This is a genomic window from Streptomyces canarius (assembly GCF_014650735.1).
GTDB lineage: Bacteria > Actinomycetota > Actinomycetes > Streptomycetales > Streptomycetaceae > Streptomyces > Streptomyces olivaceoviridis.
This window is the reverse complement of record NZ_BMVN01000032.1, coordinates 1-109,747: the sequence shown is the minus strand read 5'-3', so window position 1 is coordinate 109,747 and position 109,747 is coordinate 1. Positions and strand designations below refer to the sequence as shown.

Here is a 109,747-nt window from a genome sequence, read left to right as displayed (position 1 = left end):
GGAGCACGGGGTGACGGTCAACGCGGTCGCCCCGGGCCCGGTGGAGACCGCACTCTTCCGCGCGCAGCACCCGGTGGGCGGCGCGGAGGAGACCAGGGTGCTGCGCTCCGTACCCATGGCCCGCTTCGGCCGCCCGCAGGAGGTCGCCGCGGCCATCTCCTTCCTGCTGGGCGAGGACGCCGGCTTCATCACCGGCCAGGTGCTCGGCGTGGACGGCGGAGGCAGCCTTTCCGGCCGCTGAGGAGCCGGGCGTGCACGGTGGTGTCCCAGGCGACGGACGGACCGGGTGCGGGGGACACGGGCGGAGCGCGGATCGCGCGTGCCTTCGGCTGCCTGCTGCCACGCCGCCCGGCCGCGTCCACCGCGGCAGTCACGCCCTCGGTGACGCCGTGACGCTCCCCGGGCCGCCGTCCGCGTGGGCGGCGCCGCGCGGCACCGGCGGCCGGTGCCCGGTTCTCGGCACGGCACACGCCAAGGGGCCGGCGCCGTCGTGCAACGGATGACTCCCCGCACGGGCGGCGGAAGGGACACCTGCCGGTGCCCACACCCGGGGGACGCGCACGGGCACCTTCGGCGGTTGCCGGGCCACCCGGGCCCCCGGTGTCTCACATCACGTCGGCGAGCCGGTCCACCTGGTCCGGGTCAAGGCCGTAGCAGTAGAGCACGACCTCATCGGCGCCCAGGTCGGCGAGGGCGGTGATCGACTCACGGATCGCCGCCCGCGTCGTCAGGAGACCGGCGGCCATCCGGTCGGCCGCGCCGGTGAAGGCGTAATAGCTCAGCAGGGCTTCGCGCGCCTCGTCGAGCAGCCGCTGCGGGCCGAGCGCGACGTTGAGCTGGGCGACGAGCCGGGGCCGGCCCTCCCTGCCGTGCTCCCGCCAGGCCTCGCGCACGGTGTCGAACAGGCCCGCGACCATCGGCACGGGCGCGGCGGCCAGGTAGCCGTCGGCCCACCGTGCGACGCGTTCGAGGGCGGCGGGCTGGAATCCGCCCAGCAGGACCTCGGGGCCGCCCCGGCGGGAGGGGCGCGGTCCGATCGGGCCGATGCCGTCGCTGTGGTCCGCGCCGGACCACAGCCGGCGCATGACGGCCAGCTGCTCGTCCAGGCGGCGGCCCCGGGTTCGCATGTCGGCGCCGACGGCCGAGTAGTCGTCGGCGCGGGTGCCGACGCCGAGGCCCAGTACGAGCCGGCCCCCGGTCATCCGGTCGATGGTGGCCGCCTGCTTGGCCAGCAGGACCGTGTCGCGCGTGGGGGCGAGGAGGACCTCGGTCTGTACGCGGATGCGCGAGGTGGCACCCGCGAGTACCGCGAGCGCGGCCAGGGGTTCGGGATTGTCGTAGACCACCCGGTCGAGCAGGCCCAGTGAGCTGAACGGACCGGCATCGGCCCGCCGGGCCCAGGCGGTCAGCAGGCTGGGATCGCCGATGGGCAGGCCGATGCCGATGTTCATGGACGGGGCTCCTTCTCTGGGGACGGGATCGGAGTGCGGCGCGGCCGGGGTCAGGTGACCGGCGGCAGCGCGGGGCCGGTGGTGCCGAGCTGTTCCTGGGCGACGATCTGTGGGATCGGCCAGGTGACGCCGGGGGGCGGCCAGGACTGGCCGGTCGCCTTGAGGAACTCGGCGGGCGGTTCGTACAGCGGCGGCTGGGTGCCGTCGGGGATCATGCTCTTCCAGGTCACCCCGCTCGTGCGCTCCTTGAACTCGTCCTTCATGCCCTGGAGCAGGTCGGGCTGTTCGATGAGGTCGACGGCGGAGGCGGCCATGTAGCGTGCGGCGGAGAGCATGGCCTCGTGGCCTATGTGGGTCGCGGCGGTGGCGGTGACACCCCAGTTGTGGTTGGGCAGTCCGGGCGGGTAGGCCGCCGCGAGCAGCGTGGCCGTCGGCGCCTGCCAGCTCACGTCGGCGGCGTCGGTGGCCAGTCCGCCGGTGTAGTTGGCGGCGGGCGGCGCGAGCGGGGTGATGGTGGTGGGCATGCCGGTCTCGGGCTTGCCCAGCGACTTCTGGATCGCCTTGGCCAGGGCGTGGTCGTCCTCGGTGAACTGCGGTGCGCCGATCCGCCGCATGTTGTCGTACACCAGCTCGGCGCCCGCCTTGTTGGCGAGCAGGTTCCAGGTGGCGGAGTGGAACTTGTGCACGAGCCGGGTCTGGCTCGCCTGGGCCGCGGCCTTGGCGCAGTCCACGATCTTGTCGTAGAGCACCTGGGCGCGGGCCGGGCTGCCCTCGCGGACGTAGTACCAGATGGAGCACATGTCCGGGGTCACATTGGGGGCGCCACCGCCGTTGATGACGGCGTAGTGGAAGCGGCCCGAGGGCGCGACGTTCTTCTCCCGCAGGTACTCCGACATCGTTGCCATCAGCAGCGCGCCGTCGAGACCGCTCTTGTTGCCGAGCGGGGTGCCGCCGTGGCCGGAGGCACCGAGGAACGTGAAGGTGGCCGACAGCAGCGCGCTGGTGGTGTTCCAGAAGGGCATCGTGACGTTGAACGGGTGCCAGTCGAGGACGGCGTCGAGGCCGTCGTACACCCCGGCCTTGACGGCGTAGGCCTTGCCGACGAGCTGCTCCTCGCCCGCGCTGCCGAAGAGTTTCACCGTGGCCTTGAGGCCGTGCGCCTCGACGGCCTTGCTGACGGCGACGGCGGCGGCGGTGGCGGCGCCGCCGAGCAGGTTGTGGGCGTCGCCGTGGCCGCCGCCGTACGTCGGGCCGTAGGCGTCGTAGTTGTAGACGAGCGGGTCGTGCGTCGAGGCGCCCTTCTTCTGGGAGAGGCCGGGCAGGGCGTCGTACTCCGCGCTGAAGCCGAGCACCGGCCCGCCGGAGCCGTAGGTGGCCACGAACGCGGTCGGGAAACCGGCGGAGCCCCATGTGACGCGGAACCCGTTGCGCTCCAGCAGCGCGGCGTGGGCCTGTGCGGACTTCCACTCCCGCAGGGACAGCTCCGCGTGCTGCCAGACCTCGTCGCTCAGCTCCGTGATCGTCCGGCTGTTGGAGGTGATCCAGGAATCGGCGGTGGTCTTGGCGGGTGTGTCTCCGGCGAGGCCGGTGGGGGCTTTGTAGCCGGTGGGCGAGACGCCGGTGCGTTCGTCATGGCCCAGCGTCGCGGCGAGCACTGGATCGGCTTGCAGGACCGTGGCGGTCGTGGCGGTGGCGCCGAGTCCGAACATCTTCAGCAGGCGCCTGCGGCCCACATAGGGCACGTCGTTCATCGCGGCCTTTCTCGACAGCGCGGTAGTGACATTGCGGAAGTCATGATGCTGTCGCGCGATGCCCGACACAAGGAAGTGTTGTCACTATGGGCAAGCACATGAGTTAATATGTGATACATGTTGCCCGCATGTTCGACGGTGCGGTATGGTCCGGCCCCTTGCGCCGCACGTCGAGCACGGTCGGATCGCAGCGGTGACCGGTGTCGACGACACGGGCCCCTACCTCCCGGTCACCGAGCTCGGCCCTCGCTCGGGAGACGGAGCCCTTCGCGCGGCCGTCCGGGAACGTCACGCGCGGGGATGCGGTGTCGTGAAGATCATGGCGAGCGGGGGGCGCCATGACACCCGGTTGGCTCCGCACGCCTCGCAGTACACCGTCGACGAGCTGCGCACGGTGGTCGAGGATGCGCACCAACCCGGTTCTGCGCGTGGCCGCGCACGCGCACGGCAACCGGGCCGTCCTCGACGCCGTGGAGGCGGGCGTCGACACCCTGGAACACGTCAGCTTCCTCACGCCCGAGGGCTGCGATCCCAGCGATGAGGTGCTGACCGCGATCGCCGGTGGCACGGTGTTCGTCAGTGGGACACTGGGCGCCGATCCGAAGGCGCCGGGCACGCCGCCGATGGCCATCGCCGCGCAGCTCGGCCGTATCCACGCGGGTTACGGAGCGCTGCACGCACGCGGCGCCCGCCTGGTGGTGGGTTCCGACGCCGGGATCGCCCCGTTCAAACCGCACGACGTGCTGCCCCACGCGGTGGCCGAACTCCGCGGACTGGGCCTCTCCGCCGGGGCGGCGCTGTCCACCGTCACCGCGCTGGCGGCCGAGGCATCCGGACTCGGCGACCGGAAGGGACGGAACCGCGCCGGCTACGACGCCGACCTCCTCGTGCCGGAGGGTGATCCGGCGCTTGACGCCGCTGCCCTCCTGAACGTCGCCGGCGTCTTCCGGTCCGGAGTGCGCGTGCGCTGACGACCTGGGCGGAGTCCGTCACGACGCAGGACCGGGCCATGCGACGGTCGTCTCCCGCGGCGCACGGCCGTCGGGTGGTCGTGTACGGCTCCGGCCACCGGGTTCGCCCGGCGGCCGGTCCGGCATCGGCACGCTGCCGCGCCTGCCGTCACGCCTGTTTGATCGCCGAGATGTCGAACCGGAGCCTGACCTTGTCGGAGACCAGGACACCGCCCGTCTCCAGCGCCGCGTTCCAGGTCAGGCCCCACTCCGAGCGCAGGATCTCGGCCTTGCCCTCGAAGCCGACGCGCTCGTTGCCGAACGGGTCCTTCGCGGCGCCGTTGAACTCCAGGTCGATGGTGAGCGGCTTGGTGACGCCGAGCAGGGAGAGCTCGCCGGTGATGCGGTAGTCGTCGCCGCCCAGGGACTCGGCCTTGGTGGAGCGGAACGTCATGACCGGGAACTCGTCGATCTTGAAGAAGTCGGACGACTTCAGGTGGCCGTCGCGGTCGGTGCTGCCGGTCTCGACGCTGTCCATCTGCACGTCGAGCGTGGCGGTGGACTTGGCGGGGTCCGCGCCGTCCAGGTGCAGCGAGCCGGTGAAGTCCCGGAAGCCGCCCTTGACGTTGGTCACCATGGCATGCCGCACCACGAAACCGATCGTGCTGTGGGACGGGTCGATCGCGTAGTCACCCGTCAGGTCCGAGATGTCCGGGCTGTCGAAGGTGCTCATGCAAGTACTCCAGAAAGGTTCCAGGGATCATGTGCCGAGGTCTGTAAACATACCGGCATGACTTTTGAAGTTTCAATCACTATCTGTCATCTTTCTTCACAGACTAAGTCATGTATGTTGGACATGCTATGAAAGAGTCAGTCAGTCTCCATGGTTCACCTACGCTTCCTCCAGGTTGCCCGAGGTGACAGTGGGACCCTCCAGAGGTGTGCCCATGGACGATGCGACCCCTCCGCCGTCATTGTTCGGCCGCGCCGAAGAGCTGCGCAGGATCGAAGCCTTCCTGAAGCGGTCCCGGCGCCAGGGTGACTCCCTGTTCCTCTACGGCGAGCCGGGGGTGGGCAAGACCCGTCTGCTGGACGCCGCCGCCGACCTCGCCTCCGCACAGGGCGTACGCGTCATCCGGGCGACCGGCGTGCAGTACATGGGGGACGTCAGTTACGGAGTACTCGCCGAACTGCTCCTCCCGATGGCCTCGGCGCTCACGGAGTTGGACAACGTGTTCCGCGACGCGCTGCTCGCGGCCTTCGGCATGCTGACCGGCCCGATCCCACGACGGCTGGTGATCCTCAACGCGTGCCTCGCCCTGCTGCGCCGCCAGGCCGAGTCGGGCCCGTTGCTCCTCGTCGTGGACGACCTGCCCTGGGCGGACGGCCCCAGTGCGGTCGCGCTCGGTTTCGTGGCCCGGCGGCTGACCGGCAGCAGGGTCGGTCTGATCACCGCCGCACGCAACGACGAACGCGACCACTTCCAGCGCAGCGGGCTGCCCGCCCTCCAGGTCAGACCGATCGACCTGACCGCCTCGGACGAACTGCTGCGCGCGGCGTTCCCCCATCTGGTGCCTGGTGTGCGGTACCGCCTCGTCACCGAGGCCCGCGGCAATCCGCTGGCCCTGCTGGAACTGCCCGCGGCCCTGAGCCCCGACCAGCTGTCCGGCGTCGCGACGCTGCCGGACGTGCTCCCGCTCACCCGTCATGTCGAGTCGGCGTTCGCGGCACGCATCGCGCTGCTGCCTTCCCGGACGCGGGAAGCCCTCCTCGTCCTCGCCCAGGACGGCACCGGTGACCTGCGGATCCTCCAGCGGGTCGTCGGCGCCGAACCCGCCCTGGAACATCTCGCACCGGCGGAGAGCGCGAAACTGGTCAAGGTGGACCTCGCCTCGCGGCAGGTGGAGTTCCGTCACCCCCTCGTAAGCTTGGCGGTGGTGGAGTGCGCCGAGGAAGCCGGGTTGCGCCGGATCCACCGTCTGCTCGCCGACCTGTTCACCGACGATCCGGAGCGCCGTGCCCGGCACCTCGCCGAGGCGGCGAGCGGGGCCGACGAATCGGTCGCGAACGCGCTCGAGCAGGCCGCCCACCGCAAGCTCCGCCGCGGTGACGCGGCCGGTTCGCTGTCCGCTCTCGTGCGCGCCGCGCAGTTCAGCACCGCCGCCGACGACCGCTGCCGACGGCTGGCCCAGGCCTCCTACCTGGCTGCCCACCTCACCGGTGACCTGGGCACCGCCACGCGTCTGCTGGCCGAGATCCGCACTGTCGGTTCACGGTTCGGCGGCTCGCTGCACTCGGCCGCGGCCGCCGCCTACGTGCTCGTCAACGGTGACGGCGACGTCGAGGCGGCGCACACGTTGCTCGTCGCCGCCATCGAGAACGGCGACCACGGCTATGACGCCTCCCGCACCGACCTCGTCGAGGCACTCCACACACTGCTGATGATGTGCTGGTTCGCCGGCCGGGAGGACTACTGGCCGCCGCTGTACGCCGCCATCGAACGGCTCCGGCCGCGGCCCCCGGAGCTGCTGCTGCTCATGAGCAGGACCCTGCCCGACGCCGCCCGCACGTCGCCCGGGCAGCGGCGGCGCCTGGCCGAGCTGATCGACCGCCAGCAGGAGTGGCGGGAGCCGCATGAGCTGGTCCGCCTCCATACCTCGGCGATCTACCTGGATCTGCTCGACGGCTGTCGCGCGCGGGCCTGGACCCTCGTCGAAAGCGGCCGGTCGGGCGGTGCCGTGCGCAGCGCGCTGAGCGCGTTGCTGCACCTGGGCCTCGACGACTTCGCAGCCGGGCGCTGGGAGGAGGCCGAACGGCTGGCCGATGAGGGCCTGGCACTCGCCAAAAGCCATGGCTATACCTTTGTGACCTGGTTCTTCTACCTGCACAAGGCCCTGCTGGCCGCCGTCCGCGGCGACGCGGAGGCGGACCGGTGGGCCGATGAACTCACCCGTGTCACCACCGCCCGCAAGGCCCACGGCGCGGCTCGCACCGCACACCACCCCAGAGCGCTCACCGCCGCCGGACGCGGGGACTGGGAGGCCGCCTACCAGCACGCCTCCCGGCTCAGCCCCGCGGGCCGGCTGGCCCCCTACACCTCCCACGCCCTCTGGGTGGCTCTCGATCTCGTGGAAGCGGCGGTGCGGACCGGCCGCACCGCGGAGGCAAAGGCGCACACCCGGGCGATACGGGAGGCGGAACTGCCGGACCTGTCGCCCAGGCTCGCCCTGCTCACCCTGGCCGCCGAAGCGCTCGCCGCCCCTGCCGAAGAGGCGCTTGCCCTGTTCGAGCGCGCGGTGTCGGCCCCGGGCGCCCATCACTGGCCGTTCGACTACGCCCGCGTGCAGTTCCTCTACGGTGAGCGGTTGCGCCGCGACGGCGACGTGGCCGAAGCCCGCTCACACCTCAGCACCGCCCTCGCCATCTTCCAGCGCCTCGGCGCCACCCCCTGGGCCAACCGGGCAGGTGCCGAACTGCGGGCCGCCGGCCGCAATCATCCTCTGCCGATCGTCGGCGGGAGGGGTAGCGGCAGTCTCACGGCCACGGAGGTGGAGATCGCCATGCTTGCCGCCGAGGGGCTGACCAACAAGCAGATCGGCGAGCGGCTCTACCTCTCCCACCGGACGGTGGGCACCCACCTCTACCGCATCTTCCCGAAGCTCGGCATCACCTCCCGTGCCGCGCTGAGGGACGCGTTGTCGCAGTGAGTACCACAACGGGCACGGCCGGATCAGTGGAAACGCGCCCCTCTGCCCACCTCGCCGTACGGGTCCGCCGTGTAGTCCGAGGGCTTGGTTTCGTCGACGCCCTCCGGCGCCCGCACCGCCCTGAGCAAGGGGGTGAGCGCCACCGTGGCGACGACGTTCAGTATGAAGGCCGTGAGGCCGATGTAGCCACTCGCGCCGATGCCCGGGATCTCCGCGGCGTTGCCGGCGAAGTGCTTCCGCGTCGGTGATGCCGTCCCGTACGCCGCCACCGTGCCGTACACCATGCCCGCGGCCCAGCCGGCCAGCAGCGCCCAGCGGTGGAACCAGCGGGTGAAGAGACCGCCGACCAGCGCGGGAACGGTCTGGAGGATCCAGATGCCGGCGAGAAGCTGGTAGTTGATGGCCACGGTGTTGTCCATGGTCAGGACGAAGATCAGTGCGCCGGCCTTCACCAGCACGGAGGCGATCCTCGAAACGTGGGTCTCCTGCTCGGCCGTCGCGTCCGGCTTGACGAACTCCCTGTAGACGTTGCGGGTGAACAGGTTGGCCGCCGCGATCGACATGACGGCGGCCGGTACCAGCGCGGCCACGCCGATCGCCGCGAACCCGACGCCCGCGAACCATGCGGGGAAGAGATCCTCGAACAGTTGCGGTACCGCCAACTGGGCATCGGACACCTTGACTTGAGCCGCGACCGCCAGGAAACCGAGCAGTGCGAGCAACCCCATCATCAGCGAGTACAGTGGCAGCAACGCGGTGTTGCGGCGAACCACCTCACGACTTCGGGAGGACAGGGTCGCGGTGACGGCGTGCGGGTAGGCGAACAGCGCCAGCGCGGAGCCGAGGACCAGCGTCGCGTACGTCCACTGTCCCCGCTCCGTGGGGACGAGTGCGCCGCGCGGCAGCCCGGTCCCCGGACCGGCCTCAGCGAATGTACGGCGAACCTCGGCGAACACATGACCGAAACCGCCGAGCCTGAAGGGAACGTAGACGATCGCCACAAGGACCACGACATAGATCAGCAGGTCCTTCACGAAGGCGATCAGGGCCGGCGCGCGCAGCCCGGAGGTGAGGGTGCAGGCCGCGAGCACGCCGAAGGCAACCAGCAGGGGCAGATCCCTGACGACCGTGAGGGTGTCGCTCCCGCCCCCCAGTCCCATCACGTCCAGCACGGCGCGCAGCCCGACCAGTTGGAGTGCGATGAACGGCATCGTCGCCAGGATGCCGGTGACCGCCACGGCCAGGGACAGAGCTCTGGAGCCGAACCGGCCACGGACGAAGTCCGCCGTGGTCACGTATCCGTGCCGGTGGGAGACCGACCACAGGCGCGGCAGGAAGGTGAAGACGAGCGGGTAGACGAGATTGGAGTAGGCGATGGCGAAGAACCCGGGCCAGCCCGTCGCGTATACCGCTCCTGGCACGGCCACGAAGATGTACGCGGTGTAGAGGTCGCCGCCCAGCAGGAACCAGGTCACCCAGGTGCCGAAGGACCGTCCGGCGAGACCCCACTCGTCCAGGCTCTCCTCGTCGGCGGTCCGGCGCCACCGTGCAGCCAGGAATCCCATGACCAGGACGAGCGAGAAGAAGCAGAGGAAGACGCCGAGCGACACCGGGTTCATGGCACGGCTTGCATACCGCGCATTCCTGGTCTGTCCAGCATATCCGGCCACAGGGCGATCAAGTGGTCAGACTCTGCCATGATGTCACCGACCTAAGTCATGTGATGTCACCTCACCCATCGAGGAGGCATTAGCATGAGTGATGCTTCCAGCGACTTTTGTCGAAAGGTTACTTATGACCAGGAACTTGGTCCGTGCCGGCCTCGCCGCAGCGGCGGTCGCGGGACTCTCGCTGAGTGCCGCGGCGGTGCCGGCCTCCGCCACCCCGGCCGGCCCGGGCGTGACCGGAACCATCATCTCCAAGACCACGATCGGCTCGAAGGACTACATCCTGCGCCGCATCACCCTGCCGCCGGGGCAGAGCACGGGCTGGCACTACCACGACGGTACGCTCATCGGTTACGTCGAGCAGGGCACACTGAGCCACTTCGACGCCTCGTGCGCCTCGGACGGCGTCTACAAGCAGGGCCACTACATCAAGGAGCCCGCGGGCGCGGACCACGTGCACATCGGACGCAACCTCGGCACCGTCCCGGTCGTTCTCGACGTCCTCTATGTCCTTCCCCACGGCGCGCCGTTGTCGGAGGACGCCCCCAACCCGGGTTGCGACTTCCAGTGACCGCCGCCGGGTCCCGTCCCTCCCCCGCACGGGGGAGAGCGGACCCGGTGTGTCTCAGGCAGTGACGTAGCGCACCGAGTGCCCCTTCTTGATGCGTCGGGCCTCACCTCTCGCGACGAGCCCCTCCAGGGTCGTACGCACCACAGTGGCCTTGATGGCCCGGTCAGGTTGTGTCTCACTCAGTGCCGCCGCGACGTCACCGGCGGAACAGGGGCCGGGCCGCTCGGCCAGATGGGCTCGGATGAGACTGACCAGGGTCGGCACGCGTTGTTTCCGCCCGGTGGCGCCCCGTCCGCCCGGGGCGCCACCCGTGGCGTTCTCCCCGGGGGGCGCGGGCGCGTACTGGAGGGGTATGTCGCTCTCCAGAGCCTGCCGCATCGTCATGAGAACGGCGTGATCGCGCCGCAGGGCACCGAGGCGGGCTTCGAGCTGCTCCAGCTCGGCACGGACACCGTCCTGTTCCTCGGCGTTCCGCTCAAGGTCGTTGGCCAACTGGGCACTGTAGTGCGTCACCAAGTCCGTGGTGGTCGTCGCCTCGGGTCCGGGCATGCGGCACCTCCTTGGGTCGGCTCCGAGTGCTGGTCACGCTCCGTAGGTGAATCCCGGACTGCCGCCAGAGACAACGAACACCGGTCTCCGGGCGTCAGCGCACGAACTCAGTGTGACATTCCTTGGTGAGATGCGCAGCAGTACGGACACAGGAATCCGACAGTCTCATTCGATGAGGTGAGTCAGCTCATCCCATGTCACCTCTGCCGCTTCCTGTCCCTCGGGCACGAGGTGATAGGTCTCAAGGAGCCATTCGGTGATGGCATCGGCCGGTATCTCGAAGAGAGCGGTGTGGGGGTCGCGCCCCACCTCCACCCACAGGAAACACCCGTCGGCCCCGTCATTCTCCGGCCACACGGTGACATCGCCCTCGCCCGCGCCGCCCGTCAGCCCGTCGGCGAGCAATTCCCGTGAGAAGACCCACCGCACCGGATGCTCACCCTCCGAATCAAGGATCAGCGTGACGGCGTACGGATCGCGTACGTCGTAGGAGAACTCGCAGGAGATGATCACCGGAAACCGCTTGGCGACCCAGTACGTAGCGGTGGAGGCGAGGTGCACTTTTCTCATTCCGCCCACCGCCGCTCCGGCCATGAATGGAAGGGGTGGTATTTCACTGTTTCCGGCTGTGTCATCTGCTCGCTTCCCGCTTCTGGAACAGGGTCGCCCCGCACTACCCCGTACCGCTCCTCCATGATGCGAGCCGCGTCGGCCCCTTCGCATACGTCATCTGACGGTGATGGCCCAGGCGACGCGGGCGTGCGAAGCGGCGCCGCCGACCGCCTTGCGGGCATCTGCCTGAAGCCTGGTGTCTGCACGTTGACTGCACCATGAAACATATGAAGTAGCATGATCTCAAACCTAAGTCACTTGAGTACTCATGTGACGTGTCCGGAGAGGCTGGATGATGCCAACAGAAACGTACGATTACATCGTGGTGGGAGCCGGTACGGCCGGATGTGTGCTGGCGGCCCGGCTGTCGGAGACTCCGGAGGTACGCGTCCTGCTGATCGAGGCGGGGAGCGCCGAACCCCTCGACCTGATGGCGGTTCCCGCCGCCTGGCCCGCCCTGATGGGCTCCAACGCGGACTGGGCCGACCGCAGCGTCCCACAGGAGGGCGCCGGCGGGATGGTGATCCCTCTGCCGCGCGGGCGGGCCCTCGGCGGCAGTTCGTCCATCAACGCCATGACCTTCCTGCGCGGGCACCGCTCCAGCTACGACGCCTGGGAGAAGGCCGGCGCGACCGGCTGGACGTACGACGAGCTCCTTCCCTACTTCAAGCGCAGTGAGAACCTCACGGGCGTACCCGGCCGTGACCCCCGCTACCGCGGCATGGAGGGGCCGCTGCGGGTCGCTCCCGCCGCCCGGCCCCACCCGCTGTCCGAGGCGTTCCTCAAGGCGGTGCGGCAGGCCGACCACCCGATCACCGAGGACTTCACCAGTGGTCTGGAGGAGGCCTTCGGCTGGGAGGACCTGACCATCGTCGACGGTCTCCGGCTGGACGCGGCCACCGCGTACCTCCGCCCTGTCGTCGACCGGCCCAACCTGACCTTGGTGACCGACGCCCTCGCCCACCGGCTGACCTTCGACGGCGAGCGGTGCACGGGCGTCGAGTACGGAATCGGCGAACGGCGGCACAGCGCGCGGGCCACACGGGAAACGGTGCTGACCGCGGGCGCGCTGGGCTCCGCCCAGCTGCTGATGCTCTCCGGCATCGGCCCGGAGGAGCATCTGCGCGAGGTGGGCGTCGAGCCGCGGCTGAACCTCGCCGGGGTGGGGTCGAACCTCCAGGACCACCCCTTCACCGGTGTCGTCTACCAGTCCTCCCGGCCGGTTCCGCCGTCGATGGGCAACCACGGCGAGGTCGCGGGCCTGATCCGCACCGACCCGGCCCTGGACGGCCCCGACGTCCAGCTTCAGATGGTGGACGTGCCGCTGCGCGAGGACACTCTGCCCGGCCCCGCGATGGACCAGGGCTACATGCTCATGGTGGCGCTCATGCGGCCGTTCAGCCGGGGTACGGTCCGGCTGACCGACGCGACCCCCGGCAACGCGCTCGTCGTCGACCCCCGCTACTACACGGACCCCCGGGACGTCGACGCCCTGGTGCACGGTCTGCGCACGGTCCGGGAGATCGGCCGGACCGAGGCACTGGCCGAGTGGCGCGGCGAGGAAGCCCTGCCCGGGGCTGACGTCCAGGACGACGAGGCCCTGCGCGCCTACGTCCGCCGGAACATCCGTACGTACGCGCATTACAGCGGCACCTGCCGTATGGGCACCGACGACGGCGCCGTTGTCGACCCGCAGCTCCGCGTGCGGGGCGTCGAGGGGTTGCGGGTGGCCGACGCCTCGGTCATGCCGACCATCGTGTCCGCCAACACCAACGCCACGGTGTTCGCGATCGCGGAGCGAGCGGCGGACCTGCTGCGCGCCCGCTGACGGATGCGACGGCCCGAGCACGGGCCCGTTCCAGTGTTTCCTCCTCGCCGGCACTCCGGCCGTCACCCCAAAGGAAATGACACATGTCCGAACCCCTCGCCCTGGACGACCCGCCCCCTTCGGCACCGGTCTCGCCGTCCGGCCTTCTTGCCGAGCTGACCGCTGCCCTGGAGCAGGACGCTGCCGCGGGCAAGTGGACGCCGACTGCCCTGGAGAAGAGCCTCGCGCGGCACATCGTCGTGGGCTCGGCGGGTGCTCTGCGACTGACCCCGGCCCTTCTGCGGTCGGCCCTGTGGGAGGGCAGTACCGCGCTGGTCCACGAGAACGGGGGGCGATTCGGTTCACTCCTCGGTCTGTCTTTCAGCGTGGCCGAGTCGTCGGAGCCGGATCGTGACGGCGCTCTCACCCGGGTACGGGACATGATGGAACGCGCGCCTTTCATCGGTCCAGGCAGCGCCTGACCCCTTCTGTCGCCGCGCGGGATTCCGAGCTGCGCAGCCGTGAGCCACGGCTTCCGGGTGACTTTCCGTTTCGCCGGGTCACCGTTTCGCGAAGAGATAGTGAGCAGTGAAGTGACCGACACATCAAGCGCGCCGGCCCCCTCCGAGGAGGTGTACGGCGAGCATGTCTTCTCGCATCTGCGTCCGGACGAGGCCGAGCGCCTCGAAGCACTCGCCCACGCCCTGGACGAGAACACGTTCCAGCGTCTTGGGCGTCTGCCCCTGCGGGAGGACTGGCACTGCCTGGAGATAGGAGCGGGACTCGGGACCACCGCCCGCTGGCTGGCGGCCCGTTGCCCGCGCGGACGAGTCGTCGCCACCGACATCGACACCCGGCTCTTCCCCGACCTCGACGGCAGGAACGGTTGGGAGGCGCGGGAACACGACGTCACGCGGGACGAGTTCCCCACGGGCTCCTTCGACCTCATCCACGCCCGCTGGGTCTTCTCCCACCTGCGCAGTCGGGACGCCGACCTCGCGAGGGTCGCCCGCTGGCTCAAGCCGGGAGGCTGGCTCGTCGTCGAGGACCTGGCCCAGTTCCCGCTGGAGTCCTCGCCCAACCCCCTCTACCGCAAGGTCAGCCTCGCCATGTGCGCCGCCGTCCAGGCGCGGATCGGCACCGACTGCACATGGGCCCGTGACCTTCCCCGAGTTCTCGCGGCGGCGGGCCTGACGGCCGTCGGGATGGAGGCATCGGCGTCCTCGGTGGGCCCCGGCCCGATGGGCCGCTTCTGGCGGCTCAGCGCCGAACAGCTGAGGTCTGATCTCCAGGACCTCTTCCGCATCACCCCTGCCGAACTGGACCGTTTCCTGACCCAGGTCAGCGGTGGAGAACTCACGGACCTGTGTCTGGGCACCGTCGCGGCCTGGGGACGGGCTCCGGCGCAGCCTGTTGTCGCATAGGTCCTGCGGGGCGTGTCCTCGCGAGGGCCCGCGGGTCCGCTCGCGGGATGTACGGAAGGACCACCCGGATTCCCGTTCGTACCCGCCTGCTGCCCGCACCGGCCGGCCGCGCTCGCGGGCGCGTTAGCCTGCGCCTGCGCCGGCAAGCCGCGCCGGGCGCATGCTGATGTGAAGTGGGAAACATGAATGCCTGTCAGGTGCCGCAGCCGAGCGGGGAACCCACGCCGGGGCGCGACACCGGGAAGGAGCCCGGGACCCCGGGCCGTACCGGCGCGGAGACCGCCCTGTGGAACGAGCCACTGCCCTGGGTGGACGACGTGTCCGGTACCGGGGTGGTCACCGCTCCGCCACCGTCGGAGCCACTGAGCGGGTCCGTGCGCGCGCCCGCTTCCGGCGCGGACGCGCGACGGCCGGCCTCCACGCCCCCCACCGGCCGGAAATGGTCGCGCAGGAAGGGGCCGATGGCCATCGGGGCAGGCCTCGTCGGCACGGGCGTGATCGCGGTGGCCGCGGTCCTGGGCACCCAGCACGGCGAGGACCGGGCCGCGGCGGCACCGGCCGTACACGTCGGCACAGACGGACCGGTCCCGGTCTCGTCGGGAGTCTCACCGCCGAAGACCTCGCCCTCGCCCGACCACGGACCGTCCAGCTCCGCCGACCCCGCGCAGACCGGTGGCCAGGGCGCGCGGTCCACAGCGCCGTCCCCGCGCACGACGCCCGTCGGGGGGCACGGCGACACCCGTTCCTCCGGGCCACGCACCACTCCCCCGGCGCACTCCCGGACACCGACCGCCACGGCCACCCCCGTCCGCGAACCGTACGTCGTCCAGGCCACCGCCGTGCTGAACCCGGGCCAGTCCCTCCCGGGAGGCAAGGCGACGCTGGCCATGACCGGGGGTGGCGACCTCGTCGTCACCGACGAGCGGGGCGTCGTCCGCTGGGCGTCCCACACTTCGGGCTCCGACCTACAGACGGTCTTCCAGGACGACGGCTGCATGGCGATCTACGATCCGCAGGGCACCGTCCACTGGTCGTCGTACACCAACGGCCACCCCGGCGCGGTCCTGGTGATCACACCGGACGGCAACGTGCAGATCAAGCTCGGCGACACCGTGCTCTGGCAGACGGGCACCGGGCATTGAGCAAGGGACCGGGCGGCCCGGCGGGCGGCACGGACGCCGGGCCGCCCGGCACGCGCATGGTCGCCCGCCGGGCCGGGAGTTCCTGGCTGGTCCACCCTTGGGGAGCCTTCGACCAGCGGTCCTGGATGTACGCGGCCGGACTGGCCCACGACCCCGAGCACACCCTGGTCGTCGTCGACGTCCCGCAGGGCGCCTCCGCCGGCTTCCTGCACGACGTGGTCCGGGCGCTGCCCGCCGGCGCGGCGGGCCTGCGGGTCGTGTTCGGCCGTACGCCTCCCGGCGGCGCCGCGCAGGCCGGGCGGTGGCTCGCCGCCCGCACGGGCCGGGTCGTGGTGACCGCGCTCGGCCGGCCCCGGCCCACCGCGGAGGGCGCCCTCTTCGTCGAGGCCGGACAGGGACCGGGTTGGACGCGGTACGACCCCGGTGGAGGCACTTCGGGGGAGGGTCGGCGCTTCCCCTGCCCCGAGTGGGAGCAGCACCTGCCCGCGGACGCGTGGTGGGTGAGCAGACACACGCTGGCCGAGCCGGTCCCCGCGGGACTGTGGCTGCGCCCGGCCCGGGTGACACCTGTGTTCCCGCGGCACCGGGCACTGCTGACGACCCGTCTGAGCAGCAGGCCGGACGCGGTCACCGTGGTCGTCGGCGCACCCGGGGCCGAGGCCGTACCGCTGGCCGATGTCACACGGTTGTGGTGGACGCTCCCGGACCAGGTCAGGACCGTCGCACGGTTCGCCCCCTTCGGCCCGGTCACCCTGCCGGCGGGCATGTCGCTCGGCACGGCGCTGGCCGAGAAGGCCGGGAGGGCGGTACGCACGTACAACGGGCTGCCCATCGGCCCGGGCTCCCGGCCCGACACCGCGGGGAAGGTGGTGGCGGTCGGCTCCGACGGCTCCCCCGGACGCATGGTGATGGCCCGGGAGTCCGTCCAGTTCCCGCCGCTGCGGGCCGGGGAGCACCGCGAACCGCTGGTGACGGGCCATCACTGGCCGTTGCGCGGACTCCCGTTGCTGCGCCTCGGGGTCTACCGCCACGGTCCGGACGCGGTGGTGGAGGTGACGCCGAGCGGCCTCTGGATACGCGGTCGGCGCGAGCGGGCCGGCGCGGCGTCTCCGTCCGTACCCGTGGACGAGCGGCACGAGCTGGTGCTGTACGACAGCGGAGACACCCGCCTCGTCGGCGAGTTCCGCCGGATCGCCGGGGAACTCGCGCACATGGTCTCGGCCGAGTACGGCGTGCCGGTTGTGGTACGGGGCGTGGACACCGGCCGGGTGGACGAGCCGTAGCGGCCGCCGCCGCTCACTTTCGCCAGGAGAACGCGGTGGACGCTGTCATCGACAGGTAAGCACAGGAGCACCAGTAGTGAGTGACATTCTCGTCGTCGGTGGGACATCGGGTCTCGGGCAACGAGGTCGCACGGAGATGTGAGCCCCCCACTACGTGGGCCGAATGGACCACCATATGATCAGCATCACACACTGGCTCCACCATATGAGCCCATGCACGATCGTGAAAGCCACGCATGTCCTGGGCGCCGGAACCGAGTCCTGCCCTCCGCGAGAACGGGTACGTTCGTGTCGCAAGCCCCCACCACGCTCCAGCCCGGTGACCATTCCATCCCCGCCCTCGACGGTCGGGCCACGCTGACCCGGTCGGCCGTGCCGGCCGACCGCACCGCCGTCAGCGCGGTGCACGCGCGCTGCGGCGCGGAGTCGCGCCACCGGCGCCATCAGACGGCGCGGCAGAGGTCGACCCGCTCCGAGTGGCGGTCGCTGACCTCGCAGGACCGGGGTCTGACGTGGGTGACGCGACCTGCCGACGCACCGGACTTCGTCATCGCCGCCACACATCTCCTCCGCACCCCGGTGGCCCGGACCGGTGAACTCGCGATCCTGGTGGAAGACGCCTGGCAGCGCGTCGGACTGGGCACAAAGCTGATGCGGCGGCCCCTTGGAGAGGCCCACCGCCTCGGTATGGCATCGGTCCATGAGCTGACCGACCGGGACAACCACCGCGTGCTGTCCCTCTGCCGCTCGCTGAGCGCCTGCGTCCGGGATGCCCAGGGCGGCGCCGTCGATCTCACGCTCCCGGTGTCCGAGGATGTGTCATGACCACACGCGCGCCCCGGCCTGCCGCACGGGTTCTCGGTCTCGTCGCCGCCCTCGCCCGCACCGTCCTCGGCACAGCGGCCGGTGCCGGCCGTCCTCCCACCCCGATCCAGCGGTTCGCCGCCCGCCGCCCGGTCCTGCTGGCGGTCTACGCCGGCACGCCCATCGGCCTCGTCCTCGTCGTCGCCGCCTGGCCCCGCGTCCGCACCACCGCGGACGTCGCCTTCCTCCTCGCCAACTGCCTGCTCGTGTACTGCGTCTTCGCGCTGGTCGCATACGGCGAACGCGCCCGACAGCGGCTGCTCGGCCGGAACCGCCACACCGAGGAGAAGGGCTGACAACCCGGCAGAACCTCGAAGGTCAGAGCGGCCGGCCGGCGCTGAGCAGTCCGTGCGCAGGCTGCCGTACGACGAGCCCGGCTCGCCCGCCATGTGCGGTCGACTGATCCGAATTCCACCGCGCGCCCCGCGTCCACCACGACCGCGGGGCGCGGACTGTTCAGTCGGCGCGGGTTTCAACATGCCATGTGCCCTAAACACCTGATGTCACTGAACAAGTAGACTGGCCATATAAGTGCGGCACCCACATGGTGTTCTATACGAGTCGGCCGCGGTCGCGGTCCAAGTCGGCGAAGAACGTACAGCGTTCGAGGATCACGAAGGTGACGCACATGGCAGTCACGCCGGACACCGGGGACATGGCCCGGGTCACAGCCAATTTCCGGCAGTACCTCATGGGCTGGGGCGCGGAGCTGAGCGCGTGGGGAGATCCGGACCACTATCGCAGCGGGCTGGCGCAACCGCAGTTCAACGGGGTCGTACGGCTGAGGTCGCTGGACGTCGTGGAGGAGTCGATGGCCACCGCGCGGGCCCGGCTCGCGGGCGTGCCCTGGTGGTGGTGGGTCGGCCCGGACAGCCCGGCGGGGACCGCCGACGCCCTCGCCGGGCTGGGGGCGGCGTCCCTCGGCGCCGTACCCCTGATGACCCGGTCGCTCGACGACGCCGAGGTGACCGAGGAGCCGCCGCCCGGTCTGCGGGTCGAAGAGGTCGGGGGAGGGAACCGGCTGCGGGAGCTGGTCCGCACCTACAGCGCTTCCATGGGGGTCTCACCGAGCCTGGAGGACGGCGTGGTGCGCGTCGAGGCCGGGCGGGCCGACAACCAGGACATCGTCCGCCTCGCCGCGGTGCTCGACGGCAAGGTGGTGGGTACGACGGTGGTCATCATGGCGCACGAGGTGGCCGGCATCTTCCTGGTCCATGTCGCGGAGGCGTACCGGCGGCGTGGCGTCGGCGGCGCCCTGACGACGGCGGCGTTGCGGGCGGGGCGGGAACGCGGGATGCACCTGGCCGCGCTCGGCGCCAGCCCGATGGGTGAGCCGCTGTACCGGCGCTTCGGCTTCGAGGCCGTCGCCGAGTACCACCTGTTCTCCGGACCCACGACCTGACACATTCGAATGTCACATCGGAAGCGATATTGACATCTACTAAGTTATATTCGGTTTGTGACTCAACGCACTGACATCGCGACCCTCGAACCTCAGCTCGCCAACTGCCGTGACTACTGGCTTGGCTGGGGAGCTCAGGAACGGCGGGACGACTACCTGTCCCTGTTCCGCAGCGGACTCGCCGACGGCCAGCTCAACGGTGTGATGCGGCTGCGGGACGACGACCGCACCGAGGAAGCCGTGGCCGATGCGGTCAAGCGGTTCGACGGCCTGCCGTTCACCTGGTGGGTCGGTCCCGACAGCGGGCCAGAGGTGCGTCGGCGACTCGTCGACGGCGGGGCCAGGCAAGAGGGGTCCATGCCGATCATGGCGGTGCGGACGGACCAGGTGCGGCACGTGGAGGGTCCCGACGCCCTCCGCGTGCGGCCCATCGGTGACTCCGTGGAGGAACTGTCCGATTGGGTGCGCACCTACAGCCCCTCCTTCGGTCTCCCTCCGGAACTCCACGACGACCTCGTCCGCGTCGAACGGGAGCGGACGGACGCCGGGCGGATCACCCGGTTCGCGGGCCGGCTCGACGGGCAGACCGTGGGGACGGCGCTGTTGTACGTGGCACACGGCGTGGCCGGGATCTACGTCGTCACCACCGACGCCTCACGACGGCGGCGGGGGATCGGCGCGGTCCTCACCCAGGCGGCCGTGCAGGCCGCCAGGGAGAACGGTCTGCGCGTGGCCACCCTCCAGGCCACCGGCGACGGCACGCCGGTCTACCGACGGCTCGGTTTCTCCGTCGTCGGCGAGTACGAACTCTTCGAGGTGCCGGCTTACGGGCCTGCCCGATGACCCTTTCCCATGAGGAGCGGCTTCCATGACCGACATCGAACTCCCAGACGCCATCCGGGTCTTCATAGAAGCGACCAACGCCGGTGACTCCGAGGCGTTCGTGTCCGCCTTCGCACCGGACGCGTACGTGAACGACTGGGGTCGCGAGTTCCACGGGCGCCGTGGGGTGAGCGACTGGAACCACACCGACAACATCGGTGTGCAGGCGCACTTCGACCTGGTCTCGGCCCAGCGGGACTCGGCGGACGGCCGCTACCTGCTGACGTTGCAAGTGTCGGGCAACGGCTACAACGGCACCGGGCCCATGGCCTTCGAGCTGCGCGACGGACTGATCGCCTCCCTGCGGATCAGCTAGGTCCTGTCGGGCCTCCCGCCGACGCGACAGTGCCGGCGGACGAGCCCGGCTGCCGGGGCCGAACGGCGGCCCCGGCTCGCCCGTCAGGCGGCGCCCGGCCGCCTGACGCCGACCAGCTCCGCAGGCGGCCGCCGGTCGGGGCAGTCGCCCTCTCGGACGCTCCCGCGGCGGGCTGAGCACGAAGGTCCTCCTGGCAGCGGACGGCGGGGCACGGCCTCCAGCCTTCACCCTCACCGTAGGGCAGGCTGGTGCGCACCTGCCTTCGATACGCTGACCAAAGAGACAGAACCCAGCGGCGAGGCGCACGACCGCGTCGTCCTCGAAATCGGCCAGGGTGTAGCCGAGGGTCTGCGGGCGGGCGGCCTGTTCGCGCAGGACGAGGCCGTCGCCGCCGCCCACACCCTGTTGCCCACCGTGCCCAACCAGCTCGGCCTCGACTACGACGCGCGTGTCATCGACAGCGTTCTCACCCGTCTGGCACCGGTCGGCTGGCGCCCACGCCCCGGGCTTCCGTTCGGCACAAGGTTATGTGACGTGTCGTCCGACCATGGAGGGGAAGGGTGCGCGGGTCTCAGCGCGCTGCCGCCGGGGGCGGCAATCGCATGCCCGCCAGGTCCGGCGGGATCGGCGTGTCCGGGCGGAAGAACGGCGCCGAGGGGCCGTCCTGGGCGGTGGCGGGGGCGTCGGTGAGGTGGAAGCGGCCCCGGAGGCGGCCGTAGAAGTCCGTCGGGTGCAGGCGGATCAACCGCACCCGGTCCGGGGCGCGGAAGACACCGATCCAGTCACCGGGGTCGAGCACCCCGCGCAATTGGCCGTCGATGCTCACCGCGGCCTGCCCGGAGTGGGGCAGGACGCGCAGGGCGACCGGTTCGTCGGGCGCGGCGACGATGCTGCGGTTGAAGGTCATGTGCGGCGCGATGGGGGTGAAGACCACCGCGTCCATGTGCGGGGAGAGCACGGGGCCGCCGGCGGCGAAGCTGTAGGCGGTGGACCCGGTGGGCGTGGCGACGGCCAGCGCGTCGGCCGAGTACGACGCCAGCAGCCGGCCCGCCATGTAGACGCCGACGCTCACCTGGCGGTCGCGGGCGAGCTTCTCCAGAACCACGTCATTGAGGGCGTTGACGTCCAGGGCGACGCCCCATCCCTCGTCCTCGGTGGTCTCCGGCCGGACGTGCGGGGCGGGCAGCGCGGGGCCACGCCCGTACAGCAGCAGGTCCTCCATTCCCCGCGGTGTCTCCAGCGGGTGCGACGCGCGCATGGTGAGGGTCATGCGTTCCTCGACGACGGCGCGGCCCTCGTGGACGGCGTCCAGGGCGGCGGTGACGTCGCCCGCCGGCACCTCGGTGAGGAAGCCGACCTTGCCCAAGTCGACGCCGAGGACGCTCGCCCCGCTCTTGACGGCGATCCGGGCGCCCCGCAGAAAGGTCCCGTCGCCGCCGAGGGTGACGACGAGGTCGGGGTTCCCCGCGGCCTCGGCCTCCTCGCGTCCGCCGCGCCGGCTGTGGTCCTTGGCCCACACGTCGATGTCGGTGCACGCGATGCCGCGGGCGTCGCTCCACCGGTGCACGGTCAGCGCCGCTTCCCGGGCGGCGGCCCGTCCCTGGTGAACGACAAGACCTATGCGTTGTATGGGCATGCTGACATCATGCAACACATAACAGCAGGTGGCACAGCCGAGGGCAGCTAACTCCCCATAGATTGACGCAACCGCGGCGTGCGAAGTGACTTCACTGGCGCGTTGTGGGGATTGCCCCACGCACCGGCTGGTGCGGACTCGATTTCACCAGGTCGTGGGGGCTGGAAAGCTGCACAGTGAGCGTCCCCGCTTCCATCGCCGTGCCGAGGTGACCCGTATGACCGCGTCCGTCCGCCGTCCCGCCGCCGTACCCACCGGACAGGTGTGGTGCGAGTTCGCTCTCACGACCGTGCTGCTCTTCCTGGTGGTGACCATCGTGCGCTGGGTCCGGGTGCCCGCGTCGCCGCTGTACGTCGGTGATCTGCGCCTCGCTCTCGCGGTGGTCGGGCCGGCCGCCGGACTGCTGATCACCGGGCTGATCCTGTCGCCATGGGGACGCCGCAGCGGCGGACACATGAATCCGGCGGTGACCGTCGCCGTATGGCTGATGGACGTGTTCCCCGGGGTGAGCGTCCTGCCCTACATCGCCGCCCAACTGGCGGGCTCCGTACTCGGGACGTTGCTCGGACGACTGGTATGGGGGCCGGTGGTGTCCACGGTCGGCTTCGGGTCCCTGCGGCCCGCCCCCACCTGGCCGGTGTCGGCCGTGTTCCTCGCGGAGACCGGGTGCATCCTCGTCCTGGCCCTCGCCGTCGGCTTCCTGCTGGCCTATCCGGCGTTCGGCCGGTGGCTGCCGGCGACGGTGGGAGTGTGCATCGCACTCATCATCGTGATCTTCGGCCCGCTGAGCGGCGGTTCCGCCAACCCCGCGCGGCAGTTCGGACCCGCCCTGCTCGCCGGTCAGTTCACCGACCTGGTGACCTACATGGTGGCGCCGATCGTCGGCGCCGTCCTCGGGGCTTCGGTGCACCACCTGCTCTACCGGCGGTTCCAGTTGCGCGAGCCGATCACGTACAAGCTCGCCGGCACCGGTGACGCCACCGGGCGCGCCGAGGCGTCGCGGGTGTGACCGGGCCGTCGGCCCGGCTTCGGCGCCCACTTACCTGAACACAGGTGTTGCACGAGGAAGGCTGATGTCCCTCCGGAAAGGCCGGGGACGGGGTGGATGAGACGCTCCTGCGTCAACCCCGCCTTGATGCGTCGACGGCCCCCGAGGGAGACTTCACGGGTGACCCAGCCCGACGACCGACCTGAGACTCTCGTGGGACGACTGCGAGAAATCGACTTTCTGCAACGTTTTCTCCGGCAGACCGGAGTGAACGGCGGCACGTTGCTGCTGTCCGGAGAAGCGGGTGTGGGCAAGACGGCCCTGTTGGAGGCGACCGCCGACGCCGCCCGCGCGTCGGGGAGGACGATCCTGCGCGTGACCGGGGCCGAGTTCGAGGCCGAGGCGAGCTTCGCCGGGCTCAACCAGACCCTGTTTCCCCTGGTCGACGACTTCTCCGCGCTCGGGGACGAACACGCCCGGGCGCTGCGGGTCGCCCTGGGCTTCGAGACCGGCTCCGCTCCGGACTGGCTCCTGCTGTCCAACGCCGTGACCCTGCTGCTCCGGCGGGTGGCCGCGCGGGCCCCGCTGCTGCTGGTCATCGACGACCTCCCCTGGCTCGACCGGGCCAGTGCGGTGGTGCTGAGCTTCGCGGCACGCCGGCTGGTCGGCAGCAGGGCCGGCCTGCTGGCGGCCTACAGAACCGGATCGGCCGGCTATTTCGACACCGGCGGCCTGCCCGAGCTGCCGTTGCGGGCACTGGACGACGAAGCCGCCGCCCAGTTGCTGGCGGAGCGCTTCCCCGACCTCGGTCCCCAGGTCCGGGCACGGGTACTGAGCACCGCGCAGGGCAATCCCCTGGCCCTGCTCGAACTCCCGCACGCCGTGCGGGAGACCCGGCGCGGCCCCGCCGAGCCCGTGCCCCGCATACTCCCGCTCAACCAACGTCTTCAGGGACTGTTCGCGGCCCGGGTGGCGGCCCTGCCCGCCGCGACCCGTACCCTGCTGCTCGCCGCCGCGCTGGAGAGCACCGGTGACCTCGCAGTGCTGCAAGCCGCGGCCGGCGCCGGTTACCGGCTGGACGACCTGGCGCCCGCCGAGCAGGACCAGCTCGTCAGGGTGACGACCGCCTCGCACACGGTGACGTTCCGACACCCGCTGATCAGGTCCGCGGTCGTGACCGAGTCGACGTCCGCGGAACGCCGGCGGGTGCACCGGGCCCTGGCGGAGGTCCACCGCGACGACCTCGAACGCCGGGCCTGGCACCTGGGCGAGGCCACCGTGGAGCCCGACGAGGAGGTGGCCGCGCTGTTGCAGGAAGCGGCTCGCCTGGTCCGGAGGCGCGGTGACTACCAGGCGGTGATCGCCCTGCTGTGCCGCGCCGCGGATCTCAGCCCGACGCCGCAGGCACGCAGCCGCCGCCTCGCCGAGGCCGCCTACATCGGTGCGGAAGGCCTGGCGGAGACCAGGAGCGCCATGGAACTGCTGCAAGGGGTCCGCCAGGCCGGCGAGCAGGCGCCCGCCTCCCTGAACTACGCGTCGGCGACCGCCTTCCAGCTCCTTGACGCGGACGGGCACGTCGACACCGCCCATCGCCTTCTGGTCGGCGCGATCGAAGCCTGGCCCAACCGTACGGACCCGCAGGACGAGGAACTCGTCACCGGGCTGTGGACCCTCGCTCTGGTCTGCATCGTCGGCGGACGGGCCGAACTGTGGGAGGCCTTCCACGCGGCCACGGCGCGTCTCGTGCCCGGGCCGCCGGAGATCATGACACTGGGCATCGGCCTGTTCGGCGCCGACCCCGTTCGCACGGGGGTGGCCCTGCTGCCGGCCCTGGAGGCCAGACTGGCGACGATCCAGCACGAGACCGACCCCGACATGGTGCAGAACGTGGCGGCGGCCTCGATCTACCCGGACCGCCTGACCGAGGTACGTGAACCCCTGTGGCGGAGCATCCGGCAAGGAAGGGCCGGGGGGCCCGGCAGAAGGCGGATCGTCGCCCTCATGGACGTGTGCATCGACGACTTCGTCCGCGGCGAGTGGGCCGAGGCCGCGGAACTCGCGGCCGAGGGCCTCGCGGTCTGCGAGGAGTTCGGGGGCAGGTTCTTCAGCTTCTACTTCCGCTATCACCAGGCTCTCCTGGCCGCCGTCCAGGGCAGGTTCGAGACCAGCCGCGCCCTCACCGACCAGATGATCGGCTGGGCTGGTCCGCGCGGCGTGGGCATGGCGCAGACGTATGCCCGCCACGCCCAGGTCCTGGCCCACCTCGGGGAGGGCGACTACGAGTCGGCCTACCAGCGGGCAACGGAGATCAGCCCCGCCGGAACCCTCGCCTCGCACGTACCGCACAGTCTCTGGGTGGCCCTCGAACTGGTCGAGGCCGCTGTCCGCACCGATCGCAGGGCCGAGGCCGAGCGGCACGTGCGCGTACTGCGCGAGTCGGGCACCGCGGCCCTCTCCCCCCGGCTCGCGATGCGGGAGATGGCCGCGGCGGCACTCGTCGCCGATGACGAGGCCGCCCCGGAGCTCTTCGAACGCGCTCTGCGGACGCCACGGACCGTCGAGTGGCCCTTCGACACCGCGCGCGTTCGCCTCCTGTACGGCGAACGGCTGCGCCGCTCACGGGCGATGAGCGAGGCGAAGGCCCAGCTCAAGGAGGCGTCCCACGCCTTCGAGAAGCTCGGTGCCACCCCCTGGGCGGCGCGCGCCGAACGGGAGCTGAGGGCAGCGGGGCAGACCGCGCGCACCCCCTCCAACACCCAGGGTGCGGCCGCCCTGACGCCACAGGAACGGGAGATCGCCCGGCTGGCGGCGTCCGGCATGACGAACAAGGAGATCGGCGAACGGCTGTTCATCTCACCGCGGACGGTGAGCAGTCACCTGTACCAGATCTTCCCGAAACTGGGCATCACCACGCGTGCGGCCCTGCGGGACGCGATCGGCAGCGACGACGCCTGACCGCCGTCCCGTATGACCTCCGGCACGTCGGAGCGCGTGGTCGTTCATCCACTCGGAGCCGGCAGAAGCAGCGAGACTTCCCGTGCCTCTGGACCCGCCAGCGACGTGGAACTCCTTTCAGACCGCCCCACCGCCTCGGGACGTCTCTGCCTCAAGCCCCCTGAGCCACCCCTCCACCATGCGCCGGGCGGACGCCGGATCCGCTTCCCGGCGTGCGATGGCGGCGGGGCCGCGCGCCGCGACCCCCATGAGGACCAGGGTGCGGCCGTCGTGGGCCAGGAGCAGCCACTCCTGGTACAGGCTGAGATCGATGCCCTGCGCGAACCATGCCAGGCGGCTGCCGGGGCTGCACTCGCCGACTCGTGCGCGCACGGGCAGCCCCTCCAGCCGGTAGGCGAACTCGCTGTCTGTCCGCAGCCCCGGCGGCTCGGTGTCCGCCACGGACCCGTCGTCGATCGGCGTGACATCCCGTGCCCAGTCGCACAGGCCGGCCAAGTGTCCGAAGACGGCTTCCGGCCGCGCGTCGACGTCGGTCTCGCCGACGGCCCAGAGGTCCGAGAATTCCGGGGAGTAACCGATCGGCCAGTGCAGAAGTCGGTGGCCGTCCGGCTGATCCGGTCCGGGCGCATCGAACACGATGTCTTCCTCCGTGCGGCTCCTGGTGGTTCCTTCCTCCACCAGGTTCCCGGACGGCGCGCGGGCGGGCATCAGTCATTCGACGGGGTCCCCACGCGTGACAGGCACCCCGGCCGGCCCGCACCACCCCATGCACCGTGTCGCCGCGAACACGGCACCCGGCCCGCCGAGACGCCGGCCACGGCAAGGAGCCGGGCAGCCGAGGCGACCAGGGCCGTAGCAGTGCCCCGCACCCACCAGCCCGCCGGCCGCGACGAGAAACCGGTTCACGGCGAGCCCGCAGACCCCGACGGCGTGTCCGGTCCGCTCAGCTCCCGGCGGCCAGGTCCGGCAGCAGCCGGGCCGCGTTGCGGGTGGTCAGCGCGCGCCAGGTGCCACCGGCCGGCTGTTCGGCGGCGTCGACGGAGGCGATCTGCGCGACGGCGCCGGCGGCCGGGGTCCAGCAGTAGTCGCTGCCGTAGAGCAGGCGGTCGTAGCCGAAGGTCGTCGTGAGCACCGGGATCTGGTGCGGGAAGGGACTGCCGGCCATGTCGAACCAGAGACCGCGCAACTGCTCCTGCACCGTGGGGCCGTCCTGGTCGCCGATGCCGAAGACGGTCCGGAACAGCTCCATGCGGTCGGCGAGCAGCGGGAGCGCGCCACCGCCGTGGGTGAAGACCCACTGGATGCGCGGGTAGCGGCGCAGCACTCCGCTGAACACCAGGTCGGAGACGGCACGGGTGGAGTCGAACAGGAACTCCAGCATGGGCCGGGGCCGGTCCAGGGAGACGGCTTCGTAGCAGGGCGGTGAGGTGGGGTGGACGAAGACGACGGCAGCGCGCTCGTCCAGGTCCCGCCAGAGGGGTTCGAAGCGGGCGTTGCCGAGGTAGGCGCCCGCGTGGTTGGTCTCGACGGCGACACCGTGGCTGCCGAGGACGTCGAGGGCGTGGGCGGCCTCGGCGCGCGCGCCGTCCACGTCGGGCAGCGGGAGGGAGGCAAAGTGCCCGAAGCGGCCGGGGTGTGCGCGCAGCACGTCGGCTGCGAACTCGTTGACCCGCCGGCTCAGCAGGCGCGCGGCGCGGTCGTCGCCGAAGTGCGTACCGGGCGACGAGACGGACAGCACGCTGGTGCGGATACCGTAGGCGTCCATGAGGTCCAGGTGCCCGGCCGCCGACCAGGTGGGGTAGCCCCGCATGCCGTCGGGGAGCAGATGTCCCGCGGCCTTGGCGGCCTCGACGTAGTCGGGGGTCACGAAGTGGGCGTGGACGTCGACGAGTTGCTCCGCTGTCGCGGTCACGGGGAGTCCTCCGTTTCTGGCCGGCGGCATGAGCAGGGTGCGTGCCGCGGGCTGGGACGTAAGGTCCCTGCGGCGACGCCTCGGCCGGTTCCCCGATTTTCGTCAGGGGACCCTCGGGAGGGCCATGGGGTGATCCCCACGACCGGACACGGCGGGCCTGGGGAGCACCCCACGGTTGCGGTGGGCGGTCACTGGCTGGGCGCCGGCCTTGTGCTCTCGCGGGCTATGAGTTCGGGCAGCGGTACCTGGACCGTGCCCGGGGCGGCTCCGTCCAGCAAGGACACCAGTTCCCGGGCAGCCGTGCGGCCGAAGGCCACCGTGTCCCGGGACAGCGCGGACAGCCAGGGCTTGACCATCCGGCACAGCGCGGAGTCCTCCCAGGAGACCACCGACACGTCGTCCGGCACGGTGAAGCCCAGTTCGGCCGCGGCGCCGACGCCCGCGACCGCCATCACGTCGTTGTCATAGATCAGTGCCGTGGGCGGGGTGGCGGCGCCCAGCACCCGGCGGGTGACGGCGGCCCCCTCGGCGTCGGAGTAGTCGGTGGTCACCGAGCGGACCTCGGTCAGGCCGCGCCGTTCGGCCTCGGCCCGCAGGCTGCGCATCCGCCGCTGGGTGTGCGCGAGGCCGGGCAGCCCGGCGATGTGCACGATCCGCCGGTGGCCCAGGGCGTGCAGTTCCCCCACGACCGCGGCCATCGCGCCGGCGTCGTCCGCCCACACCGCCGACAGGCCGGGGTGCAGCTCGGCCGGCGCGCCCCCGATCACCACGGCGGGCAGGCCGAGTTCCTCCAGGAGCGCGGGACGGGGATCGTCGGTGCGGGGGTCGACCATGAGGACGCCGTCGACCCGGTGCTCGGCCCACCAGGTCCGGTATACCGCGCATTCGTCGGCAATGTCCTCTACAACTTGGAAGAGCAGGCCGAGATGTCGCTCGGCCAGCACTTCCTGGATGCCCGAGACCAACTGGAGGAAGAACGAGTCCACACCAAGGGTGTGCGCGGGCCGGGCCAGCACGAACCCGACCGTGGCCGCGCCCTCACCGGACAACTGGCGGGCGGCGGTGCTCGGCCGCCAGCCGAGCTGTTCGGCCACCCGGCGCACCCGGGCCCGGGTCACCTCGGAGACGCCGGGCCGGTCGTTGAGGGCGAAGGAGACGGCGCTCTCGGAGACCCCGGCCCGCCGCGCGATGTCCTTCATCGTCGGCCGGCGCGCCGGTGAACGCTTGTCCGCCACTTCCGCTCCCATTCTCTGGCACCGAGCACTAAAGCGCTTGAGCTAGAGCAGCCTAAAGCGCATTAGCGATCCGGGCAAGGGCCGTGTCCGGCACTTGTCCGGCTCGCGTCAACCCGCCCTGACCTGCGGCTTCTATAGACGCAGGGAAGTTTTCAGCCGAATCCATTGACATTTTTCCGCCGAAGGATGCAATGTCTGCCCCTGAACCCGTGGCCGGCATCGTCGCCGTGGCCCGCCGTCCGAAGGAGCCTCCAGCCGTGCGCATATCCCGCAGAACCCTCGCCACCGCTGTCGCCGTCGCGGCCCTACTGCCGCTGTCCGCCTGCGGCTCCGGGAACGACGACAGCTCGTCGGGCGACGCCTCGGGCAAGATCGAGGGCAACATCACGTTCCAGACCTGGAACCTGCGCGCCAACTTCAAGCCCTACTTCGAGGGCGTCATCGCCGACTTCGAGCACAAGTACCCGGGCACCCACGTGAAGTGGGTCGACCAGCCCGCCGAGGGCTACGCCGACAAGCTCAGCGCGGAGGCGGCCGGCGGCACGCTGCCCGACGTCGTCAACGTCTCCCCCGACCTGGCCGCCCCGCTCGCCAAGGCCGGGCTCGCCCTGAACCTGGACAAGGACAAGACCGCGGCGAAGTACAAGAGCGAGTACCTGCCGGGCGCGTGGAGCAGCACCGACATCCCGGGCCTGCCGGGCACCTGGGCGTTCCCCTGGTACCTGAACACCGGCCCGCTGTTCTACAACAAGGCCCTGTTCAAGGAGGCCGGCCTCAACCCCGACCAGCCGCCGAAGACGTACGCCGAACTGTTCAAGGACGGCCTCCAGATCGCCAAGAAGACCGACGGCAAGGTCGCCACCCTCGCCAACGTGCCGGCCATCGAGGACTTCGGCCGCTACGGCGTCCAGCTGGTGAACAAGGAAGGCACCGGTTTCGCCTTCAACGACGCCAAGGGCGTCGAACTCCTCACCAAGTACAAGGAGTTGTACGACGCCAAGGCCCTCGACCCGCAGGCCCTGACCGCCACGCCCGAGTCGTCCGGACGCAAGTTCCTCACCGGGGCCGTCGCCATGAACCCCGGCAGCGCGCTGGACCTGAAGAACTTCAAGACGCAGGCGCCGACCCTGTACAAGAACATCGGCATCACCGACCAGATCACCAGCACCGGGCACGTCAACATGTACGTGCAGAACGTGATGGTGAACGCGCAGTCCAAGCAGAAGCCCGCGGCCGTGGCCTTCGCGCACTTCGTCACCGACGCGAAGAACCAGATGGCCTTCGCCAAGCAGGTCGCCATCTTCCCGAGCACCGCCGGCTCCCTGAACGACCCGTACTTCACCAAGGAGGACGGCACCGACGAGACCCGCGTCCGGGTGGCCGCCGCCAAGTCCCTGAAGACGGCCGTGAACTACACGCCGGTGCTGTTCAGCGACCAGATGAAGACCGCGCTCCAGCAGGAGGTCGCCAAGGCGCTCCAGGGCAAGGAGAGCCCGAAGCAGGGGCTCGACAACGCTGTCAAGGCCTGCGACCAGCTGCTCAAGCAGGGCTGATCCGCCGTGGCCCTCTCCTCCCCTGCCCGTCGGGGCTCCCGGGTGCGGCGCCAGCTGCCCACCAGTCCGTGGCTCTTCGCCGCACCCGGGTTGCTGGTCACCGCCGCGTTCGTGCTGTACCCGTTCGTGTCGACCGTGGTGAACTCCTTCACCGACCGTCGCACGCTGATCCCGGGCCAGTTCGTCGGTCTCGCCAACTACCGCGAGATGCTCCACGACGACGCGTTCTGGATCGCCCTGCGCAACAGCACGCTGTACATCCTCGGAGTCGTCCCCGCGCTCGTGGTCCTGCCGCTGCTGCTCGCGCTTCTGGTGCAGAAGCACATCCCCGGCATCGCCTTCTTCCGGTCCGCCTTCTACACCCCGGTCGTCGCCTCGATCGTGGTCGTCGGCCTGATCTGGGTGTGGCTGCTGGACGAACGCGGACTGGTCAACTCGCTGCTGGAGACGCTGGGCGCGAGCCCGGTCGGGTTCCTCAGCGACCAGTGGCTGATCCTGGTCAGCGCCATGACGGTCACGGTGTGGAAGGGCCTCGGCTACTACATGATCGTCTACTTGGCGGCGCTCGCGAACGTACCGCGCGAACTCCACGAGGCCGCCGCCGTGGACGGCGCCGGCGCGGTCCGCCGCTTCCTCAGCGTCACCGTGCCCGCCGTGCGGTCCACGATGGTCCTGGTGGCCGCGCTCGCCTCGGTCTCCGCCTTCAAGGTGTTCTCCGAGGTGTACCTGATGGCCGGCCCGACCGGCGGTCCGGCCGGCGAGGACACCACTCTCGTGATGCTCGTGCAGCGCACCGGCACCGGCCTCAGCGGCCGGGTCGGTTACGCCTCCGCGATCTCCGTGGTGGTCTTCGTGATCACCGTGGTGCTGATGCTGCTGGTACTGCGCGCGGACCGGAAGGACGAGGCCCAGGCATGACCGACACCCTGCGCACCCGGGACGGGCGGACCGCCCGCCCGGGGCACCCGACGACCGACCGCGCGCGGCGGACCGGCCGCCGCTCCCGTTTCACCGACGACACCGGCCAGCGCGTGCGGCCCGGGGAACTCGTCCTCCGCTACCTGCTGCTGCTCGGCGTGCTGGCCCTGACGGTCGGCCCGTTCCTGTGGCAGCTGTCGACCTCGCTGAAGGGCCCGACGGAGGACATCTACAGCTCCCCGCCGTCGTTCCTGCCCGAGCACCCCACCCTGCACAACTACAGCCGGGTCGCCGACGTCATCCCCGTCTGGGACTACGCCCTGAACTCCCTCAAGGTCGCCGTCGCCAGCGTGGTCACCAACTGCGTCGGCTCCGCCCTCGCCGGCTACGCCCTGGCCCGGCTGCGCTACCGGGGCCGCGGGGTACTGACCCTGGTCTTCATCCTGGCCCTGCTGGTGCCCGCCGAGAGCATCATCATCGCCCAGTTCACGACCATGCGGTCGCTGGAGCTGAACAACACGCTCATCGGCGTGGTGCTGCCCGGCTGCGTCGGCGCGCTGAACGTGCTGCTGATGCGCAACGCCTTCCTCAACCTGCCGTACGAGATCGAGGAGGCGGCCTTCGTCGACGGCGCCAACGTCTGGCAGCGCTTCCTGCGGATCGCGCTGCCGTCGGTCAAGGGCACCCTCGCCGTCGTCGCGATCTTCGCCTTCATGGGCGCCTGGGACGACTTCCTGTGGCCGTTGATCGTGCTCGGCGACCCGGGCAAGTTCACCCTCACCGTCGGCCTGAACTACCTGCACGGCACCTTCGCCAACGACCAGCGGCTGGTCGCCGCCGGCACGATCATCGCCGTGGCCCCGCTCATCGTCCTCTTCGCCTGCCTCCAGCGGTACTTCTTCCGCGGGGTCGGCGAGGGCGCCGTCAAGGGCTGACCGCCGCACTCGAACCCCCCGCAAGGACACCCATGCCTCCTGCCGTGCGCTTCGGCGTCAACTACACCCCCAGCGAAGGGTGGTTCCACCACTGGCTCGACTTCGACCTCGACTCCGTACGCGCCGACCTCGACTCCATCGCCGCGCTCGGCCTGGACCACGTCCGGGTCTTCCCGCTGTGGCCGTACTTCCAGCCGAACCGGGCTCTCATCCGGCCGCGCGCGGTGGAACAGCTCGTGGCCCTCGCCGACGCCGCCGCCGAACGCGGCCTGGACGTGAACGTGGACGGCCTGCAAGGCCATCTGTCCAGCTTCGACTTCCTGCCCGCCTGGACGCGCACCTGGCACCGGCGCAACCTCTTCACCGACCCCGAGGTCATCGACGGCCAGGCCGCCTACCTGCGCACCCTCGCCGCCGCCCTCGCCGACCGGCCCAACTTCATCGGCATGACCGTCGGCAACGAGGTCAACCAGTTCAGCGCCGGCCCCCACCCCGACCCCGACCGGGCCACCCCCGAGCAGATCGACACCTGGCTGGAGCGCATGCTCGCCGCCTGCGAGGAGGGCGCCCCCGGCCGGCTGCACCTGCACGCCGAGTACGACGCCACCTGGTACCAGCACGACATGCCGTTCACCCCGGCCCAGGCCGCCCGGTACGGCGGCGTCACCGCCGTGCACTCCTGGGTGTTCAACGGCACCGCCCAGCGCCACGGCCGTGCCTCCGTGCCCAGCGAGCACCACGCCGCCTACCTGGTCGAGCTGAGCAAGGCGTGGGCGGACGACCCGCACCGGCCGGTGTGGCTCCAGGAGGTCGGGGCCCCCGCCCCGCTGGTCCCCGCCGAGCACGCCGCCGCCTTCACCGAGGCGACCGTCACCAACGCCCTGGACTGCCCCGGGCTGTGGGGCATCACCTGGTGGTGCTCCCACGACGTCTCCCGCGGCCTCGCCGACTTCCCCGAACTCGAATACTCCCTCGGGCTGCTGACCAACGACCGGCGGCCGAAGGACATCGCACGGGTGCTCGCCGACGCGGCCCGCCGCACCCACCCCACCCCGGCACCGCGCACCACCGCCCTCGTCGTACCCGCCGACCCCGAGGGGCGTACGGCGCTGGCGCCGGACGGAACGGTGTACGACGCCTTCTTCCGGCTGACCGCCGACGGGGCCCGGCCCACCACGGTCCTGGACACCCGCGCGGCCGACACGGATCATCTACGGGCCCGCGGCATCACCGAGACCGTCACGGCCGAGCAAGTTCTCACCCCGCAGCACCGATGGAGCACCCCGCATGCATGACGACCGCTCGCTGATCGAAGCCCGCCTCAAGCGTGTCCTCGACGAACGCATCCGCCCCGCCGTGTACCCCGAGTCGGTGCCGCTGGAGGTCGCGGTGTGGAACGCGCCGGGTGAGCCGGTACCGGTCGAGGAAGGGCTCGCCGCGGAACCCGAGCCGATCACGGTGGGGTCCCGGTGGGGTGCCCCCTGGGGGACGAGCTGGTTCCGGGTGACCGGGACCGTGCCCGAGGCGTGGGCCGGCAGGACGGTCGAGGCGATCCTCGACCTGGGCTTCGACGAGAACATGCCCGGTTTCCAGTGCGAGGGCCTGGTCTACCGGCCCGACGGCACGCCGGTGAAGGGCCTGAACCCGCGCAACCAGTGGGTGCGGATCGGCGCGCCCGTGGCGGGCGGCGAGGAGGTCCGCCTGCACATCGAGGCCGCGTCCAACCCGGTGATCCTGGACTACCACCCCTTCCTGCCCACCCGGCTCGGGGACAAGGAGACCGCCGGGAGCGAGCCGCAGTACACGCTCACCCGCATGGACCTCGCCGTGTTCGACGAGACGGTGTGGCAGCTCGTGATGGACCTGGAGGTCCTGGGTGAGCTGATGGCGGAGCTGCCGGTGGACTCCGCCCGCCGCTACGACATCCTGCGCGCCGTGGACCGCGCGCTGGACTCCGTCGACCTCCAGGACGTGAACGGCACCGCCGGCCGGGCCCGCGAGCAGCTGACCGAGGTCCTGTCGTCCCCCGCCGTCCCGTCGGCGCACCGGATCAGCGCCGTCGGCCACGCGCACATCGACTCCGCCTGGCTGTGGCCGCTGCGGGAGACGGTGCGCAAGGTGGCCCGTACGACGTCCAACATGACCGCCCTGCTGGAGGACGAGCCGGAGTTCGTCTTCGCGATGTCGCAGGCGCAGCAGTGGGCGTGGGTGCGGGATCACCGGCCCGAGGTGTGGGCGCGGGTGAAGAAGGCCGTCGCCGACGGCCGGTTCGTGCCGGCCGGCGGCATGTGGGTGGAGTCGGACACCAACATGCCCGGCTCGGAGGCGATGGCGCGGCAGTTCGTGCACGGCAAGCGGTTCTTCCTCGACGAGTTCGGGGTGGACAACGAGGAGGCGTGGCTGCCGGACACGTTCGGGTTCGCGGCCGGGCTGCCGCAGATCATCAAGGCGGCCGGCTCCAAGTGGCTGCTGACCCAGAAGATCTCCTGGTCGCAGACGAACAAGTTCCCCCACCACACCTTCCAGTGGGAGGGCATCGACGGCACCCGGATCTTCACGCACTTCCCGCCCGTCGACACCTACAACTGCTCCATGAAGGGCAGCGAGATCGCCCACGCGGCGAAGAACTTCAAGGACAAGGGCCGGGCCCGGCACTCCCTGGCGCCGACCGGCTGGGGTGACGGGGGCGGCGGCACCACCCGCGAGATGGTCGCCAAGGCCGCCCGCCTGCGGGATCTGGAAGGCTCCGCGCAGGTGGTGTGGGAGACCCCGCGGACGTTCTTCGAGAAGGCCGAGGCCGAGTACCCCGAGCCGCCGGTCTGGGTGGGCGAGCTGTACCTCGAACTGCACCGGGCGACGCTGACCAGCCAGGCCAAGACCAAGCAGGGCAACCGGCGCAGCGAACACCTGCTGCGCGAGGCGGAACTGTGGGCCGCCACGGCCGCCGTCAGGGCCGGGTTCCCGTATCCGTACGAGGAGCTGGACCAAATCTGGAAGACGGTCCTGCTGCACCAGTTCCACGACATCCTGCCCGGCTCCTCCATCGCCTGGGTCCACCGCGAGGCACGCGCCACCTACGAACGGATCGCGGGCGAGCTGAACGCGATCATCGACGGCGCCCAGCGGGCACTCGCCGGAGAGGGCACCACCGAGCTGGTCTTCAACTCCGCCCCGCACGAGCGGGCGGGTGTGGTCGCGGGCGGTGCCACCGCCCCGGCACTCACCGGCGCCACCACGCTCGCTCCCCGCCAGGACGGCGGCTTCGTCCTGGACAACGGCCTGCTGCGGATCGAGATCGACGCCCGGGGACTGGTCGTCTCCGCCTACGACATCGCGGCCGAGCGGGAGACCGTCGCCCCGGGCCGGGCGGCGAACCTCCTCCAGCTCCACCCCGACTTCCCGAACATGTGGGACGCCTGGGACGTCGACGAGTTCTACCGCAACACCGTCACCGACCTCACCGACACCGAATCGGTCACGGCCGGCGAGGACGGCGCCTCGGTCCAGGTGGTGCGCGCCTTCGGCGACTCCCGGGTCACCCAGGTGCTGTCCCTGCCGCCCGGCGAGCAGCGCCTGGTGGTGGACACCGAGGTCGACTGGCACGAGACGGAGAAGTTCCTGAAACTGGCCTTCCCGCTCGATCTGCACGCCGAACGCTACGCCTCCGAGACCCAGTACGGACACGCCTACCGGCCCACCCACACCAACACCTCCTGGGAAGCGGCCAAGTTCGAGGCCTGCAACCACCGCTTCCTGCACCTGGAGGAACCCGGCTGGGGCGTCGCGGTCGTCAACGACTCCACCTACGGCCACGACGTCACCCGCACCGTCCGCACCGACGGCGACGGTGGTACGACGACCACCGTGCGGGTGTCCCTGCTGCGCGCCCCGCGCTTCCCCGACCCCGAGACCGACCAGGGCGTCCACCGCTTCCGGCACGCCCTCGTCCCCGGCGCCGCCATCGGCGACGCCGTCCGCGAGGGCTGGCGGATCAACCTCCCCGAGCGCCGTCTCACCGGTGCCGGCGAGGTCGCCCCGCTGGTCACCGCCGACAACGACGCCGTCGTCATCACGGCGGTGAAGCTCGCCGACGACGGCAGCGGGGACGTCGTCGTCCGCTTCCACGAAGCCCACGGCAGCCGGGTCCGGGCGACCCTGACGGCCGGCTTCGAGGTGGCCGGCCTCGCCGTCACCGACCTGCTGGAGCGGCCCCTCGCGGACACGGCTGCCCCGGAACGCGACGGCGACCGGATCACCGTACGGCTGCGGCCGTTCGAGCTGGTGACGCTGCGGCTGCGGAGGGCGTGACCGAGGACCCCGGAAAGGGGGCGCGGGCCCGGGTGACCGGGCCCGCGCCCCTGGGGAGGGTGACGCCGGCAGCCCCGGGGGAAGGGCCTACGGCGCAACACGTGGTCCGGGACGGTCAGGCGCCGGTGCTGCCCGGACTCGCCGCACCCGACGTGGTGTAGGCGTGGGCACCGGTGCCGGCCAGCTTGCCGCCGTCCACGATGAGGTACTCGTCGCGGATCGGGCGGCCGGCGAAGAAGTCCTCCAGGATCTCCCGCGTGCCGGCGGCGTACCGCGCCTGGGCCGAGAGGGTGGAGCCCGACACGTGCGGGGTCATGGCGTTGTGCGGCATGGTCCGCCAGGGATGGCTGGGCGCCGGGGGCTGCGGGTACCAGACGTCGCCCGCGTACCCGGCCAGCCGTCCCGACTTCAGCGCGCGCACCACCGCGTCGCGCACCATGATCTCCGCCCGCGCGGTGTTGACGATGTAGGAGCCGCGGCGCATGGTCGCGAGCAGTTCGTCGTCGAAGAGGTGGTACGTCTCGGGCTGGAGCGGCGCGTGCACCGACACCGCGTCGACGCTGCGCACCAGTGACCGGACGTCCGGGTGGTAAGTGAGCCCCAGTTCCCGCTCGACGTCTTCGGGGAGCCGGTGCCGGTTCATGTAGTGCAGGTTGACGTCGAACGGCTTGAGCCTCTTGAGCACCGCGCGGCCGATGCGGCCGGCCGCGATGACGCCGACGTCCATGCCCTCGATGTCGTAGGCCCGTGACACGGCGTCGGCGATGTTCCAGCCGCCGTTGCGGACCCACTCGTGGGACGAGACGAAGTTCCGCACCAGGCAGAGCAGTTGCATCACGGCGTGCTCGGCCACGCTGATGCTGTTGCTGTAGGTCTCCTCGGCGACGGTGATGCCGCGCTGGATGGCGGCCTCCAGGTCGACGTGGTCGGAGCCGATGCCCGCGGTGAGGGCGAGCTTGAGCTTCTTCGCCTTGGCGATGCGTTCGGCGGACAGGTAGGCCGGCCAGAACGGCTGGGAGATGACGACGTCCGCGTCGGGCAGTTCCCGCTCGAAGACGGAGTCCTCCCCGTCCTTGTCGCTGGTGACGACGAACTCGTGGCCCTGCTCGTCCAGATAGGAGCGCAGGCCCAGTCCGCCCGAGACGCAGCCGAGGAGTTCACCGGGGGTGAAGTCGACGGCGGACGGAGTCGGCAGACTCATGCCGTCCGGATAGGCGGTGAGCCGGGGCAGCGCGTCGCGGACGTACGCGGGCGGGTACCCGGTCAGCGGATCCGGATAGAGGACGCACAGCACTTTCATTTCCCGTTACTCCTCGCACACGAGCGACCGACTCCGGACACCGGCCGGAGATCGGGATGACGGCGAGGTCCGGTCGGAGTGCCGGCACCACCCCCGTGAACGCTCGTCGGGGGCGGTCCGGACTCCCCTACTCTCGCCCCGGGCGCCCGTCCCGGGCCATGGAGCGGGCCCTACGACCCGGCGCCGCCCGGTGTGGCGGGCACCCCACTTCCGGGTGCGGGGTCACCCGTCACATCCAGGTCCGGGCGGACGCGGGCGTGCTGTCCGGGCCGCAGTCAGCGGCCGTCCAGAGGGGCCGTCGCGGCTCCCGCGTCGTGTCGTCGCGAGCGTCCATGCGTCGGCGCGCCATGCCGGTCAGCACCTCAAGGACGACACGGTTGGCGAGGAACGACGTGCTCTCGGCATGGTCGTAGGGCGGCGCCACTTCGACGACGTCGACACCAAGGACGGGCAGTTCGTAGGCGACCCGGCGGACGGCGTCGAGCAGTTGCCGGGCGGTCAGGCCATCCGGCTCGGGCGTGCCCGTGCCCGGAGCGTGCCCGGGGTCGCACACGTCGACGTCCACCGACAGGAAGACTCCGTCGCAGTCGTCCATGGCGATGGCGAACGCCTCGGTGAGGCACTCGTCGAGGCCCCGTGCCCCGATCTCGGTCATCTCGTAGGAGCGCATGCCCTGGCGGGCCATCCAGTCCAGCGTCTCGGGCGGCGGCCAGTACCCGCGCAGTCCGATCTGCAGGAACCGGTCGCCGCGCACCGAGCCGGACTCGATGAGCCGGCGCATCGGCTGGCCGTGTCCGACCAGGGAGCCGAACTCGACGTCGACCGTGTCGGCGTGGGCGTCGAAGTGGATCACCGAGACCCTGCCCGGCCCCGCGTGCTCGGCCACACCGGCCGCGTCCGGCCAGGCGATGGTGTGTTCGCCGCCGAGGATCACGGGGATCGCCCCGGTGCGCGCGACGGCATGGACCGCGGTCCGCAGATCGCGCACCGAGCGCTCGGCGTCACCCGAGAACATCTCCACGTCCCCGGCGTCGTAGGCGCGCAGGTCCCGCAGGCCGTCGACCCGCATGGCCAGCGAGGGACGGGATCCGTCGGGGGTTGTGGTCGGTCTGGCGGATGTACTGCGGACCGAACCGTGTGCCCGGGCGGTGCGAGGTGCCGCCGTCATAACGAGCCACGGTGTTCACCTGTTCCGAGAGGGCCGGTCGTCGACGTCGGGAGCGTGCGGGGAGTGCGGGAAGGTCAGCGCATCGAGTCGATGAGGAGACCCAGGTCGTCCTTCGAGGTCAGTGGGTTGACGATGGCGAACCGGGCGCACACCTGCCCGCGGTGCCGGGTGGGAGTGACGAACGCCCGCTGCGACTCCATCAGGTGGGTGCTCCAGCGGTCGTAGTCCTCGGGCTGCCACCCGATGCGCTCGAACGTCAGCACGGTGAGGTCTCTTCGAACCGCTGCTGGAGGAGCTGAACCGGCGCCGAGTCCCCGTCTTCGCCCATCCGACAGAGCATCTGGGCATCGAAAGTCTCGGCTTCGACCGGCCGAGTTCGGTGATCGAATACCCTCTGGACACGGCACGGAACATCACCAACGCCGTGTACACGGGGGTCTTCCAGCGCTACCCCGACCTGCGAGGCCGCGGCCCCAGGGACGCGGACATCGATCCTGCTCACGTGACACAGGTTCTGCGCGGCCCTCTACTACGAGACCGCCCTGGCCGGTGCGGCTCACTCTCTGCTGCCGACCTTGCGGGTCACAGGTGCTGATCCAGAGCAACGGCGCCATCCAGCCGGAGACCAGCCGCCGCTCGGCCAACATGAGTCACCAAGGTCACGCTGGGCTGTGTCCCCTCCTATATTGCAGCTGACACATGAGTCGCTGGCAGTGAGTAGTACTCGGCGACTCCAGCGCTTCCTCGTGGAGGTTCTTGTGCGAAGCCTGAAGAGAAACATCGCTTCCGCCGCGGTGGCCGCCGGCGCTGTGGCGCTGGCGGTAGGGCTGTCCAGCTCCCCCGCCTTCGCCGTCGATCCCGGCACGCCCGGCTACGTCACCTTCTGGCAGGGCGGATTCACCGGACCGACCCTGGAGTACTCACCGTCCCAGGTCGGCACCTCGTGCGTCACCCTGCCGTTCTCGGTACAGTCCGACCTCAACAACAGCTATCAGACCGTCCTCGTCTACAGCGGCACCGGGTGCACCGGTTCCACGCTGACGCTGCCCGCGGGTGACCTGCACAGCTTCGGTGGATTCGTCGGAAAGAGCTTCCGTTTCGCAAGCTGACAGCACTTCCGGCTGAACCCGTGACGCTTAGGGGCTGACAGTCATATGTCGCCACCTATAGAGTGAGTTTCTGACTTGGGTTCGGCCGGATAGTGTTTGATTATGACGACTACACAAGGCAAGTCCGCCATCAGTGTGTTCTCAAAGGACTGCCTCTCCCGCCAGGTGCTCCTGGACGTAACAGGACGATGGGGCATCCTCGTCCTGTCGGCCTTGCACGAGCGGGAGTGCCGCTTCAACGTATTGCGGCGCCGTATCGAGGGCATCAGCGAGAAGATGCTGTCGCAGACCCTGTTCACCCTGCGCAGGGACGGCCTGGTCAACCGGTACGTCGAGGCGACGATCCCGCCCAAGGTCACCTACAGTCTGTCCCCGCTCGGGACGGCCGTGGCGAAGCGGGCCGTCGAACTCGTCGCTCTCCTCGAGACCGAGGCGGACCGGTTCGAGCAGGCCTGGGCAGCCTTCGAGGAGTGACCCGGTCCCGCTTTCCAGTTACCGCAGGTTGACAGTCAGCTCGCCTGCCCGGGCCCGGAAGCCTCCCCGTCTTCCTCCAAGCCCACCTTTCCCCGCGCGGACCGGCGACACCCTCACCCGATCCGCGCCCGGGACCGCAGCCGCGCCCGTCCTTCGCCGCCGGCACCAAGCGTGGCACAGTCCGCGGCTGTGAACCCGGCTCAAGGCAACGCCGAACAGCTCCAGGCCCTCGCCCGCTCCGCCGCCATGGCCCCCGCGCGCCTGCCGCCGCAACGGCCCCCAGTCCCCGGTCCACCGCACACCCGGACAACACCCTGCGGCATCGGTTGCCGGAAATTCGGCCGCACGGCAGGCTGGTTTCCCAGGGGGCCGCACCGCGTCACCGCTGGTGGCCCTCATCTCAGTTCACCTGGGACTCACCCAGCACGACCGAAGGAACACAGCATGGCCAGCGGCACGGTGAAGTGGTTCAACGCGGAGAAGGGCTACGGATTCATCGAACAGGACGGCGGACCCGACGTCTTCGCCCACTACTCGGCGATCTCCGGTACGGGCTTCCGAGAACTGCTTGAGGGAGAACGGGTCACCTTCGACGTGACCCAGGGTCAGAAGGGCCCGCAGGCGGAGAACATCATCCGGCCCTGACCCGGCGCACCGGTCGACGGCGCCCGTGACGTGCGGTCCGCGCACCCCTGGCGGGATGCGCGGACCGACGTGGGTCAGCACGGACCGCAGAGGCAGTACCGACCCATGTACGAACGACACATGAGTCACACGTGACAGTCACTTCTTGACCTGTCTCGACAGGTACGATCTTCACACTTCCGAATGCGCGCAAACGGCGCGCTCGTGCAAGGAGTCGTCCTGTGAGTTCAGTATCCGCGGCGGTCCCTCAGCCGGGGCGTACCAAGGCCTTTCTGCGGCTGGTGATGATCGAACACTCCGTGTTCGCGCTGCCCTTCGCCTACATCGCCACCCTGACGGCGATGTACGAGCGCGACGGCAGCGTCGACTGGGTGAAGCTTCTGCTGGTCACCGTCTGCATGGTGGGTCTGCGCACCTTCGCCATGGCCGCGAACCGGATCATCGACCGTGAGATCGATGCCCGCAACCCCCGCACGGCCCACCGTGAGCTGGTCACCGGCGCCATGTCGGTGCGACACGCGTGGACGGGCGCGCTGGTCGCCGTCGTCGTCTTCCTCGGCGCCGCGGCCCTGCTGAACCCGCTGTGCCTGGCCCTCGCGCCCGTCGCCGTCGTCCCGATGGTGGTCTATCCGTACGCCAAGCGGTTCACCGACTTCCCACAGGCCTTCCTGGGCCTGGCCCAGTCCATGGGCCCGGTCGGTGCCTGGCTCGCGGTCACCGGCTCCTGGTCCTGGAAGGCCGTGATCCTCGGCCTCGCCGTCGGTATCTGGATCGGCGGCTTCGACCTCATCTACGCGTGCCAGGACGTCGACACCGACCGGCGCATCGGCGTCAAGTCCGTCCCGGCCCGCTTCGGCATCCCGGCCGCGATCTGGGGCGCGCGGGTGTGCCACACCATCACGACGGCCCTGTTCGTCTGGTTCGCCGTGGCCACCCACGCCGGCGCCTTCTTCTGGCTGGGCCTGCTGATCGTCGCCGGCGCGTTCGGCTACGAGCACTCCATCGTCCGCCCGCACGACCTCTCCCGCCTCAACCGCGCCTTCTTCCAGGTCAACGGCTTCATCGGGATCGCGCTTTTCGTGTGCGCGCTGCTGGACCTGCTGGTGCGGGGGCTGTCCCTGCGCTGAGGGATGACGGCGCGAGGCGGGGCGGAAGACGGGAGGATCACTCCCCGTCTTCCGCCCCGTCTCCTTCTTCCGCCCCTTCCCCGTCCTCCGCCCGGTCTCCGCCGAGCAGCGTCATGTGATCGGCGACGTACGCCACGGCCCCCGCGGGGTTCAGGTACAGCTCGTGCCCGAAGGGAATCTCCGGGAGCAGGTCCTCCACCTGCACCCGACGGTGCCGCAGCGCGCCCACGCGGTCGAGCTGAGCCTGTGAGGTGAACACCGGGACGACCGGTGTGCCGTCGGGCGCCGACGCGGTCACCGGCGCGTCCTGGGCATCGACCAGTACGGCGACCTCGGCCGTCAGCAGCAGCCGGTCGATGTCCTCCTCGGGGCCGTACCCCGTCGCGGCGAGCTGGATGACGGCGTCGAGGGCGTCGGTGGGGTCGTCCCAGCCGAGCGCCAGCGGCGACGGGCGGTAGTCGGGATTCTCCGACCACTCCACCACCGCCCCCTCGCCGTCCGTCCGCCACTGCCCCACGATGGCCCACGCGGGCGGATCGCCCGTGCCCTGCCAGACGGGATCGACGACTCCCAGCCAGTGGTCCGGCGCCAGCCGCGCCGCCTCCCTGATGTCCTCGGGCACGTCGGGCAGTTCCTCCGTACCCACCTCCCCGGTGGCGTCCGCACCGGTCACTTGGACGGCACGCAGCCGGGACACCCAGCGGGCGGTCGTGTCCGCGTCGTCCGCGGCGCCGGCCCCTTCCTCGGGCCGCTCCACAACTCGTTCCAGGCCGTCGAACTCCTCGGTCACGGTCGCGGGCTCTTCCATCGCCTTGGTCTCTCCTCCGATAGGCGTGCGGCCGCGCTCCCACGCGTCACAGAGCCGGGGCGCCGCGTCCGCTCCGACTGGTCGCCAGCCGAAAATAACCCGCTCCGTCGCCGCCGGAACCGGTCAGGGGCCTCCCCTCCCCGCGTCCGAGGACATTCGGGCAGCGGAGGCAGCCCTTCCGTACCACCCCGGTCGCACAGGCACTGCCGAGGCGGCTCCGGTCGTGTCAACGATGCCCGGTGTCCTCGGTACGCCAGGGAAGCAACACACTGGTATGCGCTTCGGAATCGGTCGGGATCACGTGCAGGCCGTCGTCGGCCGCACGCAGTTCGTACGACACGAGGCCGTCGCCTTGCCGCGCGACCAGTTCGACGAAAGCACTGTCGCGTTCGGCCGGCTGCCACAGGCGCTCGATGCGTCCCGTGGCGCGGCGCAGCACATGGCCACTCGGCAGGTGGGCGTAGTCATCGCCCGAGCCCACCCAGCCGTGTGGAGTCAGGACCTCACCCTGGGGCGTCCTGATCTGCCCCGCCCGGCTGACCTCGTACAGGTGCGGCTGTGCCCCGTCGGACGCTGCCGGACGCACCAGCCTGTATCCGTGGGGTGCCGCTGCCCGCCCTGCCCGTACCGGTGGCGGGCCGCCGGCCGTGTCCGGTCCCGGAGCGTCACCGCCCGGACGCGCCTCGGTGAGGGCAGCGGTGGGCTCCGGGGTCGTCCGTGGGCGGGCCAAGAGGTATTCCGTGCCGCGCCGGTAGAGAACGGCGGTGCGGCCGGGGACGGCGTCCGGGGCGGTGTGGGTGCGGGCGGTGCCGTCCTCGGCGACCACGGTGAGGGCGGCGCGGTAGGAGGCCGCGGCCAGTTCCACCGCGGCGTGCTCGTTGCCGGTGTCCCAGCGCCGGGCCGTGTGCAACTGGGTCCGGACCAGGGCGCGTTCCTGACCCGTCGTCAGGGTGACGTGGCCGGGTAGCAGATCGCCCGTGTCCTGGAAGCGGCGGGCCGTGGCACGGTCCAGCACGACCCCGGCGCGGGTCAGCTCGTCCCGGGTGAAGGGGACGTCGCGGTCGAGGTGCGCGGACTCGGGCAGCGAGCGGGCCCGCACCACCGCGACCGGTTCGCGTGCGCGGTCGAGGGCGGCGTTGCGCGGCGCCGCGGACGTGGCATCGCCGGGCTCGCGGTGGAAGGCGGCGGCCAGAGCGTCCCAGAAGCCGTTGCCCACGCGGTCGCCGGCGGGTTCGCGCAGGACGTGCACAGTCCCGTCGGGAGCGGTGAGCGTACGGCCGCCGGTGACGCGGTAGCGGTCCGCGTCCGTGCCCGACGTGACACCGGCCCAGGGAGCGGAGGTGTGCGCCGGGCGCGGCCGGCCGACGGTGCCGGACGGCACGGCGGACGTCGGCCGGGGCGGGGAGGCCGGTTGCCCGGAGGGCCCCGCCCCGGCTGAGGACGGCCCAGCGGAAGGCGACGGTACGACGGACGAGCGCCCTGCCGGGGGTTCCTTTCCCACGGGCGGCGGGGCGGTGGCGGGGTCGGCTGGTGACGGCCGCGCCGCCCCTGCCGATACCGGGGCCGCGTCGGGAACCGCCGACTGGAAATGGCGGTCCGCGAGGTAGAGCACGACGTGCGGTGTCCTCTCCCGCGGCCCGGTGGCGTCCTCCGCCGTGGCCCCCTCGGGGACGGGCGGCGCGAAGTCCTGGAAACGTCCGTCCTCGCGAACCACGGTCACCCGCACACCGAGGGCGCGGGCGGCTAGCGCGGGCAACAGGTCGGCGGCACCGTGATCCCAGGTACCCGGGTCCCCGGCGTCCGGGTCGCGCCGGAGCTGGAGCACGGCCAGGCGGACGCGTTCGGAGGCGAACGGTTCGTGGTGCAGCGGCAGATGGCCGGTGTCCTCGAACTCCCGGCGCTCCGGGGAACCGTCGGGGAACCCGATCCCGGCGTCGCGCAGTTCGGCGGGGCTGAAGGTGTCCTGGGTGTCCGGGGCGGCGAAGGCGAGCAGGTCGGGGTCGTCGGTGCCCCCCAGACGAGCGGCCAGCCACTCGCGCAGCCGCTCGGCAGTGAACGGCTGGTTCGCCGCCCGCGCGTCGCCGTCCTGGCGGCCCGGGGCGAGATGGCGCAGCCCGTCGGCAAGGGCGTGGTGGAAGGAGCCGCCGTCGCGAGGCACGTCACGGAGGGTGTAGACCGTGCCGTCGGGAGCGTTGAGCGTGCCCTTGCCGACGGTGTACCCGGCGGGCCGTGCCGGGCGCGTCGCGGCAGGTCCCGTGAAGTCGACGGCCGACGGTTCGGGGACACGGGCACGCTCCTCGTCGGACAGGCGGTACCAATGGGTGAGCCGGTCGGTGGCGGCGCGGACCCGGTGGAACTCCGCCGCGGCCCGGTCGGCCGCTTCCCGGCGGCTCGTGAAGCCGGTCCACTTCTCCTTCAGCTCCCGGCGAACCTCGTGGAGGCGCACGGTCGCCTCGCGCAGCCGCTGCCACGCGGCCGGCTCGCCGGCACCGCCCCGCGCGTCGGTCAGCTCGCTCCTGGCGGCCGTACGGTCGCGGTGTGCCCGTGCGTGGGCCGCGTGGCTGTCCGGCATCGTCCGACGCAGCTCCCAGTACGCTTTGTCGGCGTCCACCCAGGCGGTGCCGGCCTTGGTGACCTTGGACCATGCCTCGGCCACCTGCGCGGGAAAGGTGTCGTCGGTGACCAGCCCCAGCTCACGGGCGACGTCCTCCCGCACCCAGGCGATGACCTGTGTTTCCGCCGAGACCGCCTGGGGTCCGGGACGGCTCGGCCCGAACGGTCCGAGGTGCTCGTGCATCCAGTCGCCGACCGGGCTGTCCTTGAAGCCCCGCTCCACGTCGGCGACGCCGACCCAGCTGGTGGGAATGGCGAAGAGGAAGGCGCGGGTGGTCTTCGGTTTCAGCGTGGTCTGGGTGGCCGCGGCGCCCCCGTACCGAACGGCGTCCGCGTCGGCCGCGGTGGACTCCGACACCGACGCGGACGGGGCCGCCGTACCGGCGCCACCCGTGTCGAGGGACGGACCGCCGCCAGGGACCGGTTCGTGCGCTCCGGAGCGGACGACCGAGACGTCGCCGGCGCTGGTGAGGCGCTCGGCGCCGCTCATGGTGGCGCTCGGCAGGACCGCCAGCAGCCGGGCGCCGGACAGGTCGGGGCGGGACCGGTACGACAGCTCGGCCCGGGAACCGCGGGTGAAGAAGGTGTCGTCCGTCAGTCCGTGGACGCGCAGCCCCTCGGCGGTCGTGCTGTCGTCGAAGAACGCCGCGAGCGCCGCGTTGGAGGTGCCGTCGTGCAGCGCGAGCGCGGGCGCGGTGCCCGGACGCGTCAGCGAGGTCCGGCGGGCCTTCTCCAGTGCTTCGTCGAGGCCGGGGCCGGACAGCTCGGCCCGTCCGGCGCGTGGACCGGCCGTCGCGCCGTAGGCCCGTGCGAGGGCGATCTCCCCGGCTGCCCGAACCGCGTCCAGGCCCACGATGCGGCGCACGTCGAAGCCGATCCGCGGCACGCGGAAGGGCGTCGCGGTCCCGCCGGGACCGGGTGCCGCACGCCAGTTCTCGATCTGCGCGCGCAGGGCCTCGCGCTGTTCCCACGGGCTGCCGCTGTTCGACCCCCAGACGGTGACGGCGCGCCGCGGGGCGCCGGCCTCCAAAGCGGCGGGCGGGTCGTCACCGGTCCGCGGCTCGCCGGGAACCGTGAGGCTGAGCGGGACCAGCTCGCGCAGCGTGCCGACCGGCCCCTCCGCCTGTACGGTCCTGCCGCCGCCCAGCTCAAGCGTCATCCGCAGCCGGTAGTCGGTGAGGTACTCCGCGTGGGGCTCGTCCGTCTCGACCACGCGCGCGCTCAGCCGGGTCCTCGTCCGGGACTGCGTGACCTGCTGGGTACTGGTGCCCGACTCCCCGTAGGCGGGGCCGGCCGAGCGTGCCACCCTGTCGGTGGTGCGCACGCCTTCAGCGATGTTGACGCCCACCGTCCTGGAGCGGCCTTCGGCGACGGCCGCCTCGTCGGTCTCGGTGGCCTGGCGTCCGTCCTTGAAGGTGACGCCGTGTCCGAGGCCGTCGAACCGCGGGGCGTCTGCTATGAGTTCGACCCGGAGATGGGCGATGCGGGAGCCGAGCCACACGGGCCGCCGGCCGAGGGCGCCGACCCGGAGACCGGTCGAGCTCCCGGTGGAGGTGAGCTGCTCCCGCAGCGCACGCAGGGCGCGCGGTGTGACCATCGCCCGGAGGCGGTCCCGGCCGGCGGAGTCGAGTCCCAGCCCACGCAGTCGCCGGTCGAGGTCGTGCAGGACGCCGGTGGCGTCCAGGCCGTTGACCGGATATGAACCGAACGGATGTTCCCGCAGCCAGGAAGGCTGTTCCCACGCCCGCGTCAGGTACCGGGGGACCTCGCCCATCCGGTCGTCGAGCAGTCCCATGCGGTGCGCGGCCTTCTCGGGCACATGGCCCAGCCAGTCGGAGGAGAAGGTCAGCCGCCGGCCGGACCAGCGGGCGAGGCGGGCCGTCAGGAGCGAGTGCGGCACCGACAGCACCCCGTCGCCCCGGACCGTACCGATCAGTTCGTGCCGCGTGTCCGCGACCACCAGGACCTTGTGGCTGTCGTCGCCGATGGCGATCTCGTTGGTCACGACCCGGCTCGCGGCGAGAGTGCGCGCGTGCTGCCGGCTCCAGCGCCCGAGCGCTCCGTACGTGCCCGCGACCGTCGGCCCGACCGGATGCGCATGGCCGTAGGAGCCGCTGACGGTGATGCTGAAGGCGTGGCTGGTGGTGACCGCTCCGGACGCCTGCAAGTCGCTGCCGAGGACGTGTTCGCTCTCCATCCTGACCGGTGCCGAGACCACCCGGGGGTTGAGCACCTGGACGCGGTGCAGCAACGCGCCCAGCCGGTCCATGTAGGGGCCCTTGCCGAAGAGACCCGTGATCCTCGTCCCCCCCGGGGCCGACGACAGGTCGGACTGGCCCGACAGGTACGGCGCCTCGAAGGGCCGCACCAGGGCCTCGTGGGCGAGCGCGCCCGGTTCGGCGAAGTGCCAGGACCCGCCCGACGCCTCCCGCATCAGCTCCTCGGCGGCCGAGATCAGCTCCCTGTGGGCGGCGACGCTCACGGTGGTGTGCGGCAGGTCGCCGAAGGGGCTCCGCGCCCGCCCGGCCGCGCCGGCGTCGCCGGTTCCGAGCGCGATCTCCTTCGCCCGCGCCGGGGCGAGCACCCGCACCCGGGGTGCCGTCCGCCTGACCGCGTCCAGTGCGAGGCCGGGGGCCGGCGTGTGCTCGCCGGGAACGGCCAGCAGCACCCGCCCGGTCACGGACGCGCGCGTGCCGCCACCGACGAGAGCGAGGGTATCCGCCCGCCGTATGAAGGCCTGGGTGCCCAACAGGCCGAGGGAGGCGATCCGCCACAGATGACGGGGCCGCCAGAAGCCTCCGGTGGAGACGGCCAGCTCCAGCCGGTAACTGAACAGGTGGGACTGGGAGGTTCCGGCGCTGCCGGATTCCGTGGACACCGTGGCGCCGAACCCGGTCCGCCGGCCCGTCTGCGCCGCCCACCGTGGCCCGAGCTGGAGCGCACCGGTGTTCTCCGGAGCACCCACCCGGTTCTTGTGGGCGTCGAGCACCGTGGCCGACACGTCCACGCCCACGTCGTACCCGCGCACCACGTTCCGCTGCCCGTCGAGGCGTTCGGTGCCGGGGAGGCTGGAGCGCACCAGCAGGTCGTTCTGCGTGCCCTCGTACCGTCGGTCCGTCAGCCGGCCGTCGATCCACAGCCAGCGCCGGGCCCGGCCGAAGGTGCCCGGCACCACCAGGCCGACGCGCACACCGGTCGTGATCAGTGACTCCAGGCCGGCCGCCAGGGAGTGGTGCGACAGCGTGTCCACCACGCTCAGCGTGTTCTGCAACGCCATCCGGTAGTGCTCGGCGTCCTTCCACCGCGCGTCCGACGGGTCGCCGAAGTCGGCCAGCGGGGCGAGCATGCCCGGGTACGCACGGGCCGCGTGGTGCAGCACCTGGTCCAGGAGGTCGTCCAGCAGGGTCCGGGCGGGCTCCCCCGCCCCCTGGTCGCGCAGCGGACTGCCGTCCTCGTGGAGGAACGCCTCCAGGCGGCTCGGCCCGAGCGTCACCGGATCGTCGGTGGGCAGGTACACCGGTGCGACGGGCTCGTCGTCGTGCCGGCGGCGCAGCGTCGTCCCGTCGTCCCAGCCCGCGTGGCGCCGTGCCTCGGTCCGCGTCATCCGGTCCAGCGACCAGGTGGTGAAGGCCGTCGCCTCCGTGTCCCCCGCCCGGCGGACGTAGACCGTCTTGTGCACCCTGTACAGGTAGGTGGGGACCTTCTTCGCCTGACCGGCGCTCTTGCGGGATCCCGTGCCGCCCGACACCGTGCCGTGCGTGGTCGTACGGGCGTACCGAGCGGACAGACCCGCCATGACCCGCAGCCCGGCGTGGCCCGCGAAGAACCGGCCGAACGACATGGTCGGGCCCACCGTGGCGTTGAGCTCCTGGGTGTACGCCTTGCTCAGTGTGCGTTCGTTGCGGACCGCGCGCTGGACGGTTCCGCGCAGTTCGGCCGCGGTGGTTCCGGTGAGGAGTTCGGCCCCGCCCGGTACCACGCGTTCCACGACGAACGCGCCCAGCGGCGTCCGTCCCCGGTCGTCGGACGCCAACTGCCGTGTGGTCACCGGGCCGTGCGCCAGGCGGTCGGCAATCCGGTGGAAGTTGGCGCTGCTGAAGAACCCCGCGATCTCGTCGTAGGCGCTGCTCCCCGGCTGGGCGCCCGCCCGGCGCAGCGCCCAGTCGCGGATCTCGCGCACCGGCCCGTAGCCCTCGGTGTGGACCAGGCGGTAGTCGGTGTGCGGTCCCAGCGTCATCGAGCGCGGTACCCGGTCGGCGTCCGCCACGGATCCCGGGTCGGCCGAGGGCGTCTCGCCGTCCGAAAGGCGCACCGCGAGGCCGTTTCGCACGCCGAACGAGAAGTGCCCCTCACCGCTGGAGTACGCGTCCGCCGGCCGCGACGTCCGTTCGGCTGGACGGGGGCCGGCGAGGTGCACCTCGTACTGGACGTCGTCCAGGTGCACGTGGGAGCCGTCGCCGTGGCGGGTCTCGGCCTGGGTCTGCGTCTGGTCCTGGAGGGCGAAGTCGAAGGTGCGGTTGAAGCCCAGAGCGCCACCGACCCGTCCGTAGCCGGCCAGTGAGAGCCCGGACGGCGGGCCGATGGTGAAGCCCGGAGCGATCCTCAGCGACGTCGCCACGGACTTCGCCGTCCCGGTGGTGGTCTGGCCGCGCTGCACGCCCTCGTACTTGAACGGGGCCCCGTAGCCGTCGGCGAACCGCTCCCAGTTCCCGTGCGGCCGGGTCACCACGCGCAGCACTCTGGGCTGTCCGCGGTCCTGGAACGGGGACGACTCGTAGCCCTCGCCGTGGAACACCCACGGGGTCTCGCGCAGGGCGCGCTCCAGGTCCGCCATGACGCCGGCCGCGCCGGGGGCCGGGGAGTCGGCGAGGCCGGTGCGCGCGCCGATCTCCCGCATCACCTGGTCGATTCCGCGCAGGGTCACCAGACCGGGACCGTAACTGGCCGGCCGGCCCTCGGCCCCGTCCCCGGTCAGATAGGACGGCAGCCGGCTGCCGTCGGTGAACCGGACCGCCCGGCCGCTCTCGGCGGGGGGCAGCATCGAGCGGTCCAGGCGTGGGGGACGGTGGGCCTCCAGTTCGGCGTCCGTACGGGGCGGGAACGCGGCGGGCTGGGTGGGACGCGACGCGGACCCGCCGCCCGGGGCACGGGAGGGTTCCGGCATGGCCGGGGCGGGACGGCTCCTGACGGCGTCACCGGCCGACGGTGGGTCTTCCACGGCACCGGAGCCGGCGGCGTGCGGATCGCCGTGCGGGGTTGCGTCCACCGCGCGCTGGACTCCGACCGCCTGCGGGGCCGTGTCCGCGTACCCGCCGTCCCGGCGCGGCACGCCGGGCGGTGCGGAGGGGTTCGTGACGTCGGACGGGGCCTTCGCGGGAAGCGTGTCGTGCTCCCGGCCGGATGTCCGCTCACCGTCGGGAAGCGTGTCCGTCACGACGTGACGGGACGAGTCCGGGCCGTCCCCGTCAAGCGGGGGGCCGTCCGCCGTCGCGGTGTCCGCGTGCGGTGACGCGTCAGGCATCCTCGCGCCCTGCGGCACGAAGCCCGGGGCCGGCCCACGGCTCCCCGCGCCGGGCCAGTTGCGTACGGCACCACCGCCGGGGGCTGCCATGGCCGTCCCGGCCCCCGTGCTCCGGCCGCTCCGGCTGGGCTGCCGGGTCCGGGACGAGGCTCTGTCGGCGTGGCCACCGGCCCCACCGGGGCCCGGACGGGAAACGGAAGGCCGAAGCCCCGACCCGCCCGGCACCGGCCCCGGGCCGGCCACGGGAAGCACCGGACCGCCGGCGGGAGGAACGGTACGAGCGTCGTGGGGGCGGAAGACGTTCCACCGGCCCGGCGTTCCGTCGGATGCGGGCCCGAGCACCATCTCCACGCTGACGGGGGCGGTGGGCGCGTAGACCAGCCGGCCGGTCCCGTTGGCCACTTGCTGCGCCACTCCCCTCTCCGAGGTATCGCTCCCCGTCTCACAGGCCATGAGGACGACGGGCGCGTCCTTCGACCTCGTGAAGCTGGTTCTCCTGCGGAGGAAGCGGGCAAGCGTGGCTCCGTCCACGAAAGCGTCCGTCCTTCCCTTGACAGGAAGGACGATCGCCTGGCTTGTTCCATGACTCACGAAGAAGTACGGCGAGGCTCCAGAGGAATGTTTTCTCCAGGGCAGGGTCTGCGGCGTCTGCGCGTAAGTGACCAGCGCTCCATCCTCTTGCCGACGGGCATGCCAATACGATTCCGCGGCGGACATACCGAGGAGCCCGTGCTCCCGCGGGAAGATGTCCGCTTCCCGGTGCGCGATGCGTCCGACGGACCTTCCCGTCTGATCGACCAAGGCATAGTGTTCGACTTCGTCGAAGAAGAACCGCTCGTGACGGATGTCCCTGCCGTGACGTCGAGAATCTGCGGTATCGAGATCCCCGCGTTCACTGCGCACCCACCAACCATGGAGTGTGGAGGACGCCTGCGAGCCGACACGCGTGATGTACGTGCGTCCATTGACGCTCAGCAGCGTCAGAGTGGATACGAAGCTCCACACCGGACGGCTGGTCTCTCGCGCGATCAGACGCGGCAGCAGCAGGTCTCCGACACCGCCGTGCGACAGCACCAGCACAATGGGCCCGTTGCTGTTCCGTACCACCGGCAATCTGCCGAGCTGGTCGGCGAACTCCTCCGCCGTCATGGTCCTTTCGCCACGACTGGTCGCCACGGTCGGCTGTGCCGCGGACCCGTCAACGGCGACGAAGAACGGCTCTCCGGCGTGCGTCCTCCACTGGGCGTCCACGGGTCTGCCGCCGGAGACATCGGTGTATACGACCTCGTGACGGGTGTCCAGAGCGGTAAGAGGCTCCCTCTCCCTTTGACTTCTCGGCCTGAGATCGATCCCGACCATCTTGATGTCCGCGTCCAAGATGGCCGCCGGACTCCAGTACTCGGGCTGGACACCGGGCAGATGGTCCCGGACGGAAGTCATGTCGAATGCCTGGCCGGACCCCTGTCCCCGTGCCCGTTCCACGCTCATCCCGCGACGCGTGCCGGTTCCGTCCCGCCGAGGGCCGGAGGGGTCGTCGCCTCGGCCGGGGAACGAGAGACCGGGTATTCCCGGTGTCTCGGGCCCGTGCGTCGCGGAGCGTCCGTCCGCGGAAGGCCTGCCGGATACGGAAGGCCGGGCGGATACGGAAGGTCGCCGCTCGCCGCCGGCGCGCGAGCCGGACGGACCGGCGTCGGCATACGGATTGATCTCCCTGGGCGGCCGCACACGGGACTGGGGACGCCGAGAGCCGTCCTGGTCCCGGCCGAACGCTCTGCTCAAGGAACGGGCTACGGCACGACTCGCCGCCCGGAAAGTCCTGGCGAAGGAGTTCCCGGGCTGCCCCTCGGCACCCCCGGCACGGGACTCGGCGCGTCCCGCGTCCCCACCGGGCCGCGCCGTCCTGTGCCTCGTCCGTCCACGCTCGTCCTCAGGCCGTGCTCCCGGCGCCCGGCCACTGCCTCCCAGCACACCGGGTCCGGCGGTGACCGGCGGTGAGACCTCCCGGCGGCGGTGGAGCTGGGACAGCAGTTCGCCCGCGAGGTCCTCCGCACGCGACGTGTCCCGGCCGGACGGTTGAGCGGTGTCCGCGAGCAGTTCCGCGGCCACGAGGTGAGCGATGTCGTGGTAGTGCTCGGCGTAGGTGTCCGAGCCGTCGCGGATGAGCTTCGGGGCCGGATAGGGCTGTGGCCCGTACGGCGTCGTCCGGTACGGCTTCTGCATGATCGCGGCCACATCGGCCCACAGCTGCCCCTGTTCGTCCAGGTCCAGGGCTCCGATCGACCGGCGCGCCGCGGTGAGCCGCGTCGACCAGTCCCGCTCGCCCAGGACCGGACCACCCAGGAGCGGACCGTCCGCGCCGTCGGCCCGGCCGGGCGACGGCACGGCCTCCTGCGCCTGCCAGGCCGCCTCCGGCCGGTGCGGAAGGAACGTGTGCCACGCACCGCCGGGGAGAAGGGCCCCCGAGACGAACACCGGGGTGTCGGCCGCATGGACCGCCCGGCCCGTGGCGTCGGCGACCTTCTGCGCGACGACCACGCCCGGCTCACCCGCGCCCCTCGTATCGCCCGTGGAGCAGGACAGCAGGACGATGGGGTGGCCGGCGTCCAGGCCGGCCAGGCTCGGGCGGCGCCGTAGGTACCGGCCCAGCGCGGCACCCGGAAAGCGGTGGTTCCCGTCGTGGGACACCATCTCCACGTCCGTCGGCCAGCCGTGGGACATCCAGAAGTAGGGGCGGCGGCCCGCCCCGACGTCGCCGGCCCACGGGAACGGTTGTCCGCCGGCTCCCTCCGTGTCCCGCCACGACGCCCGGTCCACGGTGCCCTCGACGCGTGCGAGGAAGTCCGCCGGCAGGGAAAGCCTGCCGATGGGACGGTGGTCGAAGCCCACCAGGGTGTGGGTGACCAGCTCCGTGGTGGCGGTGGCCTCACCGTCCGTGCGCGACAGCGCGTCCGGCCCGGCCGCCGTCGACCGCGCGGGGGCCGCGTCGGCGGGACGGCTGAGCACCCACCAGCCCCGGGGCACCGACGCGTCCGACGGGAACCGGGTGATGACGCCCGTCAGCCGGGACCCGACGGCGTCGGGCACGATCTCCAGCGGACCGGTCGCGGACCAGACCTCACGGCCGGTCCTCCCGGCCAGCAGCCGGGGCAGGTCGAGTCCGCCCGCCCCGCCGTGAGGCATGGCCAGCACGATGGCCCGGTCACGAGGCGCGCTCCCCAGGACGGGGTCTTCCGCCAGGAGGCCGGCGAACCGTTCCGGCGACAACTCGACCGTCCTGCCACCGGCGTCCTGCACGGCGATGCGCTCGGGCGTTCCCCAGGCCAGCACGAAGAAGGGTTCGGGACCGGAGCCGGTCCACGGTGCCGCCTGCCGTTCGTCCAGCTCGTACAGCGGGGAGTCATCCCGGTCCGCCGGCCGGACCGCCGCCGCCACGGCGGCCGTGTCGAGGCCGGCCGGCGTCACGACGGACCGTTCCCGCGCGGGCCTGTAGTCGCGCCCGACGATCCGCGTGCCGTCCGCCGAACTCAGGTCCGTGACCAGTGTCCGAGGGCCGCCGGACGCCGGACCGGTGCTGTCGAACGGCCGTTCCTGGACGGGTGCCGTGCCGACCTCGAACCGCAGACCGTGCCTCTCGGCGAACTCCTCCAGGCGGCCGGCGAACTCCTCGGCCCGCTGCCACGACGGCGCGTCCGCGTGGGTCAGGACGACCTTGCGCACGTCCGGCCACCTCAGGTCCCCCAGCACCCGCGCCCCGAAGTGGGCATTGCCCACCGGCTTGTGCGCCGAGAGCCGGCGCAGCAGTTCCCGGTCGGACGCGAAGCGGTCCGTCTCGGCGAGCGCCAGCCGCACCGCGTCGACAGGTCCGTGGGCGATCAGGGCGTACCTCGACGACGGGGTGGCACGGCGGCCGGGGTCGTCGGGGTAGGGGCTCAGTGTGTGCAGCGTGCGCTCGCGCACGGTCCACGCCCAGTGGAAGACGAGTCCGATCCCGTCGTCGGCCCCGTGCGGCTGCCAACGCGCGGAGACGAGCGCCGCCGCGGTCCCGGCGACGCCCCCGCTCTCCTGGCGGGGCGTGCCCGTGCTGGACGCCAGCAGCTCGTGCAGTGGCGTCTCCGCTCCCCGGCTCAGCAGAGTGTCCAGCAGCGCCGCGCCGGCTCCCGCGTCGCGCAGGGACACCTTGCTGACCAGCGCCATGCCCGTGTCCAGGTGTTCGTGGACCAGGTCCACGAGGCCGGCGACGCCGTCGTCTCCGACGGGGTAGAGGTCACGGACGTCCCGCATCGCGCGCAGCAGCCGTTCGCGCGCGGCCAGCCGGTCGGCGTCCCGCAAACGCCACGCGTGACGTTCGGCCGCGACGAGATGGGTGGCCTGGACGTCGTCGACCCGCTGCCACACCCGCCGTTGGGCGAGTGCCGAGTACAGGGCCCGGTCCTCCTGCGCCCGGTGTCTGAGAGCAGCCGACTGCGGTGTACCGGGCGTGCCGGATCGGGTCGCCCGGGTCCACGCCGCATCCAGGTCGTCCGCCTCCCGCCGGAGCGCGACGGCCTCAAGGTGACCGGCCTCTCCCGCGACGAGTATCCGGGCTATGCGCATGTCCGCCGCGCTGAGCACGGTCCTGCCCGGCAACGGCCCGAGGTCCGGTCGCCGTTCGATCTCCTCCCGGATACGCTCCGCCTCGCGGCGCAGCACGGCCGCCTCGTCCCGGGCTTCCCGGGTGTCGCCGCCCGGACGGCGTCCGGCCATCTGCTCCTCCAGCCGGGCGATCCGCAGCTGCCGGGCCCTGAGACCCTCCGCCAACTGCGGCCGGGGGCCGCGCAGGAACTCGGTGAGGTCGCTGCGGTCCACGCTCTGCCGCAGCGCCCGGACCGCTTCGGTGATCCGCCGCACCTGCTCGGACCGGCCCGCGTCGTCCGAGCCGGGTGCGCGCGCGATGTCCCGCAGGCGGTGCCGCAGCACTTCGACGCCCCGCCGCAGCTCCCTGTCGTCAGCGAACGGGTCCTCGCCCTGAACGCCTCGGTTCCGCCGGCGGGACGGCACCGGGTCCGGCCGCGAAGCCCCGGTGGCCGACCGGCCACCGGGCACACCGTGCGCCGGCGTCCCCCCTAGCCTCTCGGCGAACTCGTCGATGCCGCTGCGGCGGTCCGGGCCGCCGACGGGCGACTGCCGCAACGGCTCGTGCTCGGTCGGGTCCGCATCCACCGTGTCGATGCGCGGGGGCAGGCCACCGGTCACGCGGACATGTGCAGACGGTACAGGCTCGTCGACAGGACGTGCGGGACGTGTTCGGCTGGACCGGGAGGCGCCTGTCCCACCAGCCGCCGGATCGAACCGCGCCCAGCGGCCTTCCCGCCCGTCGGGGTCACTCCCTACGGTGAACGACACGCTCGAAACACCTGTGGGAGCGTACACCACTCGACGCGTTGCGTTCGCGAGGGTTTGCGCCACCCCTTCCGGCGAAGGGTCACTGCCGGTCCGACAGGACATGAGGACGATAGGTACGTCCTTCCTCTGGTTGAAGCTCGGTCGCCTCTTGAGGAATCTGGCGAGTTCGGACCCGGTGGCGCGTCGTTTCGTTCCGTCAGGGAGAGGGAGCCTTATCTGAGAACTGTTTCCATGAGCAGAGAAGAAATACGGGGTCACGTTCGCGTGATCGATCCGCCACGGAAGTTCTCGGGCCGTGCCGTCGATCGGTATCAAGTGACGCCCCTCACGGACACCTTGGCTGTATGTGTCAGCGGTGGCGATATGTGCCAGACGTGTTTCTCTGTTGGCTACGTCATCGGGTGTATGCGCGATCCGGCCGATAGGCCGGCCCTGCGCGTTCACCAGTGTGTGGTGCTCGATGACACCGAGGGCGCCGGAGCTCGTGGCGGCGGCCACCGCTGAATCCGGGCCGATGTCCTCAGGTCTGCTGGAGATCCACCAGCCCGCCGGTCTGGAACCGTCCGCCGGATAGTTACGGGAGATGTAGGTCAGGTTTCGATTCGGATCGGTTACCAGTTGCAGGGCCGAGGTGAAACTCCACACCGTTCGATCCGTGTGGTACGCGATCTCACGAGGAAGTTGCAGGCCGCCGGCGCCACCGCGTGACAGCACGAGGACAATGGGCGCTCCCTGGGCGGGGGACAGCTCCGCCGGCAATGCCTTGAGGAACCGGGCGAACTCCTCGGCAGACATCTTCCTTTCGCCGGTTTCCGCGGCGACCCTGAGTTCACTCGGGGAACCGTCGACGAAAACGAAGAACGGATTCTCGGACGAAACCCATGGCGGGGTTTCAAAAGCCCTGCTCTGACCCTGACCATAGAGAATCTGCTGCTGGGTCTGCACCTGCTTCACCGGGTCTGTCAGGCGCCTGGCCGCCGGCCTCACGTCAATGCCGCCCGTCTTGCCGCCCGGTGTCATGACGGCGGTTGGCTGCCAGACATCCGGCTGAGGATTCCGCTGCGACGGAAGCGCTGGCACAGGGTGAGGCGCTTCACTGTGCCGGGTCTCGTCCTTCCGGGGTCGCGCCTTGGCCTTCTCCTTCGCTCGCACCGCCTCGACAGCGCGCCGCGCCGCCTCGGCCTCACGAGCCCTTTCTCCAGCCTCCCGCCGGACCGCTACGGCTTCCCGCCGTGCGGCCTCCGCGTCATCAGCGCTTGCCCTGGCCTCCTGAAGCCGCTGCTGCGCCTCTCGCCGAGCACGCGCTGCGGTTATCCTCTCCTCATCCCGCTTCCGGGCGTCGCGCCGCTCCCGTTCGGTCTGTACCTGCCGGAGTGCCGCCTCGGCTTCGCGATGGCGTACTTCGGTCCGCCGCGCCTGCTCCACGGCCTGCTGGGCCCTGTTCTCGGCACGCCTGAGAGCACTCGTCGCCTTGGCCGCCTCGTCGCCGCGCAACTCGACCTCATGCCATGCCGCGGCCTCCTGCCGAGCATGCCCCCCTTCACCCCGCCGACGCGCTGCCCCGACCGTGCGAAGCCGCGCCTCAGCCTCATGCAAGGCACGGGCCGCATCCGCCTCCCGATGAGCCCGCGCGTCGACCTCCTGCTGAGCGCGCGCCATCTCATCGCTCCGAAGCGCCGCCTCAGCCTGCCGCGTCCTCGCCTCAGCCTCCTCGTAAGCCCGCGCCTGAGCCTCTCGCTGCGTACGCGCCGCCTCACCCCGTTGGTGCGATGTCTCGGCCTCCCGAGCGCGCGCCTGGGCCTCGTCAGCCCGCGCCTCAGCCACCCGACGCGCCGCTTCGGCCTCCCGAGCGCGCGCCTCGGCCTCGTCAGCCCGCGCCTCAGCCACCCGACGCGCCGCTTCGGCCTCCCGAGCGCGCGCCTCGGCCTCGTCAGCCCGCGCCTCAGCCACCCGACGCGCCGCTTCGGCCTCCCGAGCGCGCGCCTCGGCCTCATGGCGCGTGGGGTCGGCATTCCCGGCCCGCGCCTCGACCATCCCCCCAGCCCGCGAGGGCACCGGAGCAGTCCCACGCTCCGCTGAAGCCGAGCCGATCGTCCCGGCGTTGACGGGCGCGGACGCTTCTCGGGCGGACGCGGCGCCGACCTGCCCGGAAGTCCTGGTAGCAGGAGGGATGTCCCCGAATGGCTCGGGGAGCACGGAACCTGATCGCCCCTGGCCCCTGGCATGCCAGTAGCCGGGAGATTCGGCCGGGGTGGTCGGAGCGGCTGCCCTGACACCGGACGCGGACCGCCTGTCACGATCCCGCACGAAGAAGTTGAGCATGGAGCCGAACGCCCTGCCGACGGAACTCGAACGGCGCCCGCCGACTGCGGAACTCGCCGCACGAGGAGCACCGGCCCCGCCCCGGCCGGTCGGCGCGGTCCCCCGTGTCGGTTGTCGCCCGCGTTCTCCCTCGCGCGCCGACACAGATGCCGCCCGGGAGGGCCCAGCACCAGTGCCACCTTGCCGGGGCGATGTGCCCGACGCGGCAGCCGAGCTCCTGCCCGGCTCGCGGGACCTGCCCCGTTCCTCCCCTGCACCGACTGCCCGGGGCTCCGTGGAAAGGCCGTGCCGCGGCGCGGAAGAAGCAGTGGCGTCGCGGTCACCTGATCCCGGCGCCGCACCGCTGCGCAGATCGAGCCTGTTGTTGATACGGCGCAGACGGTTCCCCCGGGAGCCTTCACCGCCCGTGGGCGGGCCGGGCGAGTCCGCCGGTCCGCTCCCGGACGGCGCCGACGGCCGGCCGGACAACGTCCGGTCCAGTTCCCGGCGCTCCTGCTGCCCGGCGGGTACACGGCTGCCGCCGAGCAGGAGCGGACGGGCCGAGGGAACCAACGGCGTGTTGAGAAGACGGGAAAGCTGCGGCAGCAGATTCCGCGCCAGGCGCCGGGCCGGGTGATCCGCGCCGACCGGGCGAGCCGTGTCGTCGAGCAGTGCGAGAGCCACGACGTGGGCGACGGCGTCGAACCAGCCGGCGTAGTCGTCACCGCTGTCGCGGATGAGTTCGGGCGCCGGGTAGTGCTCCCGCATCACCGCGGCCGTCTCCCGCCACAGCGACCGCCGGTCGGACGGGCTGAGGAGACCGACCGCCGTGCGCGCTTCACCGAGCCGGACGACCCATTCGTCACCTCCGAGCACCAGACCGTCCCCGGCGAGGACGCGCCCGGACGCCGGCGGCGGGGCGGTCTCCGTGTCCAGGGCGAAGCGGAAGGCGGTGTCGCCGGGCCGCTCGCCCACGGGAACCGCGTAGAGGCGCTGCCCGGACACGCGTAGTTCGTACGGACGCGACGCGGTGCCCGGATCAGGCAGCGGGCGGGCCGGGTCCGCCGGGCCGGGTGCCGTGTCCGGTGCGGGGGTTTGCCCGTCCGGCGCCCCTGGCCCCTCGCGCGGCCCATCGTCCGCCCCGCCGGCATGCCGGCTGCCCCGACCCTGGCCGCCGACGGGGGCTGTGGCGACGCCGGCCGCAGGGGGCTGGGAAGACGCCGTCGTCCCGGTGTCGGCGCGCGGGAGCAGGAAGAGCCTGCGGCCCTCCTCCGTGAGGTGGAGACCGGCCGGGTCACCGATGACGAGTCCGGCCCTGGACAGGTGTCTGTATGCCGTGCTGAATTGGGTCCTGCCCAGGCCGACCGCCACATTGGTCTGCGCCGAGACCTTGGCATCGAGGAGGGGCCGGAAGCCGTCCGAGTTGCCGAGGGCACGGATCACCTTCCTCATCTGCTCGGTGACATCCCGCACGGTGTTCAGGGCGTCCTCGGCCCGCCGCGGCAGTTCGTTCAGGTTCGGCCCGCCCGCCCCGGACCCCGCCGCGGGTGCCCCAGTGCCCTGGTTCTCATCCGGCTTCCACTGAGGCCGCGCGGGGTCGGGCTTCGGCCGTGACCTCAGCTCGCGGAGGCGTGCCTCGATGTCCTTGAGCAGCCGCGCACGCTGGTCGAGCAGCGCGTTCGCCAGTTCCTTGCGTTCACCGACGGCGGTCGCCTGGAACTCCGCGGTCAGCTTGACCGACTGCTCGGCGTGCGGCAGCGCCTTGTTGAGGTTGTAGCGGAGCGCCTTGTTGTTGCCGCTCTTGACAGCGTTGTCCGCCTGGCGCACCCGGTCCGACGCCTCGTCGAACGCCTTGCCGGCGGCCCGTGCGGTCGGGTCGACCGTTCCGTCGGCCAGGTAGCGTCCGTCGCCGTCCGCGTCGTGGACCGTGATCGGCCGCGGCCACTCGGTCTCGACGCGGCTTCCGTAGGGGTTGATGGGCAGCCCGGAACCGAATTTGGCCTCGGGCCGGTAGAGCTTGGAGACGACCGCGCCCAGTTCCTCCGGTTGGGCGGCGTCGGCCAGGAGCCGGAAGACGTCCTCCTGGAAGGCACCGCCGATGAGGTGGACTTCGCGCACCACCGACAGGGCGAGTGCCTCCCGCACATGCTCGCCGTGGAAGACCTCCTGTTCGAAGGAGACCTGCCGAGTGCTCTTGTCGGGATACGTGTACGTCCAGCGACTCCGCCTGCCCATCTCGGTGAACCCGTCGTCGTACGTCGCGCTGCGGACGACGTCGCCGCCCATCTTCAGCTGACTCATCGTGTCCCGGTCCAGCGGGTGCAGCTGATCATGGAGCGAGACCCAACCTCCCTGCTCTTCGAGGACCTTGGCGTCGAAGACGAGCGTGGTCGGCCCGTACCGTGTCGCCATCGGCCTGTCGCCGACCTCCATGCGGAAGAAGACGAAGTCGTCGTTGCCCAGGTTGGTGGTGTTCTTCGCCGAACTCTTGCCAGAGGCCAGGAACCTGAGGCCCCGGCGGGACAGGTCGCCCTGGGAGGACATCACACCGCTGTTGGCGATGGCGTGGTAGGCGGGGGTCGCGTGCTTGATGCGGTACGGCAGTTCCTCCAGCGCCTTCCACAGTTCCCCGAACCGCGCGCGTTCGGCCTCCGGCATCTCCGTGAGGAGGGCGCCGACCTCCTCCCGCAGGGCCTCGATGTTCCTCTCGGACAGCGTGCGCACGAACGTGACCTGGTCGGACTTCGACATGGTGGCCAGATCGGGGAACAGCTGCCGCATGCGCTCGTCCTCCCCGGGCAGCACGGTCCGCCACTGCTCGCCGGTGGGCACCTCCGCGAAGGCCTTGTCGGTGCGGTAGCGCCGGATCAGGCCGGAGAGCCCGCGGACGTCGTGGACGGAGGTCTGGGTGCCCCTGAATCGCTTCAGTACCAGGCCGACGCCCTGCGCCGTCTCCTGGAGTGCCGCGTCGGCCAGCCTGGCCAGGTGCCGGGCGACGGCGACGACCGGAGCGTGCTGGTTGCGCAGCGTGTAGGTGCCGCCTAGCTCGGCCGCGTCCTTGATGTGGCCCTGGAGGGCCGCGTCAAGCTCCGTGGCGGCCTTGTCGAGCCGCTCGGCCAGGCCCTTGAGTTCGGTCGGTGACACCGAGCCCGCGGCCACCGAGTCCTCAAGCTCCTTGGCGAGCCGTTGCACGGCGTGCGACTGGTCCCGTATCTCCTCGCCGGTCCGGATGAACTGGTCCGGGCGGGCGGAGCCGTCGGCCGTGGCGCGGGCCCGCTTGTCGAGTTCCAGCGCGTGGTTCTGCAGGATCCGGGCCCGGTCGATGTCGCCCGCGCCCGCGACCTGGTCGACGAGCAGGTTGAGTTCCCTCTGGGAAAGCAGGCTGTTGCCGCGCTCGTGCTCCAGGGCCCGGTCCAGCTCGCGGGTGACCTCGTTCAGCTTCGCGTCCGCCCTGGTCCGGTCGTCCTTCGCTTGCGCGATCCTGTCGGCGTCCTTGCCCACCTGAGTCTGTTGCAGCTCCGCCTGCTGCACCTCCTGGAATGCCACGGTGCGGTCGGCCAGGATCTCGTTCAGCCGCCTGGGGCGCGTCGGGGAGCCGGCCGCGTCCGTCTCCCCGTGGGCGGCCGGAACGGCGCCCCGCGCCGAGTCGGCCCGCCGTACCCCGGCGAGGAGGGACAACTGCCGCCCCAGCTCCCGGGCGTCCCGTGTGAGGGGGTGATCCGGACCCGGGTCGGGCAGGTGCGTCGCCTCGGCGCCCGCCGACTGCCGCATCCGATGGGCCAGGACGTGGACGGCGTCCTCGTGGGCGTCGGCGTACTCCGGGCCCGCGTCCGCGAAACGCGGCCGGGAGTGGTACCTGGCCAGGAGCTTCCGCGCCCCCTTCCAGAACACGGCCTCCTGCTGCTCGCCCAGGGCATGCGTCGCCATACGGGCCCGCACCACCTGGGCCGGCCAGGCGGGGGTTCCGATGGCGGCCAGGGCCTCCCCGGGCCGCGGGACCGCGGGACCGTTCTCCGGAACGACGGTGCCACCCGGCGCCGTACCGGTCTCGGTGCGGTCCCCTTCGAGCCCCTGCCCCGCGGAGTCCCTGCCGGGGCCGCCGTCACCGCCCGGCTCTGGTGCCGGCCGGGTCCCGAACACCTCCTCCGTGCCGGGGGCTTCCCGGAACTGGTCGCGCAGCAGGTTCGCGAGCGATCCGGCCGCCGTGTCTCCGTGCTCGCGAAGTTCGTCGGCGACGAGATGCACCATCGTGTCCAGCATCTCGTGGTGGTGGTCGGCCGGCTGCGGGTACGACCGCGGATCGAGGGCCGGGAAGACGGTGACGTCCGAGACGATCCCCCGAGCACGGCCGAGGAGGAACGCGCTGTCGCGCTGGTCCCCGGCCAGCAGCCGCTGCTTCGCCTCGGCCGTCTCCTGCCGCCAGTACCCACTCTGCCAGGGAGGTTCCGCACGCGGCGTGGACGTCAGACGGGTCCAGGCTCGCTGATGCTCCTGGACACGGAGGTCGTGCGCCGGGTCGGCCGGACCGGTCTCCTCGCGCTGCCCGTCGCGCGCGGCATCCTCCGGCGCCCTGGCCGCCTTGAGCGCATCGCCCCACGGACCGGCCGGAGCCTTGCCCTCGCGACGCTCCCGCGCGTCCGCCTCGGGCAGGGGACCGCCGTCCGGGCCCTCGTCCGCCGTACGGAGCCGTGCGGCGTCGTCGGGGGCCCGGCGGGCCGCGGTGAGGCCCCCCGGACCGGTGACCTCCGGCGTACGGTCGGAGTCCGCTTCCGGGGTCCGCGCGGCCCACGGTTCCTGGGCCTCGGTGGCTTCCGGCGCCTCCCTCGGCTCCAGGCCGGGCAGGGGGCCGGCGGAGCCGTCGGCGCTCTGGCGCGGCGCGGACGGGAGTGCGCCGTCGGGGCTGCCGCCGGGCAGCCCGGTCTGCCGGGCGGGATCGAACTCGATGCCGAACTCGGCGGTGAGCCGGCGGCCGAGGGTTTCGGCGTGGCGTCGCAGCGGATGGCCGTCGGGCAGCCGACCCGGCTCCGGTGCCGTGATCCCCAGTTCCAGCGCACGGTGGGCGAGGACGAGGGCGGCTTCCTCGTGCCGGGCCGCGTAGGCGTCGCCCGGTTCACGGATGACGGACGGCCGGGGGGCGTACCGGGCCAGAAGGTCACCCACCGTGCGCCACAGCGGGGCCGTACCCATGTGCGGCGCTGTCGTCTCGCGGGCACGCCGGACGGCCTCGCCCCAGTCGGCGTCGGTCAGATCGGTACGGGCAGGGCCGGTGGGCGGTACCGTGTCGGCCGGCCCGCCTCCGGTGGCCGGCCGGGGCCGGGTCTCGGGGTGCGGGCCCACCGGTCCGTCGGCCGCCGCGCCGACGGCGGCGGTTGTTCCCGGACCTTGTGTTCCGGCCGCGGGCGTGACAGTGGTGTCGAAGCCCGGCAGCGCGGCCGGACCGGTTTCGGTGCCGATGCCGGGGTTCGTGTGGCGGCCAGGCCCGGCCGTGGTGTCGGCAGCGGCGTTCCGGCCGGCCGGCGTGGCGGTGCGCGGGCCGGTTTCGGTGACAGGCCGGGACGTGGCTGCCCGGGAGTCCGTCAGCGGGCTGCCGACGGGACCGGTCGCCGTACCGGGGGCGGTGTCGGCCGTCTCCGTGGCGGGGCGTGTGCCCGCGTGGGTGGCAAGAGCCCTGCCCAGTTCCTGGTCCATCGCGGTGCGCCGCTCGTTCCAGGCGGCGAGCCGGTCGTCCAGCGGGCCGGGACCGCCGGGACCGTCCTCGGGGCGGACGAATGTGGCGTCGAAGAGTTCCCGGGCGGCCTTGGCATGGTGGTCGATGATCCTCGCGGCCGCCGACGCGGGCAGACCCGCCGCACCGGCCAGAGCACGCGCGCGGTCCCTCGCCGCGTCCTGAGCGTGATCCCGGGCCACCGACAGAGCCAGATGGCGCTCGGCACCCTGCGCCGGCAGCGCCTGCCGGACGACGTCCGCCGCCGACATCTGCTCGGGGCTGCCACCGCCGACCGCGATGCGTGTCAGGTGCCGCAGCAGGGCGTCGGCCGTCGAGCCGGGGGACGCCTCCAGCGCCTGCGCGGTCCACTGGTCGATGCGCCGGCCCACTTCCAGGCTCAGGCCGAGCACCGCGCCCTGCCGGACATCGGGCGGAATCGCGGCGGCTTCCGTCGCGGCGGTGTCCGTCAGGCCGAAGGCACGCGAGAACTCCGCGCCCAGACCCGGCACGGCCTGCTGCCAGGTGCCCCGCGCCACGGCCCCCTCCACCTCGCCCAGCGCGTGGTTGACCGTCAGCTCCTTCGCCGACTGCGCCACCACGTGCACCGGGAGCCGCGCCACCTGCCCGCGCACCTCCGCCTGCCAGGTCCGCAGCGCGTCACCGGACGCCTGGCCGTCGCCGCCGAACGGGCTCGGCTCACCGAACACGGCGCGGTGCGCCGTGACCAGTTGCTCACCGAACGCCCCACGCAGCACCGCGTGTCCGAACGGCGACAGCTGCCCGGTCGCCGTGCCGTCCGCTCCGTTGCCGTCGGTGCTCTCACCGGGCGCGACCGGCGCCGGCACCGCCTGGTCGAAGGCGCGCAGTGCGCTCTGGATCCGCCGGTCGCGCTCCGCGGCGGCGGTGAGCATCGCGTCGAAGCCGGTGCGCTCGTGTTCCCCTCCCAGCCCCACCAGCTCCAGCACCCGATCGGCGGTCGCGCCCAGGTCCCGGCCGTGCGCCGACTGGACGTAGTCGCCGGTGCGCAGCCGTTCCTCGACCGACTGCGCGACGTACCGGTGCACCCGCACGGCCGCGCCGTCGTCGAGCCCGGCTGCCGCGGGTGACTGCTGCCAGGCGGTGAAGGCGGCGTCCAGCCGCTGCTGTGCCTGGTGGTTCGCCAGCTCCTCGACCGCCCACCGGCGCAGCTGCGCCGCGCTCGGCACCCCCTCGCCGACGGCTCCGTCCGCGCCCTGCGCCCGCCCGCCGTCGCCGGCACCGGCGTACGCGGCGACAGCACGGGAAGCGATCCGGTCGACGACCGGGTCCGGCAGGCCTCCCTGGCTCTTCACCCAGCCCTCGAACGCCGATGTCAGCCGCTGGGGCACGCCCGCCTGCTCCGCCGCGTTCCGCCAGTCCCCACCGGAGCCGCCCGTACCGGAGCCCTCCCACACCGACCGCGTCCCGGCGCCGTCGCGCGCGCCGTCCGGCAGTTTCAGCCCGTGAAACGAGTCCCACTCCCCGGAGGGCACCAGGGAGGGATCCACATGCCAGCCCAGCCCGCCGGTGAGATCCCCCAGGCTCCCCCCACCACGACCGTGCCGGCCGCCGCTGGGAAGACTTCCGAAGAAACCGCCGGCGATCCCGTAACCCACGTCCGTGGTGTCACCGGACTGAACGATCTGAAAGCCCGTCACCACCGCACCCGAGGCGCCACCGGTCAGCACGTCCCGCAGCACGCCGCCCGACAGCTTGGGCAGGTACATCCGCGTGAACTCGTCGAAGATTCCGGCCAGGCCGCCACCCACACCGCCCCAGCCGGCCTGCTCCAGTACGTCCCGCCAGCTGATCCGGTCCCGGAAGCCCTGCCACATCTGGACGAGCTGCACGCCGAGCTCCATGAGCCCGCCGACGACCGCCCCCGACACCACCGACTTGAACAGCTGCCAGGCGATCTGCCGCACCACCGCGGCCACACCCCGCGCCACCGTGACCGCGACCTCCGGCAGACCGAAGGCCAACAGCTCCACGACGGTGTAGATCAGCCACACCAGCTGCACCATGATCATGTACTTCGCGTACTGCACCTGGACAGCGGTCTCACGGAACGACGCACTCAGTTCCCGCGCCGCTTTCACCCCGTGCGGAAGCACCTGCTTCATCTTCCGCACGTGCGCGGTGAACTCCTCGGCCGTCGGCCCCTCAAGCGCGCCCGAGACCAGCGTCGCCGAGGGACCGACGGTGTGCAGGAGCGACTCGAAATGGTCCCCCCAGGCGTCCATCTTCGCCGCCTGCTCGTGCACCACCTCGTGGTTGACGTTCGGCCAGAACGTCCCCGTCAGAACGGCCAGCAGCTGTTGCAGCCACGCCGGCAGCCGCAGGTTGTCGAAGACGCCCACCTCAGCGCACCCGCCCTACGAACGATGCCCGGAGCCGCCGGGCAGGCCGCCCCCGGTTCCGCCGGCCAGATGCTTCGCCGCATGCCGAGTGGCCTCGTCGATCCGCGAGAGCCCTTCGGTCATGTTGGAGAACGCGGTCCGTGTGTCCTCGATCAGCAGGGCAGTACTGCTGACGATGTCCTGAAGCAGGTTCAGGTTGTCCTCCCACATGCGTCGAACGGCTCCGGAGACGGGGTCACCACCGTGGACGGAGTCACCACCGCGCTGATCGAGGGCACCGAGCACGGCCTGCTTGATCGTCTCCAGCGTCTTCTCGCAGTCGTGGAAGGCGTCGCCCTTCTGGCTCCAACTGCGCAGGTTCGCCCGCAGCTGCTCCGGATCGGCACCGCTCCTGGCCACCTGGCACCTCCCTGACGATCACGGACTCACGACGGCCCGGCCGGTTCTCCGAGCCAGTCGCAAGCTAAACCAGTCACCGGCCGTACGGGGCACCGCCGGCGGCCCTCGGTCCCAGGACTGGCTGTTCGTACCGGCCTTGGTGCACTTTCGTCCCCTGGTCGAAGCGGCGGGCACGCCTCGCCGAAACGCCCGTCGGGGCCCTTCACGGGCGGCACGCCCCAGTCGGCACCTGGGGAGGGCCCGCGGTACGGCACGTCCAGCAGGCGCGAGCGGACGCGAGGCGACGGCACACGAGCGGGGCCGCCCTGCGCTATGTTCCGGCGGGTGACGCCCACTGCACCCTTCGACGGAGCGCTGTGCCTGGGTTGTCCCGGTGTGTTCGGGGAGCGGTCCCGTCTCCGCCGCCCGCGGGGGCGGACATGAGCGGACGCTTCGGCCGGCGTTCCTCCGCCGGCGGCGGCACCGGGCATCTGGAGATCAGCGAAGCGCACGGCATACACCTCGTCCACACCGCCGGCCGGCCGCCCGAGGCGCTGACCGAGACCGCCGCACGGCTGCGTGCCTCCGCCGAGGAGATCACGGTCCTGGTGAGCGCCGGATTCGGTGATCCCGAGACACTCTGCGCACGGCTGGGCCCCGTACTGGCGAGGACGTCCCCCGTGAAGGGGCGGCTGGTCCGCCTGGTCATGTCCGGCGCGGCGGCGGAGACGGCGGACCGGCCCGCGCCCGGCCGTATGCTCAGCGACGCCCTGGAAACGGACGTACTGGCTCCGCTCGGCGCGGCGCTGGTCACCCCGGCCGGCACCCTGTTCGCGCCCCGCCTGCCCGGGCGTCCCGGCGGTTGGCGGCGCTTCTCGCCCGGTCGCGAGCCGGTGTCCGTCGGCGCCCGTCACCCCGCGCCCCGGTGGCAGCAGGCGGTGGAGCGGGTCGTCCCGACCGCCGCGGGCGGCTGCGCCGTGGAGCAGGTACCGGCAGGACTGCTCATCCTGCCCTCGGGCACCCCACCGGAAGGGGTCGGGGCACTGCGGTACGCCGTGCCCCCGCAGGCGGAGAGGCCGCTGCTGCTCGTCGGCGCCGCGCACACCCGCGCCGTCCCGCCGCAGGCCGTCGCCGACGTGCTGGCCGCGCTGCCCGCGACCGTACGGGAAGCGGTGCGCCTGGTGTCCGCGGACGGCAGCGACCCGCTCCCGGTGGGCCGGCAGGTGGCGGCGCTCCTCGGGGTACCGGTGGAGGTCGGCTCGGGACTCCCCCTGCTGGTGAGCGATCCCGCCCGGCCCGTACCGACGGGACCGCTCACGCCGCGCACCGTCCTCACCAACGCGGCCGGCGAGCCCACCTGGCGGCCCTACGTGGAAGAGGTCGTCTGCGAGCCGGAAGGTGACGCGGGGGCCACCGTCCGGCTGGGCACCTGGCGGCCCCCGGTCAGCGGGCTGCGGCCGGCGCTGGAACCCGGTGCCATGATCCTGGACCGCAGGTGGCAGGTCGTCGTCACCCGGTCCGGTCTCTGGGTCGGTCCGAACGGCAGCGCGCCGCCCGCCGAGACGGTGCTGCGTCCCGTCGCTCCGGACGTGATGGCCGTGGAGATCGGCCTGCCGGACCAGGCTCTGCCCGACACCGTCTGGGAACCGCTGGAGCGGCTCTTCTCGGCCCTCCAGGACGACGTGCGCGACCGCACACAGATCCGGCTGCACGGCGACCCCGGTGACGAAGTCCTGAACGGCATGCGCCGGTTGGCGGTGCGGCACGGCCTGGCCCTGGCGCCCCGCGGCTGGCAGGACGCCGAGGGGCAGCGGCTCTCCGGTGCCGGGGGCGCAGGGGTGGCGTCCGAGCAGCCCGCTCCCGCACAGGTCGCGTCCGTACCGCCGGAACCCGAACCCCTTCCGTCCGTCCCGCCGTCGGCCGAACCACTGAGGTCCCTCGCGGCGCCGGCTGTGCCGCCGGACCCGGACTCGCCCGACGCGGAACCGGCCGAACACCACTCGGCGGACACGGTCACGCCCTTCGACGCCCCGGCCGGGGCCGCTGCGGGAACAGGGACCCCGGCCGCGGTGGAGGAACCGACCGGTACCACCCTCCCCGAGACCGCGGGCGAGCGCGCGGAGCGGAGTCCAAAAGCCGCGCCCGGGCCGCCGGGCCGGCCGGCGGCGGAGGAAGCCACCGTGGTCCGACGCCTCGCGACGGCGCCCCCCCGCGCCACAGAGGCGATCGCCATCACCTTCACGCCTCCGGCGACGGTGCCGGGGGCACCCGCCGTCCCGGAGGCGTCCACCCGTGGCCCGGTGTCCTGAGGGCGTCATCGCCGGAGGCCGGGCCCGAATCAACGCGCAACCGAGCGAAGGAAGAAGACGAGGGATGACACGCAGAAACCAGCCCGGCGGCCCTCCGGCCGCCGCGACGCCTCCCGGGCAACCGCACGTCCGCCGGGCCGTCGCACTGCCCCTGTACGAGGGGGATGTCGACGGAGCGGCGGTGTCCGAAGCCCTCACCCGGGGCGGGACCACGGCCGCCGAGACGGTCGCCCAGCAGAGCGTGGAGCAGGTACGGCCCCTGGTCACGGCGGTCCCCGCCGCCGCGGTCCGGGCCGAAGCCGAGGTGGCCGCCCGCACGTTCCGTCCGCACGACGGGCGGACCGGGGCTCCGGACGCCGCGACCGGTGGCCAGGCGGCGCCGGGACGGCCCACCTCCCAGTCCGGAAGATCGGGGCACTGGCCGCTCATGGCCGCCGCGGCGGTCGCCGGTGCGGTCCTGGTCTCCGTGCCCCTGCTGAGCGGCGGCGAGAAGAAGACCACGGGCGCCGACGCGCTCGACCCGGTCGCGATAGCCGGCGCCAAGCACGGAAGCGGCGGTCCCACCTCGGCGCCGGTCCCCGACGGGAGCGCCGGCGCCGACGTCACCTTCCCCGCGCCGACGTCGGCTCCGCGGGCCGGTGTCCCGTCGGCGCTCCCGGGCGGCGGTCGGCACGGCTCGGCGACCAGGGTGGCGACGGGACACGGGGACAAGGCGGTGGAGCGGACCGGCGCCCGCGAGCCGGGTGGCCACGGCCCGTCGCCGTCTTCGGCCGCGGGTGCGCCGCACGGTCGGTACGCGGGACCGCACGGTGACGACACCGGACCCCGGACGAAGCCGGTGGACGGGTCCGTGAGCCTGCTCTCGGCGCCCGCGCGCTCCGTCCAGCGGGCCGCGCAGGCGAGGGAGTCCTCCTCGGCGGGCACCACGCGGCACGCCTCGACGCGCACCGCCGCGGCCGTCGCCGACGTGAAGACGGCGCAGAAGCCGCAGACCGCCACCACCGCGTCGCACACGGCGGCCGTGCGGACCACGCACCCCCGGACGACGTCCGCCGCACGTCAGACGCAGCCGCAGTCCCACCCGCGGACGTCGGCCCAGGCGCGGACGTCGGCCCAGGCGGGGACACAGACCGAGTCGCAGTCGCACACCACCACGCAGCGGCACTGGTCGACGAAGGTCGTCAACGCCACGTACGTCCTGCACTCCGGAGAGTCCGTCGCCTCCGACCGGATGCGGATCACCATGCGCACCGACGGCGACCTGGTCATCTCGGACGAGCGCGGCACGATCCGCTGGTCCTCCCACACGCACGGCAGCGGCAACTACGCCGTCTTCCAGGACGACGGCAACCTCGCCGTCTACAGCGCCAACCACACGAGTCTGTGGACGTCCGGCACCGCGGGCAACGCCGGTGCGGAACTCGTCATCCAGAACGACGGGAACGTGGTGATCCTCTCCCGGTCCGGACACACCGTGTGGGCCGCCGGCACCGCGCACTGACCGGTCGACGCACATGCGGCGCCCCGGTTCCCCGCTCGGGCGGGGAACCGGGGCGCCGTGGTCAGTCCTGCGCGAATCCGTTCGCGCTGGTGAAGCCGTGCTCCAGGTAGTCGCGCACCAGGTCACTGGTGTGTGGATCGTTGGGCAGGATGGTGTCCATGTCGACGTCTCCGGTCAGCAATTCGGACGGCTTGAGGCCGAACAGCAGCTGTCCCATGGGCAGTTCGTCGACCTGCTTCAGGGCCTGAGCACGTGCCTCGGAGATCGTGGTCCGGATGAGCTCGCCCAGCTCCTTGGGGGTCATACGACGGAACGCACCGGTCGGGAAATCGATCTCGGCGACCTCGCCTCTGGCGGAGACGGTCACCTTCACCTCGCGGCGGCGAGAGGTCGCGGTACCGGTGACGGCGTTGATACGACGGCGGTTCTCCTCCGCCTCCTCCCTCTCCTTGCGGTAGTCAGCGAGAAGCTGCTCGATCTCCTGCTCGTATCCCGACACCTGTCACTCCCGGTCATGCGCCGCCGCGTCGGTCACCGAATGCCTGGGAGACCAAGCGGAGCGGCGGTCTGCTCCGTCGCAGACGGCTGTCTGCCTTTCGCAGGGAACAACAGCGCCACCGGGCCGTGCCACGGCCCGGGGCGCGGATGTCCCGTTCTTCCCTCCCATCGTGCCCTCGCGTACCAGCCGCCCAGGCTGTCGTCAGACCAGGTCGTCGTCCGAACCCGGGTCGCCCCACACGTCCCGGCGCTGGACCAGCAGATCCGCGAAGGTGCGTTCCTTCTCCTCCTCGTCGTCCTCCGCCTCCGCCTCGCTCTGCGCACGTGCCTCGAGCGCCTCGAGCTCCTCCGCGGAGACGTCGCCGCACAACGGCTGGTCGGAGCCCAACGGGACCACGCCGTTCGACGACACGGCCGCTGCGCCGGAACGGCCGGGCTGCCACGTCGCCAGGGAGCGTGCGGTCGCGCCGCCGTCCGCGGTCACGCCCGACCAGACCTCGGGCGCCTCACCGGAATACCGGGAACGCGGCCCGCCGCCTTCCTCCGCCGGCTCCTGGGCCGTCGCCGCCGCGATGAGGAAGGGCATCAACGAGCCGTCGGTCCGGTCCCAGGCGGCCGTGTCCTCGGCCTCCTCGGTGAACTCCGGGGCCGTCGCCGGCGCCCCGGCCCGCGCGCCGCCGCGTTCCGCGGACGCGGACAGGGTGGCCGCGGCACCGAGGGCGGCGGCCCCCATCGCCGTGGCGGCCACGGCGGCCTCGCCGGGAGCCGGGTGCGTGGCAGGCACACTTTGGCCGACGGCGTGCGGCGCGGACACGGCGGACGCGGCGCTGGGCCCTGCCGGGACGCCGGCGCCAGGCTGCACCAGGACTCCGGCGCCGGTCACGTCCGTGCCGGCGGCCCGATCCGGAAGGCCGTCCTGGTCTTCGTCACCCCACGCGCCGGCCGACAGGACCGGCTCGCCGCCCTGTTCGCCCGCGTGCGCCTCCCGTCCGGCACCGCTGGCGCGGTTCTCGCCACGGGCCGCTGCGGGGACACCGGGCACCGGGGCATACAGCGTGGCCGGGGCGCCCGCGGCGGGCAGATCCAGGGCCTCTTCTCCGGCTCCGGCCGCCGCGACGGCTCCCGCAACCGGCTCGGAAGGATCCGCGTCGCGCGCCTCGTCGTTCCAGGGCCGGCTGTCCGGCTCCAGGAGGCCGGAGGAGTCCGGCGGCTCGGCAGCCCCCGTCTGCCCCGCACCGCCACCCGCACCACCGAAGCCCCCCATAGCAGGCATGTACGGCATCCCGCCACCGGCTACAGCCACCGAACCGTCGCCGGGACCCTCCGCACCGGAAAACTCCGCCGGGGTCGACTCCGGCAGATCCAGACCCGACACCTCCCCGGCCGCACCCGGCTCCACCGGCGCACCGCCGAACTCCGACACATCCCCCGCACCACCCACACCCCCACCCCACGGAACCGACGACGCGTCCAGCAACCCCGCCGCATCCGGCGGCTCGGCAGCCCCCGTCTGCCCCGCACCGCCACCCGCACCACCGAAACCCCCCATACCCGGCATGTACGGCACCCCGGCACCACCCTGCTGCTGCCCCACCCCAGCCGCCGCATCGCCCAACCCGGAAAACTCCGCCGGAGTCGTGTCCGGCAGGGTGCCCGGTGACTCCAGGGCTGCGTTGCCCGACAGTGCCGACGGTATCGCCGCGTCGGCGGGCAGGTCGGCCGCGTCCACCACCGGCAGGCCGTCGGCCGCGCCAAGACCCAGGTCGCCCGGGTAGTCCTGGGGCAGGCCGGCCTCGCCGAGAGGTGACTCCGACGCGCCCGTGAGGCCGCTGCTGGTCGACGGCCTGCCGGCCGCGTCGGCCGGCAGGCCGGTCAGACCGGGGAACGGAGTGGCCGTGAAGGCCGACGGCGTCTGACCGCCCTCCCCCAGACTCGTGTCCCCCGGGAAGGCCCCGCCCCCCGGCAGCGTGCTCGTGTCCCCCGGGAAGGCCTCGCCCCCCGGCAGCGTGCTCGTCTCTCCGGGCAACGGACTGGCCGCGAAGTCTCCGGGCAGGTCGCCGCCCGGGAAGGCGCTGGTGTCACCACCGGGGAAGGCGCTGGTGTCACCGGGGAACGGACTGGCGGAGGCGTCCGGGCCACCGGGGCTGAGGGCCGCGTCCAGGTTGCCGGTGTCGAGGGGCGGCACGTCTCCCAGTCCGCCGCCCGTGTCGGTGGGGAGGGTACTGCCGGGGAAGGGCGTCGCCGAGCCTCCGGTGTCATCGAGCCCGGGCACCTTCGAGAGGTTCCCGCCGTAGCCGGGCAGCCCATCGCCGCCGCCGGCGCTCAGACCACCGCCGAGCGGGGGGACCTTGACGTCGCCGCCGCCGCCCGCGGCCGGGGGCGGGTCCACCTTGGGCGGGGTCGGGTCGCCGCCGCCGCCGTCGGTTTTCGGGCCGTTCACCGGGTCAGGGAGCTTGACGTTGTCGACGGTGAGGCTGAAGTTGCCGGAGAGGGTCTTCGCGACCTGGTACATGTCGTTCTGCATCAAAGGCTCGATCAGCGTGTTCCCGACCTTCACGTCGTGAATGGGAATCCGGCCGTCCTTCATGGCACCGACCCGCTGATCGTGGTACATGCCATAGTTCAGGGAAAGCTGGGCATACCAGTTGTCGATCGCCACGACCGTTTCCTGAGCCCATTTGAGGGCGACGGCATTGTTGGCGAGTTGCTGGGGCACCGAGTTCTGCCCTGACTTACCGCCGGCCAGCGCGTCGCCCGCCGCCGCGATGCGCTTGGAGAAGTTGTCGATCGTGTCGTGGAAGACATCGGCCGCGTCACCTCGCCACGGGCCGTCGGGACCGGCCAGCGCTTTGGTCTGGTCCGCCATCACCGACGCGACCTGTTCGAGGGTGCGCTGGACGAAGTAGAAGGCGTCCGCAGCGTCCTGTAGCGACTGCGGGTCCGCTATGCCACGGCGGTGGTCGGCGTTCGCCGGCGTGTTGTCACCCTGAGAGCTGCCGAGAATGGCAGCCATGATCTGTTTCCAGTCCCACCCGTTGTAGGCGTCCGGCCGGTCCAGCTCATCACTGAGATTGGGGAAGATGGCACCGTCGGTGGTCTGTGAGAACCCACCCGTGTTGTACTTGTCTTCAGGCATGGTGTGTGTCCTATATGCAGAGCAGAGATGACGGTGCCAGGTCGGGCTCAGCTCCCGCTTCCGCCGCCGCTCCCGCTTCCGCCGCCGGTTCCGCCCCCACCGCCGCTTCCGCCGCCCGAGGTGGTCGGGAGGTCCTTGTTGAGCTGGTCGAAGTCGGCCTGCGCGCTCTGTAGGTACTTCCGCAGGTCGGTCGCGGACATCTGGTTGGCATCTTCGAGGCGTGCGTACTTCTTGGCCATCTCACGAACGGCGGCGACGAGGTCCGTCACCCCTTCTTTGACGTCCTTGAGCGATGCGTAGTACGCGCCTGCCAAACCCGATGAGGTCCCGGTGGTCTTGCTGGTGGATCCGACGGTCTTGCGCAGCGTCCGCCCCGTCGGCAGCCCTCCGGCCGCGGCCAGCACCGGTTCGAGGCGCTGCATCGCGGTGTCGATATACGGAAGCACGGACTCCATGTTCGACGCGTAGAGGAGCATGGACGGAGTGTCCACGGAGGTGGGCTTGCCGTCACCGCCGCCACCGGGCACGGCCGGAGGAGACCAGGCAGCCCCGTTGCCGTTGACCGTGCCGCCCGAGGTCGGAGGCGGCTGCCCGCCGGGCCATTGCGGCTTGGGAAGCTGCATCCCTAGGCCCCCCACATCCTCATGCCCTGCTGCTCACCGGAGGTGTAGGCGGCGTTGATGTGACCGAGCGTGGTGGTGGCGGTGTTGGCGAGCTGGGCCATGTGGGCCGCCGCGCCGTCCCACTGGGCCTTCACCTGCGTGTAGACCTCCTGGGCCTCGCTGGTCCACTGGCTGAGGTGGACCGCCGTCTGGTTGTCGAGCTGCTCCAGGGCGGAAAGGAGCTGGCTGGTGATCGCGGACATCTCGCCCACGATGGTGTCCACGTTCGAACGGTCGACGGAGTACGTCATCTTCTTGCCTCTCGGAAGGAAAGTGAGTTGGCCACGGCTGCCGGGAATGTGCCGCGGCCCCTGGATCAGATGGGGAAAGCGGGCAGGCCGGGGGTCGCCATCGTGCGCGCGACCGCGCTCGCCTGGGACTGGGTGCCCGAGTGCACGTTGCCGTAGAGGTGAGTGTTGTTCTGCAAGGTCTCCAGCATGCGCTGCAGGGCCTCGCATACTCGCTGGTACTCCGACAGCCACTCCGTCATGGCGCCGAGGTACGTCGTGGCGGCGTCACCGGACCAGCTCGCGATCAGCGAGGTGATCTGGGTCTCCATCTGCGTGCGGGTCCTGCCGGTCTCGTCGACCGCGGTCTGGAAGGCGCCCTGCGCGGCGACCATTCCCTCGATGTCGACGTTCGTCTTCAGTGCCATGTCCTGCCCTTTCGTCTCGTACTGCGCTCGGGCGGGCGCGAGTCTCAGTTCGCACCTGCCAACGAACCTCGTGCCATCATCGAACGGCTGCCGCGCTCGCTTCCGGCGCGGCGGCCGATGAGGTCCGGCCGCCTGCCGACTCTGCCTGTTTGTCTCTGCCCGGGGCCGCCGACGCGGGGGTACGGGTGTCCTGTGGACCGCTCCGGGTGACCGGGACGTCTCCAGCGCTCAGGGCGACGGCACCGTCTCCGCACGCCGTTCGGGGCCGGGCCCGGTCTCGTCGGCAGCGTCCGCCGCCCCCGGTTCCGGCCCGGTCAGCACCCCCGCCGTGTACAGCTCCTTGGCGGACACCGCGGGCGAGACGACGCGACGGGCCAGCAGGTCCGCGAGCCGGTGCGCGCCGAACGCCCCGCCCTGCGGGGGACGCCGGCCGAACTCGGCCAGCAGCGCGGCCCCCGCGTCGTCGGTCAGCCCCGCTCCACAGCCGCGCAGTCGGCGCGCTACCACACCCACCAGTTCCTCCGCGGAGTACGGCTGGAGACGCACGTACTCGGCGAAACCGGCGGCCAGGGCGCCCTGTTCACGCAGCAGGGGCACCAGTTGCGGAGCCGAGCCGCTCAGCAACGTCACCGGGCCGTCCGGCCGGGCGAGGGCAGTCGTCACCGCTTCGACGACCGCGCCGCGTTCGTGTTCGTCGCGGCGGGCGAATGCCGGATCGACGTCGAGCAGCAGGACGCCTCCCGCGCTCTCCTCCTGGGCCGCGAGCAGCCAGGACAGGGGCTGTTCCGGCCAGTAGGCGCCCACCCGCGACAGCGGTACCCGGTGTACGCGGCCCGTGGCCGACACACCCAGTTCGGCCAGGCCGCAGGCGTAGCGTGCGGCCAGCGCGCGGCGGCCGGAGCCGGGCGGGCCGTCCAGGACGACACCGGCGGAGCGGACCAGGTCCGCGGCCGGGGCCCGGCTTTCGGCCAGTTCCAGCAGCCTCGACGTCAGCGCCTCGCGGGCCGACGCCAGCCCGCTCATCGCCCGCAGCCGGCGCACCGCCGCCTCCGCCCGGGCGCCCGGCCCGCTCGCGACAGCCGTGCTTCCCGGCACGGCCCCCTTCCCCGGTTCCTCCCGTTCCGTCCCGGTCTTCGCCACCGGCGCGGTCAGGACGTCGTCGCCGGTGAGCACGTTCAGTTCGTAGTCGTCGCCGGGTGGGTCCGCGGCGAGTCGGGAGGCCTGCCGGCTGATCATCTCTTCGAACACCTGGCGGGCGACGCGGCCGTTGCCGAACGTCGGGCCCTTGGGAACGTCCTCGAAGTAGCGTCGCAGAGCCTCCATGGCGCTGTCGGACAGCTCGTAGTAGTGCTTGGCGCACAGCCCGCGCACGATGGTGACCAGTTCCCCGGTGCTGTAGTTGGGGAACTCCACCGTTCTGGCGAAACGGGAGGCCATGCCGGGGTTGGAGGCGAGGAACTGGTCCATCTGCTCCGAGTAGCCGGCCACGATGACGACGATCTCGTCGCGGTGGTCCTCCATGAGCTTCATCAGTGTCTCGACGGCCTCCTGCCCGAAGTCCGGGCCGGTGCCGCGGGTCTGGTTGGTCAGGGTGTACGCCTCGTCGATGAACAGCACCCCACCGAGGGCCTTCTTGAACACCTCGGTGGTCTTGATGGCCGTACCGCCGATGATCTGGGCGACCAGGTCGGCCCGTGCCACCTCCACGATGTGGCCCTGACTCAGGATGCCCAGTTCCGCGAGGACGGCGCCGTAGAGCCGGGCCACCGTCGTCTTGCCGGTGCCGGGCGGGCCGGCGAAGACCAGGTGCCGGCTCATCGGCGGCATGGGCAGGCCCATCTCCTGGCGCCGCTGGCTCATCTTGTTGACATTGATCAGCCCGGTGACCTCCCGCTTCACACTCTCCAGACCCACGAGGGCGTCGAGTTCGGCGAGGGGACCGACCGCGTGCACCGGGTTCACCCGGCCGGGGGCGTCGGCGGACGCGGTCCCGGCGCCTTCAGCGGGCAGGTCACGCGGCGTACGGCCGCCGTTGTCACGGATGTCGCACTCGACCACCACGACGGGCGCGTCCGGCTGGGCGTGCACGCCGTCGCCGGCGTTGCCGGTCAGCACGCAGCCGGTCAGCTCGGCCCGGCCGCCAGGCATGACGTGCACACCGTGACCGCGGGCTCCGGAGACCCGGCAGCCGGTCGCGTGCAGCGTCCCGCCACCGGCCAGGCGGATGCCGTCGCCGTCGGAACCGCTGAACTCGCAGTCCTGGGCGATGAGTTCGCAGTCCGTACCGACGACCACCGCGCAGTCGGAGACCGACGCCCCGGTGAGCGTGGCGCGCGACGCGCCGCCCAGGGACAGTCCCGCGCCCCCCGGTACCCGCAACCGCACCCCCGTCAGTTGCGACTCGGCCGTGTCGTCGAGGTCGATGCCGCCGGCCGCGTCCAGTTCCCCGTCGCGGATCTCCAGGCGCCCGCCTCCGCGCACCACGGCCGCGAGACCCCGCCGCCCCGACACGGTGAAGCGCTCCAGCAGCGCCAGGCCGGGGCCGTCCACGCGCAGCGCAGCCTGCGCGGCGTCGGCGACGTGCAGGCCCACGCACTCGACGGAACCGTCCGCCTCGACGGCGACCCCCACCTGGCCCCCGCTGATCGCGCATTCCTCCAGGCGGGGCCGGGCACCTGAGGAGACGTGCACCGCGTACTCGCCCGCGCCCTCCACGGCACAGTCCCGCAGCAAGGGCGCCGCGCCGGCGCCCACGTGCACGGACCGCTGGGCCGCGCCGGTGAACCGGCAGTCCTTCAGGACCGTCTCCCCGCTGCTGGTCAGGTAGGCGTCCAGCGTGGCGCTCCCGGCGACGTGCACGTCCGACAGCTGGGCGCGGGCCTGCTGTTCCACCGCGAGGGCGGGCTTGGCGCACCCGTCGATCCGGCTGGCCTCGACGTCGACCCGGGCCGCTCCGTTCGCGCAGACCCCGTTGCCCCCGGCCCGCTCCACCTGGCAGTCGCGGACGCTCAGCCTGCCCTGCTCGGCGACCACGACGGCCGAGGAGCCGACATCGCTGATCCGGGTACGTTCCACCACGTTGCTCCGGCCGGAGGTCACCACGACGCCGGCGCCGCGTGCGTTGCTGACCTCGCAGTCGCGCACCGCGACGGTGCCCTCGTGCCAGGCGAGCAGTCCGGCCCAGGCGGAGCCGGCCACCCGGCAGCCGTCCAGGGCGGCCTGGCCGCGCCGGGCGTCCACGACCGGGGCCTCGGGATCGGCCCCCGTCAGGTGCAGGCCGGACAGCGCCACCGCCTCCGCGTCCAGGACCACCGCGCTGCCCCGGTCCGCGTGGAGTTCGGGCGGACGGGTGCTGTCCTGGGCCGTGATGGTGACCGGTACGGTGACGTGCAGGTTCTCGGCGTACCGGCCGGGCGCCACGGTGATCAGCGCGCCTTCCCGCGCGTCGCGGAGGGCCGCGGCGACGGACCGGTACCCGCCCGGTCCGTCGGAGGCCACGGTCAGGACCTGCCGGCTCACGCTTCCACTCCCATGTTCGTCGTCCCGCCGTCGGCGGGGGCGGGCGGTTTCGGGCCGTTCAGCGGGACCAGGCCCGGCGGAACGCCGAGGGGTACGGCGCGGTCGGCGCGCCCGGGGGACGGTCCGGCCGTACGCGACCGGTGGGTCCGCAGCAGTTCCAGTGCCTGGGACAGGCCGTCCAGTGCGAGGTCGTCCAGCGGCACGCGCTGTTGCCCGGCGCCGCCGCCGTCCGGGCCGGCCTCCGAGGCGGACAGTTCGCGCAGCAGGACAGCGGGCCGGCGGCCCCCGGTGTCGGTCCGCAGCACCTTGAAGGCGGTGCCCGGCACGAAGACCACCCGGTCGGGCACGGAGGCGTCGAGCAGGCGGGTGCGCCGAGCGGTCATGGACCACAGCAGGAAGTCGACGGCGCCCGGTTCCGCGTCGGACGGATGGGTGGCCGCCACGCAGAAGGACCACTCGGTCGTCCGGCGGCCCTCCTCGAACCAGACCAGCTCGGCGGCCGTGGCACGGGCCTGGAGCAGTACGGGGCCGCGGTAGGACGGCAGCCGGAGCAGTCCGGCGGACACGCAACGCGCCAGCGGCACGTGCGGACCGGTGGTGGCCCCGCGCACGGCGGCGTCCACCGCCGCGTGGTCACCGGTCAGGTACAGCCGCGCCGACGCCAGATCGGTCAGGACGTCCATGGCGTCCTCCTCCGACCCTGCCCGCAGTCCGGGGGATTCGGACATGACCCGGGAGATCGAGCCGGAGAGTTCGTTGAACCGGGCGCCGAACCTCTTGCGCACCCACTCCCGTTCCTGCGCGAGCCCGCGGGCCGGGGGCACGGCACACGCCGCGGCGGCCGGCACCGGCTGCACCCTGACGCCCGGCGTGCCCGTACCGCCGGCGGACGGTGCGGACTGCCGCGCCACGGGCACGGCCCGCTCCTCCGGTACGGCGGAAGGCTCCGCCGGCGCCGGCACGGCCTCCGACTCCAGTCGGAGCAGCCGGGGCAGCGCGGGCGGGGCGGACGGGAGGTGCGCGGAGGCGGTGGTGGGCGGGGTGTTGGTCTCCTCGGCCGGCCGGCCGGCGGTAGGAGAGGCCGCGGGGCCGAGGGCCGAAGGAGCGTGCGGTGGCGGGACCACGACGCCACCGGGCGCGGGTCCGCCTGCCGGAGCCGGTGGGTCACCGGCCGCGACGGGCGGGGCACCCGGTGACGGGACGGTGGACGGCGACGCGGGCGCGAGCGGGGCGCCTTCGTGCCTCTCGCCGGCGGACGTCGCCCCGGACGTCCTGGACCGTGTGACACCCGCCGGTAGGGCCCCGCGTCCACCTGGAGAGGCTCCCGCCACGGCCGCCGACTCGGCGACGAACTCCAGGCCGGTCGGCCGCCCCGGGAGGCCGGGACGACCGCCCGGAGAAGCCGCGGCGACGCCCGGCTCCGAGCCGTGGTTGCGGACGGTCCCCGCGGCGGAGCCGACGGGCGGGGGCGGTCCGGGCACGCCGCCCGGCTCCGGGGCCACCGGCAGCGGACCCGGCGGTTCCGGGGCGGACGGCGGCCCGTACGGTTCGTCGCCGGTCACGACGGGCTCGTACGACTGCGGCGACGACGCGACCGCGGAGACGGCCGTCCCGGTACCGGTGACCCCCTCGGGGACCACCGGACCGACGGCCGTGAGCGGCGGACGGCCGCCCGCCCGTGGAGGCACGGGAGCGGGCGCTTCGGCGGGCGCCGGAGCGCCGGGCGCATGCGCCGTGCCCGGCCGCACCCCCCGCGCGGGCCGCCGTACGCTCGTCCGCGCCCCGCCGGGAGGTACGGACGCCTCCGTCGGCTCTGCGGACGCACGCCGCGTGCCGGTGGTCTCCGGTTCGGTGGTGTCCAGCCGGCCCCCGGCCGCACCCGGTGCCCGGCGGGCGGTGCCGTCGTCGGCCGCCGCCCACCAGTCCGTGTCGCTCCAGCCGAGGGCGGCGCCCGGCGCGTCCGCCGGGGCGATGCGGAAGGCGTCGCGGAGCGCGGGGTCGAGCTGGCGGAGCATGTCCTCGGCCAGCAGGCGCAGCCGTGCTCCGCCGTCCGGGGTCCGGCGGTCGTAGAGGATCGCCGCCCGGCCCGGCGCGGCCGCCACGCGGCGCACCCGGTCCCCGTCCGCGGGTTCCGCGGGTGAGCGCAGCCACAGCCCGCTCTGCACCACCTCCAGGACGGTGTCCTGGGTGTAGGCGTACACCCCGGGCGAGGTCTGCGCCGCTCCCGGCACCGGTGCCCGCAGGCCCAGCAGGATGGGCGGCGAGGGACTGCCGCCGGTGCCCGGCACGTACAGGACCTCGGTGACGAAGGGCTGCCACGCGGCTGTTCCGTCGTGGTTGGGGACTTCGACGCGCACGCCGTCGCCCGCGTACGGGGACGGGGCGGGCACGCCCGCGTAGAAGACGACCCGTTCGCCGACGGCGTCGGCCAGGCCCTGGCCGCAGGAGTCCACGTTCCCGGGCAGGGTGACGGGCCCGAGCTGGAGGAAGCGCAACCAGGCCCGGGCCGAGGGCAGCACGCTGTGCCACAGCCGCACGGTGGACGCGAGACTGACCGGGGCCGTGCCGGGACCGCCCAGGACGACCGTCAGCGTGTCGGGGCCGGCGGGAATGCGGTCGACCAGCCAGTGCCGGGCGCCGATCCCCCGTTCGTCCCCGGTACTGCGCAGCCAGATCCCGCCGGCGACGGGTTCCACGACGGTCCCCGGTTCGGGACTCCACGGCTCATCGGCCGCGGCGAACTCCCACTGCGGTTTGGGGAAGCGCCGGGAGTCCGCTGCGGGCGGTCGTCCCGGCTGGAAGCGCAGCCAGCCCGCGCCCTGGTCGCGGGGCACGAACAGGCCACCTCCGGCGAGTCTGCGGGGAGTCCCGTCCGCGGCCAGTACCGCGGCCCCCGTGGTCTCGGCGACGGCCTGGCCGATGCGCCGGGTGTCGTACGACTCCGCGTGTGCGAACACCAGGCGGATGCCGTCGGTCCGCCCGGCGAGCAGCCGGCCGGCCGCCTGCCATTCCGTGAGCGGTGCGTCGGCGGGCAGATCGGCGACGACGACGCGGTGGTGCGTGTCCACCGCGACGCTCTCGGCCAGGGTGACGGCGGCCGGGTCCGGTCCGCCCTTGCGGTGCACCACCAGGGCGTGACCGCTCCGGCGCAGCCGCAGACCGCTGCGCAGCCGTGCGGCCAGCGTGCCGTCGAGTCGCACGCTCACCTCTCCTTCACGGTGGCCGCGGCGGCGTCCGGGGACAGCAGGGGACCGTCGGGCAGCAGCTTCAGCACCCGCGCGGGCATCGCGGTGGTGGGGCCGCTGAGCCGGAGGTCCTGGGCCGCCCGGCCGGAGAGCGGGAAGAGGGTGCCCTGGTCGTCGATGAGGTAGGTGCGTGGGGAGACGACACGTGCGCGCAGCTCGTCCTGGTCGACGACGAGGACGCCGTGGGCGGGAGCCACCAGCACCGGGCGCTTGGTGGTGAGCACGCCGCCCCGCTCCTGCACCAGGCTGTTGGTGGTGTGGACGCCGGCCGTCGTCTGACGCAGGCACAGCCGCCCGCCGTCCGCGCCGGGCAACGGAGCCCCGCGCAGGTCGGGTAGGGGCGCGGCCGGCCAGTGCGGGGCCACGGGCGAGGCGGCGAGTGAGGCGGCGTCGACGGTCGCCGGTGCCGGCGCCCCGGGCCGGGCGGCGAGGAGGGCGGCCTCGGTGGCCGTCACCCGGGTGATGCCATCCTTGAGCATGACGTAGGCGGGTCCCCGGCCGGCGGAGGTGCGCAGGATCTGGCCCACCCGCACCGCCTCGCCGCCGACCTGGCCGGCCGGGTCGCCGTCGTGCGGGACGACCGGGACCCTCAGCTGCGCGCCGGAGGGCACCTCGGCCAGCCAGTCGTCGGGAGCGGTCACCGGCCGCCCGCCGTCCAGGCCGAGCGCGATGAGGGTGCCTTCGGTGGGCACCGGGTACTTGACGCCGCGCCACAGCACGAACCGGCGGCCCGTACGGTCGGCGACCACGGCGGCGGTCCCGGCGGGTACCGGCGTCGTCCCGGCCGGGGTCAGATCGAGAACCTCGCCGGCCGGCAGATCGGGGCGCAGGCAGCGGGTCCAGCCACCGGAAGCCACGTCGCCGGGGGCGGGCAGCGAGTCCGGGGCCTTGTCGATGCCGATGGGCGAACCGTGCGGTACGGCCTCCAGCGCGTCCTGGGACGCCGTGCGGACGGTGCCGGAGAACCCGGTCAGCAACAACGCGGAGGCGTAGTTGCGCACCGGCCGCAGGGTGCCGTCGAGCAGCAGGTAGCGCGTGCCCGTCTCCTTCTCCACGATGATCGAGCCGCGCTGGCGCCAGGTGTCCTTCTCGACCGGGTCGATGAGGCCCCACACCGCGAAGCCAGCGCAGAGCAGCAGGACGAGGGCGAAGCCGAAGAAGGTGCCGACCGAGCCGCGCCGGTGGGGGCTTCCGCCGTCGCCGGGCTGCCCTGTCACCAGTGCCGCGGCCAGACGGCCCATCGCGAACTGGTAGGCCTGGAGGTGGTCCCGTTGTGTCTGCACGCCGCTCCCTCAACTGGCCAGGTAGCGGAAGTGGCCGTAGGTGTGCACCAGTTGCAGCAGCAGCGGCAGCAACGCGATGGAGCAGACCCACTCGGCGATGTCGCCGGCGTGCCCCCACACGGGCAGAAGCCTGCCGCCCGGCAGCCGCTGCGCCGTCCACAGCAGCAGCACCGCGGTGACGAGCAGTGCCGCCAGTTCCACGGCCCATGCTCCGGTGCCGTGGCGGGTGCCCAGCGCGAGCCCGACCGCGAGGGGGGCCGTGACGCCGCCGAGCGTGGTGGCGATCCGCTGGACCACACCGTTCAGCGCGCGGGCGCGCAGCAGCAACGCGGCGCCGAAGACCAGCGGCAGCGTCCAGTCGATCCAGCCCTGGTCCAGGGACAGCAGCCACCAGGCGGCGGTGCAGATCACCGCGGTGGTGAGGGCCAGGACGTCCAGCAGCAGGACGGCGACGACGGTGCGCCGCTGGACGTCCTCCTCCGCTTCGGGCTCGATGTCCTGCTGCAACTGTTCGGCGTCGTGCGGCAGATGAGGGACGCGCAGGCGCGCGGTGCGCAGCGCGACACGCGGAGCGAGGTGGCCGAGCACGAACAGGGCCCCGGCCACCAGGCCGGTGGCCTGCGCGGCCGAGCAGCCCGTGGCACGGACCGCGCAGGCGGCGGCCGTGGCGACCGCGAGGGCGAGGGCCGTGGCCGGTACCAACGGCGGCAGGGTGCGCAGCGCGAGGAGCCCACCGGACAGGACGAGGAGCCAGGCGGCGGCCAGCAGCAGCCCCGTGGTGCCTGGTGCCGGAGTGGAGACCACTCCGGCGAGCAGGCCGAGGACCAGGGCGCCGCAGCCGGCGACGGCGACAACGGCCCGGTCCGCCCGTCCGCGCCGCGCGACGACGGCGGCGGTGCCCAGGAGGAGGGCCGCGAGGCCCGCGCCGGCGGCCGTGGTACCGCCCGGAGCGGCGAGCAGGACGGCGGTCGCCGCGGCGGCGACGGCGAAGCAGGCCGTGACGAGGGCCAGCCACCGGGTCGCCCCGGCCGACCAGCGACCGGGCCGCCCGTCGACGACGTGCGCCACACCGTCCGCGACGTCGTCGAAGACCAGCGGCGGCAGGGCCTCCGCCTCGGGACGCAGGTACAGCACCTCGCCGTGCCGCAGGCCGAGGGTCTGCGGGGTGCCGTCGAGGTCCAGCGGTTCCTCGCCGAACCGCTGGAGTGTCCAGGAGGTTCCGTCACCGGAGGGCTTTCCGGCCTGCCGCAGCAGCACAGGCAGCAGTGCGGCGAGCGGCATGGTGACCGGTACGGCGAGGTCGGCCCGGCCCGCCAGGCCCTCGACGGTGAGACGGCAGAGGTCGGGGACGGCCGAGCTCAGCTGGGGTGATGTGGTCATGGGGTTGCTCCGCTGCGGGAAGGGGTGGCGGGAACGGGGGTCCGGCGGACGGTGGTCGAGGGGGTCGGGCGGATGGCTGTCACGAGGAAGTCACCAGTCCCAGGTGCACCAGGCCGATCGAGCGTCGGGTGACCAGTTGGGCTCGGCCGGGCGGCAGCAGGCGTGGGCGGGCCTCGCCGAGGAACTTGCCCTCTTCCTTGGGGTAGGACAGCAGCAGGGCCGGGTTGCCCAGTTCCCACACCCGTCGCAGCAGGGGGTCCATCATGGCGCGCGCGGCGCCGGAGGAACTGCGTGCGACGATCAGGTGCAGGCCGATGTGCTGGCCCTGGGCCAGCAGGTCCACCAGTGGTGAGGTGGGAGAGGCCATGCCGGGGCTGCTGGAGAACAGGTCGTAGTCGTCGATCACGACGAACAGCCGGGGCCCGTGCCACCAGTCACGCCGGGGCAGTTGCTCGGGGGTGATCTCCGGTCCGGGGACGCGTTTGCCGAGCGACACCGCTGCCGACTTCATCAGCTCCGTGAGGGCGGGTCCGTCGACCGCGTAACCCACCCGGTAGGCCTCGGGGATGTCCCGGAGCAGGCCGCGCCCCGGGTCTGCGGCCAGGATGCGCGCCTCGTCGGCGGTGTAACGGGCGAGGACGGCGCGGATGGCCAGGCGCAGGGCGTTGGTCTTCCCGGTCTCGCCGTCGCCGAACACCATCAGGTGGGCTGTCGTGCCGAAATCGTGCCAGGCGGGCGCGAGACGCTGTTCGTCCAGCCCCAGGCACAGCCGCAGCTCCTCGCTGTCGGCGGGCGGCGGCGGAAGCTGGCCGGCCGGCAGCCGGGCGGGCAGCAGCCGGACCTCGGGGGCCGGGCGTCCGGTCCAGAAGGTGTTGATCTCGGCGGCGGCCGACCGGGTCGCCGTGGTCAGGTCCTCGGTCTCGGCGGAGCCGTCGATGCGGGGCAGTGCGGACAGGAAGTGGTGGCCGGACGCCACGAGGCCGCGCCCGGGCTGGTGGGGGACGGTGGCGGCGATCCGCGAGCCCACCTCCGACTCCACCGAGTCGCCGAGCCGCAGCTCCAGCTTGGTTCCCATCAGGTCGCGCAGCCGTGGCCGGAACTCGGACCAGCGCACGCCGGAGCCGACGAGATGAAGCCCGAAGGCGAGGCCGCGCGCGGCCAGGTCCATCAGGACGTTCTCCGCGTCCTCGTACTCGGCGCGCAGCGTGGCCCAGCCGTCGACCACCACGAAGACGTCGCCGTAGGGGTCGTCGACGGCGCCCTCGGCGCGCAGCACCCGGTACGCGGCCATCGATTCGAGGCCGCGTTCGGCGAAGGTCCGCTCGCGCCGTTCCAGCAGCTGGGTCATCTCCGCGACGGTGCGCAGCACGCGGTCGCGGTCGAGCCGGCCGGCGACGGAACCGACGTGCGGAAGACCGCCGACCGAGGCCAGGCCGCCACCGAAGTCGAGGCAGTAGAACTGCACGTCCTGGGGGGTGTGGGTGAGGGCGAGCGACATCATCAGCGTGCGCAGCAGCGTCGACTTGCCCGTCTGCGGGGCACCGACGACACCGATGTGGCCGCCCGCGCCGGACAGGTCGGTGGTGAGCAGTTCACGTGCCTGCTCGTAGGGGCGGTCGACCATGCCGAGCGGCACCCGGGTGAGGGTGGGCGCGGTGTGTCCCTTGGCGGTGATGCCCCGGTGCGAGTCGGGCTCGATGCCCGGCAGGAGCTCGTCCAGGCTGGGCGAGACGTTCAGGGGCGGCAGCCACACCTGGCGGGCCGGCGGACCGCTGTCCTCCAGCCGGCGCACCAGCACCTCCAGCAGGCTCTCGCCGCTCTCTTCCGGTTCCTCGGGACCGGCCGCGACGGTCTCGGCCGCGGACGGCACCGGGAGGCTCTCGGGTTCTGCTGCGTCCAGGCGCTCCAGCCCGAACAGGGCGATGTCCTGAGCGGGTTCGGCGGCCCCGCCCGTGGGGTCCTCGGCCGAGCGGGGGGCGGGGGCGGGCCCGGAGACGTAGGCGGCCTTGAAGCGGACCAGGTTGGTGGTGTCGATCTTCAGGTAGCCGTTGCCGGGAGCCGAGGGAAGTTCGTACGCGGAGGAGACACCGATGACGCTGCGGGACTCCATGGAGGAGAAGGTGCGCAGCGCGATGCGGTACGACAGATGGCCCTCGACCTTGTGTACCCGGCCCTCGTCCAGCCGCTGCGAGGCGAGCAGCAGGTGCACGCCGAGGCTGCGCCCGAGCCGGCCGATCGACACGAACAGATCCACGAACTCCGGTTTGCTGGCCAGGAGTTCGGAGAACTCGTCGACGATGACGAGCAGCGAGGGCAGCGGGCTGAGCCAGCTCGCCCCGGACAGCCGGGCCTTCTCGTACTCGAACAGCGAGGAGTAGCCGGCGTCGCGCAGCAGCTGCTGGCGGCGGGTCAGCTCGCCGTTGATGGAGTCCCGCATCCGGTCCACCAGGTGGATCTCATCGGCCAGGTTGGTGATGACGGCCGACGTGTGCGGGAGGCGGTCCATGTTGAGGAAGGTCGCGCCGCCCTTGAAGTCGACCAGGACGAGATTGAGCACCTCGGAGGAGTGGGTGGTGACCAGGCCCATCACGAGGGTGCGCAGCAGTTCGCTCTTGCCCGAACCGGTCGCGCCGATCAGCAGTCCGTGCGGCCCCATGCCGCCCTGCGCGGACTCCTTGAGGTCCAGTTCGACGACCTCGCCGTGCTCGGTCACGCCGAGCGGCACCTTCAGCCGCGCCGACTGGGCCTGCCGGGCCCGCCAGGCGGCGGCGACGTCGAAGGTGTGCGGTTCGCGCAGCCCGAGCAGCGCGGTCAGTTCGAAGTCCGCCTCCAGCGAGTTGTCGGACAGGTCGATGGCGCCGCTGGGGCGCATCGGGGCGACGGACCGGGCGAGGAGTTCGGCCCGTACCCGGCTGAGCGAGTCGGCGCGGATGCGGGCGGTGGTGTCGCCGGATGGGTACTCGGCGTGTCCGTCGCGCACCGTCAGCCTGAGGACGCGCTCGCCGCCCGGCAGCGCGCCGGTGGCGTCCAGCAGCACCAGGTTGCGGATGCCCCCGCCCAGCAGCCTGGACGACTCGGGAACACGGATGTCCTGGGCCACGACGACCACGAACGGCTCCGCGGTGCTCGGGGACGCGTCCGGGTCGTGGTCGGGCCGGTCCCGCACCTCCGGCCCCAGCAGTTCCATCAGTGCGTCGTGGTCGTCGGCGGCCAGGCGAAGGGGTCCGGCCGCGTCGGTCTCCTCGGGGTGCTGGTTGTGGGGCAGCCATTTCAGCCACTCCCATTCCGTCGCCGCCATGCCGCGGCCCAGCAGGGCGATCCGCAGATCGTTCGGCGCGTGCAGGACGGCCAGCTGACCGACCATGGCCCGCATCAGCGCCAGTACGTCGGTGCCGGAACCGGCGAACTCCACACTGGTGAACCGGCGCAGCGCCATGGGCACCGGCAGGTGCGGCACGCGCTGGTGGGCCCGGGTGAAGCGGCGCAGCGACATCGCCGTGAGCGGTTCCAGGTCCTCCACCGGCCGGGTCTGCGGCGGCAGGAACTCCAGCGCCGCCCGGCGCGAGCCGGTGCCGATGCGGATGCGCGCGAAGTCGTCGTGGTGTGGCCGGCGTTCCCACAGCCGGCTCCCTTCGGCGAGTACCGGCAGCGCGGCCGGGTCGGGGTTGTCCCACGACAGGGCCTTGCGCTGCTGTTCGGCGGCCTCCCGGGCCTGTTGGCGTTTCTGCGCCAGGTAGCGCAGGTAGTCGCGGCGCTCGGCCCGCATCTTGCGGCGCCGCTCACCGCCGGAGCGGCCCAGCTGGGTCAGGGCCATGCCGGCGACCGAGGCGCCCATCATGCCGGACATGAGGTAGGTCGTCGGTCCGGGCCTGCCCTGGGTGAACATCAGCATCATCGCGCCGCTGCCCAGCCCCATCGGGATGTACATGAGGGCGGAGGACATGTCCGTCTGCGCGGGTTCGCCGAGCACCGGTGGCTCGGCGAGTTCCACCTGGCCCTCGGGCATGACGGGACCCTCCTCGCGCGGGGCCCGCTTGGCTACGGTGGTGCTCAACCTGGGTTCCTTTCGCGGGCGGGGCCGGCGCGTGCGGGCCGGCCTGCCGTGCCTCGTACGGGCTGTCAGATGAGGCCGGAGCGGATGGCGAAGGAGACGGCGTGGGAACGGTTGCGCAGCCGGTGCCGTTTGATGACGCCGTAGAGCACGTTCTTGATGGTGCGCTCCGAGTAGCCGAGCTGGTTGCCGATGTCCTGCAACTCATGGCCGTCGGCGACGAGTTGCAGCACCTTCGCCTCGCGCTCGGTGAGTCCACCCGGGGTGAGACCGCGAGGCGCGAGCACCTCCCGGTAGGTGTACTGCATCTGGTCCACCAGCCGTCCTTGCAGGGCCGGAGGCAGGTCAGCGTGGCCCGCGCGCACCTGTCGGACGGTCTGGGTGAACGCCTCCCAGGTGAAGCCGGTACGCGGGAGCACGGCCCGCACTCCCGAAACGACGGCCTGGTGCAGGTTGGCCCGCCATTCCCCGCCGACCACGAGCACCAGTGACACCCGCTCCCCCACCTGCTTGCGCAGCCGGGTCACGGCCGGGGTGTCCGGGCTGTGCAGGGCCGCCACGACGACGTCCGCCGCGTTCCTGTCCGCCGTCCACACCAGGTGCGGGCACTGCCTCACGAAGTTCTCCAGGGCCAGTTCCGAGATGGGGTCGCCCGTGGGCAGCACGCCGACCACCGGCCGTCCCGTCGCGGTCCGCCGGGGCCCGCCCCCCGCGGGGGATTCCGCCTCGTCCTGCCCGTGTCGGCCGTCCGACCCTAAGGAACGCTCACCGACCGCGCCGTTCACTCCGGCGTGGGAACGGGGCGGGCGCGCGCTCTCCGTTTCGTCCGCCGTGTACGAGCTTCCGGTTCCGCGGGCCGCCCGGTGCGTCCGACTGTGCGCACCGAGTCCGTGGACGGCTTCGATCTCACGCGCATGGGATCCAGACATGGGGTCCTTCCTTCTGCTGTGGCCCGGGACCGCTCCGGTCACACGCCCGCACGACCTTGCCGCCGCGTGCACGGGGCACGGCGGCGGAAGGAACACGTACGGGGCCGGCCCCGCGGGGCCCGAGGCCGTCGGCCGCGGCGCTCAGTCTCCGGCGGGCGCAGAGGAGGGCCGGATGTTGTGGTTGCGGCGGAAGACGTTGTCCGGGTCCCAGCGCCGTTTGGCCGCCGCGAGCCGGTGGTAGCGCTCGGCGCCGTACAACCGCCGGACCTCCGCCTCGGACACGGCCTCGTCGGGGGCGATGAAGTTCACCACGTTGCGGGGATCGGTCCACGGGGACAGGGCCGCCGCGTACTTCGCCAGGTGCTCGTCCATGAAGGGCAGGTCGGGGGGCGCGGCGACGCCGAAGGCGAAGGTGACGTACGGCAGGCCGCGCGACGGCACCGCGTTCGGCGTCCCGGGCTCCCGGTCGAGTGCGCCGCCGAGGGCGCGCACCTCCACGGTCACCAGCGGGCAGTCGGAGCCGGGACCGACCGCTTCCACCAGCGCCGCCAGTGTCTCGACGGAGAACTCGCGCAGGCCGAAGCCGGTCTCGACGTACGGCAGCGGGTCGACCGGGTCGACGTGGATGGCGCCGATGTCCGGGACCGGGCGCGGGGCGATCGAGTCGAGGACGGGGGTGCCCGCGGCCCGCAGCGGGGCGAGGAGTTCCTCGGCCTCGGCCGCGTCACCGAGGTGGGAGAAGCGCACGTGCAGGACGAAGGCGCCGCGCAGCGGTGCGGGCAGGGCGTCGTCCTGGGGCAGCCGCTGGACCGCGAAGGAGGTGCTCGCCGTCTCGGGCAGGGCCGGCGCCCAGGTCCGCCAGACCTCCAGCACCTCGGCCATGTCCTCGCCGGGGAACCAGAGTCCACCGCCGTAGAAGGCGGTCAGCTCGACGGCGGTGAACTCGATGCGGGTGACGACGCCGAAGTTGCCCTTGCCGCCCAGCAGGGCCCAGAACAGCTCCGGTTCGTCGTCCGGGGTGACGGTGCGGATGACACCGTCGGCGGTGACGACCTCGATCCACCGCACGTGGTCGGCCGCGTAGCCGTGGGCCCGGCCCAGCAGCGGGCTGAGTCCGCCACCGAGCGTGTAGCCGACCACGCCGACACCGGGCGTGGAGCCGGCCAGCGGGGCGAGGCCGGCCTTCGCGGCGGCGGCGAGTGCCTCGTGCCAGCGCACGCCCGCGCCAACGCGCAGGGTGCGGGCGGACTCATCCACCTCGACGCCGGTCAGGCGGGTGGTGGTGATCAGCAGGGAGCTCTCACCGACCGACGGGACCACCTGGTGGCCGGCGTTCTTGACGGCGACCGCGAGGCCGTGACGAGTGGCGAAGGTGACGGCGTGAGCCACGTCCTCGGCGCTGGTGGCGCCGACGACGACGGCGGGCGCCGTGGGCTGCGCGAGGTTGTAGGTGGCGCACTCGGCCGCGTAGGCGGCGTCCGCCGGATCCAGTACGGGGCCGGTGACGGCCGCACGGAGACCCGCCACGTCGTCGGGACTGACGGGACCAGCCGTCGCGGCGGCAGCATTCTGGGACATCGTATCCATCTCGATTGGGGGGTGGGCGGTGTACACCTACGGGAAAGTTGGCACACCGACCCCTCGAACCATAGACCCTTGAGATCACCTTGGGGTGACCGCAAGACGTCCACTCACTCATTGATACCTGAGCCAGCGTCAAGCATTGGCAAAGATGAGACACATGCGTGCAGCACATGAGTTAGCGCGCGGCGAATAACTATGTATGTAACTCTGCTGCCGTGCGGAACTAACTTCGCATGGCTATGAAGGAGCACTCATGGTGGACAAACCTCGTCAACTGCCCGCCGCCGCCCTGCTGGCAGGCACCGCCGTCCTGGCGGCACTGCTGACAGCCTGCGGCAACGGCGGCAACGGCCCGTCGGCCTCCGCCACGACGGACACGGGCACGACGGCGGCCACCACCTCCGGCCCGCCGACACAGACGCCCGCAGCGGGTGAACCGTCGGGGTCCGGCGCGACGGAGTCGCCCACGGCGGCCGGCGCCGGGGCCGGGGCCGCGGGCGGCCGGTGCCACACCTCCGAGCTGCGTGCCTCGCTCGGGACGGACGACCCGGGGGCCGGCCAGGAGAACTTCCCCCTCGTGCTGACGAACGCCTCCAGCCGGACCTGCACCGTGACCGGGTATCCCGGAGCCGCGTTCACCGATGCCTCCGGGCGGCAACTGGGCCCCGATCCGGCCCGTACGCCCGGCGGGGCGACGCCGGTCACCCTCGCTCCGGGACGGAGCGCGTGGTCGGGGCTGTCCTTCACCAACCCCGCGGTGAGCGGGGCCAAGTCGGCGAAGCCGGCCTGGCTCCTCGTCACTCCCCCCAACGAACGGGACTCCCTGCGCGTCGCGTGGACCGGCGGCGCGGTGCCGGTGTCCGGCACCGCCTCCCAGGCGTCCCTCACCGTCCTCACTCCCGGCACAGGGGCTTGAAGGGACCGGTTCCCGCGTGACGCCGGGCCCCGCAGGGGGTTATGGCCGTGCCGTCCCGGCGGTCCGGTGCGGCACGGCCCGGGACGGCACTGTGCGACGTGCGACCGACAGGGACCGGTGCACGCACCCTGCCGCCCGCGTCGGCGCCACCGCCCCTGACGGCGCCTCCGTACGGTGAGCACCGGCACGCCACTGACCCCGACGGACACCCCGCCGGCACGGTTCTCATCCCTGCCCAGAGCGAACGCCGTTCGCCGCGTAGCCCCGCAGGAAGTGCGCCTCGGTCACGGCCAGCCGGCGCAGTTCGTCGACGCTGACGCTCTCGTCGACGGCGTGGATGTTGGCCTCCGGCTCGCTGAGGCCGAACAGCAGGATCTCGGCCCGTGGGTACAGCTCGGCCAGCGTGCCGCACAGCGGGATGCCGCCGCCGAAGCCGCCGAGCCGCATGGTCTGTCCCGGGAACGCCGTGCCCAGGGCCTGGGCCATGGCCGTGTACGCCGGTCCCGAGGTGTCGGCCCGGAACGGCTCTCCCTGTCCCATCGGCTCGATCGAGACGCGGGCACCCCAGGGAGTGCGCTTCTCGATGTGCGCCGACAGCAGCGAGGTCGCCGTCCGCGCGTCCTGCCCCGGCGGGACGCGCAGGCTGAGCGCGGCCCGTGCCGTCGCGTGGATCGTCGGGGTGGCGCCCTCGACGGGCGGGCAGTCGATGCCCATCACGCCGACGGACGGCCGGGCCCACAGCCGGTCGCCGACACTGCCCGTGCCCGTGAGCCGCACTCCGTCCAGCAGGCCCGCGTCCGCGCGGAAGTCCGCCTCGGAGTAGTCCAGCCCCGGCCAGTGGCCGTCCGCCGCCAGCCCGTCCACCCGGGCCGTGCCGTCCTCGCCGGTCAGGGAGGCGAGGATCTTCAGCAGTGCTGTCAGGGCGTCGGGCGCCGGGCCGCCGAACTGGCCGGAGTGCAGGTCGGCGCGCAGCGTATCGACCTGGACGCGCAGCATGGTGATGCCGCGCAGGGCCGTCGTCACGGTCGGCACTCCGCGCCGGAAGTTGCCCGCATCCGCGACCAGGACGGCGTCCGCCGCCAGCAGTCGGGGGTGGGCGCGGGCGTACTGTTCGAGGCCGCCCGTGCCCTGCTCCTCGGAGCCCTCCACGATCACCTTCACGTTCACCGGCACCCCACCGTGCGCCTTGAGCGCGCGCAGCGCGAGCAGATGCATGAGCACGGCGCCCTTGCAGTCGGCGGTGCCCCGCCCGTACCAGCGGCCGTCCCGTTCGGTCAGGGTGAAGGGGGGACTGGTCCAGGCGGTCTCGTCCAGCGCGGGCTGGACGTCGAAGTGCGCGTAGAGCAGAACGGTCGGCGCGTCCGGCGGACCGGGCAGGAAGCCGTACACGGACTGCCAGCCGTCCGGCATGTCGAGGACGGTGACGTCCGCGAACGCCTCGGCGCGCAGGGCGTCGGCGATCCACTGTGCGGCCTTCTCCGACTCGCCGCGCGGGCTGACGTCCAGGTCCGCCACGGAGCGGAAGGCCACCAGCTCGGTGAGTTCCCTCCGTGCCGTCGGGATCATGGTGGCGATCGTCCCGGCGATCAGGTTCTCGTCCACGGGCTCCTCTTCAGCTGATGACTGTCAACTGCTGAGACAGTACGTCAGTTACTGATGTCATGTGTATGCGAGGCACCCCCAAGGGAGTTAGCTTTGCACCATGACTTTGCTGATGACATGGCCGGACAGCGGCCCGGAGAGGCTCGTCCGCCGTACGTCCGACCCCGCCCGGATCGGCGCGGCCCTCGACGCCCTCGGCGTGCGCTTCGAGCGGTGGCCGGTCCACGAGGAGCTGCCGGCCGACGCGGACAGCGCGGCCGTCTTCGCCGCGTACGGCCCACAGATCGACCGGCTGACCGCCGAGGAGGGCTTCACCACCGTCGACGTCCTCGGCCTGCATCCGGGCGACGACCCCGGGTACCCGGCGAAGGCCGAGGCCGCCCGCGCGAAGTTCCTCCAGGAGCACACGCACGACGACGACGAGATCCGGTTCTTCGTCTCCGGCTCCGGCGTCTTCTACCTGCACATCGGCAGCGAAGTGCACGCTGTCCTCTGTGAGCGGGGCGACCTGCTGGGCGTACCGCGCGGCACCACGCACTGGTTCGACATGGGCGCCCGGCCGGCGTTCACCGCGATCCGCTTCTTCCGCCGGCAGGACGGGTGGGTCGGCACCTTCACCGGCTCCTCCATCGCCGCCCGCTTCCCGGACCACGACGCCATCGCCGCCGGGCACGGGATCACCGGGTCACGAACCGTGTGACGGCCTCCGCGAAGCGGTGGGACTCCTCCGAGTGGGCGAAGTGGCCGCTGCCTTCGACGACGACCAGGGGATGCCGTCGTGACGGTCGACCAGGGCCGGCACGGGCAGGGTCGGCCGCATCAGGGCCTCGCGGTGATCAGCACCTCCAGGAAGCGGCTGGTAGCAGACACAGCCGTTGGGGCGCCGGGGCAGTCTCCCGGAGCCCCGTTGCCGACGGGCTCGACGTACACCATCGTGAGGTGCCGCCCGGTCACCGGCACGCGCAGGTGCTCCCGGGCGATGCCGGGACCTCCCGGGTGCGTGACGCACACCGGTCCGGTGCCGTGCACCGGGTACGTCCGGACGGTGCCGTCCACCTCGGACGCCGGCCTCGTCCGGCTGGTCCGGCGGAGTGCGCCACGGCCCCGACCGCATCGTCGCCCGGCGCTCACGGGTCGTGTCGGGGACAAGACCGATCAGCCCTCCGGACGCCCCGGAGCACTGGCCGCCGACCGTCGCCTGGCTGCTACGGAACGGGTTCCCCTGACCACCCTGCCGACCGACCGCCCTCCCTGGCCCCTGGTGCACATCATCGGCACGCGCCGGTCCGCCGCGTCCTGATGACGCATGGCCTTCCCGGGACGCCTGAACACGAGTCGGCTCGGCCTGGCCATGTGTGTGTCACGCCTGCGTGCGGGTGACTGTGTCCGCTGGCCCGGCGGCTGACGCGACCCGCAACACAGCGCATGCGAGCCATGGACCCGAAGGAGCCGGGTCCATGGCTCGCGTGCGGCTTGGGGCGACGCGCTCGGACGCTGTACCCAGCGCTCTCAGCGCTCGCTGTCCAGCGTGGCCAGCAGGGGGGCGGCGTAGCGTTCGCCGGCCGCCGCGCCCGCCGGGACGGCCTCCTCGATCTCCTTCAGCGTCTCCGCGTCGAGGGTCACGGAGGCCGCGCCGAGCGATTCCGCCAGCCGCTCCCGGCGCCGGGCGCCCACCAGCGGCACGATGTCCTCGCCCTGGGCCGCCACCCAGGCGATGGCCACCTGGCTGGTGGTGGCGCCGAGCCGCTCCGCGACCCGGCCGAGGGCCTCGACCAGGCGCAGGTTCGCCTCCAGGTTCTCGCCCTGGAAGCGCGGCGAGTGGGCGCGGAAGTCACTGCCGCTCAGCTCCCGCGAGGGCGACCAGTGGCCGCTGAGCAGACCGCGCGAGAGGACGCCGTACGCCGTCAGGCCGATGCCCAGTTCCCGCAGCGTCGGGATGATCGACTCCTCCGGGCCGCGCGAGAGCAGCGAGTACTCGATCTGGAGGTCGCTGATCGGGGCCACGGCGGCGGCGCGGCGGATCGTCTCGGCGCCCAGCTCGGACAACCCGATGTGCCGGATGTAGCCGGCCTGGCGCATCTCCTCCAGCGCGCCGACGGTCTCCTCCACCGGGATGTTCGGGTTGAGGCGGGCCGGACGGTAGATGTCGATGTAATCGGTCTCCAGGCGCCGCAGCGAGTACGCCAGCCTGTCCTTCACTGCCTCCGGCGACACGTCGTAGGGCACCGGCTGGAAGGCGCCGTCGGGGGCGCGGCGCGAGCCGAACTTGACGCTCAGCACGACGTCCTCGCGGCGACGCTCGCGCAGCGCGCGGGCGATGAGCATCTCGTTGGCGCCCGAACCGTAGAAGTCGCCGGTGTCGATCAGGTTGATGCCTCCGTCGATCGCCGCGTGCAGCGTGGCGATGCTCTCGGCGTCGTCGGCCGGACCGTACAGGTCCGACATTCCCATGGCACCCAGACCGATGGTGGAGACCTCGGGGCCGGAGCTGCCGAGCTTGCGCCGGTTCACAGACATGGTGTTTCTCCTCGTACGAAGGGGTGTGCGGACGTTCTTCCAGGGGTCAGATCCGGCCGAGCAGGCGGGTGACGCCCATCCGGCGGGCCAGGCGCAGCCGCAGTTCCTCGGCGGCGCCGTTGATGATCTCGGCGCCGTAGTCGGAGCCGTCGGCGACGGTCCGGCGCGGGCGCTGTCCCACGGGCAGGTCGACGACCCGGACCACCTCGTCGGCGACGATCTGCGGATCGGCGCTCACACCGTTCACCATCATCCGCTCGGTGTCCTCGCCCATCGAGGCGAGGAAGGGGGCGATCTTGTCGTACGCGGCCGTGCGCTCGGTGTCGGCGGGGAAGGCGGCGTTGGCGAAGTGGGCGGTGCCGTGGGTGAAGACGCCGGGCATGAGGATCGTGGTCTCGATGCCGTAGGCGGATACCTCCCAGGCGGTCGACTCGGCGAAGGCGTCGAAGGCGGCCTTGGCGGCGGTGTACGGCGCGAGGAAGGGCGGGATGGCGCGGGTCGTGCCCGAGCCGATCCACAGCAGCAGGCCCGACTCCTGGCGGCGCATCACCGGAAGGACGGCCCGGTTGACGCGGAGGGCACCGACGGCGTTGACGTCGAAGGCGCGCAGCACCTCCTCCGGGCTGAACGCCTCGGTCACGCCGACCAGCAGGTGGGCCGCGTTGTGCACGACGACGTCGATGCCGCCGGCCTGCTGCACGACGTGCTCGACGGCGGCCGCGGCGGACTCCTCGGACAGCACGTCCAGTTCGACGACCGACAGTTCCCCGGGAGCGCCCTTGGCCTGGTCCAGCAGGGCCCGGGCCTTGTCGGCGTTACGGCCCTGCGGGTCGCGCATCGAAGCGAAGACACGGTGGCCGGCCTGGGCGAGCGAGACGGACGCGAGGGCCCCCATGCCGGTGCCGGCACCGGTGACGAGAACCGTGCGCGAGGTCTCAGCGGACATTTCTTCCTCCTTGATGATGGCGTCGACGTGCCGGCCTCTCGGTCGGATCATCGCTCACCCTTTTGATACATCGACGATAACACACCAACGATCACAGTCAAGCGTTATCATTGATTGCATGACAGCGATCGAAACGACCCCGCAGCCGCGCGAGCGCATCCTGCGGGCAGCAGCGGACCTGCTAGCCGAGGGCGGACGGGAGGCGGTCTCCACCCGTTCCGTCAGCGCGGCCGCAGGAGTACAGGCACAGACGATCTACCGGCAGTTCGGTGACATGCAGGGCCTGCTGGACGAGGTCGCGCGGCGAGGTCTCGCCGCCTACCTCGCCGACAAGAAGGCCAACCTCGCCGCCGGGAACCCCGTCGAGCAGCTGCGGAACGGCTGGGACCTGCACGTGGCCTTCGGACTCGCCAACCCGGCCCTGTACCGGCTCCTCTACACCGATCCCCGTCCTGGTGAGGGCGCGGCGGCGATGGACGAGGCGTACGGCATACTCGTCCAGCTCGTCACCCGGGTCGCCGAGACCGGCCGGCTGCGCATGGGCATCGAGGCCGCGGCGGCGATGATCCACTCCACCGGCATCGGCGTCACGGTCACCCTGATCGGCGCCGCGGCGGCCGGACGGCTCGCCGAGCACGAGGGGCTGTCGGAGAGCACACGGGACGCCGTGCTGGCCGCCCTGGTCACGGACGCGGAGCGGGCGGCCCCCGTGGAGGACCCGCGCGCCGCCCGCGCCCGCCACGCAGTGGCCCTCAAGGCCCTGCTGGACGAGGGCGGAGAAGAGCGTTCCTTCACCCCGGGCGAGCACCTGCTGCTCACGGAGTGGCTGACCCGTCTTGTCTCCGCCACGGCACCCGGCGACGCCGCCTAGCCCGTCCGTCGCTCCGGTCCGCGCCGATCCCCGTCCCCGGCGCGGACCGCCCGCCCCCGGCAACCGGCCCGAAGACCTACGGCCGGCGCGGAAAGGGCTCGGCGAGGACTCCCCGGACCACCGTGCGGGGACCGGCCGACGCCCCGCCGCCAGGCCACCGCGGCAACCGGCTACCGCACCCGCACCCGACGTCCGCCGGTCCGGGGCCACCGCACCCGTACCCGGCATCCGACGGCTCCGGGCACCCTCGGCGCGCGGGAGCCCGGCCCTCCGGCCGCTCATCGTCAGCTCTCCCCGGCCCCGGCCGGAAGCCCCGCGACGCGGTACGCCTCCGGCTCCTCCAGCGTCTCGTGTTCCAGGAGGGCCCCGGCCAGGGCGTCCAGGCGGTCACGGTGGTCGCGCAGGGTGCGGCAGGCCTCCTCGTAGCACTCCTCGACGATCCGGCGCATCTCGGCGTCGATCACGTCCAGGGTGTGCGGCGCGGCCGACAGGCCGTACGGCTGCTGGGTATCGCCCGGCAGGGCCGAGAGACGGCCGACCTTCCCGCTCATGCCCCAGCGCGACACCATTCCGCGCGCGATGCCGGTGACCTGCTCCAGGTCGTTCTCGGCGCCGGTCGTGACGACCCCGAACACCACCTGCTCGGCCGCCATCCCGCCCAGCGCGCCGATGATGCGGCCGCGCAGGTACTCCTCGGTGTACGCGTACTTGTCCGCGTCGGGCGTCGACAGCGTCACCCCGAGCGCCCGGCCTCTCGGCACGATCGTGATCTTGCGGACCGGGTCGGCGCCCGGCTGGAGCATGCCCAGCAGCGCGTGCCCGCTCTCGTGGTACGCCGTCCGCCGCCGCTCCGCCTGGGGCATCACCAGCGGCCGTTCGGCACCCAGTTGGACCTTCTCCAGGGCCTCGGAGAGGTTCTTCTGCGTCACCCGGTCCTGGCCGTACTTCACCGCGAGCAGCGCCGCCTCGTTGGCGAGGTTCGCCAGCTCCGCCCCCGTCATGCCCGGGGTCGTCCGGGCCACCTGCGCCAGGTCGACGTCGGCGGCGAGCGGGATCGCGCGGGTGTGGATGCGCAGGATCGCCTCCCGGCCGCCCCGGTCCGGCGGCGACACCTGGACCACCCGGTCGAACCGTCCCGGCCGGGTCAGCGCCGCGTCCAGGACGTCCACCCGGTTGGTGGCCGCGATCACGATGACGCCCTCCGAGCCGGAGAAGCCGTCCATCTCGGTCAGGATCTGGTTGAGCGTCTGCTCCCGCTCGTCGTGCCCGCCCACGCTCGACCCGCCCCGTGACCGGCCGATGGTGTCGATCTCGTCGATGAAGACGATCGACGGCGCCACCTTGCGGGCCTCCGCGAACAGCTCCCGCACCCGGGACGCGCCCACACCCACGATCATCTCGATGAACTCGGAGGCGCTGGCGGAGAAGAACGGCACGCCCGCCTCCCCCGCGACCGCCCGTGCGAGCAGCGTCTTACCGGTCCCGGGCGGCCCCGCCAGCAGCACACCGCGCGGCATCTTGGCGCCCAGCCGCCGGTAGGCGTCGGGGTTCTTCAGGAAGCTGACGACGTCGTTCAGTTCGCCTTCCACCTCGTCGATGCCGGCTACGTCCGCGAAGGTGGTGCGCTTGCCGCCCGGTTCCGCGCCCACGGGCTTCGGCGGCTTGCGGCCGAGTACCCCGCCCGCCCCGCCGAGTCCGCCGCCCAGCCCCCCGCCCATCCGCCGGGCGACGAACACCCAGACGGCGATCAGCAGCACCGTCGGCAGCAGCGAGACCAGCAGGGTCTCCCCGAGGCCCGGCCCCTGCGCCAGCGGCTCGGCGGCGACCGCAACCTTCTGCCGGGTGATCTCGGCCCACAGCTGCCCGTCGTCGGCGAACGCGGGCTTGTACGTCTTGAAGTGCGTGTACGTGGCGCCCCTGGCGCCCCCGGGCACCTCACCGGGCTTCTTCAACGTGCCCTGGATCTCGGAGCCCTGGGAGTAGACGCTCTTGATGTTGCCCGCGTCCAGCTGCGCGGTGAAGGCGGTGTAGTCGACGGAGGTCGTACCGTCCCCGCGCACGTTGTTGTAAAGGAAGCCGAACGCGGCGTAGACGACGAGCAGGACCACCAGCTGCACGAGGCAACCGCCCCGGGAGCGCCATCCGTTCGGCGACGGCGGCGATCCGCCCGGCATCCCTTCGGTACGCCAGGACTGACGTGGGTCATGACGCGGCGGAACGGGATCGGTCATCGGGCTTCTTCTCCTCGGGAAGCGGCACGTGGATTGCGCAGCGGATCGCCGCATCACAGAATTCGGTTGGCACGGCGGACCATGGCCATGGACATCAGCCCCAGCGCCAGAGCAAGCGCGCCGAGGATCACCCCGTCGAGGGTCGCGGCGCGGCCCGGATGCCGGCCCACCACCCACGGCGACACGCCCATCCACACGCCGATCAGGACCAGGGCGCCGCTCATTCCGGTCATCCGCTCCGGTGCCACGGTGAAACCGAGGGCCAGGAGACAGATGGCGGCGCCCACGATCAGGTCGTGCACCGCGAGATCACCGTTCGCCATGGCGAAGTGCAGGATCCACGGGGATGCGGCGAAGAACAGGCCGACCAGGAAAACCGGCCCGTTCACCAGCGCCACATCGTGCGCCCCGAGAACGCGGGCGTAGCGCTCGCGCATCTCGAAGGCGTCCGGGTGGCCCGCCATGTCGTCCCTGCGGTGGGGGAAGCCAGACATCCGAGGACTCCTCACTGCTGTCCGAGACCTCATGCTGTCGCGGAGGTTGCCGACCGGACATCACACGTTCGGGCGATAAGCAACCGGAGCATGTGAGTCAGTGACTCATAGACCTGCCTTATGACCTGATACAGCGGAACGCACTACCGACTGCCCCGGCGCTCAGAGATGTTTTCTTCATGACTACGTCTCTCACGCCTCTCGCCCACGCACCGCACCGCGTCCCACGCCGCTTCCTCAGGGATCTGGACCGCCCCGCCGACGTGTTCCGCAACCTGGGCCCCAACTGGTACGCCTCCGTGATGGGCACCGGCATCGTCGCCAACGCGGCCGCCGTCCTGCCCTTCCACGTGAACGGTCTACGCCTGTTCGCCACGGTCGTGTGGGCGCTCGCCTCCGCGATCCTCGTGGCGCTCACCGGCGCCTGGGCCGTGCACTGGGTCCGGCACCGGGACATCGCCCGTGGTCACGCCCACCACCCGGTCATGGGGCACTTCTGGGGAGCCCCGGCGATGGCCCTGATGACGGTCGGCGCGGGCACCCTCACCCTGGGCAAGGACTGGATCGGTGTCCAGGCGGCCGTACGCGTCGACTCGGTGCTGTGGACCGCCGGCACCCTGCTCGGCCTGGTCACCTGCGTGTGGATCCCCTACCTCGCCATGACCGAGCACGAGATCGGCGATGACTCCGCGTTCGGGGGCTGGCTGATGCCGGTCGTGCCGCCGATGGTGTCGGCCGCCACCGGCGCGGCCCTGGTCCCCCACCTCGCGCCGGGCCAGGAGCGGCTGACCCTGTTGCTGGCCTGCTACGCCATGTTCGGCATCAGCCTGTTCACCAGCCTCATCATCATCACCCAAGTGTGGGGCCGGCTGGTCCACCACAAGCTCGGCCCGGCGGCGATGGTGCCCACGCTGTGGATCGTCCTCGGCCCGCTGGGCCAGTCGGTGACGGCGGCCAACGCGCTCGGCACGGTGGCCCACCTCGCCCTGCCGCAGCCGTACGCGACCGGTGCCGCCGTCTTCGGGATGGTCTACGGCCTGCCCACCTGGGGCTTCGCCATGATGTGGCTGGTGCTCGCCGCCCGGCTCACCCTGCACACCGCGCACAACCGCCTGCCCTTCGCCCTGACCTGGTGGAGCTTCACCTTCCCGGTGGGCACCTGCGTCACCGGTACCTGTGCGCTGGCGGCCCGGATGCACTCGGAAGCCTTCGACGTGGCGGCCGGAGCCCTGTACGTCCTGCTCCTGGCCGCGTGGGCGGTCGTCGCCCTCCGTACCCTGCGCGGCAGCTTCCGCGGCACCCTGTTCCTGCGGCAGGCACCCGCGCCCGCGCCTGGGCGGTGACGACGGGGGCGCGGCGGCCGGGCGTGTGACCACACGGGCCCGGCCGCCGCACGACTGTGCCGGATCAGCCTCCGTCCGGTCCGTGTACCCGGTGTCCACGGACCCAGCGGGCATGCGAGATCGGGTCGTCGGCACCGGGACGCGGGCCACGGCCGTACCGTTCGGTGAACCCGTAGACGGACTCCCCGGACACCTCCCAGCCCTCCCCGGCAAGGGCTCGTGCGGAGTCCGGACGCGCGTCCTCGCTGAAGAGTCCGCTGAGGTGGACGCCCATCTTCTGTTCCGTGTCCGCGTACAGCGAGCTGTCGCGGATCTCCTCTGTCTCCTGGCCCTGCAGGATCTCGTAGGCGATCGCGCTGCCCGGCGCCGACAGGGCCGACACCGTGGTGATCAGGCTCCGCTCCACGGGAGCGGACAGGTAGGGGATGACCCCTTCGATGACCCACGCGGTGGGCCGCAGCGGATCGAACCCGGCGGCCCGCAGCGGCTCGGTCCAGTCGCTCTCCAGGTCGGCGACCACGTGATGGTGCCGCACCGCCGGCCGGGCTCCCATGGCGTCGAGGACGTCCTGTTTGAAGGCGAACAGGTCGCAGCGGTCGACTTCGTACACCACGGTGCCGGCCGGCCAGTCGAGCCGTAGGGCCCGCGTGTCGAGACCGGCGCCGAGCTGTACCACCTGCCGGATGCCCTGCCTGTGCGCCGCGTCCAGCAGGAAGTCGTCGAACACCCGGGTGCGCAGGGCGAAGTACTGTCCCCCGCGCCCCCACACCGGATCGGCGTCGCCTTCCGCGACCTCCTCGATGGAGACGGGCAGCGGCACCGGTGTCTCGGCGGCCTTCACGAAGGCCTCGGCGTACGGATCACCGACGATGCCGTCCGGGTGCCGGGTCTCGATGGCCCGCGCCGCCGCGACCAGCAGCGCGGTCAGCTCGACGCCGGCGGAGAAGCGGGAGGTGCGCCCGCCGTCATTCATGTGCGCTCCGTTCTTTCGTCACCTGGGGTCCGGCGTGACGGCCCGGCTCCCCGTGGTACCGCAGGCCGTCCAGGAGGAGGGACAGGGCATGTTCACGCTCACCGCCGGTGAGCAAGGGGGACACCGCGAGGGACACCGCGGCGCGGAGGAATGTGTCGGCCTCCGCGCCGGGGTGGGCGCACGGTGCCGTCCCGGCGTGAGCCAGCAGCTCGGTGACCGCCTCGGACAAGGCCTGCCGGCAGGACGACGGACACAGCGCCTCGGGACTGAACACCTCGCGTAGCGCGGCGTCCTCCACGACGGTCCGCGTGAACCGGTCCAGCCAGTCCGCCAGCGTCCGCCAGGCCTGCTCGGCGCCGCTCCCCGCCGCCGGTGCCGTACTCGCCGTACGGCACAGCGCGCCGACCGTGTCGGCCACGTCGTCGGCGTAGACCGCCGTCAACAGGGCGGTACGGGTGGGAAAGTTACGATAGAGCGTGGCGATGCCCACTCCCGCGCGCCGGGCGACGGCCTTCAGGGAAGCGTCGCTTCCGTTCTCCTGGAACTCCGCGCGGGCCGCGGCGACGAGCGCGTCGTAGTTGCGCGCGGCGTCCAGCCGGCGAGGGCGGCGCGGCGCGGCCTCGCCGGGTTCCGCACGGCCATGGGTGTCCACGGTCATGGTGCTCTCCTCAAGGGTGTCCCACTGTCGGCGACGGGCACGTCCCGCCCGTGGGGCCGCCACCAGGCAGGACGTGGAACGCGTCGCGGTCGCCACCGCCGGACGGCGACCGCGACGCGGCTCGGGTGAGCGGCGGGACTCTCCGGTCCCGCTCCGCTCAGGCGACCGGCTCGAAGACCTTGCGGGCGTAGCGGGCATAGGCCTTGGGGCCGAGCACCGGCATCAGCAGCCGGGGCACCAGCGGCGCCGTCGACAGCATCAGCTTGACCACCTCGGCGTCGGCGAGCGAGGCGAGCATGCCGAAAATGACAGGCAGCTTGTTCTTGGGCAGCGCGTTGATCGCGTGGTCCCCCAGCGCGTGCCACTCCTTGGCCGTCACATACTCCGGGACGATCGGCAGCACGTCCTTCTCCTCGATGCCGAGGTGCTCGGTGAGCAGGGCGCCCAGGCGCTCCAGGGAGCGGGCGAGCGGCTCGCCGTTCTCCTTGGTGGGCTGGTCCCGCCAGATGGCGAGCCGCTGGGACGACTCGGTGAGCAGTGCCGCGATCTCCACGTGCTGGCTCTCCAGCAGGTTCACCGTCTCACCGAGCCGGTCGCCCCCACGCTCCAGCAGTTTGGGCCACAGCAATTCGTCCTCGCCCATGTGGTGCAGGTGCAGGAAGTCTTCGATGAGCTGCGCGTGATCGGCGACGACCGCGGCCCGCTCGGCGTCGCCGCTGGTGACCGCCCTGACCACACCGGGAAGACGCGAGTAGTTCAGCCTGAAGGCCTCGTGCACGACCAGCATGTCGCGGACGTCGGCACGGTCGGTCGGTGAATGGGGCATGACACTACCTTCTCGGGTCAATGAGTGACGCTGCGCGTCAAGCCGGAAACGTCCACACATGACGGCGCGTGAGGTGACGGAACATGAGTCTAGTCGGGTACGTCAGCCCCACTGACCGCAGTGATGTCGAGGACTGGTAGAGATTGACATAATTGAAAGTCAATCACTTCGAAAGGCCTTGAACCTATGACAGAGCGCGACGCCAACCAGCCGACCGCGGACATGGACCTCAGTGTCATGCCCGACGAGGTCTGGGTGTACGACCAGGCACGCCTGGTGGAGGCGGCGACCGAGTCGGGCACGACAGAGAGCATCGCCGTTGAGTACGACGGCACACGCGCCCAGATGGTCATCCTGACCACGCGGGGCGCGAAGACGGGTCGGTACCGCAAGACGCCGGTGATCCGAGTGGAGCACGAGGGCCGGTACGCGGCCGTCGCCTCCAAGGGCGGCGCGCCCACGAATCCCGCGTGGTACCACAACCTCCTCGCACACCCCGAGGTCGAGGTGTGGGACGGAACGGAGCACCGCCCCTACCGGGCGCGACGGACGACAGTGGAGGAACGGCAGGAGTGGTGGGACCGGGCGGTCCAGGCCTGGCCCTCCTACGACGACTACCGGACCAAGACCGACCGCCTGATCCCGGTGCTGCTGCTGGAACCGGCGGCCTGACGCGCGCCTATGGGTGACCGTGCCGCCACGCAAGTGCCTGGGTGTACTTATCACGTCTCTGCACATTTCGGCCGGTGGCGCCTACCCTCGAGACCTGGTGGTGCCGCTGCGGATCAGTCCGGAGCGGCTCCGCCTGTTCCACTTGGGTCAGGCACTGTCGTAGGGGGCGTCTATGCACAGGCCAGAAAGCTCAAGCGGTAACCCGACCGGCGGATGCGGGCAGCGGTGCGGCTCTCCGTTCACCGCATCCGCCGGTCTCTTCAACAGGCTTGTCTGACCGAGACGGCTTCCACAGCCTGTTCCGCTCGGCTCGTACCACGTTGTCGTACAGCCGACGCAGGTGTTTCCAGGCCGCACAGGGACGGCCCGAAGAGCAGGGCAGGCAGCTGTCGTGATGGTGCCTGTATTCCCGGTACGCCGTTTCCAGCGCGCCTTCACCTAGATGTGTGCGCTCGCCGGCCCGCGACAGGCGGGCCCCGCGACAGGCGTACGTGCTCAAGGGTGCGCCAGCCCACGAATGTGCCCGTAGCGACAGCACGAGACTCGACCGGTCTGCTCATCTTGACACGAACGTGCGATGTCTCTTGGCGGATGGTCGGGCACTCTCGGGTCATCAACATGCGTCCTGGAGGAATCCGTGTCCGTGTCCCTCGCACAAGAGCCGGCTCGTACCGAGCGGAGCCGGCTGCTCAGTTTCGGCCGTCGCTGGGGCTGGCTCGCCGTCCTGTTGGTCGGCCTGCTGCTGTTCTGGCTCATCCACTCGGCGCTGGTCTCGACCGAGAACCCCAATCTGGTCCCCGCCCTGATCTTCTTCGGAGCGGCTCTGGTCCCCGCGGCCTTCGTCACCTTCGTGGCGGGCCGGCGCCTCGACTTCGGGGTCGGCACCGGTGTCGTAGGGGCTACCGCGCTGGCCGGCGGCGCGATCGGGGTGACTACCGCGGGTTTCCTGGAGTACCGGACCCTGCTGCTGATGGACTTCCTGCCGATGGCGGCCGTGGGCCTGATCGAGGAGGCCGCGAAACTCATCGTCCCGCTTCTTCTGCTGCTGGTCATCCGCGATCGGCACCCCGGTGACGGACTGCTCATCGGAGTCGCCTCCGGCGCCGGATTCGCCGTGTTCGAGACCATGGGCTACGCCTTCGTCGAACTCATCAACTCCGGCGGCAACCTGCACGCCGTGGACGATCTGCTGGTGCTGCGGGGCCTGCTGAGCCCCGCAGCCCACATGGCATGGACCGGGCTCACGGCCGCCGCGCTGTGGTCGGCGGCGGCAGCACAGCGCAACCGCAAGGCGGCGATCGCGAAGTTCGTCCTGGTGTACGCCGTCGCGGTGGGCCTGCACACGGCGTGGGACAGCTTCAACAGCGACACCGCCTACGTGATAGTGGCGGCCCTCAGCCTGTCCTTCCTCATCTACGCCACGCACCGCCTGGCCACGCCGCGCCGCGCGCACGCCCGCGTCACCCGACGGGCGTAGCCCCCGTCCGGCACCCGCCCCGTCCTCTTGCGGGCACGGACCGGCCGGCCCCGCCCGGGGGTGGCGAGTTCGGCGAAGCGTCCTGACGGCAGTGGTGTCGGGGTCGTTCTTCGGCAACTCGGCAAAGCGCTCGGCTGGGACTTCCCAGCCGAGCGTCTTCCGGTTCCTGCGTTCAGTTCACTGGCGGCCACGTCCACCGGAGTACACCGCCGCACCGGATGCTTCGGAGAGGGCTTGGCGATGCGCCATCTGCCGATGGCCGAACCGTTCTTCGCCCCGACCGTCAGGTCGCCTTCCCAGCGGCCCGGAACAGTGCGGTCGGCGACGAGCCGGCTCGGGGCGCGAGCGGCGTGCCTTCGCCCGTTTCCGAGCGGAGAACGGGAGGCAGCAGCCGGTGCGGCTCGGCGCGCCCCCTTCACGCGCCGCAGGTCAGCCATGCGCACGCGCCCCTCCCGAACAGGTGGAGGGCAGAAACCGGCCGGCGTCCGTCCGAACCGCCCTGCGCGGATACGGCAGGGCCTCGCGCCGGACGCCGACCAGCGGGTCCCTCAGGCGTCAGCGCCGGCTGACCAGATCACGCTCCAGGATCTCCCGCGTCTTGTCCGTCCACGGTTCGGGTACCGCGGTCCTCGGATCGATCTTGACGATGACGCGTCGTCCGTGCGCGTGCGTGTGTTCGCCGGAGTGGATCCGGAAGGCGAACTCCGCGCTTGTACGGCCCAGGCGACCTAGCCGGAACGTCACGTCCACCGGCCCGATCCGGGTGACCGGCCGTTCGAAGACCACCAGCAGCTCCCGGACCACCACATTGAGGTCGGGGTGGCCCAGCGACATGCCCAGCCCGGCGAAGTACCGGGTGATGGCCCGCTCCAGCAGGGCGGCGAACCGCCCGTGGTAGAGCATCCCGAAGGCGTCCAGGTCGTCGAAGAACACCTCGACGGCCTCGGTGTGCCCGTCGGTCGCCCCGACCTCGCCGACGGCTTCTGCGGACGGCACCCGGGTGCCCGATTCTTCAGTCATCTCGTCCTCCGTCTCATGGACAACCCTCGGATGATCAGCTTGGGCCGGTGACGTCGGACCAGGACCGGAAGACCGCCGCCTGGCCGTGCTTGTGCCCGTCGGCGTCCACCAGGTCCCACATGCAGACGTTCTCTATCCAGAAGAGGCTGCCGTCCTTGCGGACCCTGCGGCCCCGGTAACCGTCCGCGAAGCCCTGCCGGTCCACCGCGGCGACGAACGCGTCCCGGTCCTCCTGAGCGTCGGGCGCCGCGGACAACCGGGACGGCAGACCGGCGAACTCCGCCTCGCTGTAGCCGAAGCAGCGCTGTGCGGTGCGGTTGGCGTAGATGAAGCGGGGATCCGCCGAGGTGTCGTGTGCGAGCAGCCCGAAGGGCGCCCGGCCGTACAGCCAGTCGGCCGCCTCCCCCTCCCGCCACCGCAGTGGGCACAACGGCGTGCCCACGAGCCGTACATGGCTGTCGAGAAGGAGAGCGGCGAAGTCCGCGCCGCGAGCCGATACAGCCGCCCTGTCAGACATCGCCGTCCTGCACCCAGCTCATCAGCTTGCGCAGCTGCTTGCCAGTGGTCTCCAGCAGGTGCTCGGAGTCCTGCTTCTTGTACTCGTTGTACTTCTTCAGGCCGCTGTGGTACTCGTCCATCCAGTTGCGGGCGAAGGAACCGTCCTGGATCTCGGCGAGGACCTTCTTCATCTCGGCCTTGGTGGCGTCGGTGATGATGCGC

73 protein-coding genes and 2 pseudogenes are annotated in these 109,747 nt (G+C 72.1%); 34 read left to right on the top strand and 41 right to left on the bottom strand.

Annotated elements, in window-relative coordinates:
• Positions 1–241, top strand: a 241-nt coding sequence (locus IE294_RS33275) for an SDR family oxidoreductase (RefSeq protein WP_189892312.1), incomplete at its 5' end; no start/stop codon positions are given.
• 364 nt (positions 242–605) lie between these two features.
• Here IE294_RS33275 and IE294_RS33270 read toward each other — a convergent pair.
• The gene (locus tag IE294_RS33270; RefSeq protein ID WP_189892311.1) at positions 606–1,451 is read right to left on the bottom strand and encodes an LLM class flavin-dependent oxidoreductase; all 846 of its coding nucleotides are present in this window, start codon (positions 1,449–1,451) and stop codon (positions 606–608) included.
• A 50-nt stretch (positions 1,452–1,501) separates the two neighbouring features.
• A complete protein-coding gene (locus IE294_RS33265; protein ID WP_189892309.1) occupies positions 1,502–3,202 on the bottom strand; it encodes an amidohydrolase in 1,701 nt (566 codons plus the stop codon).
• Positions 3,203–3,540: 338 nt separating this feature from the next.
• On the opposite strand from IE294_RS33265, the gene IE294_RS33260 reads away from it, so the two are divergent.
• Entirely contained in the window at positions 3,541–4,173 is a 633-nt protein-coding gene (locus tag IE294_RS33260; RefSeq protein ID WP_268252825.1) for an amidohydrolase family protein, read from the top strand.
• A gap of 148 nt (positions 4,174–4,321) precedes the next feature.
• Here the strand turns inward: IE294_RS33260 and IE294_RS33255 are convergent, their stop codons facing one another.
• Positions 4,322–4,885, bottom strand: a complete 564-nt coding sequence (locus IE294_RS33255) for a YceI family protein (RefSeq protein ID WP_189892306.1) — start codon at positions 4,883–4,885, stop codon at positions 4,322–4,324.
• Between the two features lie 214 nt (positions 4,886–5,099).
• On the opposite strand from IE294_RS33255, the gene IE294_RS33250 reads away from it, so the two are divergent.
• Positions 5,100–7,859, top strand: coding sequence for an AAA family ATPase (locus IE294_RS33250; protein ID WP_189892304.1), 2,760 nt, complete (start codon positions 5,100–5,102; stop codon positions 7,857–7,859).
• A 23-nt stretch (positions 7,860–7,882) separates the two neighbouring features.
• On the opposite strand, the gene mctP is transcribed toward IE294_RS33250, so the two are convergent.
• Positions 7,883–9,478, bottom strand: coding sequence for a monocarboxylate uptake permease MctP (gene mctP, locus IE294_RS33245; RefSeq protein WP_189892302.1), 1,596 nt, complete (start codon positions 9,476–9,478; stop codon positions 7,883–7,885).
• Positions 9,479–9,653: 175 nt separating this feature from the next.
• On the opposite strand from mctP, the gene IE294_RS33240 reads away from it, so the two are divergent.
• Positions 9,654–10,097: a cupin domain-containing protein gene (locus IE294_RS33240; protein ID WP_058084767.1), complete on the top strand. Its 444-nt coding sequence runs from the start codon at positions 9,654–9,656 to the stop codon at positions 10,095–10,097.
• Between the two features lie 54 nt (positions 10,098–10,151).
• On the opposite strand, the gene IE294_RS33235 is transcribed toward IE294_RS33240, so the two are convergent.
• Entirely contained in the window at positions 10,152–10,646 is a 495-nt protein-coding gene (locus IE294_RS33235) for a hypothetical protein (protein ID WP_189892300.1), read from the bottom strand.
• Positions 10,647–10,811: 165 nt separating this feature from the next.
• Positions 10,812–11,240, bottom strand: a complete 429-nt coding sequence (locus tag IE294_RS33230) for an SsgA family sporulation/cell division regulator (protein WP_229917531.1) — start codon at positions 11,238–11,240, stop codon at positions 10,812–10,814.
• Between the two features lie 313 nt (positions 11,241–11,553).
• Here IE294_RS33230 and IE294_RS33225 point away from each other — a divergent pair, with 313 nt between their 5' ends.
• The 3 genes from IE294_RS33225 (at position 11,554) to IE294_RS33215 (ending at position 14,489) form a co-directional block, all read left to right on the top strand.
• Positions 11,554–13,086, top strand: a complete 1,533-nt coding sequence (locus tag IE294_RS33225) for a GMC family oxidoreductase (protein ID WP_189892324.1) — start codon at positions 11,554–11,556, stop codon at positions 13,084–13,086.
• An 83-nt stretch (positions 13,087–13,169) separates the two neighbouring features.
• Positions 13,170–13,547 (top strand): hypothetical protein, encoded by a 378-nt coding sequence (locus tag IE294_RS33220; protein WP_189892298.1) that lies wholly within the window; start codon positions 13,170–13,172, stop codon positions 13,545–13,547.
• A 111-nt stretch (positions 13,548–13,658) separates the two neighbouring features.
• Positions 13,659–14,489 (top strand): class I SAM-dependent methyltransferase, encoded by an 831-nt coding sequence (locus IE294_RS33215; RefSeq protein WP_189892296.1) that lies wholly within the window; start codon positions 13,659–13,661, stop codon positions 14,487–14,489.
• Between the two features lie 193 nt (positions 14,490–14,682).
• On the opposite strand, the gene IE294_RS33210 is transcribed toward IE294_RS33215, so the two are convergent.
• The gene (locus IE294_RS33210; RefSeq protein WP_189892294.1) at positions 14,683–14,958 is read right to left on the bottom strand and encodes a hypothetical protein; all 276 of its coding nucleotides are present in this window, start codon (positions 14,956–14,958) and stop codon (positions 14,683–14,685) included.
• Between IE294_RS33210 and IE294_RS33205 the strand changes: the two genes are divergently transcribed.
• From IE294_RS33205 to IE294_RS33170, 8 genes and pseudogenes are all read left to right on the top strand, one after another.
• Positions 14,951–15,631 carry a hypothetical protein gene (locus IE294_RS33205; protein ID WP_189892292.1) on the top strand — a complete coding sequence of 227 codons (681 nt, stop codon included), beginning with the start codon at positions 14,951–14,953 and terminating at the stop codon, positions 15,629–15,631. The two genes, IE294_RS33210 and IE294_RS33205, sit on opposite strands and share 8 nt — an antisense overlap.
• Entirely contained in the window at positions 15,628–16,914 is a 1,287-nt protein-coding gene (locus IE294_RS33200; protein WP_189892290.1) for a hypothetical protein, read from the top strand. Before IE294_RS33205 ends, IE294_RS33200 begins: the two co-directional genes overlap by 4 nt.
• A gap of 288 nt (positions 16,915–17,202) precedes the next feature.
• Positions 17,203–17,739 (top strand): GNAT family N-acetyltransferase, encoded by a 537-nt coding sequence (locus tag IE294_RS33195; protein WP_189892288.1) that lies wholly within the window; start codon positions 17,203–17,205, stop codon positions 17,737–17,739.
• Positions 17,736–18,074, top strand: coding sequence for a hypothetical protein (locus tag IE294_RS33190; protein WP_189892285.1), 339 nt, complete (start codon positions 17,736–17,738; stop codon positions 18,072–18,074). The genes IE294_RS33195 and IE294_RS33190 overlap by 4 nt, the downstream gene beginning before the upstream one ends.
• A gap of 332 nt (positions 18,075–18,406) precedes the next feature.
• Complete coding sequence (locus IE294_RS33185; RefSeq protein ID WP_189892284.1) at positions 18,407–19,180, top strand: GNAT family N-acetyltransferase; 774 nt, start codon at positions 18,407–18,409, stop codon at positions 19,178–19,180.
• 57 nt (positions 19,181–19,237) lie between these two features.
• Positions 19,238–20,023, top strand: coding sequence for a GNAT family N-acetyltransferase (locus IE294_RS33180; RefSeq protein WP_189892282.1), 786 nt, complete (start codon positions 19,238–19,240; stop codon positions 20,021–20,023).
• 25 nt (positions 20,024–20,048) lie between these two features.
• Entirely contained in the window at positions 20,049–20,378 is a 330-nt protein-coding gene (locus IE294_RS33175; protein ID WP_189892280.1) for a nuclear transport factor 2 family protein, read from the top strand.
• Positions 20,379–20,529: 151 nt separating this feature from the next.
• Positions 20,530–20,628 (top strand): annotated as a pseudogene (locus tag IE294_RS33170) (IS5/IS1182 family transposase); the annotation flags it as partial.
• A gap of 321 nt (positions 20,629–20,949) precedes the next feature.
• Here the strand turns inward: IE294_RS33170 and IE294_RS33165 are convergent.
• Entirely contained in the window at positions 20,950–22,014 is a 1,065-nt protein-coding gene (locus tag IE294_RS33165) for an NAD(+)/NADH kinase (protein WP_189892278.1), read from the bottom strand.
• A 217-nt stretch (positions 22,015–22,231) separates the two neighbouring features.
• On the opposite strand from IE294_RS33165, the gene IE294_RS33160 reads away from it, so the two are divergent.
• The gene (locus IE294_RS33160; protein WP_189892277.1) at positions 22,232–23,023 is read left to right on the top strand and encodes an MIP/aquaporin family protein; all 792 of its coding nucleotides are present in this window, start codon (positions 22,232–22,234) and stop codon (positions 23,021–23,023) included.
• A 126-nt stretch (positions 23,024–23,149) separates the two neighbouring features.
• A complete protein-coding gene (locus IE294_RS33155; RefSeq protein WP_189892322.1) occupies positions 23,150–25,957 on the top strand; it encodes a helix-turn-helix transcriptional regulator in 2,808 nt (935 codons plus the stop codon).
• Positions 25,958–26,074: 117 nt separating this feature from the next.
• Here IE294_RS33155 and IE294_RS33150 read toward each other — a convergent pair whose 3' ends face one another.
• From IE294_RS33150 to IE294_RS33140, 3 genes are all read right to left on the bottom strand, one after another.
• Positions 26,075–26,593 carry an SRPBCC family protein gene (locus IE294_RS33150; protein WP_189892275.1) on the bottom strand — a complete coding sequence of 173 codons (519 nt, stop codon included), beginning with the start codon at positions 26,591–26,593 and terminating at the stop codon, positions 26,075–26,077.
• A gap of 307 nt (positions 26,594–26,900) precedes the next feature.
• The gene (locus tag IE294_RS33145; protein WP_189892273.1) at positions 26,901–27,899 is read right to left on the bottom strand and encodes an amidohydrolase family protein; all 999 of its coding nucleotides are present in this window, start codon (positions 27,897–27,899) and stop codon (positions 26,901–26,903) included.
• Positions 27,900–28,057: 158 nt separating this feature from the next.
• Positions 28,058–29,104 carry a LacI family DNA-binding transcriptional regulator gene (locus IE294_RS33140; protein WP_189892271.1) on the bottom strand — a complete coding sequence of 349 codons (1,047 nt, stop codon included), beginning with the start codon at positions 29,102–29,104 and terminating at the stop codon, positions 28,058–28,060.
• Between the two features lie 257 nt (positions 29,105–29,361).
• On the opposite strand from IE294_RS33140, the gene IE294_RS33135 reads away from it, so the two are divergent.
• Genes IE294_RS33135 through IE294_RS33115 form a run of 5 tightly spaced genes read left to right on the top strand, consistent with a single transcriptional unit; the run spans position 29,362 to position 36,818 of the window.
• On the top strand, positions 29,362–30,657 hold the full coding sequence (locus tag IE294_RS33135; protein WP_189892320.1) for an ABC transporter substrate-binding protein: 1,296 nt from the start codon (positions 29,362–29,364) through the stop codon (positions 30,655–30,657).
• Positions 30,658–30,663: 6 nt separating this feature from the next.
• Positions 30,664–31,575, top strand: coding sequence for a carbohydrate ABC transporter permease (locus IE294_RS33130; RefSeq protein ID WP_229917527.1), 912 nt, complete (start codon positions 30,664–30,666; stop codon positions 31,573–31,575).
• On the top strand, positions 31,572–32,510 hold the full coding sequence (locus tag IE294_RS33125; RefSeq protein ID WP_189892270.1) for a carbohydrate ABC transporter permease: 939 nt from the start codon (positions 31,572–31,574) through the stop codon (positions 32,508–32,510). The genes IE294_RS33130 and IE294_RS33125 overlap by 4 nt, the downstream gene beginning before the upstream one ends.
• A gap of 32 nt (positions 32,511–32,542) precedes the next feature.
• The gene (locus IE294_RS33120; RefSeq protein ID WP_189892268.1) at positions 32,543–33,805 is read left to right on the top strand and encodes a glycoside hydrolase 5 family protein; all 1,263 of its coding nucleotides are present in this window, start codon (positions 32,543–32,545) and stop codon (positions 33,803–33,805) included.
• Complete coding sequence (locus tag IE294_RS33115; RefSeq protein WP_189892266.1) at positions 33,798–36,818, top strand: alpha-mannosidase; 3,021 nt, start codon at positions 33,798–33,800, stop codon at positions 36,816–36,818. Before IE294_RS33120 ends, IE294_RS33115 begins: the two co-directional genes overlap by 8 nt.
• A 115-nt stretch (positions 36,819–36,933) precedes the next feature.
• Here the strand turns inward: IE294_RS33115 and IE294_RS33110 are convergent, their stop codons facing one another.
• The 3 genes from IE294_RS33110 to IE294_RS33100 form a co-directional block, all read right to left on the bottom strand.
• Positions 36,934–38,118 carry an NAD-dependent formate dehydrogenase gene (locus IE294_RS33110; protein ID WP_189892264.1) on the bottom strand — a complete coding sequence of 395 codons (1,185 nt, stop codon included), beginning with the start codon at positions 38,116–38,118 and terminating at the stop codon, positions 36,934–36,936.
• 229 nt (positions 38,119–38,347) lie between these two features.
• On the bottom strand, positions 38,348–39,187 hold the full coding sequence (locus tag IE294_RS33105) for an agmatinase family protein (protein ID WP_229917525.1): 840 nt from the start codon (positions 39,185–39,187) through the stop codon (positions 38,348–38,350).
• 173 nt (positions 39,188–39,360) lie between these two features.
• Positions 39,361–39,549, bottom strand: a complete 189-nt coding sequence (locus IE294_RS33100; RefSeq protein WP_189892262.1) for a hypothetical protein — start codon at positions 39,547–39,549, stop codon at positions 39,361–39,363.
• Positions 39,550–40,044: 495 nt separating this feature from the next.
• Here IE294_RS33100 and IE294_RS33095 point away from each other — a divergent pair, with 495 nt between their 5' ends.
• The 4 genes from IE294_RS33095 to mqnP all read left to right on the top strand — a co-directional run bounded on the left by IE294_RS33095 (position 40,045) and on the right by mqnP (position 42,641).
• On the top strand, positions 40,045–40,395 hold the full coding sequence (locus IE294_RS33095; RefSeq protein WP_189892260.1) for a hypothetical protein: 351 nt from the start codon (positions 40,045–40,047) through the stop codon (positions 40,393–40,395).
• Between the two features lie 102 nt (positions 40,396–40,497).
• On the top strand, positions 40,498–40,869 hold the full coding sequence (locus IE294_RS33090; RefSeq protein WP_189892258.1) for a winged helix-turn-helix transcriptional regulator: 372 nt from the start codon (positions 40,498–40,500) through the stop codon (positions 40,867–40,869).
• A 444-nt stretch (positions 40,870–41,313) separates the two neighbouring features.
• Positions 41,314–41,514: a cold-shock protein gene (locus tag IE294_RS33085; protein ID WP_058084740.1), complete on the top strand. Its 201-nt coding sequence runs from the start codon at positions 41,314–41,316 to the stop codon at positions 41,512–41,514.
• A gap of 221 nt (positions 41,515–41,735) precedes the next feature.
• On the top strand, positions 41,736–42,641 hold the full coding sequence (gene mqnP / locus IE294_RS33080; protein ID WP_189892256.1) for a menaquinone biosynthesis prenyltransferase MqnP: 906 nt from the start codon (positions 41,736–41,738) through the stop codon (positions 42,639–42,641).
• A 37-nt stretch (positions 42,642–42,678) separates the two neighbouring features.
• Here the strand turns inward: mqnP and IE294_RS33075 are convergent, their stop codons facing one another.
• From IE294_RS33075 to IE294_RS33065, 3 genes are all read right to left on the bottom strand, one after another.
• Positions 42,679–43,449, bottom strand: coding sequence for a type VII secretion system-associated protein (locus tag IE294_RS33075; protein ID WP_189892254.1), 771 nt, complete (start codon positions 43,447–43,449; stop codon positions 42,679–42,681).
• 226 nt (positions 43,450–43,675) lie between these two features.
• Positions 43,676–67,351, bottom strand: coding sequence for a DUF8616 domain-containing protein (locus tag IE294_RS33070; protein ID WP_189892253.1), 23,676 nt, complete (start codon positions 67,349–67,351; stop codon positions 43,676–43,678).
• 15 nt (positions 67,352–67,366) lie between these two features.
• Positions 67,367–67,750: a hypothetical protein gene (locus IE294_RS33065; protein WP_189892251.1), complete on the bottom strand. Its 384-nt coding sequence runs from the start codon at positions 67,748–67,750 to the stop codon at positions 67,367–67,369.
• Between the two features lie 419 nt (positions 67,751–68,169).
• On the opposite strand from IE294_RS33065, the gene IE294_RS33060 reads away from it, so the two are divergent.
• Together IE294_RS33060 and IE294_RS48030 are read left to right on the top strand one after the other, a co-directional pair.
• On the top strand, positions 68,170–70,038 hold the full coding sequence (locus IE294_RS33060; protein ID WP_189892249.1) for a hypothetical protein: 1,869 nt from the start codon (positions 68,170–68,172) through the stop codon (positions 70,036–70,038).
• Positions 70,039–70,102: 64 nt separating this feature from the next.
• Positions 70,103–71,539 (top strand): hypothetical protein, encoded by a 1,437-nt coding sequence (locus tag IE294_RS48030; protein WP_229917523.1) that lies wholly within the window; start codon positions 70,103–70,105, stop codon positions 71,537–71,539.
• Between the two features lie 61 nt (positions 71,540–71,600).
• Here the strand turns inward: IE294_RS48030 and IE294_RS33050 are convergent, their stop codons facing one another.
• The 12 genes from IE294_RS33050 to IE294_RS32995 all read right to left on the bottom strand — a co-directional run bounded on the left by IE294_RS33050 (position 71,601) and on the right by IE294_RS32995 (position 92,475).
• A complete protein-coding gene (locus tag IE294_RS33050; RefSeq protein ID WP_189892247.1) occupies positions 71,601–72,038 on the bottom strand; it encodes a YbaB/EbfC family nucleoid-associated protein in 438 nt (145 codons plus the stop codon).
• 201 nt (positions 72,039–72,239) lie between these two features.
• On the bottom strand, positions 72,240–75,173 hold the full coding sequence (locus IE294_RS33045) for a hypothetical protein (RefSeq protein ID WP_189892245.1): 2,934 nt from the start codon (positions 75,171–75,173) through the stop codon (positions 72,240–72,242).
• A gap of 47 nt (positions 75,174–75,220) precedes the next feature.
• Positions 75,221–75,649, bottom strand: a complete 429-nt coding sequence (locus IE294_RS33040) for a hypothetical protein (RefSeq protein ID WP_189892244.1) — start codon at positions 75,647–75,649, stop codon at positions 75,221–75,223.
• Positions 75,650–75,798: 149 nt separating this feature from the next.
• Positions 75,799–76,086 (bottom strand): WXG100 family type VII secretion target, encoded by a 288-nt coding sequence (locus IE294_RS33035; protein ID WP_189892242.1) that lies wholly within the window; start codon positions 76,084–76,086, stop codon positions 75,799–75,801.
• 65 nt (positions 76,087–76,151) lie between these two features.
• Entirely contained in the window at positions 76,152–76,490 is a 339-nt protein-coding gene (locus IE294_RS33030) for a WXG100 family type VII secretion target (protein ID WP_189892240.1), read from the bottom strand.
• A 228-nt stretch (positions 76,491–76,718) separates the two neighbouring features.
• The gene (locus tag IE294_RS33025) at positions 76,719–80,009 is read right to left on the bottom strand and encodes a right-handed parallel beta-helix repeat-containing protein (RefSeq protein WP_189892238.1); all 3,291 of its coding nucleotides are present in this window, start codon (positions 80,007–80,009) and stop codon (positions 76,719–76,721) included.
• A complete protein-coding gene (locus IE294_RS33020) occupies positions 80,006–83,215 on the bottom strand; it encodes a hypothetical protein (RefSeq protein WP_189892236.1) in 3,210 nt (1,069 codons plus the stop codon). The genes IE294_RS33025 and IE294_RS33020 overlap by 4 nt, the downstream gene beginning before the upstream one ends.
• A complete protein-coding gene (eccB, locus tag IE294_RS33015; protein ID WP_189892235.1) occupies positions 83,212–84,537 on the bottom strand; it encodes a type VII secretion protein EccB in 1,326 nt (441 codons plus the stop codon). The genes IE294_RS33020 and eccB overlap by 4 nt, the downstream gene beginning before the upstream one ends.
• Positions 84,538–84,546: 9 nt before the next feature.
• Positions 84,547–85,917 carry a type VII secretion integral membrane protein EccD gene (eccD, locus tag IE294_RS33010; protein ID WP_189892233.1) on the bottom strand — a complete coding sequence of 457 codons (1,371 nt, stop codon included), beginning with the start codon at positions 85,915–85,917 and terminating at the stop codon, positions 84,547–84,549.
• A 79-nt stretch (positions 85,918–85,996) separates the two neighbouring features.
• Positions 85,997–89,971 carry a type VII secretion protein EccCa gene (gene eccCa / locus IE294_RS33005; RefSeq protein ID WP_306433489.1) on the bottom strand — a complete coding sequence of 1,325 codons (3,975 nt, stop codon included), beginning with the start codon at positions 89,969–89,971 and terminating at the stop codon, positions 85,997–85,999.
• Positions 89,972–90,036: 65 nt separating this feature from the next.
• Positions 90,037–90,633: a helix-turn-helix transcriptional regulator gene (locus IE294_RS33000; RefSeq protein ID WP_189892231.1), complete on the bottom strand. Its 597-nt coding sequence runs from the start codon at positions 90,631–90,633 to the stop codon at positions 90,037–90,039.
• A gap of 405 nt (positions 90,634–91,038) precedes the next feature.
• On the bottom strand, positions 91,039–92,475 hold the full coding sequence (locus IE294_RS32995) for an FAD-binding oxidoreductase (protein ID WP_189892229.1): 1,437 nt from the start codon (positions 92,473–92,475) through the stop codon (positions 91,039–91,041).
• A gap of 259 nt (positions 92,476–92,734) precedes the next feature.
• Here IE294_RS32995 and IE294_RS32990 point away from each other — a divergent pair, with 259 nt between their 5' ends.
• Entirely contained in the window at positions 92,735–93,397 is a 663-nt protein-coding gene (locus IE294_RS32990) for a DUF4232 domain-containing protein (protein WP_189892227.1), read from the top strand.
• Between the two features lie 225 nt (positions 93,398–93,622).
• Here the strand turns inward: IE294_RS32990 and IE294_RS32985 are convergent, their stop codons facing one another.
• On the bottom strand, positions 93,623–94,999 hold the full coding sequence (locus IE294_RS32985; RefSeq protein WP_189892225.1) for a dipeptidase: 1,377 nt from the start codon (positions 94,997–94,999) through the stop codon (positions 93,623–93,625).
• 100 nt (positions 95,000–95,099) lie between these two features.
• Between IE294_RS32985 and IE294_RS32980 the strand changes: the two genes are divergently transcribed.
• Positions 95,100–95,699: a 1,2-dihydroxy-3-keto-5-methylthiopentene dioxygenase gene (locus IE294_RS32980; RefSeq protein ID WP_189892223.1), complete on the top strand. Its 600-nt coding sequence runs from the start codon at positions 95,100–95,102 to the stop codon at positions 95,697–95,699.
• Positions 95,700–95,818: 119 nt separating this feature from the next.
• Here IE294_RS32980 and IE294_RS32975 read toward each other — a convergent pair whose 3' ends face one another.
• The 3 genes from IE294_RS32975 to IE294_RS32965 all read right to left on the bottom strand — a co-directional run bounded on the left by IE294_RS32975 (position 95,819) and on the right by IE294_RS32965 (position 98,462).
• Positions 95,819–96,055 carry a hypothetical protein gene (locus tag IE294_RS32975; protein WP_189892221.1) on the bottom strand — a complete coding sequence of 79 codons (237 nt, stop codon included), beginning with the start codon at positions 96,053–96,055 and terminating at the stop codon, positions 95,819–95,821.
• Between the two features lie 453 nt (positions 96,056–96,508).
• Positions 96,509–97,516, bottom strand: coding sequence for an aldo/keto reductase (locus tag IE294_RS32970; protein WP_189892219.1), 1,008 nt, complete (start codon positions 97,514–97,516; stop codon positions 96,509–96,511).
• A 46-nt stretch (positions 97,517–97,562) separates the two neighbouring features.
• Complete coding sequence (locus IE294_RS32965; protein WP_189892217.1) at positions 97,563–98,462, bottom strand: SDR family NAD(P)-dependent oxidoreductase; 900 nt, start codon at positions 98,460–98,462, stop codon at positions 97,563–97,565.
• Positions 98,463–98,580: 118 nt separating this feature from the next.
• Here IE294_RS32965 and IE294_RS32960 point away from each other — a divergent pair, with 118 nt between their 5' ends.
• Positions 98,581–99,333 carry a TetR/AcrR family transcriptional regulator gene (locus tag IE294_RS32960; RefSeq protein WP_189892215.1) on the top strand — a complete coding sequence of 251 codons (753 nt, stop codon included), beginning with the start codon at positions 98,581–98,583 and terminating at the stop codon, positions 99,331–99,333.
• A gap of 284 nt (positions 99,334–99,617) precedes the next feature.
• Here the strand turns inward: IE294_RS32960 and ftsH are convergent, their stop codons facing one another.
• Together ftsH and IE294_RS32950 are read right to left on the bottom strand one after the other, a co-directional pair.
• Positions 99,618–101,564: an ATP-dependent zinc metalloprotease FtsH gene (gene ftsH, locus IE294_RS32955; RefSeq protein WP_189892214.1), complete on the bottom strand. Its 1,947-nt coding sequence runs from the start codon at positions 101,562–101,564 to the stop codon at positions 99,618–99,620.
• A gap of 53 nt (positions 101,565–101,617) precedes the next feature.
• Entirely contained in the window at positions 101,618–102,058 is a 441-nt protein-coding gene (locus IE294_RS32950; protein WP_189892212.1) for an SPW repeat protein, read from the bottom strand.
• Positions 102,059–102,237: 179 nt separating this feature from the next.
• Between IE294_RS32950 and IE294_RS32945 the strand changes: the two genes are divergently transcribed.
• Complete coding sequence (locus IE294_RS32945; protein WP_189892210.1) at positions 102,238–103,401, top strand: TDT family transporter; 1,164 nt, start codon at positions 102,238–102,240, stop codon at positions 103,399–103,401.
• 64 nt (positions 103,402–103,465) lie between these two features.
• On the opposite strand, the gene IE294_RS32940 is transcribed toward IE294_RS32945, so the two are convergent.
• The 3 genes from IE294_RS32940 to IE294_RS32930 form a co-directional block, all read right to left on the bottom strand.
• A complete protein-coding gene (locus tag IE294_RS32940) occupies positions 103,466–104,374 on the bottom strand; it encodes an SAM-dependent methyltransferase (protein WP_189892208.1) in 909 nt (302 codons plus the stop codon).
• Positions 104,367–105,032: a TetR/AcrR family transcriptional regulator gene (locus IE294_RS32935; RefSeq protein WP_189892207.1), complete on the bottom strand. Its 666-nt coding sequence runs from the start codon at positions 105,030–105,032 to the stop codon at positions 104,367–104,369. The genes IE294_RS32940 and IE294_RS32935 overlap by 8 nt, the downstream gene beginning before the upstream one ends.
• A 157-nt stretch (positions 105,033–105,189) precedes the next feature.
• Positions 105,190–105,858, bottom strand: coding sequence for a hemerythrin domain-containing protein (locus tag IE294_RS32930; RefSeq protein ID WP_189892205.1), 669 nt, complete (start codon positions 105,856–105,858; stop codon positions 105,190–105,192).
• A 222-nt stretch (positions 105,859–106,080) separates the two neighbouring features.
• Between IE294_RS32930 and IE294_RS32925 the strand changes: the two genes are divergently transcribed.
• Positions 106,081–106,530, top strand: a complete 450-nt coding sequence (locus tag IE294_RS32925; RefSeq protein WP_373315882.1) for a nitroreductase family deazaflavin-dependent oxidoreductase — start codon at positions 106,081–106,083, stop codon at positions 106,528–106,530.
• A gap of 643 nt (positions 106,531–107,173) precedes the next feature.
• Positions 107,174–108,007, top strand: coding sequence for a PrsW family glutamic-type intramembrane protease (locus IE294_RS32920; RefSeq protein WP_229917517.1), 834 nt, complete (start codon positions 107,174–107,176; stop codon positions 108,005–108,007).
• Positions 108,008–108,562: 555 nt separating this feature from the next.
• Here the strand turns inward: IE294_RS32920 and IE294_RS32915 are convergent.
• The 3 genes and pseudogenes from IE294_RS32915 to IE294_RS32905 form a co-directional block, all read right to left on the bottom strand.
• Positions 108,563–109,027: an acyl-CoA thioesterase gene (locus IE294_RS32915; protein WP_189892201.1), complete on the bottom strand. Its 465-nt coding sequence runs from the start codon at positions 109,025–109,027 to the stop codon at positions 108,563–108,565.
• Positions 109,028–109,061: 34 nt separating this feature from the next.
• A complete protein-coding gene (locus IE294_RS32910; protein WP_189892199.1) occupies positions 109,062–109,544 on the bottom strand; it encodes an MEKHLA domain-containing protein in 483 nt (160 codons plus the stop codon).
• Positions 109,537–109,747: pseudogene (locus IE294_RS32905) on the bottom strand (ketol-acid reductoisomerase); the annotation flags it as partial. The pseudogene IE294_RS32905 and the gene IE294_RS32910, both read right to left, overlap by 8 nt.

Excerpts from the sequence above, each read along its gene's own strand:
- IE294_RS33190 (WP_189892285.1), top strand. The coding sequence starts at position 17,736 with ATGACCACACGCGCGCCCCGGCCTGCCGCACGGGTTCTCGGTCTCGTC.
- ftsH (WP_189892214.1), bottom strand. The coding sequence starts at position 101,564 with ATGACCGATCCCGTTCCGCCGCGTCATGACCCACGTCAGTCCTGGCGT.
- IE294_RS33255 (WP_189892306.1), bottom strand. The coding sequence starts at position 4,885 with ATGAGCACCTTCGACAGCCCGGACATCTCGGACCTGACGGGTGACTAC.
- IE294_RS32910 (WP_189892199.1), bottom strand. The coding sequence starts at position 109,544 with ATGTCTGACAGGGCGGCTGTATCGGCTCGCGGCGCGGACTTCGCCGCT.
- IE294_RS33110 (WP_189892264.1), bottom strand. The coding sequence starts at position 38,118 with ATGAAAGTGCTGTGCGTCCTCTATCCGGATCCGCTGACCGGGTACCCG.
- IE294_RS33030 (WP_189892240.1), bottom strand. The coding sequence starts at position 76,490 with ATGGCACTGAAGACGAACGTCGACATCGAGGGAATGGTCGCCGCGCAG.
- IE294_RS32960 (WP_189892215.1), top strand. The coding sequence starts at position 98,581 with ATGACAGCGATCGAAACGACCCCGCAGCCGCGCGAGCGCATCCTGCGG.
- IE294_RS33045 (WP_189892245.1), bottom strand. The coding sequence starts at position 75,173 with ATGCCTGAAGACAAGTACAACACGGGTGGGTTCTCACAGACCACCGAC.
- IE294_RS33175 (WP_189892280.1), top strand. The coding sequence starts at position 20,049 with ATGACCGACATCGAACTCCCAGACGCCATCCGGGTCTTCATAGAAGCG.
- IE294_RS33040 (WP_189892244.1), bottom strand. The coding sequence starts at position 75,649 with ATGCTCCTCTACGCGTCGAACATGGAGTCCGTGCTTCCGTATATCGAC.
- IE294_RS32925 (WP_373315882.1), top strand. The coding sequence starts at position 106,081 with ATGGACCTCAGTGTCATGCCCGACGAGGTCTGGGTGTACGACCAGGCA.
- mctP (WP_189892302.1), bottom strand. The coding sequence starts at position 9,478 with ATGAACCCGGTGTCGCTCGGCGTCTTCCTCTGCTTCTTCTCGCTCGTC.
- IE294_RS33060 (WP_189892249.1), top strand. The coding sequence starts at position 68,170 with ATGAGCGGACGCTTCGGCCGGCGTTCCTCCGCCGGCGGCGGCACCGGG.
- IE294_RS32990 (WP_189892227.1), top strand. The coding sequence starts at position 92,735 with ATGGTGGACAAACCTCGTCAACTGCCCGCCGCCGCCCTGCTGGCAGGC.
- IE294_RS33145 (WP_189892273.1), bottom strand. The coding sequence starts at position 27,899 with ATGCCGCCGGCCAGAAACGGAGGACTCCCCGTGACCGCGACAGCGGAG.
- IE294_RS33085 (WP_058084740.1), top strand. The coding sequence starts at position 41,314 with ATGGCCAGCGGCACGGTGAAGTGGTTCAACGCGGAGAAGGGCTACGGA.
- IE294_RS32965 (WP_189892217.1), bottom strand. The coding sequence starts at position 98,462 with ATGTCCGCTGAGACCTCGCGCACGGTTCTCGTCACCGGTGCCGGCACC.
- IE294_RS33205 (WP_189892292.1), top strand. The coding sequence starts at position 14,951 with ATGGCCATCGGGGCAGGCCTCGTCGGCACGGGCGTGATCGCGGTGGCC.
- IE294_RS32930 (WP_189892205.1), bottom strand. The coding sequence starts at position 105,858 with ATGCCCCATTCACCGACCGACCGTGCCGACGTCCGCGACATGCTGGTC.
- IE294_RS33210 (WP_189892294.1), bottom strand. The coding sequence starts at position 14,958 with ATGGCCATCGGCCCCTTCCTGCGCGACCATTTCCGGCCGGTGGGGGGC.
- IE294_RS33115 (WP_189892266.1), top strand. The coding sequence starts at position 33,798 with ATGCATGACGACCGCTCGCTGATCGAAGCCCGCCTCAAGCGTGTCCTC.
- IE294_RS33185 (WP_189892284.1), top strand. The coding sequence starts at position 18,407 with ATGGCAGTCACGCCGGACACCGGGGACATGGCCCGGGTCACAGCCAAT.
- IE294_RS33240 (WP_058084767.1), top strand. The coding sequence starts at position 9,654 with ATGACCAGGAACTTGGTCCGTGCCGGCCTCGCCGCAGCGGCGGTCGCG.
- IE294_RS32935 (WP_189892207.1), bottom strand. The coding sequence starts at position 105,032 with ATGACCGTGGACACCCATGGCCGTGCGGAACCCGGCGAGGCCGCGCCG.
- IE294_RS32950 (WP_189892212.1), bottom strand. The coding sequence starts at position 102,058 with ATGTCTGGCTTCCCCCACCGCAGGGACGACATGGCGGGCCACCCGGAC.
- IE294_RS32915 (WP_189892201.1), bottom strand. The coding sequence starts at position 109,027 with ATGACTGAAGAATCGGGCACCCGGGTGCCGTCCGCAGAAGCCGTCGGC.
- IE294_RS33260 (WP_268252825.1), top strand. The coding sequence starts at position 3,541 with ATGACACCCGGTTGGCTCCGCACGCCTCGCAGTACACCGTCGACGAGC.
- IE294_RS33160 (WP_189892277.1), top strand. The coding sequence starts at position 22,232 with ATGACCGCGTCCGTCCGCCGTCCCGCCGCCGTACCCACCGGACAGGTG.
- IE294_RS32945 (WP_189892210.1), top strand. The coding sequence starts at position 102,238 with ATGACTACGTCTCTCACGCCTCTCGCCCACGCACCGCACCGCGTCCCA.
- IE294_RS33270 (WP_189892311.1), bottom strand. The coding sequence starts at position 1,451 with ATGAACATCGGCATCGGCCTGCCCATCGGCGATCCCAGCCTGCTGACC.
- IE294_RS33105 (WP_229917525.1), bottom strand. The coding sequence starts at position 39,187 with ATGCGGGTCGACGGCCTGCGGGACCTGCGCGCCTACGACGCCGGGGAC.
- IE294_RS32940 (WP_189892208.1), bottom strand. The coding sequence starts at position 104,374 with ATGAATGACGGCGGGCGCACCTCCCGCTTCTCCGCCGGCGTCGAGCTG.
- IE294_RS33120 (WP_189892268.1), top strand. The coding sequence starts at position 32,543 with ATGCCTCCTGCCGTGCGCTTCGGCGTCAACTACACCCCCAGCGAAGGG.
- IE294_RS33165 (WP_189892278.1), bottom strand. The coding sequence starts at position 22,014 with ATGCCCATACAACGCATAGGTCTTGTCGTTCACCAGGGACGGGCCGCC.
- IE294_RS33090 (WP_189892258.1), top strand. The coding sequence starts at position 40,498 with ATGACGACTACACAAGGCAAGTCCGCCATCAGTGTGTTCTCAAAGGAC.
- IE294_RS33230 (WP_229917531.1), bottom strand. The coding sequence starts at position 11,240 with ATGGCCGGAGCGGCGGTGGGCGGAATGAGAAAAGTGCACCTCGCCTCC.
- eccD (WP_189892233.1), bottom strand. The coding sequence starts at position 85,917 with ATGACCACATCACCCCAGCTGAGCTCGGCCGTCCCCGACCTCTGCCGT.
- IE294_RS33075 (WP_189892254.1), bottom strand. The coding sequence starts at position 43,449 with ATGGAAGAGCCCGCGACCGTGACCGAGGAGTTCGACGGCCTGGAACGA.
- IE294_RS48030 (WP_229917523.1), top strand. The coding sequence starts at position 70,103 with ATGACACGCAGAAACCAGCCCGGCGGCCCTCCGGCCGCCGCGACGCCT.
- IE294_RS33035 (WP_189892242.1), bottom strand. The coding sequence starts at position 76,086 with ATGACGTACTCCGTCGACCGTTCGAACGTGGACACCATCGTGGGCGAG.
- IE294_RS32995 (WP_189892229.1), bottom strand. The coding sequence starts at position 92,475 with ATGTCCCAGAATGCTGCCGCCGCGACGGCTGGTCCCGTCAGTCCCGAC.
- IE294_RS33250 (WP_189892304.1), top strand. The coding sequence starts at position 5,100 with ATGGACGATGCGACCCCTCCGCCGTCATTGTTCGGCCGCGCCGAAGAG.
- IE294_RS33125 (WP_189892270.1), top strand. The coding sequence starts at position 31,572 with ATGACCGACACCCTGCGCACCCGGGACGGGCGGACCGCCCGCCCGGGG.
- IE294_RS33220 (WP_189892298.1), top strand. The coding sequence starts at position 13,170 with ATGTCCGAACCCCTCGCCCTGGACGACCCGCCCCCTTCGGCACCGGTC.
- IE294_RS32980 (WP_189892223.1), top strand. The coding sequence starts at position 95,100 with ATGACTTTGCTGATGACATGGCCGGACAGCGGCCCGGAGAGGCTCGTC.
- IE294_RS32970 (WP_189892219.1), bottom strand. The coding sequence starts at position 97,516 with ATGTCTGTGAACCGGCGCAAGCTCGGCAGCTCCGGCCCCGAGGTCTCC.
- IE294_RS33155 (WP_189892322.1), top strand. The coding sequence starts at position 23,150 with ATGCGTCGACGGCCCCCGAGGGAGACTTCACGGGTGACCCAGCCCGAC.
- IE294_RS33225 (WP_189892324.1), top strand. The coding sequence starts at position 11,554 with ATGCCAACAGAAACGTACGATTACATCGTGGTGGGAGCCGGTACGGCC.
- IE294_RS33265 (WP_189892309.1), bottom strand. The coding sequence starts at position 3,202 with ATGAACGACGTGCCCTATGTGGGCCGCAGGCGCCTGCTGAAGATGTTC.
- IE294_RS33235 (WP_189892300.1), bottom strand. The coding sequence starts at position 10,646 with ATGCCCGGACCCGAGGCGACGACCACCACGGACTTGGTGACGCACTAC.